General features: G+C 63.1%; 103 protein-coding genes, 1 tRNA gene and 1 riboswitch (2 of these 105 cut by a window edge). Of the genes, 52 read left to right on the top strand and 52 right to left on the bottom strand.

Going from position 1 to position 113716, the window contains the following annotated elements; all coding sequences use genetic code 11:
* Positions 1–66: the beginning of an NADPH-dependent curcumin/dihydrocurcumin reductase gene (gene curA, locus RBH77_RS23720; RefSeq protein WP_311030035.1), read on the bottom strand. 969 nt of this gene lie to the left of the window's left edge; only the first 66 of its 1035 coding nucleotides appear in the window; the start codon lies at positions 64–66; its stop codon lies beyond the left edge, outside the window.
* Between the two features lie 144 nt (positions 67–210).
* Between curA and RBH77_RS23715 the strand changes: the two genes are divergently transcribed.
* A complete protein-coding gene (locus RBH77_RS23715; protein ID WP_311030034.1) occupies positions 211–615 on the top strand; it encodes a DUF6481 family protein in 405 nt (134 codons plus the stop codon).
* A gap of 120 nt (positions 616–735) precedes the next feature.
* Here RBH77_RS23715 and RBH77_RS23710 read toward each other — a convergent pair whose 3' ends face one another.
* Positions 736–975, bottom strand: a complete 240-nt coding sequence (locus RBH77_RS23710; RefSeq protein WP_311030033.1) for a DUF1344 domain-containing protein — start codon at positions 973–975, stop codon at positions 736–738.
* Positions 976–1317: 342 nt separating this feature from the next.
* On the opposite strand from RBH77_RS23710, the gene RBH77_RS23705 reads away from it, so the two are divergent.
* A complete protein-coding gene (locus RBH77_RS23705) occupies positions 1318–1722 on the top strand; it encodes a hypothetical protein (protein WP_311030032.1) in 405 nt (134 codons plus the stop codon).
* 258 nt (positions 1723–1980) lie between these two features.
* Here the strand turns inward: RBH77_RS23705 and RBH77_RS23700 are convergent, their stop codons facing one another.
* Complete coding sequence (locus RBH77_RS23700; protein WP_311030031.1) at positions 1981–3255, bottom strand: DNA recombination protein RmuC; 1275 nt, start codon at positions 3253–3255, stop codon at positions 1981–1983.
* 111 nt (positions 3256–3366) lie between these two features.
* On the opposite strand from RBH77_RS23700, the gene def reads away from it, so the two are divergent.
* From def to truA, 4 genes are read left to right on the top strand one after another with little or no spacing between them, the layout of a single operon-like run.
* Positions 3367–3897: a peptide deformylase gene (gene def, locus RBH77_RS23695; protein ID WP_311030030.1), complete on the top strand. Its 531-nt coding sequence runs from the start codon at positions 3367–3369 to the stop codon at positions 3895–3897.
* A gap of 39 nt (positions 3898–3936) precedes the next feature.
* A complete protein-coding gene (gene fmt / locus RBH77_RS23690) occupies positions 3937–4872 on the top strand; it encodes a methionyl-tRNA formyltransferase (protein ID WP_311032676.1) in 936 nt (311 codons plus the stop codon).
* Positions 4869–5378: a GNAT family N-acetyltransferase gene (locus tag RBH77_RS23685; RefSeq protein ID WP_311030029.1), complete on the top strand. Its 510-nt coding sequence runs from the start codon at positions 4869–4871 to the stop codon at positions 5376–5378. The genes fmt and RBH77_RS23685 overlap by 4 nt, the downstream gene beginning before the upstream one ends.
* Before the next feature lie 14 nt (positions 5379–5392).
* Positions 5393–6136 (top strand): tRNA pseudouridine(38-40) synthase TruA, encoded by a 744-nt coding sequence (gene truA, locus RBH77_RS23680; RefSeq protein ID WP_311030028.1) that lies wholly within the window; start codon positions 5393–5395, stop codon positions 6134–6136.
* Positions 6137–6150: 14 nt separating this feature from the next.
* Here the strand turns inward: truA and RBH77_RS23675 are convergent, their stop codons facing one another.
* Both RBH77_RS23675 and dapE read right to left on the bottom strand, forming a co-directional pair.
* Complete coding sequence (locus RBH77_RS23675; RefSeq protein ID WP_311030027.1) at positions 6151–6738, bottom strand: transporter; 588 nt, start codon at positions 6736–6738, stop codon at positions 6151–6153.
* A gap of 2 nt (positions 6739–6740) precedes the next feature.
* Positions 6741–7919, bottom strand: coding sequence for a succinyl-diaminopimelate desuccinylase (gene dapE / locus RBH77_RS23670; RefSeq protein ID WP_311030026.1), 1179 nt, complete (start codon positions 7917–7919; stop codon positions 6741–6743).
* 177 nt (positions 7920–8096) lie between these two features.
* On the opposite strand from dapE, the gene RBH77_RS23665 reads away from it, so the two are divergent.
* Both RBH77_RS23665 and RBH77_RS23660 read left to right on the top strand, forming a co-directional pair.
* A complete protein-coding gene (locus RBH77_RS23665) occupies positions 8097–10409 on the top strand; it encodes a glucose/quinate/shikimate family membrane-bound PQQ-dependent dehydrogenase (protein ID WP_311032674.1) in 2313 nt (770 codons plus the stop codon).
* A 310-nt stretch (positions 10410–10719) separates the two neighbouring features.
* Entirely contained in the window at positions 10720–11520 is an 801-nt protein-coding gene (locus tag RBH77_RS23660) for an inositol monophosphatase family protein (protein WP_311030025.1), read from the top strand.
* A gap of 19 nt (positions 11521–11539) precedes the next feature.
* Here RBH77_RS23660 and RBH77_RS23655 read toward each other — a convergent pair whose 3' ends face one another.
* Positions 11540–11914, bottom strand: a complete 375-nt coding sequence (locus RBH77_RS23655; protein ID WP_311030024.1) for a DUF805 domain-containing protein — start codon at positions 11912–11914, stop codon at positions 11540–11542.
* 260 nt (positions 11915–12174) lie between these two features.
* Positions 12175–13029 (bottom strand): 2,3,4,5-tetrahydropyridine-2,6-dicarboxylate N-succinyltransferase, encoded by an 855-nt coding sequence (dapD, locus tag RBH77_RS23650; protein ID WP_311030023.1) that lies wholly within the window; start codon positions 13027–13029, stop codon positions 12175–12177.
* A gap of 144 nt (positions 13030–13173) precedes the next feature.
* On the opposite strand from dapD, the gene RBH77_RS23645 reads away from it, so the two are divergent.
* The gene (locus RBH77_RS23645) at positions 13174–14016 is read left to right on the top strand and encodes an LOG family protein (RefSeq protein ID WP_311030022.1); all 843 of its coding nucleotides are present in this window, start codon (positions 13174–13176) and stop codon (positions 14014–14016) included.
* A 118-nt stretch (positions 14017–14134) separates the two neighbouring features.
* Positions 14135–14764 (top strand): copper chaperone PCu(A)C, encoded by a 630-nt coding sequence (locus RBH77_RS23640; RefSeq protein WP_311030021.1) that lies wholly within the window; start codon positions 14135–14137, stop codon positions 14762–14764.
* Positions 14765–14772: 8 nt separating this feature from the next.
* Here RBH77_RS23640 and RBH77_RS23635 read toward each other — a convergent pair whose 3' ends face one another.
* The 3 genes from RBH77_RS23635 to RBH77_RS23625 form a co-directional block, all read right to left on the bottom strand.
* Complete coding sequence (locus tag RBH77_RS23635) at positions 14773–15477, bottom strand: pyrimidine 5'-nucleotidase (protein WP_311030020.1); 705 nt, start codon at positions 15475–15477, stop codon at positions 14773–14775.
* 31 nt (positions 15478–15508) lie between these two features.
* Positions 15509–15832, bottom strand: a complete 324-nt coding sequence (locus tag RBH77_RS23630) for a type II toxin-antitoxin system VapC family toxin (RefSeq protein ID WP_311030019.1) — start codon at positions 15830–15832, stop codon at positions 15509–15511.
* Positions 15833–15929: 97 nt separating this feature from the next.
* Positions 15930–16172, bottom strand: coding sequence for a type II toxin-antitoxin system Phd/YefM family antitoxin (locus RBH77_RS23625; protein ID WP_311030018.1), 243 nt, complete (start codon positions 16170–16172; stop codon positions 15930–15932).
* A gap of 143 nt (positions 16173–16315) precedes the next feature.
* Here RBH77_RS23625 and RBH77_RS23620 point away from each other — a divergent pair, with 143 nt between their 5' ends.
* A complete protein-coding gene (locus RBH77_RS23620) occupies positions 16316–17221 on the top strand; it encodes a DMT family transporter (RefSeq protein WP_311030017.1) in 906 nt (301 codons plus the stop codon).
* Positions 17222–17236: 15 nt separating this feature from the next.
* Here the strand turns inward: RBH77_RS23620 and argB are convergent, their stop codons facing one another.
* Positions 17237–18136, bottom strand: coding sequence for an acetylglutamate kinase (argB, locus tag RBH77_RS23615; RefSeq protein ID WP_311030016.1), 900 nt, complete (start codon positions 18134–18136; stop codon positions 17237–17239).
* A 169-nt stretch (positions 18137–18305) separates the two neighbouring features.
* On the opposite strand from argB, the gene RBH77_RS23610 reads away from it, so the two are divergent.
* From RBH77_RS23610 to RBH77_RS23590, 5 genes are all read left to right on the top strand, one after another.
* Positions 18306–19331 (top strand): sugar ABC transporter substrate-binding protein, encoded by a 1026-nt coding sequence (locus RBH77_RS23610; protein ID WP_311030015.1) that lies wholly within the window; start codon positions 18306–18308, stop codon positions 19329–19331.
* A 58-nt stretch (positions 19332–19389) separates the two neighbouring features.
* Complete coding sequence (locus tag RBH77_RS23605) at positions 19390–20910, top strand: sugar ABC transporter ATP-binding protein (protein ID WP_311030014.1); 1521 nt, start codon at positions 19390–19392, stop codon at positions 20908–20910.
* Between the two features lie 11 nt (positions 20911–20921).
* Positions 20922–21956 (top strand): ABC transporter permease, encoded by a 1035-nt coding sequence (locus RBH77_RS23600; RefSeq protein WP_311030013.1) that lies wholly within the window; start codon positions 20922–20924, stop codon positions 21954–21956.
* Positions 21940–22980: a LacI family DNA-binding transcriptional regulator gene (locus tag RBH77_RS23595; protein ID WP_311030012.1), complete on the top strand. Its 1041-nt coding sequence runs from the start codon at positions 21940–21942 to the stop codon at positions 22978–22980. Before RBH77_RS23600 ends, RBH77_RS23595 begins: the two co-directional genes overlap by 17 nt.
* 124 nt (positions 22981–23104) lie before the next feature.
* Positions 23105–24382: an amidohydrolase family protein gene (locus RBH77_RS23590; protein WP_311030011.1), complete on the top strand. Its 1278-nt coding sequence runs from the start codon at positions 23105–23107 to the stop codon at positions 24380–24382.
* 8 nt (positions 24383–24390) lie between these two features.
* Here the strand turns inward: RBH77_RS23590 and RBH77_RS23585 are convergent, their stop codons facing one another.
* From RBH77_RS23585 to RBH77_RS23540, 10 genes are all read right to left on the bottom strand, one after another.
* Positions 24391–25113 carry a thermonuclease family protein gene (locus RBH77_RS23585; RefSeq protein ID WP_311030010.1) on the bottom strand — a complete coding sequence of 241 codons (723 nt, stop codon included), beginning with the start codon at positions 25111–25113 and terminating at the stop codon, positions 24391–24393.
* A gap of 9 nt (positions 25114–25122) precedes the next feature.
* Complete coding sequence (locus tag RBH77_RS23580) at positions 25123–25773, bottom strand: LexA family transcriptional regulator (RefSeq protein ID WP_311030009.1); 651 nt, start codon at positions 25771–25773, stop codon at positions 25123–25125.
* 83 nt (positions 25774–25856) lie between these two features.
* Entirely contained in the window at positions 25857–26411 is a 555-nt protein-coding gene (locus tag RBH77_RS23575) for a thioesterase family protein (protein WP_311030008.1), read from the bottom strand.
* 6 nt (positions 26412–26417) lie between these two features.
* Positions 26418–28637, bottom strand: coding sequence for a 3-hydroxyacyl-CoA dehydrogenase NAD-binding domain-containing protein (locus RBH77_RS23570; RefSeq protein ID WP_311030007.1), 2220 nt, complete (start codon positions 28635–28637; stop codon positions 26418–26420).
* A 10-nt stretch (positions 28638–28647) separates the two neighbouring features.
* On the bottom strand, positions 28648–29232 hold the full coding sequence (locus RBH77_RS23565; RefSeq protein ID WP_311030006.1) for a cysteine hydrolase family protein: 585 nt from the start codon (positions 29230–29232) through the stop codon (positions 28648–28650).
* A gap of 6 nt (positions 29233–29238) precedes the next feature.
* A complete protein-coding gene (locus RBH77_RS23560; protein WP_311030005.1) occupies positions 29239–30444 on the bottom strand; it encodes an acetyl-CoA C-acetyltransferase in 1206 nt (401 codons plus the stop codon).
* Between the two features lie 28 nt (positions 30445–30472).
* Positions 30473–31126: a glutathione S-transferase family protein gene (locus RBH77_RS23555; protein WP_311030004.1), complete on the bottom strand. Its 654-nt coding sequence runs from the start codon at positions 31124–31126 to the stop codon at positions 30473–30475.
* A 27-nt stretch (positions 31127–31153) separates the two neighbouring features.
* Positions 31154–32326, bottom strand: a complete 1173-nt coding sequence (locus RBH77_RS23550; protein ID WP_311030003.1) for an acyl-CoA dehydrogenase family protein — start codon at positions 32324–32326, stop codon at positions 31154–31156.
* Between the two features lie 3 nt (positions 32327–32329).
* Positions 32330–34123 carry an acyl-CoA dehydrogenase C-terminal domain-containing protein gene (locus tag RBH77_RS23545; RefSeq protein ID WP_311030002.1) on the bottom strand — a complete coding sequence of 598 codons (1794 nt, stop codon included), beginning with the start codon at positions 34121–34123 and terminating at the stop codon, positions 32330–32332.
* A gap of 189 nt (positions 34124–34312) precedes the next feature.
* Entirely contained in the window at positions 34313–34756 is a 444-nt protein-coding gene (locus tag RBH77_RS23540; RefSeq protein ID WP_311030001.1) for a MerR family transcriptional regulator, read from the bottom strand.
* A 451-nt stretch (positions 34757–35207) separates the two neighbouring features.
* On the opposite strand from RBH77_RS23540, the gene RBH77_RS23535 reads away from it, so the two are divergent.
* From RBH77_RS23535 to RBH77_RS23525, 3 genes are all read left to right on the top strand, one after another.
* On the top strand, positions 35208–38783 hold the full coding sequence (locus tag RBH77_RS23535) for a peptidoglycan-binding protein (RefSeq protein ID WP_311030000.1): 3576 nt from the start codon (positions 35208–35210) through the stop codon (positions 38781–38783).
* Between the two features lie 188 nt (positions 38784–38971).
* Complete coding sequence (locus RBH77_RS23530; RefSeq protein ID WP_311029999.1) at positions 38972–39895, top strand: sulfite exporter TauE/SafE family protein; 924 nt, start codon at positions 38972–38974, stop codon at positions 39893–39895.
* 2 nt (positions 39896–39897) lie between these two features.
* A complete protein-coding gene (locus tag RBH77_RS23525) occupies positions 39898–40689 on the top strand; it encodes a TIGR02186 family protein (protein WP_311029998.1) in 792 nt (263 codons plus the stop codon).
* A 19-nt stretch (positions 40690–40708) separates the two neighbouring features.
* On the opposite strand, the gene pdeM is transcribed toward RBH77_RS23525, so the two are convergent.
* From pdeM to RBH77_RS23510, 3 genes are all read right to left on the bottom strand, one after another.
* Complete coding sequence (gene pdeM / locus RBH77_RS23520) at positions 40709–41407, bottom strand: ligase-associated DNA damage response endonuclease PdeM (RefSeq protein ID WP_311029997.1); 699 nt, start codon at positions 41405–41407, stop codon at positions 40709–40711.
* Positions 41404–43938 (bottom strand): ligase-associated DNA damage response DEXH box helicase, encoded by a 2535-nt coding sequence (locus RBH77_RS23515; protein ID WP_311029996.1) that lies wholly within the window; start codon positions 43936–43938, stop codon positions 41404–41406. Before RBH77_RS23515 ends, pdeM begins: the two co-directional genes overlap by 4 nt.
* Positions 43939–44091: 153 nt before the next feature.
* The gene (locus tag RBH77_RS23510) at positions 44092–45096 is read right to left on the bottom strand and encodes a class I SAM-dependent DNA methyltransferase (RefSeq protein WP_311029995.1); all 1005 of its coding nucleotides are present in this window, start codon (positions 45094–45096) and stop codon (positions 44092–44094) included.
* A gap of 109 nt (positions 45097–45205) precedes the next feature.
* Between RBH77_RS23510 and RBH77_RS23505 the strand changes: the two genes are divergently transcribed.
* Together RBH77_RS23505 and RBH77_RS23500 are read left to right on the top strand one after the other, a co-directional pair.
* The gene (locus tag RBH77_RS23505) at positions 45206–46216 is read left to right on the top strand and encodes a ligase-associated DNA damage response exonuclease (protein WP_311029994.1); all 1011 of its coding nucleotides are present in this window, start codon (positions 45206–45208) and stop codon (positions 46214–46216) included.
* On the top strand, positions 46216–47826 hold the full coding sequence (locus tag RBH77_RS23500; RefSeq protein WP_311029993.1) for a cisplatin damage response ATP-dependent DNA ligase: 1611 nt from the start codon (positions 46216–46218) through the stop codon (positions 47824–47826). The genes RBH77_RS23505 and RBH77_RS23500 overlap by 1 nt, the downstream gene beginning before the upstream one ends.
* A gap of 262 nt (positions 47827–48088) precedes the next feature.
* Here RBH77_RS23500 and RBH77_RS23495 read toward each other — a convergent pair whose 3' ends face one another.
* From RBH77_RS23495 to RBH77_RS23470, 6 genes are all read right to left on the bottom strand, one after another.
* Positions 48089–48604 (bottom strand): Dps family protein, encoded by a 516-nt coding sequence (locus tag RBH77_RS23495; RefSeq protein ID WP_311029992.1) that lies wholly within the window; start codon positions 48602–48604, stop codon positions 48089–48091.
* Between the two features lie 88 nt (positions 48605–48692).
* Positions 48693–49718 (bottom strand): peptide ABC transporter ATP-binding protein, encoded by a 1026-nt coding sequence (locus RBH77_RS23490; RefSeq protein WP_311029991.1) that lies wholly within the window; start codon positions 49716–49718, stop codon positions 48693–48695.
* Positions 49715–50713 (bottom strand): ABC transporter ATP-binding protein, encoded by a 999-nt coding sequence (locus RBH77_RS23485; RefSeq protein ID WP_311029990.1) that lies wholly within the window; start codon positions 50711–50713, stop codon positions 49715–49717. The genes RBH77_RS23490 and RBH77_RS23485 overlap by 4 nt, the downstream gene beginning before the upstream one ends.
* 4 nt (positions 50714–50717) lie before the next feature.
* Positions 50718–51632: an ABC transporter permease subunit gene (locus RBH77_RS23480; protein WP_311029989.1), complete on the bottom strand. Its 915-nt coding sequence runs from the start codon at positions 51630–51632 to the stop codon at positions 50718–50720.
* A 4-nt stretch (positions 51633–51636) separates the two neighbouring features.
* Positions 51637–52647 (bottom strand): ABC transporter permease subunit, encoded by a 1011-nt coding sequence (locus RBH77_RS23475; RefSeq protein ID WP_311029988.1) that lies wholly within the window; start codon positions 52645–52647, stop codon positions 51637–51639.
* A 94-nt stretch (positions 52648–52741) separates the two neighbouring features.
* Positions 52742–54334: an ABC transporter substrate-binding protein gene (locus RBH77_RS23470; RefSeq protein ID WP_371832814.1), complete on the bottom strand. Its 1593-nt coding sequence runs from the start codon at positions 54332–54334 to the stop codon at positions 52742–52744.
* Positions 54335–54489: 155 nt separating this feature from the next.
* Here RBH77_RS23470 and RBH77_RS23465 point away from each other — a divergent pair, with 155 nt between their 5' ends.
* Positions 54490–55041: a DUF924 family protein gene (locus RBH77_RS23465; RefSeq protein WP_311029987.1), complete on the top strand. Its 552-nt coding sequence runs from the start codon at positions 54490–54492 to the stop codon at positions 55039–55041.
* A gap of 2 nt (positions 55042–55043) precedes the next feature.
* On the opposite strand, the gene RBH77_RS23460 is transcribed toward RBH77_RS23465, so the two are convergent.
* Together RBH77_RS23460 and pgi are read right to left on the bottom strand one after the other, a co-directional pair.
* On the bottom strand, positions 55044–55751 hold the full coding sequence (locus RBH77_RS23460) for an HAD family hydrolase (protein WP_311029986.1): 708 nt from the start codon (positions 55749–55751) through the stop codon (positions 55044–55046).
* Positions 55752–55756: 5 nt separating this feature from the next.
* The gene (pgi, locus tag RBH77_RS23455) at positions 55757–57403 is read right to left on the bottom strand and encodes a glucose-6-phosphate isomerase (RefSeq protein ID WP_311029985.1); all 1647 of its coding nucleotides are present in this window, start codon (positions 57401–57403) and stop codon (positions 55757–55759) included.
* Between the two features lie 212 nt (positions 57404–57615).
* On the opposite strand from pgi, the gene pdxR reads away from it, so the two are divergent.
* The 3 genes from pdxR to RBH77_RS23440 all read left to right on the top strand — a co-directional run bounded on the left by pdxR (position 57616) and on the right by RBH77_RS23440 (position 62012).
* The gene (gene pdxR, locus RBH77_RS23450) at positions 57616–59109 is read left to right on the top strand and encodes a MocR-like pyridoxine biosynthesis transcription factor PdxR (RefSeq protein ID WP_311029984.1); all 1494 of its coding nucleotides are present in this window, start codon (positions 57616–57618) and stop codon (positions 59107–59109) included.
* Positions 59110–59266: 157 nt separating this feature from the next.
* Positions 59267–60862 (top strand): trimethylamine methyltransferase family protein, encoded by a 1596-nt coding sequence (locus tag RBH77_RS23445; RefSeq protein ID WP_311029983.1) that lies wholly within the window; start codon positions 59267–59269, stop codon positions 60860–60862.
* A 211-nt stretch (positions 60863–61073) separates the two neighbouring features.
* On the top strand, positions 61074–62012 hold the full coding sequence (locus RBH77_RS23440; protein WP_311029982.1) for a LysR family transcriptional regulator: 939 nt from the start codon (positions 61074–61076) through the stop codon (positions 62010–62012).
* Here RBH77_RS23440 and RBH77_RS23435 read toward each other — a convergent pair.
* Positions 62009–63193 carry an acyl-CoA dehydrogenase family protein gene (locus RBH77_RS23435; protein WP_311029981.1) on the bottom strand — a complete coding sequence of 395 codons (1185 nt, stop codon included), beginning with the start codon at positions 63191–63193 and terminating at the stop codon, positions 62009–62011. The genes RBH77_RS23440 and RBH77_RS23435 overlap by 4 nt on opposite strands.
* Before the next feature lie 317 nt (positions 63194–63510).
* Between RBH77_RS23435 and RBH77_RS23430 the strand changes: the two genes are divergently transcribed.
* Positions 63511–63966: an SRPBCC family protein gene (locus tag RBH77_RS23430; RefSeq protein ID WP_311029980.1), complete on the top strand. Its 456-nt coding sequence runs from the start codon at positions 63511–63513 to the stop codon at positions 63964–63966.
* A 191-nt stretch (positions 63967–64157) separates the two neighbouring features.
* Here the strand turns inward: RBH77_RS23430 and paaG are convergent, their stop codons facing one another.
* Both paaG and apbC read right to left on the bottom strand, forming a co-directional pair.
* Positions 64158–64949 (bottom strand): 2-(1,2-epoxy-1,2-dihydrophenyl)acetyl-CoA isomerase PaaG, encoded by a 792-nt coding sequence (paaG, locus tag RBH77_RS23425; protein WP_311029978.1) that lies wholly within the window; start codon positions 64947–64949, stop codon positions 64158–64160.
* Between the two features lie 94 nt (positions 64950–65043).
* Positions 65044–66225: an iron-sulfur cluster carrier protein ApbC gene (apbC, locus tag RBH77_RS23420; RefSeq protein WP_311032671.1), complete on the bottom strand. Its 1182-nt coding sequence runs from the start codon at positions 66223–66225 to the stop codon at positions 65044–65046.
* A gap of 242 nt (positions 66226–66467) precedes the next feature.
* On the opposite strand from apbC, the gene RBH77_RS23415 reads away from it, so the two are divergent.
* Positions 66468–66953: a hypothetical protein gene (locus RBH77_RS23415; protein WP_311029977.1), complete on the top strand. Its 486-nt coding sequence runs from the start codon at positions 66468–66470 to the stop codon at positions 66951–66953.
* A gap of 16 nt (positions 66954–66969) precedes the next feature.
* Here the strand turns inward: RBH77_RS23415 and RBH77_RS23410 are convergent, their stop codons facing one another.
* A complete protein-coding gene (locus RBH77_RS23410) occupies positions 66970–68634 on the bottom strand; it encodes a lysine--tRNA ligase (RefSeq protein WP_311029976.1) in 1665 nt (554 codons plus the stop codon).
* A gap of 141 nt (positions 68635–68775) precedes the next feature.
* Here RBH77_RS23410 and RBH77_RS23405 point away from each other — a divergent pair, with 141 nt between their 5' ends.
* Together RBH77_RS23405 and RBH77_RS23400 are read left to right on the top strand one after the other, a co-directional pair.
* On the top strand, positions 68776–69189 hold the full coding sequence (locus tag RBH77_RS23405) for a tellurite resistance TerB family protein (protein WP_311029975.1): 414 nt from the start codon (positions 68776–68778) through the stop codon (positions 69187–69189).
* A 7-nt stretch (positions 69190–69196) separates the two neighbouring features.
* Positions 69197–70069: a sterol desaturase family protein gene (locus tag RBH77_RS23400; RefSeq protein WP_311029974.1), complete on the top strand. Its 873-nt coding sequence runs from the start codon at positions 69197–69199 to the stop codon at positions 70067–70069.
* Here the strand turns inward: RBH77_RS23400 and RBH77_RS23395 are convergent.
* Entirely contained in the window at positions 70014–70895 is an 882-nt protein-coding gene (locus RBH77_RS23395) for an ABC transporter substrate-binding protein (protein WP_371832813.1), read from the bottom strand. The genes RBH77_RS23400 and RBH77_RS23395 overlap by 56 nt on opposite strands.
* A gap of 35 nt (positions 70896–70930) precedes the next feature.
* On the opposite strand from RBH77_RS23395, the gene RBH77_RS23390 reads away from it, so the two are divergent.
* Positions 70931–71131, top strand: a complete 201-nt coding sequence (locus RBH77_RS23390; protein ID WP_311029973.1) for a hypothetical protein — start codon at positions 70931–70933, stop codon at positions 71129–71131.
* A gap of 170 nt (positions 71132–71301) precedes the next feature.
* Entirely contained in the window at positions 71302–73161 is a 1860-nt protein-coding gene (locus RBH77_RS23385) for a glycosyltransferase (RefSeq protein WP_311029972.1), read from the top strand.
* Here RBH77_RS23385 and ppk2 read toward each other — a convergent pair.
* Entirely contained in the window at positions 73124–74047 is a 924-nt protein-coding gene (ppk2, locus tag RBH77_RS23380; RefSeq protein WP_311029971.1) for a polyphosphate kinase 2, read from the bottom strand. The genes RBH77_RS23385 and ppk2 overlap by 38 nt on opposite strands.
* 95 nt (positions 74048–74142) lie before the next feature.
* Here ppk2 and RBH77_RS23375 point away from each other — a divergent pair, with 95 nt between their 5' ends.
* From RBH77_RS23375 to RBH77_RS23345, 7 genes are all read left to right on the top strand, one after another.
* Positions 74143–75294: an ATP-binding protein gene (locus tag RBH77_RS23375; protein ID WP_311032668.1), complete on the top strand. Its 1152-nt coding sequence runs from the start codon at positions 74143–74145 to the stop codon at positions 75292–75294.
* A 91-nt stretch (positions 75295–75385) separates the two neighbouring features.
* Positions 75386–76096, top strand: a complete 711-nt coding sequence (phoU, locus tag RBH77_RS23370) for a phosphate signaling complex protein PhoU (RefSeq protein ID WP_311029970.1) — start codon at positions 75386–75388, stop codon at positions 76094–76096.
* A 181-nt stretch (positions 76097–76277) separates the two neighbouring features.
* Complete coding sequence (gene gnd, locus RBH77_RS23365) at positions 76278–77318, top strand: phosphogluconate dehydrogenase (NAD(+)-dependent, decarboxylating) (RefSeq protein WP_311029969.1); 1041 nt, start codon at positions 76278–76280, stop codon at positions 77316–77318.
* Between the two features lie 91 nt (positions 77319–77409).
* Positions 77410–78936: a glucose-6-phosphate dehydrogenase gene (gene zwf / locus RBH77_RS23360; RefSeq protein ID WP_311032667.1), complete on the top strand. Its 1527-nt coding sequence runs from the start codon at positions 77410–77412 to the stop codon at positions 78934–78936.
* Between the two features lie 15 nt (positions 78937–78951).
* Positions 78952–79770, top strand: coding sequence for an ROK family protein (locus RBH77_RS23355; RefSeq protein ID WP_311029968.1), 819 nt, complete (start codon positions 78952–78954; stop codon positions 79768–79770).
* A gap of 280 nt (positions 79771–80050) precedes the next feature.
* Positions 80051–81382 (top strand): glucoamylase family protein, encoded by a 1332-nt coding sequence (locus RBH77_RS23350; RefSeq protein WP_311029967.1) that lies wholly within the window; start codon positions 80051–80053, stop codon positions 81380–81382.
* A gap of 6 nt (positions 81383–81388) precedes the next feature.
* Complete coding sequence (locus tag RBH77_RS23345) at positions 81389–82930, top strand: mercuric reductase (protein WP_311029966.1); 1542 nt, start codon at positions 81389–81391, stop codon at positions 82928–82930.
* Between the two features lie 62 nt (positions 82931–82992).
* On the opposite strand, the gene RBH77_RS23340 is transcribed toward RBH77_RS23345, so the two are convergent.
* Positions 82993–83505: a GcrA family cell cycle regulator gene (locus tag RBH77_RS23340; RefSeq protein ID WP_311029965.1), complete on the bottom strand. Its 513-nt coding sequence runs from the start codon at positions 83503–83505 to the stop codon at positions 82993–82995.
* A gap of 485 nt (positions 83506–83990) precedes the next feature.
* Here RBH77_RS23340 and RBH77_RS23335 point away from each other — a divergent pair, with 485 nt between their 5' ends.
* The 3 genes from RBH77_RS23335 to RBH77_RS23325 all read left to right on the top strand — a co-directional run bounded on the left by RBH77_RS23335 (position 83991) and on the right by RBH77_RS23325 (position 87266).
* Positions 83991–85187, top strand: a complete 1197-nt coding sequence (locus RBH77_RS23335; RefSeq protein WP_311032666.1) for an aspartate aminotransferase family protein — start codon at positions 83991–83993, stop codon at positions 85185–85187.
* 5 nt (positions 85188–85192) lie between these two features.
* Positions 85193–86122, top strand: a complete 930-nt coding sequence (gene argF, locus RBH77_RS23330; RefSeq protein WP_311032665.1) for an ornithine carbamoyltransferase — start codon at positions 85193–85195, stop codon at positions 86120–86122.
* Positions 86123–86261: 139 nt separating this feature from the next.
* Positions 86262–87266, top strand: coding sequence for an Hsp33 family molecular chaperone (locus RBH77_RS23325; RefSeq protein WP_311029964.1), 1005 nt, complete (start codon positions 86262–86264; stop codon positions 87264–87266).
* Positions 87267–88228: 962 nt separating this feature from the next.
* Here RBH77_RS23325 and RBH77_RS23320 read toward each other — a convergent pair.
* Positions 88229–88666, bottom strand: coding sequence for a hypothetical protein (locus RBH77_RS23320; protein ID WP_311029963.1), 438 nt, complete (start codon positions 88664–88666; stop codon positions 88229–88231).
* A 90-nt stretch (positions 88667–88756) separates the two neighbouring features.
* Between RBH77_RS23320 and RBH77_RS23315 the strand changes: the two genes are divergently transcribed.
* Both RBH77_RS23315 and RBH77_RS23310 read left to right on the top strand, forming a co-directional pair.
* Positions 88757–89101, top strand: coding sequence for a DUF952 domain-containing protein (locus RBH77_RS23315; protein ID WP_311029962.1), 345 nt, complete (start codon positions 88757–88759; stop codon positions 89099–89101).
* Positions 89098–90171: a quinone-dependent dihydroorotate dehydrogenase gene (locus RBH77_RS23310; protein WP_311029961.1), complete on the top strand. Its 1074-nt coding sequence runs from the start codon at positions 89098–89100 to the stop codon at positions 90169–90171. Before RBH77_RS23315 ends, RBH77_RS23310 begins: the two co-directional genes overlap by 4 nt.
* Here RBH77_RS23310 and RBH77_RS23305 read toward each other — a convergent pair.
* The gene (locus tag RBH77_RS23305; protein ID WP_371832898.1) at positions 90168–91496 is read right to left on the bottom strand and encodes an MATE family efflux transporter; all 1329 of its coding nucleotides are present in this window, start codon (positions 91494–91496) and stop codon (positions 90168–90170) included. The genes RBH77_RS23310 and RBH77_RS23305 overlap by 4 nt on opposite strands.
* 37 nt (positions 91497–91533) lie before the next feature.
* A complete protein-coding gene (locus RBH77_RS23300; RefSeq protein WP_371832897.1) occupies positions 91534–91851 on the bottom strand; it encodes a DUF6460 domain-containing protein in 318 nt (105 codons plus the stop codon).
* A 296-nt stretch (positions 91852–92147) separates the two neighbouring features.
* Here RBH77_RS23300 and RBH77_RS23295 point away from each other — a divergent pair, with 296 nt between their 5' ends.
* From RBH77_RS23295 to RBH77_RS23285, 3 genes are read left to right on the top strand one after another with little or no spacing between them, the layout of a single operon-like run.
* Positions 92148–92369, top strand: a complete 222-nt coding sequence (locus tag RBH77_RS23295) for a hypothetical protein (RefSeq protein ID WP_311029959.1) — start codon at positions 92148–92150, stop codon at positions 92367–92369.
* The gene (locus RBH77_RS23290) at positions 92369–93775 is read left to right on the top strand and encodes a 50S ribosomal protein L11 methyltransferase (protein WP_311029958.1); all 1407 of its coding nucleotides are present in this window, start codon (positions 92369–92371) and stop codon (positions 93773–93775) included. The genes RBH77_RS23295 and RBH77_RS23290 overlap by 1 nt, the downstream gene beginning before the upstream one ends.
* Before the next feature lie 12 nt (positions 93776–93787).
* A complete protein-coding gene (locus tag RBH77_RS23285; RefSeq protein WP_311029957.1) occupies positions 93788–96301 on the top strand; it encodes a sulfatase-like hydrolase/transferase in 2514 nt (837 codons plus the stop codon).
* Positions 96302–96591: 290 nt separating this feature from the next.
* Here the strand turns inward: RBH77_RS23285 and RBH77_RS23280 are convergent.
* A tRNA-Gly gene (locus RBH77_RS23280) sits at positions 96592–96665 on the bottom strand.
* A gap of 135 nt (positions 96666–96800) precedes the next feature.
* Between RBH77_RS23280 and RBH77_RS23275 the strand changes: the two genes are divergently transcribed.
* Positions 96801–97631 carry an ion transporter gene (locus RBH77_RS23275; RefSeq protein ID WP_311029956.1) on the top strand — a complete coding sequence of 277 codons (831 nt, stop codon included), beginning with the start codon at positions 96801–96803 and terminating at the stop codon, positions 97629–97631.
* Between the two features lie 9 nt (positions 97632–97640).
* Here the strand turns inward: RBH77_RS23275 and RBH77_RS23270 are convergent, their stop codons facing one another.
* Complete coding sequence (locus tag RBH77_RS23270; protein ID WP_311029955.1) at positions 97641–98726, bottom strand: 2'-deoxycytidine 5'-triphosphate deaminase; 1086 nt, start codon at positions 98724–98726, stop codon at positions 97641–97643.
* 75 nt (positions 98727–98801) lie between these two features.
* Positions 98802–98879, top strand: a riboswitch (SAM riboswitch).
* A gap of 49 nt (positions 98880–98928) precedes the next feature.
* Here RBH77_RS23270 and RBH77_RS23265 point away from each other — a divergent pair.
* Complete coding sequence (locus tag RBH77_RS23265; protein ID WP_311029954.1) at positions 98929–100116, top strand: O-succinylhomoserine sulfhydrylase; 1188 nt, start codon at positions 98929–98931, stop codon at positions 100114–100116.
* A 3-nt stretch (positions 100117–100119) separates the two neighbouring features.
* Here RBH77_RS23265 and RBH77_RS23260 read toward each other — a convergent pair whose 3' ends face one another.
* On the bottom strand, positions 100120–100725 hold the full coding sequence (locus tag RBH77_RS23260; RefSeq protein ID WP_311029953.1) for a CDP-alcohol phosphatidyltransferase family protein: 606 nt from the start codon (positions 100723–100725) through the stop codon (positions 100120–100122).
* 156 nt (positions 100726–100881) lie between these two features.
* Between RBH77_RS23260 and apaG the strand changes: the two genes are divergently transcribed.
* Positions 100882–101274, top strand: coding sequence for a Co2+/Mg2+ efflux facilitator ApaG/CorD (gene apaG, locus RBH77_RS23255; RefSeq protein ID WP_311029952.1), 393 nt, complete (start codon positions 100882–100884; stop codon positions 101272–101274).
* Positions 101275–101377: 103 nt separating this feature from the next.
* Complete coding sequence (locus tag RBH77_RS23250) at positions 101378–102037, top strand: response regulator transcription factor (RefSeq protein WP_311029951.1); 660 nt, start codon at positions 101378–101380, stop codon at positions 102035–102037.
* 18 nt (positions 102038–102055) lie between these two features.
* Here the strand turns inward: RBH77_RS23250 and RBH77_RS23245 are convergent, their stop codons facing one another.
* A complete protein-coding gene (locus RBH77_RS23245; RefSeq protein ID WP_311029950.1) occupies positions 102056–105541 on the bottom strand; it encodes a hybrid sensor histidine kinase/response regulator in 3486 nt (1161 codons plus the stop codon).
* Between the two features lie 251 nt (positions 105542–105792).
* Here RBH77_RS23245 and mscL point away from each other — a divergent pair, with 251 nt between their 5' ends.
* Both mscL and RBH77_RS23235 read left to right on the top strand, forming a co-directional pair.
* Positions 105793–106218 (top strand): large conductance mechanosensitive channel protein MscL, encoded by a 426-nt coding sequence (gene mscL, locus RBH77_RS23240; protein ID WP_311029949.1) that lies wholly within the window; start codon positions 105793–105795, stop codon positions 106216–106218.
* A gap of 61 nt (positions 106219–106279) precedes the next feature.
* Positions 106280–107452: a pyridoxal phosphate-dependent aminotransferase gene (locus RBH77_RS23235; protein WP_311032662.1), complete on the top strand. Its 1173-nt coding sequence runs from the start codon at positions 106280–106282 to the stop codon at positions 107450–107452.
* 3 nt (positions 107453–107455) lie between these two features.
* Here RBH77_RS23235 and hemA read toward each other — a convergent pair whose 3' ends face one another.
* From hemA to RBH77_RS23205, 6 genes are all read right to left on the bottom strand, one after another.
* On the bottom strand, positions 107456–108733 hold the full coding sequence (gene hemA, locus RBH77_RS23230; protein ID WP_311029948.1) for a 5-aminolevulinate synthase: 1278 nt from the start codon (positions 108731–108733) through the stop codon (positions 107456–107458).
* 117 nt (positions 108734–108850) lie between these two features.
* Positions 108851–109798: an ABC transporter permease gene (locus RBH77_RS23225; RefSeq protein WP_311029947.1), complete on the bottom strand. Its 948-nt coding sequence runs from the start codon at positions 109796–109798 to the stop codon at positions 108851–108853.
* Positions 109799–110776, bottom strand: coding sequence for an ABC transporter permease (locus RBH77_RS23220; protein ID WP_311029946.1), 978 nt, complete (start codon positions 110774–110776; stop codon positions 109799–109801).
* A gap of 1 nt (position 110777) precedes the next feature.
* Positions 110778–112247, bottom strand: a complete 1470-nt coding sequence (locus RBH77_RS23215; RefSeq protein ID WP_311029945.1) for a sugar ABC transporter ATP-binding protein — start codon at positions 112245–112247, stop codon at positions 110778–110780.
* Positions 112248–112295: 48 nt separating this feature from the next.
* Positions 112296–113309, bottom strand: coding sequence for an ABC transporter substrate-binding protein (locus tag RBH77_RS23210; protein WP_311029944.1), 1014 nt, complete (start codon positions 113307–113309; stop codon positions 112296–112298).
* Between the two features lie 119 nt (positions 113310–113428).
* Positions 113429–113716: the 3' end of an SMP-30/gluconolactonase/LRE family protein gene (locus RBH77_RS23205; protein ID WP_311029943.1), read on the bottom strand. 594 nt of this gene lie beyond the right edge of the window; 288 of the gene's 882 nt are visible here — the last part of the coding sequence; its start codon lies beyond the right edge, outside the window — the gene reads right to left on this strand; its stop codon occupies positions 113429–113431.

Genomic DNA, 113716 nt, shown 5'->3' with positions numbered 1-113716 from the left:
GTCATCCGTCGGCATGCCCTCCGGATGCCTTGCGAGGAAGATGCGCTGGGCCATGGTTGCGTTCATTAAAATTTTCCTCGGTTCCTACGTCGCGTTGCGCTTGTGTAACGTCTGCGGGAATTCGATACCAGCCAGCGCATTTTTTCACTTGAACTTGGCGTTTGCGGGACGCATCTAGCCGCCATTGGAATCGAACGGAGCTATTCGGAATTGTTCAGGGAAAAGGAATTTACGGAACGACTGAAGACGCAGGCCGAGGCAAAGAAGGCACTTCTCGAAAAATTCAAGGCAAAACCCGGACCGGATGATCCGGCCGTGATCGCCAGGAAGGCTGAGCGCGAGGCCATCCTGAAGGCGCGCGAGGAGCGCGAGCGGCAGAAGGAAAAGGAACGCCAGGAAAGGCTCGCCCGCGAGGCCGCTGAATGCGCCGTGCGCGAAGCCGCCGAAAGGGAGGTACGCCTTGCCGAGGAGGCCCGCCTCAAGGCCGAGGCGGAAGCCCGCGAGGCCGAGGAACGCGAGCACCTTGCACGCCAATTGGTCGAGGAAGCCGAGCGCAAGGCTGCCCGGGACGCCCGCTACGCCGCGCGCAAGGCGCGTGTCAGGCGGGGGCGCTGAAGCCTTCTTTCGGCGCAGCCTTCCGGTTCCGTCAAGCGCATTGTTGCGCCGAAATATCGTAGATGTGGACGATGCCGCCGGTCGCCCGGCGGTCTCGTCAGCGACCGAAGGCCGGAAGGCTCACTTCATCTTTTCGACCATCGTGCCCATCTTCTTGTCGTTGGTCATGATCTTCACGTGATCGCCTTTCATCACGTTGTCGAGCTTGATGTCCTTGCCGGTCATCACCGACATGCCGTCGTCGAGCGTGATCATATGCTTGGCCATGTCCACAGACTTGACGGTGCCTTGCATCTCGCCGGCTGCCGCGGTGCCGACGAAGGCGAGCGATGCAAGGGTGGTAAGGATCACGATTTTCATAAGTGTTCTCCCGTTGGATGTTCCCGGCAGCGGATTCCTGCCGTGCCGAGCCTAGGGATGCGGCCGGTCACCGGCCACACACTTCGGTTTCAATCATCCGTTCGCCTGCCTCGCGAAAAGTTCATCCTCTCATGATTGCGCCGGCGTCGCACGGGTCGGTCGGGGCCGATCAAATGCGCGGTATCCTTCGTTAACCAACTGTGAACATTAAATTTTCGTCACGCTGCAACCATCCGCCTTTTAGCCGCTTTTCCGGAAGATTGCTGCTTCCGACAAGGGACAACGGATGCGCGCGAGGCTCCGCAGGAGCAGTCGCGCCGAACAAAGCTCAGGAGAAAGAGGATGTCGGTTTCAAAGATATGGAATGCGACCCCGTCGCGGATTTCTGAAAAAGCGCCATTTTCCGGCAAGCTGCGCGGCGCTGGCCTGGCTGCTCTGGCGGCGCTGACGATCGCCGGAACCAGCATGATGGCTGCCGCTCCCGCGCAGGCGCGCGATTGGCACCACCATGATCGCGGCGGCGCTGTTGCCGCCGGCGTGATCGGCGGTTTGGCGCTTGGCGCGATCGCCGGCTCGGCCATCGCCCAGCCGGGGCCGACCGTCATCTACGAGGACGACTATCCGGTCGAGTATCGCCGGGTCTACCGCCCACATCGCGATCTGCCATCCTGCTCGAATTTCCGCCGGGTGGATTGGCGCGACCGCGTCTGGATCGACGATTACGGCCGGGCACATCCCTGCTACTGAGGCGGGTGGTCCGCGTGTAGGGTGCGTCCTTCGAGGCTCGCCCTACGGGCTCGCACCTCAGGATGAGGAAGGTTGGTGCTATCGTTGCGGCGCCAAGCTTCGATAGGTTGAACTCCGATAAGTTGAAAGCACTGCAGCAGGCTTCAGGCGCTCAGAACTCAGGATGACGGGTGCAAATCTCCCTCATCCTGAGGTGCGAGCGGAACGAGCCGCGAAGGACGCAACTGAAGCAGCCTCGCCGCTGGCGTAGCCGCTCCGCTAGTCCTCTTCCACGACCCTCAGCCTTAGCTGGCCTGTCTTCGAAGCGGCTGCGTTGACAGGGCGGCCGCTTCCGCTTTCCATCGCCTCGGGCTGCGCTCCCTCCGTGCCGTCCCCCTTCGCGCCAAATTCCAGTGCCTCGATCTTCTGACCGCGCTTCGTCACCTTGTCGGTCGAGGTGAGGATCTGCTCGATATCCTTCTGCGTCAGCGCGAAATGTCCCTGCAGCTTGCGCACCCGCTCGTCCAGCCGGTTGACGTCCTCCATCATGCGGATCACCTCGCCCTGGATCAGATGCGCCTGCTCGCGCATGCTGGCATCCTTCAACACCGACTGGATGACCTGGATCGACAACATGAGGAGCGAGGGTGAGACGATGACCACGCGGGCGCGGTGCGCGCGCTGCACCAGCCCTTCGAAATTCTCGTGGATCTCGGCGAACACCGATTCGGAGGGCACGAACATGAAGGCGGTGTCCTGCGTCTCGCCTGTGATGAAGTATTTCTCGGAAATGTCGCGGATATGGACTTCCACATCGCGGCGGAAGGCCTGCGCGGCGGCGCGTTGCGCGTCGGCTCCGCCTTCGCCGTCCGCGGCGGCACGAATGGCGTTCCAGGCTTCCAGCGGGAATTTCGCGTCGATGACGAGCGACGGTGCATCGTTCGGCATCCTGACGAGGCAGTCGGGCCGGCTGCTGTTCGACAGCGTCGCCTGGAACTCGTAGGCACCCTTCGGCAGCCCGTCGGCCACGATCGCCTCCATCCGGCTCTGGCCGAATGCGCCGCGTGTCTGCTTGTTGGAAAGGATGGCCTGCAACTGCACGACCTGACCCGCCAGCGACTGGATGTTCGTCTGAGCCGTATCGATCACCGCAAGCCGTTCCTGCAACTTCGCCAGGTTCTCATGCGTCGATTTCGTCTGTTCCGTCATCGACTGGCCGAGGCGGGCGGTCATGCCATCGAGCCGGTCGCCGATCGTCTTGGTGAGTTCCGCCTGCCGCGCACCGAATACCTCGGCCACCGCGCCGAGCCGACCCTGCATCTCCGATTGCGACTTGAGGATGCCCTCCATGCGGGCCTCGACATCGCGGGCGTTGTCGGCCGTTTCCGCCGCGGCCTCGGCCCGCGCCCTTGCCGAGCGCCACAGAACGGCGACCAGCGCTATGAGGAGGACGAAAAGCAAGAGCGTCATCGCCGCCATCACTTCGCCAAGGCTGATCGTGGTTGCGCCGAGCCGCACCGCCGGCTGGGCGAGAAGGGGCGGAAAATCGTTCATTCTTGCATCATAGGTGATTCGCGGTCGCGCGACAGATCAAAACGAGAACAATCCGGCCGCCTGCTTTCGGGAGACGTTGACGCCCGACCGACGACCGATTACCTGAAGCCCATGTCCATCCGGCCCATCATCCTCCTTCCCGATCCCGTGCTGCGCCAGGTTTCCAAGCCGGTCGTGCGCGTCGACGAAGACGTGCGCAAATTCGCCGGCGACCTCTTCGAGACCATGTACGATGCGCCGGGCATCGGTCTTGCGGCCATCCAGGTGGGCACGCCGCGCCGGATGCTCGTCATCGACCTCGCCAAGGAGGACGAACCGAAAGAGCCGCAAGTCTTCATTAATCCTGAGATCGTGTCGCGCGCAGGCGAAGGGTCGGTCTACGAGGAAGGCTGCCTCTCTATTCCGGACTATTATGCCGAGGTCGAGCGGCCGAAGGAGGTGATCGTCCGTTATGTCGACCTCGACGGCAAAGAACAGGAGATAAGGGCGGAAGGTTTGCTCGCGGTCTGCCTGCAGCACGAGATCGATCATCTGAACGGCGTCCTCTTCATCGACCACATCTCGCGCCTGAAGCGCGACATGGTAGTGCGCAAGTTCAGGAAGATGGCACGCGACAAACCGCCGGCGCGGATGGTGGGCTAAGCGCTCCGGCCTCCTCCTTGAAAGGTAACCGTGCCGTATATGCCGCTTCGTATCGTCTTCATGGGCACCCCGGATTTCGCTGTGCCGACACTTCGCGCCATCGCCGGCGCAGGGCACGAAATCGTCGCCATCTATACGCAGCCGCCGCGGCCGGGCGGGCGGCGTGGGCTGGAGCCGGTTCCTTCGCCGGTCGAACGTGAGGCCCGAAAGCTCGGCCTTGAGGTGCGCACGCCCCTCTCGCTCAGGAATGAAGCGGAACAGGAAGCCTTCCGTGCGCTCGGCGCCGACGCGGCCGTGGTCGTCGGCTATGGCCTGATCCTGCCGAAGCCGATCCTCGAAGGCACGCGTCTTGGCGCGTTCAACGGCCATGCCTCGCTCCTGCCGCGTTGGCGCGGCGCCGCGCCCATCCAGCGCGCTATCATGGCCGGCGACAATGAGACCGGCATGATGGTGATGAAGATGGACGAGGGCCTCGACACCGGCCCGGTGGCGCTGACGGAAAGGGTAGCGATCCATGCCGACATGACCGCCGGCGAACTGCATGACGAACTGATGGAAGTCGGTGCGGGACTGATGGTGCGCGCATTGCTGGCCCTAGAAGAGGGAACCCTGGCGCTTTCCCCGCAGCCAGCCGAGGACGTCACCTATGCGAAGAAGATCGAGAAAGCCGAGACGCGCATCGACTGGACGCGGCCGGCAGCGGAAGTGCACAACCACATACGCGGCCTCTCGCCCTTTCCGGGCGCCTGGTGCGAGATGCCAGTCGGTGGCAGAGCAGAGCGGGTGAAACTGTTGCGCTCGACGCTTGGCCCGGGCACCGGATCGCCCGGCACGATATTGGACGATCCGCTGACGATTGCGTGCGGCGAGGGCGCGGTGCGCCTGCAAGAACTGCAGCGCGCCGGCGGGAAGGCGCTTCGCGCGGCAGATTTCCTGCGCGGCGCCAAAATGGAAAAAGGAATGGTGATCTCATGAGCATGCTGTCGATCCGCGCGGCGACGCCGCGCGACCGGGAGGCGATCCGAAAAGTCGAAGAGCACGCCTTCGGCCAACCGGCGGAGGCGGGACTGGTCGATGCGCTCGCCGCCGCCGGCGATACGGTCGTTGAGCTTGTCGCCGAAGACGAGGGCCAGATCGTCGGCCATATCCTGTTCTCGCGCGTCCTGGTGAAGAACGGCGTGGAGGAGTTCCGAGCCGTGGCGCTGGCGCCGCTCGCGGTCGAACCTTCCTTTCATCGCTCGGGGATAGGCGGCGCGCTGATCCGCGAGGGTCATGTTAGGTTGAAGGAGGCGGGCGAGACGCTTTCTATCGTGCTCGGCGATCCGGCCTATTACGGCCGCTTCGGCTACACCCACGCCCGCGCCGCAGGCTTCGAGAGCGAATATCAGTGCGATGCGCTGCAGGCGCTCGACTGGGATAAGGCGCCAGAAACTGGCTGCCTTGTCTACCCCCGCGCCTTCTCGTCGGAACTCGCGGCCTGATCGGTGGGTGAAACGTGCCGCGCTACCGCCTCGACATCGAATATGACGGCAGCCCTTATGCCGGCTGGCAGCGACAGAGAGGCCAGCATTCGGTGCAGGCGGCGCTGGAGCAGGCGGTCGAAGCGTTCTGCGGCGAGCAGGTCTCGCTGCGCGGCGCCGGCCGTACCGATGCCGGCGTGCATGCGCTGGGGCAGGTGGCGCATCTTGACCTTGCCAGGGAATGGCCGGCCGATACGGTGCGCGACGCCGTCAACGCGCATCTGACAAGCGCCGGCGAGACGGTCGCGGTGCTGGCAGCGACCATTGTCGCCGGTGATTTCGACGCCCGCTTCTCGGCGCTCCGCCGACATTATCTTTATCGCATCGTCAACCGCCGCGCGCCGTTGGCTCTGGCTCGCCGTCAGGCATGGTGGGTGCCGAAGCCGCTCGATGCGGAAGCCATGCACGAGGCGGCGCAGGCGCTTGTCGGGAAGCACGATTTCACCACCTTTCGCTCCGTCCAGTGTCAGGCGAAAAGCCCGGTGAAGACACTCGACAGGCTTGACGTGACGCGCTCAGGCGAGGCGATCGAGATCCGCGCGACGGCGCGCTCTTTCCTGCACAATCAGGTGCGCTCCATGGTCGGCACGCTGAAGCGCGTCGGCGAAGGGGGATGGAATGTAAGCGACGTCAAACGCGCGCTGGAGGCATGCGACCGCTCTGCCTGCGGACCCGTAGCCCCGCCCGATGGGCTCTATCTGGTGAAGGTCGATTACTGATGCCGGCCAGGGGATTACGTCAGGCCGAGTAGCCACTGCAGCGCGATCAGAATGACGATCGACGCGACGAGCATACCCGCGTAAACGGCGCTGGCGATCGTCGCGCCCTTGCCGATCGCCACATTCGTCATCCGCCAGACGAAGATCTGCGAGGCAATGAAGATCGCAATCGACAGAAACCACGCCAGATCGGTCTCGTCCGGCAGAATCAGGAGGAGTGCTGCCGGCGGTACCATCAGCCAGGCGACGATGGCCGTCGCCCAGTTGCTCGCGACGACATAGTGGACATAGCGGTCGGCAAGCCTGACCGTCCGTGCAACCGCCGCCAGGCCGGCCAGCGGCAGCAGCCAGGCGGCAAGGTCGATGATACCGAGACGGATGAAGATGGCGAAGCGATCGTTGAAATCCACCGCCAGATCGCCATAGCTGTCGGCGATCGTCACCCAATTCACGATCAGCGCCGGCAGCGCTATCGCGACGGCGAAAAACGAGTTCCAGAAGCCGTCGACGGAAAGGTCGAGTTCGCGCAGCCCGTCGGCCTTGCCGAGCATCATGCGCCAGGCACCGTGAAGGTACTGATGGATTTCCTCGGCAGATGGCATTTTCAGCGAAGCCAGTCGCTCAGGAAACGTTGATAGATACGGGTCAGCGTCTCCAGATCGGCAAGTGCGACCCGCTCGTCGACCATATGCATGGTCTGGCCGACAAGGCCGAATTCGATGACCGGGCAATGGTCCTTGATAAAGCGCGCGTCGGACGTGCCGCCCGATGTCGAAAGCTCGGGCTGCCGTCCGGTGACGACCGAGATAGCGCCGGCGAAGGCATCGATCAGATGCTGATCGCGGGTCAGGAATACGGGGCTTGGCCGGTCGCGCCATTGAATCTCGAAATCGAGCGGTGTCTTGTCCGCCCGCAGCTTCGCGGCGGCGCGGTCGAGCCTGTTATGGATTTCCGCCTGCAGGCGCCCGGCGTCCCACAGATCGTTGAACCGGATATTGAACGAGGCAGCCGCCTTGGCCGGTATGACGTTCGTCGCCTTGTTGCCGACATCGATGCTGGTCACTTCGAGATTGCTCGGCTGGAAATCCTTCGTGCCCTCGTCGAAGGCAGGATGCATCAGCGCCTCGGCCAGCACCACGATGCCGGGGACCGGATTGTCGGCGAGATGCGGATAGGCGACATGGCCTTGCCTGCCGCGCACGATAACCGCTCCTGAAAGCGAGCCGCGCCGCCCAATCTTGATCATGTCGCCGAGCGCGTTCGGATTGGTCGGTTCGCCGACGATCGCCGCATCCCATTTCTCGCCCTTCCCGGCCGCCCAGTCGAGCAGCTTGACGGTACCGTTGACCGCCGGGCCTTCCTCGTCGCCGGTGATGAGAAGCGAGATCGAACCCTTCAAGCGGCCATGCTCCGCGATGTGGCGCGCGACCGCCGCGACGAAGCATGCGATGCCGCCCTTCATGTCCACCGCGCCGCGTCCGTAGAGGAAGCCGTTGTCGGTCTCCGCCGCGAATGGCGGATGCGTCCATGCCGTCTCGTCGCCCGGCGGCACGACATCGGTATGGCCGGCGAACATGAGATGCTTTCCATTGCCCGAAAGCCGGGCGTAGAGATTCTCGATGTCGGGAGTGCCGTCCTCGCAGAAGACGGGTCGCTCGATCGAGAAGCCGAGTGGCTCCAGCATGCCGGCAAGCGCCGCTAGCGCGCCGGCATCGGCCGGCGTCACGGAGGGGCAACGGATCAGTGCGGCGAGATTGTTGGCGGGGTCGGTCGGGCCGTTCATGGGGGCGATGGATAATCGAATCGCCTTGGCGTGTCACGATTGAATTGTGGCTTGCGCGGCTACGGTCGATAGCCGGCGAACGGTCGCGTGGAACGATTTCGTGGGCGCCGCGTTTGATGGGAATAATGGCACCTAATCATTGCGGAGGGTAGGGTGGCTCGCTTTTCCGCCATCGTCATGGCGCTGCTCGGCTTGGTGCTGCTGGGCGGCGGCGTCTGGCTGATCGTTCTCGGCGGCTCGTGGTATTATGCCGTCATCGGCCTCGGCTTCCTCGTCACCGCTTATTTCCTCTGGCGCCACTCTCCCACGGCTCTGTGGATTTATGCGCTGGTCACCTTCGGCACGCTTGTCTGGGCGATCTACGAGGCCGGCTTCGACTGGTGGCGACTGGCGCCACGCGGCGACATCATCATTATCGTCGGTATCTGGCTCCTGATGCCATGGGTGACACGCGAGTTGCGTAATCCCGAGCGCCCGCGCCACGCCTCCGCCTTCAGTTGGAACGGCCTGCCGCTGACGGCGGCTGTCGTCGCCGGCATTGTGGTTGCTGCCTATGCAATGGCGACGCCGACCAACGATCTTACCGGCTCACTGCCGACTGCGGCCGCCGGCGGGGCCAAACCGAACTCGAATATTCCTGATGGCGACTGGCCGGTCTACGGCCGCACCAGCGCCGGCCTGCGCTATTCGCCGTTGACGGAGATCACGCCGGCCAATGTCGCCGGGCTCAAAGTCGCCTGGACCTATCACACGGGCGATGTGCGCGGTGAGGGCGATCCGGTCGAGACCACCTATGAGGTGACACCACTCAAGATCGGCAACACGCTTTATCTGTGCACGCCGCACGATATCGCCATCGCGCTCGATGCCGATACCGGCAAGGAACGCTGGCGCTACGATCCCAAGATCGGCAAGAACATAAACCGCCAGCACCAGACCTGCCGGGGTGTCACTTATGACGCGCCGGCATCGGCTGTCGGTGCCTCGGTTTGCAAGGCGCGCATCCTGCTGCCGACTTCCGATGCGCGGCTGATCGCGCTCGACGCGGAGACCGGCAAGGTCTGCGAGGATTTCGCCGACAAGGGCGTTATCGACCTCACGGCGAACATGCCGGACCTGACCCCGGGCTTCTACTATTCGACCTCGCCGGCGGTCGTCGCACGCGGACTGATCATAGTTGGCGGCGCGGTCAACGATAATGTTTCGACGCAGGAACCGTCCGGCGTCATCCGCGCCTATGACGAGACGACCGGCAAGCTCGTCTGGAACTGGGACAGCGGCAACCCGGATGCAACCCAGCCGATCGCGCCGGGCCAGACCTACACGCACAATTCGCCGAATAGCTGGTCGATCCTGAGCGCCGATCCGGACCTCGGCCTCGTCTATGTGCCGATGGGCAACGCGCCGCCCGACCAGTTCGGCGGCAACCGCAGCGCGAATGTCGAGAAATATTCCTCCTCCGTCGTCGCGCTCGATATCCTGACCGGGCAGGTGCGCTGGGTTTTCCAGGCGGTACACCACGATCTGTGGGACATGGACATGCCCGCCCAGCCGGAATTGCTCGATTGGCACGGACCGGACGGCGTCGTACCCGCGCTCCTGCAGCCGACAAAGCAGGGCGATATCTATCTGCTCGACCGGCGCACCGGAAAGCCGCTCCTTCCCGTCACCGAAAAGCCTGCCCCGACGGGAGCGGCGAAGGGCGACAAAACGGCGCCCACCCAGCCTATTTCGACAATCTCCTTCAACCCCGCGCGGCTGACCGAAAGCGACATGTGGGGCGCCACCATGTTCGACCAGATGGCCTGCCGAATCCTTTTCCGTTCGCTCAACTATGACGGCCGCTACACGCCGCCCTCGGTTAAGGGATCGATCATCTATCCGGGCAATTTCGGCACCTTCAACTGGGGCGGTGTCGCCGTCGACCCGGTCCGCCAGGTGATATTCGCGACGCCGGTCTATCTCGCCTTCACCTCGACGCTGATCCCGCGCGCGAACGACACGGCAAACTATGTCTCGGACGGCAAGCCGGGCCTCAACGAGAATTACGGCGCACCCTATGCCGCCAAGATGGAGCCATTCCTGTCGCCGATCGGCCTGCCTTGCCAGGCTCCGCCATGGGGCTATGTCGCCGGCGTTGACCTCAGAAGCGGCCAGACCGTCTATCAGCACAAGAACGGCACGGTGCGTGATCTCTCGCCGCTGCCTCTGCCCTTCAGGATGGGCGTACCGGGCATCGGCGGCCCGATGGTGACGGCCGGCGGCCTCGCCTTCTACTCGGGCGCGCTGGACTACTATGTGCGCGCCTATGATTTGACCACAGGCCACAAGCTCTGGGAGCACCGGCTGCCGGCCGGCGGCCAGGCGACGCCGATGAGCTATCAGGGATCGGATGGCCGCCAATATGTGCTGATCGTCGCCGGCGGCCATGGCTCCACCGGCACCAAGGCGGGCGATGCCATCATCGCCTACGCGCTGCCGGAGAGGTGACCTGACGGTGCGTCCTTCGAGGCTCGCTGCGCTCGCACCTCAGGATGAGGGAGGTTGGCGCTCGTCATCTCAAGCTCAGAGAGATTCAGAGTTAAGTACGTTGGCCACTACGCATCCGGACCTGGGATGACAGTCACGGACTTCCTCATCCTGAGGTGCGAGCGCAGCGAGCCTCGAAGAACGCACCAGCAACCTTGCTTTCGCCAATAGTGCAAGAGCCGTGCGCTTGACTTTCGGCGTCCGGCGGCTACACCGTTGCACACGATTGCAAAAATCATCCGGCAACAGGAAGCGGAGGCGGCGACGCAAGATGACGGTGCATGTATCCGTCGATATTCAGTCCCGCTTCGAACTCGCGAAAGAGATCGGGCGAGCCGCCGGTGCGCTGGCGCTCGCCCATTTCAAGGCGCGGGACCGGCTCGTCATCGAGAGCAAGGAAAACCTGCATGACGTCGTGTCGGCGGCCGATCGCGAGGTGGAGGAACTCATCCGCTCGCGTATCGCGGCCGGTTTTCCCGGTGATGGGGTTCTCGGAGAAGAATACGGGCTTGCCGCCGGCGAGAATGAATACATCTGGGTGATCGATCCCATCGACGGCACCATCCCCTTCGTCGCGGGCATGCCGTCCTGGTGCGTGTCGATCGCGGTGCTGAAGGGCGAAAAGGTCGTCGTCGGGGCGATCTATGCGCCTTGCGTCGACGAGCTTTACGCGGCGGGCGAGGGCCTCGGCGCGACGCTCAACGGCCGCCCGCTGCTTCTCGACAATTCGTTGACGATAAAAAACCGGACCATCGGCTTCGGCGCCAATCATCACGCCTCGCCGGAAGGCGTCGCCGGTTTCATCCGCCGGCTTCTGGAGGAAGGCGGCAATTTCATGCGCAACGGCTCCGGCGCGCTCACCCTTGCCTATGTCGCGGCGGGAAAACTCGCCGGTTATTACGAGCCCTACATGCATGCATGGGATTGTCTCGGCGGTTATTGCCTCATCGCGGAGGCGGGTGGCTGGCACCTGCCGTTTCCGGTTGCGGGCGCAGGACTGACCAGTGGCGCGTCGGTGATTGCCGCCGCTCCCGGAGCCGTGGACGACCTCAGGCGGCTTGCCGGCGTCTGAACGCCTGCATGGCTGATCGCTATCGGGGTGAATTGGTATAAGCGCCGAAGCGGTTCGGCCCCGCATTCCCCGGGTAGAAGCACAGGAAGATGAAGACGAAATAGGAGACGACGGGGACGAGCAGCGAGACTGCGACGATGCCCGGCTGGCCGAGATCGTGCAGGCGCTTGATGCCGAGCGTGATGTTCGACCAGACCGACAGGATGAGCGCTAGCCAGAAGATCGTCGCCAGCACCTCGCTCGAGCCGCTTGTTTCCGGTACCAGCGTGAAGCGGTAGAGTATGAAGGCCGGCACCAGTTGCGCGAACAGCCCCGCCAGGAAATAGGGCGCGCGCGAAAGCCGGCCTGAAACACCGAAGAACAGCCAGAGGATTTGCCTGCTATCCAACGGCACGGCTCCCGTGTGGTTGGCGCGGTGCGCCCTTCGAGGCTCGCTTCGCTCGCACCTCAGAATGAGGACCGTTGGTGAAAGGCGTTCCGCGGGGTCTTGCCCATGCCTGCTTCGCCCGAGGACTGTTGGTAGCCAACATTCTGCAGGGCGTTACCCGCATCCACTTCGTTTGCTTTTCAGAATGAGATCTTGGGCACCACCCTCCCTCATCCTGAGGTGCGAGCGCAGCGAGCCTCGAAGGACGCACCTGGCCACCCTTGGCTTCAATCACGGAGAAGCTCGTTGATAGAGGTCTTCGAGCGCGTCTTCTCGTCCACATGTTTGACGATCACCGCGCAATAGAGGGCGGGTCCAGGCTCACCGTTGCCCATCGGCTTGCCGGGAAGCGCGCCTGCGACCACCACGGAGTAGGGCGGCACCTCGCCGTAGAAGACCTCGCCGGTGGCGCGGTCCACGATCTTGGTCGACTTGCCGATGAACACGCCCATGCCGAGCACCGAACCCTCGCGCACGATGCATCCTTCGACCACTTCGGAACGCGCGCCGATAAAGCAATTGTCCTCGATGATGGTCGGTCCCGCCTGCATCGGCTCCAGCACGCCGCCGATGCCGACCCCGCCCGAAAGATGCACATTCTTGCCGATCTGCGCGCAGGAGCCGACGGTCGCCCATGTGTCGACCATCGTGCCCTCGCCGACATACGCGCCGAGATTGACGAAGGAGGGCATGAGCACCACGCCTTTGGCGATGTAGGCGGAGCGGCGCACGATGCAGTTGGGTACGGCGCGCAGGCCGGCCTTCTCGAACTCGTTGGTGCTCCAGCCGTCGAATTTCGAGGGCACCTTGTCCCACCAGACCGCGCCGCCCGGTCCGTTCCCGATAACCTCCATAGGATTGAGGCGGAAGGAAAGAAGGACGGCCTTCTTCAGCCACTGGTTGACGTGCCATGTGCCGTCCGCCCGGCGTTCCGCCACCCTCGCCTCGCCTCTGTCGAGCAGCGAAAGCGCCGTCTCCACGGCATCGCGAACAGCGCCGCGCGTGGCGGTGGAAACGGTCTCGCGCTCCTCGAACGCCGTGTCGATGATTTCTTCCAGCGAGGCGAGGTCGGCTGTCGGCATGTCCACTCCCTTACGCGCTGTTAAGGCGCGGGCATTAAGCTGATCTGAAGTCGCGCGGACCCTATGTCATGGTCAGATGAGGGTCAATTGTGCGAGCGCCACGGGACGGCGCCGACAGGACGAAAAAGGGTACGGGGTAAAATCATGAATCCCATGGAAAAGTCCGGATGGACGCCGCTCGCCCATTCGGACGAGGATCTCCACGTTGCGCGCAGCGTTCCGGATACGCCGCAGACGCGTTCGCCGACCTATCGGCTGGCCTATGCCGACGACGATTTCCTGACGAGGCGCGAACTGCGCGCGGTCAGGCTGCAACTCGAACTGCTCAAGACCGAGATGGCGCTTGCCGCGCGCGGCATCCAGTCGACGGTGATCCTGTTCGGCGGCGCGCGCCTGCCGGAGCCGGGAGCCGACGCCTGGGCGGCCAAGAACGAGACGCAGAAGAAGAACCTCGAGGCCAATAGCCGCTACTATGCCGAGGCGCGCCGCTTCGCTCAGCTCTGCTCGAAGGAATCGGCACGCTCCGGCTATCACGAATATGTCGTGGTGACCGGCGGTGGCCCGGGCGTGATGGAGGCGGGAAACCGGGGCGCGGCCGATGTCGGCGCGCCGTCGATCGGCCTCAACATCGTGCTGCCGCACGAGCAGGCGCCAAACCTCTACGTGACTCCGGAACTTTGCTTCAATTTCCACTATTTCGCCATCCGCAAGATGCATTTCATGATGCGCGCCAAGGCCGTCGCCGTCTTTCCGGGAGGCTTCGGCACGATGGACGAATTCTTCGAGGCGCTGACGCTGATCCAGACCGGCCGCATGGAGCGGGTGCCGGTGATCCTGTTCGGCAAGGAGTTCTGGGACAGGGCGATCAACCTCGATTTCCTGGCCGAACAGGGGACCATTTCACCTGGCGACCAGGACATCATCTCCTTCGTCGACACCGCCGACGCGGCCTGGAAGATCATCGCCGATTTCTACGCGGGGCGATGACGGCCGGCTGCGACGCGGCGTCACGTGCCGGGATGCCGCGCGCCGTGATGCCGCATCCGGGCGCCTTCTTTCCGCCCGGCTCTCCGCTATCTTGCATGACCACAGGAAGGGGAGTTCGATGCGCCAGTATTCCTTGCATCCGATCCACAGATATACGCTTCAGCTTGCAGCGGCGCTGGCGTTGACCGCGGCTTCCGCCGTGACGGCGGGGGCTTATCCTCCTGCCCCTCCGCTTCATTCCTATCTGCGCGCCATCGAGCAGCCGACGCTTGCCGCGGCGATGAAAACCATGCCCGATAAGGCCGGTGGCGACACGGTCACGGTTGGCGAGATCGAAATCGGCTCGATCTGGACCCGCGCCATGCTGCCCGGCCAGCCGGTCGGCGGCGGCTATTTCTCCATCACGAACAACGGGAAGAGCGCCGATAGGCTGCTCTCCATCTCCTCGCCGGATGCCGGCCATGCGGAAATCCATTCCATGGTCATGAAGGACAATGTCATGGTCATGCGGCCGGTCGAGGGCGGTCTCGAAATTCCAGCCGGGGAAACGGTCGAACTGACGCCCGGCCACTTCCATCTGATGTTCATGGATGTGAAGAAGCCCTTCCGTAAGGGCGACACGGTCCCGGTCACGCTCGAATTCGAGAAGGCAGGCAAGGTGGAGATCAATATGCCGGTCGGGGCCGCCAACGCCAAGGGCGCGCCCGAATCGATGGACCACTCCACGGACCATATGAAGATGGACTGATCCCGGCTCTATCGCACCGGTGCTATCTTTCCGAGGAATCCGGCAAGGTCGTCGGTGACGAAATCGACGCTTTCGGTAAATTCCGGATCGTTCTCCCAGGTTTCGGTGAAAGTGGGCTGGAAGTCGCGTGGCACGATCAGCACGGTTGTCATGCCGAGTGCCTTGGGCGCTACGAGGTTGCGCGGCAGGTCCTCGAACATGACGGCGCTGCTCGAGGCGATGCCATGCAGACCGAGGAACGTGTCATAGGTCTCTCGTGCCGGCTTCGGCGTCAGCTTCGCGGCAACGATATCGAAGATGTCGTCGAAATGGTCGAGGATGCCGAGCGCGCGGGCCGTACGCTCGGCGTGGCCGCGGTCGCCATTGGTGAAGATGAATTTCCGGCCGGGCAGCGAGGTGATGGCTTCGCCGAGGATCGGGTTCGGCTTCAGTCCCGAATAGTCGATGTCGTGGACGATGCGCAGGAACTCGTCGGCGTCGATGCCGTGCCGTTCCATCAGCCCTTTCAGCGTCGTGCCGTATTGAAGGTAAAGCTCCTTCTGCAGCTTGCGCGCCTCCTCGAGTGGCAGCTTCAGGAAGTTCGCGACATAGGCGGTCATCTTCACGTCGATCTGCGCGAAGAGATTCGTGTGATGCGGATAGAGCGTGTTGTCGAGGTCGAACACCCAGTCCGTGACATGAGCGAAGCGAGCGGCGTCGGGGAGATTCTGCATGGCCCGCTTATGGCACAGGGTAGGCGCAAGGCTAAAGTAAAAGTGTCTCGGCGCCGATCGCTTGGCCCGATTCCGATAGTCGCTTGTCCAGCGTGCACAAGGTAGCATCGCTTTCAATAGCTATCGCCAAATGTAGAGCATCTCCAGCGCGCAGGCCAAGCGGGTGCCGGTCCGCGAGCCTTGCGGCCGAGTGAAAGTGATCGCTGCTGATCGGCAAGACGATGCAGGAGTCGATCACGTTCTTTCGAAAGGCCGAGAGCGCCACTTCCTGCTCGGCCGGGTCGAGGTGGCCCATTCGTAGTTTAACGGACAGGGCGGTGGAAAATTCCGTGATTGTCCATTCGCTGATGGCCACGTTCCCGGCACGTTGCGCCGCTATCCAATGTTGCACCCTTTGATCGCCGCTTCAGTGGTCAAGACGGAGACTATGGCCGATGTGTCGACATAGAACATCAGTAGCGTTCGTCGTCCCGCATCCGCCGCATGAAATCTCCGGCGCTCTCAGGCTGCGGCCGGATCGCCGACGACGCCGCTTGCAGGGCGGCCAGGTCGATTAGCCTGGGCTTGCTCGGAACCGGGACGATCTGTGCGACGAGCTTTCCCCGGCGAGTAATACATACCGTTTCGCCGGCTTCGGCTTTGTTCACTAATTCGCTGAGACGGGTCTTCGCGTCCGCCAGATTGACCGTTTGCATATTATTGTTCCTGACCAGTTAGTTGGTCATATAGCATCTCTTGCAATACGATTCCAAAGCATCGGTCCGATTGACCTTCTATCTGGCATATTGCGCCGCTCCACCCAGCCGGTCTAAATCGCGCCCGAATTCTCGGGGGCGACATGGAGCTGTGGATACCGATCACCATCGCGGCCGCCTTCCTGCAGAATCTGCGATCGGTGGGCCAGAAACACCTGAAATCCGTGATGGGCACGACCGGCGCGACCTTCGTCCGCTTCGGCTTCGGCCTGCCGGTGGCGGCACTCTTCGTGCTAGGGCTGAACAGGCTGGCCGGCTATCCGTTCCCGCATCCAGGGCCGGTCTTCCTTGGCTGGATGGCGCTCGGCGCATTCAGCCAGATCGGCGCCACTTTCCTGCTGATCCACCTTTTCTCGTTCCGCAACTTCGCCGTCGGCACCGCTTATTCGCGTACCGAGCCGGTACAGGCGGCGTTGTTCGGGCTCATCTTCCTCGGCGAGACGGTGACGCTCGGCGTGATCGGGTCGATCGCGGTCAGCGTGCTCGGCGTCATGCTGATCTCCATCGCGCGCACAACGATGAGTTGGAAGAACATCTTCGCTTCGCTGGCGCAGCGCACGGCGCTGATCGGGCTGGCGTCGGGCACGCTCTTCGGCGTCGCCGCTGTCGCCTACCGCGCCGCCTCCACCTCGCTCGGCGGTCCGAACTTCATGATGCAGGCTGCGGTGACGCTGCTTTTCACCATCTTCCTGCAGACGGTGCTGATGCTGGTGTGGATGGTGCTGCGCGACCCGGCGGAACTCGGCCGCATCGGCCGCGCCTGGAAGCCCTCGCTCTTCGTCGGCGTGGTCGGCGCGACCGCCTCCTTCGGCTGGTTCATGGCCATGACCCTGCAGCAGGCTGCGATCGTCAAGGCGCTGGCGCAGATCGAGCTGATCTTCACCTTCGCCTCGTCAGTCTTCTTCTTCAAGGAGCACATCAACCGCACCGAGATTGCCGGCTGCGCGCTGATCGTGGCGGGGATCCTGCTGCTGCTTTTGCTGGGGTAACTGGTGGTCGTCGCCCTACGGCACGATCAGCGTCCCGGCGCCGTGCTTGGTGAAGAGTTCGAGCAGCACCGCGTGCGCCTGCTTGCCATTGAGGATGACGACGCCTTCCACGCCGCGCTCGATCGCCTCGATGCAGGTTTCGACCTTGGGGATCATGCCGCCGGAGATGGTGCCGTCCCTGATGAGCGCCTTCGCCTGCGCCACCGACAATTCGTCGATAAGCTTCTTATCCTTGTCGAGCACGCCCGGCACGTCGGTCAGGAAGAGAAGGCGCGTGGCCTTCAGCGCTCCGGCGATGGCGCCGGCGAACGTATCGGCGTTGATGTTGTAGGTGTGGCCGTCGCGGCCGGGCGCCACCGGCGCGAGGACCGGGATCATCTCCGAGCGCGCCAGGAGGTCAAGCAGCGTCCGGTCGACCTCGACCGGCTCGCCGACGAAGCCGAGATCGAGCACCCGCTCGATATTGGAATCTGGATCGATCACGGTCTTGTGCGCCTTTTCGGCGAAGACCATGTTGCCGTCCTTGCCGCAGAGGCCGATCGCCCATTCGCCCTCGGCGTTTATGAGCGCCACGATCTCCTTGTTGATCGAGCCGGCAAGTACCATCTCGACGATCTCGACCGTCTTCTCGTCGGTGACCCGCAGCCCCCCCTCGAAGCGGGATTCGATGCCCATCTTGGCGAGCATCGCCGCGATCTGCGGGCCGCCGCCATGGACAACGATCGGGTTGACGCCGGACTGTTTCAAAAGTGCGATATCGCGCGCGAAGGCCCGGCCGAGCGCGTTGTCGCCCATGGCGTGGCCGCCATATTTCACCACGACCGTCTTGTTCTCGTAGCGCTGCATGTAGGGCAGCGCGGCGGAGAGAAGCCTGGCCTGCGCTTCGGCCGTTTCGGCGGTGTCTTTGTCGTTCATGACGGGTCCCGAATGAAAATCCGCGATCTCTTAGCGGGAAACCGGCGGCCGAGTAAACGGCCGGGAAAAAATGATTGCGCTGTCATAAGGTGCCTTGCGGGTCGCTGATACCGCTGTCATAGTTTTCGCAAGGCCCGCCTTGTCTACGGGCTCGCAAGGGAGGAAAGACATGACAGACAGGATCAGAACCAACAGGCGCGATTTTATGACGGTGGCGTCGGCAGGCGGCGCGGCCGCATTGCTCGGCGGGCTTGCCGGGTTCGGCATCAGCCCGGCAATGGCCGCGGCTGTGGCGACCGGACGTTCCGAAAAGCCGCTGAAGGCGGCGTTTTCCAACGCCGGCCTGCAGGCGACATGGTGCGCGCAAGGCAAGCAGGCGGCCGAATTCTGGGGCAAGCTCTACAATGTAGAGGTCACCTGGTTCGACGGCGAACTCGACGCGGTCAAGCAGCGCGCTGCGATCGACAACATGGCCTCCCAGAAATGGGACTTCGTCGCCATCCAGGCCTTCGGCATCGGCACGCTCACGCAGCCGGTGCAGAAGATGATCGACGCCGGCATCCCCGTCATCGACATGGATACGCTGATCGCGCCGCTCGACAAGATCAACATCCATTCCTTCCTGGCGCCGGACAACGAATTCATGGGTTCGTCTGTGACGCAGGCACTGATGGACGCCATCGGCGGCAAGGGCAATGTGATCATGACCCAGGGCGCGCTCGGCCACACCGGCGCCCAGGGACGTGCGCGTGGCTTCCACTCGATCGTCAAGAAATATCCCGACGTGAAGGTTCTCGAAGAGCAGCCGGCCGACTGGGACGTGTCGAAGGTCGCACGCCTGTGGGAAACCTACCTCACCAAATACCCGAAGATCGACGCGGCCTATTTCCACAATGACGACATGGCGCTCGCCGCCTACAACGTCATGAAGGCCCATAAGCGCACCGACATCAAGATCGGCGGCTGCGACGCCATGCCTCCGGCACTGGCCGCGGTCACCGACGGCCGCATGCACGCGACGGTGCGCAATCCTTCCTGCCGCATCCATGGCGGCGCGATCGTGGCCGGCGTCGCGGCGGTTGCGGGCGAGAAGACGGGTGATGGCATTCCGAAGAACGTCATCACCGACGGGCCGGTGGTCACCAAGGCCAATGCTCCGGGCATGCAGTGGATGGAAGACCACTTCCTGATCTGATGTTTCCGAACGGGCCGGCGAAAGCCGGCCCCCATCCCCGCGATATGGCTGAACGAGGATGAACGCTGAGGCTGACAAAGCCGCCGACGGAGCCCCGCCGCGCCTGGAGATGCGATCCATCTCGAAATCCTTCGGCGGCGTTGCTGCGCTGCGCGATGTCGATTTCGTGCTGAAGGCCGGCGAGGTGCACGGCCTTGTCGGCGAAAACGGTGCCGGCAAGTCGACCATGATGAAGATCATCGCCGGCGTTTATGCCCAGTATCAGGGACAAATGCTGATCGACGGCAAGCCGGTGCATTTCCGTTCGGCGCGCGATGCGCTCGATGCCGGCATCGGCATGGTGCACCAGGAACTGAGCATCGTCCCCGACCTTACCGTCGCCGAGAATGTCTATCTCGGCAAGCAATTGACGAAAGGCGGCATCGTCGACTGGCGCGGCATGGTCGCCGGCGCGCGCGAGCAGCTTGCCAGCCTCGGCATCGACGTCGACCCGCGCATACGCATGGGCTCGCTGGCGATCGGCCTGCAGCAGTTGATCGAGCTTGCCCGCGTGCTTTTCTCCGGCGCGCGTATCGTGATCCTCGACGAGCCGACCTCGGCGCTCTCGCCGCCTGAGGTCGAGCGCTTGTTCGAGGTGGTGCGCAAGGTGCGCGCCAGCGGCCGCTCGATCGTCTTCATCTCGCATTTCCTCGACGACATTCTAACCATTTCCGATACGGTGACGGTTTTCCGCAACGGCCGCCGCGTGATCACCGAACAGGCTTCGAAGGTCGACAAGGCTTGGCTGATCGATCGCATGATCGGTTCTGGCCATGAGGGTCTGGAAGAGAGCTATACCGACGACATCGCGCTCGACAGCAAGCCCGATGCGCCGGTAGTGCTTTCGGCCAGCAATCTCGGTGCCGGCCGCGCCTTCGCCGGCGTGTCGCTCGACGTGCGCGCCGGCGAGGTGCTTGGCGTCTACGGCTTCATGGGCTGTGGCCAGCTCGAACTGGCGCGCACGCTGTTCGGCAAGATCAGGCCGGCGGCAGGCTCGCTCACGCTGGAGGGCAAAAGGCTCAGGTTGAGAAACACCGCCCAGGCGCGGCGAGCGGGTATCGCCTTCGTGCCGGAAAGCCGGCGCTCCATGCTTTTTTATTCCGAGCCGGTCTACAAGAACGTGTCGATCAGTGTGCTTGGCCGCATCGCGCGCCTGTGGCTCAAGCCGGCCGAGGAGCGGCGGATCGCCAACAGGCATGTCGAATCCCTTTCCATCCGGCCGCCACGCGTGAATGTCCTGCTGCAGAACCTGTCGGGCGGAAACCAGCAGAAGGTGGCGCTCGCCAAATGGCTGACATGGCCGCCGAAGGTGCTGGTGCTGGCCGAGCCGACGCGCGGCATGGATGTCGGCGCCAAGGAGGACGTAGTGAAGATCGTGCGCAAATTGCGCGACGAGGGGATGGGTATCCTGGTCGTCTCGACGGAGCCGGAGACGGTGCTGTCGCTCGCTGACCGTATCCTCGTCATGAAGAAAGGGCGGATAGTGCGGGAATTCGCCGGAGAAAAGATCAGCAAGGACCGGCTTCTCGAAGCCGCGTGAGGAGGCCCTCCATGACCGTTTCCGTTGACGAGGCCGATCGCACCAGTCGCTCCCAGGCGCTTGCCTTCGTGCGCAACCAGATGCGCAACATCGCGCCTTTCGCGACGCTGATCGTGCTTGTCGCCTTCTTCGCGATTGCGAGCCCCGCCTTCCTTTCGATGAACAACGTCGCCAATATCATGACACAGATATCGGTCTCCGGCATTATCGCCGTCGGGCTGACATTCGTCATCCTGTGTGCGGAGATCGACCTTTCCATTGCGGCCGTCGCCAACGCCGCCGGCATCGTGGTTGCCTATTTCACGTTGCAGGAATCCTACGTGAACATCGCCAACGTACCGCTCCCGGGCTGGGCTGCGATCATGCTCGCGCTCGCCTCCTGCGCGGTACTCGGGCTGATCAACGCCTTCGGCCTGACGGTCATCGGCATCCCATCCTTCATCATGACGCTCGCCATGATGCAGATCGCCGCCGGCATCTGCGCACTCCTGGTGCGCGGCCAGATCGCCTATGCTGTGCCGGATCTGGTCTCGACACTGGGCTCGGCCTCGTTCCACGGCATACCCTGGATCGTCATCGTCCTGTGCATCTTCCTGGCCGCCGGTCATATCGTGCTGACCTATACGCGCTTCGGGCGCTATGTCTTCATGGTCGGCGGCAATCGCGAGGCGGCGGAATATTCCGGCGTCAACGTCAAGCTTATCCTTGCCGCCGTGATGGTCATCGGCGCGGTGTGCTCCGGCGTGGCGGGCATGCTCGGCGTCGCTTATTTCGGCAGCGCCCAGCAGAACGAGTTCGACGGCTACCTGCTCGACGCCATCGCCGCGGTTGTGGTCGGCGGCACCAGCCTGTTTGGCGGACGCGGCGGCATCGGCAACACCATCATCGGCCTTCTGATCCTCGGTGTGCTCAATAACGGTCTGGACCACATCAACATCGACAGCTTCCTGAAGATCCTGATCCGCGGCATCATCCTGCTGCTCGCGCTGATCATAAACGTCTACGTGCAGAATTTGCGCGAGAACGAACGTGCGGGCGCCGCCTGACAGTCGCCGGCGGTCCGCGGGCGGGCGAAGAAGAAACTACACGCTGGCCGATGTCGCGGAGCGCGCGGGCGTCAGCGAGATAACGGTGTCGCGCGTACTGCGCGACAAGGGGCCGATCTCGCTTAAGACGCGCGAGCGTGTCATGACGGCCGTCGCACATCTGGGATATATGCCGAACCGCATCGCCGGGACCCTTGCCTCGGCCGGCTCGAACCTGATCGGCGTCGTTCTTTCCTCGCTCACCAACAATGTTTTCGCCGATGTTCTCGGCGGAATCCATTCCGTTCTGGCGCCGGCGGGCTATCAGCCGGTGGTCAGCGTCACCGATTACGACGAGGCGGAAGAGGAGCGCATTGTCGCATCGCTGCTCGCCTGGCAGCCCGCGGCGATGATCGTCTCCGGCGTCAACCATACGGCGGCGACAAGGCTGATGCTGGCTCGCGCCCACGGCCGCGTCGCCGAGATCATGGACATCGATTCCGCCCCGCTCGATCTGGGCGTGGGCTTTTCGCACCGTGCTGCCGGTTACGACACTGCCAGGCACCTTTGCGCGCGCGGCTACCGCCGCTTCGGCTATGTCGGCCTCGACCGGGCGCGCGACCCGCGCGCGGCCCTCCGCTATGAGGGCATGATGCGCGGGCTTTCCGAGGCCGGTCTTTCGCTGTTTGCCGAGGCGGCCGCCGAATTCCCGACCTCGACGCAAGGCGGCAGGAGGCTCCTTGCCGAACTGCTGGAGCGAGAACCGGCGCTCGATGTAGTGGTCTTCTCCAACGACGACATGGCGGTCGGCGGCTTCTTCCACTGTCTTGCCGCCGGCATCAGGCCGCGCGAGGATTTGGCGCTTTTCGGCTTCAACGCTCTGGAGATCGGCCAGTCCCTGCCGATGCCGCTTTCGACTATCCGCTCGCGCCGGGACACGATCGGCCGGATCGCTGCGACCCATATCCTCGAAACGCCCCTGCGTCCTCCCGAGCCGACCATTATCGATACCGGCTATGAGATCGTGGAAGGCGCGACGGCGTAGCTCTACCTTTCCTTGCTTCTCTTCATGGGAGCGAAGCGAAACCGGAGAGGGGGCGGCCAAACGCTTGTCAGCTTCCTTAACGGCCCGCTAGAGTAAAACTTCCTCCAACAGGTTCCCGCACCGCATGGCCTTCGACATTCTGTTGAGACAGGGCATTCTGCCCGACGGCACGATCGCCGATATAGGCATTTCCGGCGGGTGGATCGCCGCCATCGAATCCAGGCTTGAAAGTGACGCCGGACAGATCGTCGAAGCGGCGGGTAATCTTGTCTCGCCACCCTTCGTCGATCCGCATTTCCATATGGACGCTACGCTTTCCTATGGCATTCCGCGCATCAACGCGTCGGGCACGCTTCTGGAAGGCATCGCGCTTTGGGGCGAGTTGAAGCCGCTCCTGACGCACGAGGCAGTGAAGGAAAGGGCGCTCCGCTATTGCGACTGGGCCGTCTCCATGGGCCTGCTCGCCATCCGCACCCATGTCGACGTCTGCGACGACCGGCTTTTAGCGGTGGAGGCGCTTCTGGAGGTGAAAAAAGAGGTCGCGCCCTATGTCGACCTGCAACTCGTTGCCTTTCCGCAGGACGGCTTTTACCGGAGCGCCAACGCGAAGGCGAACACGCTGCGCGCGCTCGACCTAGGCGTTGATGTCGTCGGCGGCATCCCGCATTTCGAGCGCACCATGGAGGATGGCCGTCGCTCGGTGACGGAGCTTTGCGAGATAGCCGCCCAACGCGGCCTGATGGTGGACATGCATTGCGACGAGACCGACGATCCGTTGTCGCGCCACGTCGAGCAGCTTGCCTTTGAGACGCAGAGGCTCGGGTTGGCGGGCAGGGTGGTCGGCTCGCACCTGACCTCCATGCATTCGATGGACAACTACTATGTCTCGAAACTCCTGCCGCTGATTGCCGAATCCGGCATGGCGGCGATCCCCAATCCGCTCATCAACATCGTGCTGCAGGGGCGCCACGACACTTATCCGAAAAGGCGCGGCATGACGCGCGTGCCGGAAATGCTGAAGGCCGGCATCCGCGTCGGGTTCGGTCAGGACTGCGTGCTCGATCCCTGGTATTCGCTCGGCACCGCCGACATGCTCGACGTCGCCTTCATGGGGCTGCATGTGGCGCAGATGACGAGCCCCGCCGACATGCGCAGATGCTTCGACATGGTGACGACCGAGAGTGCCGCCATCATGGGGTTGGAGGATTACGGCCTCGCCGTCGGCAAGCGCGCCAGCCTCGTCGTGCTCGACGCCGGCAATCCGATCGAGGCGATCAGGCTGCGCGCCGAGCGGCTTTGCGTCATCGCCAGAGGCAAGCTCGTGGCCGAGCGGCCGCGCCGGGAAATGACCCTGTCATTGCTGGGTCGCCCGCCATCGGTGCACAGGCGGCACAGGATATAGGCGGGGGCCTATTCTTCCGCCGCGCCGAGCGGCGAGGGGCCGAACAGTCCTTTCTTTTCCTTCCGGGCCATTGCCTCGGCCTCGTCATATTGGCCGTCGGCGCTTTCCGCCCAGCCGTTGCGGACAAGCCATAGCGCCATGTTCTCACCGTCAAGCGTGCATTGCGTGGTGATTTCGCCGGCGTGCGAAGGCACGTCGCAGGAGGCGGCGCGGCCGCGTATCCAGGCCCGAAAGGCGGTTCGCGCCATGGTGCCGCAGGGCCACTTCTTGCCGTTGTCGTCCTTGCAGGTCCGGTCGGCCGGCGTCACTTCTATGCCCGCAAGGCGGACGTCATGGCCGTCGGCTTTGATCTCGCCGGCCGCCGCCGCGACAGGGCGATAGAGCAGCGTGCCTTGCGGCACGGGCGGCCCGAAGGGCTCGCGCTTCAGCGGCTTGGTGGCTGCGGTGAGCGGATCCCTCGGAGCGATACGTTCCAGCGGTCCGGTGATGTCCGGTTCGGCGATGCTGCCGGGCGCGACCCGGCGGATTTGCGCGGCCTCTGTCCCCTGGCTTCGGCGAGGTTTTTCGGAGGGAAGCTTAGTTACCTGTGTTTCCTCCGGCGGAGCGGTATTCCGTCGGGGCGCTTCCGCGTCCGAGCCCTGCCGCCTGATTAGGGATTGCCCGCCGATCCACAGTGCCGCCACCAGCGCGATGCCGACAAGAACGAGCGCGGTGCGCTTGAGGACGGACAACGCGCCGGCTTACTGGCTCGCCCAGATGACCCGCGCGACCCACTCGACCTCGGTCATGGGGATCGTGCGGTTCTCGTGCTCGGGATTGAGCGAGAGAAGAGCGATAGCCTTGGTCGTCTGTTTCTCCAGCACCTTGGCCATCACCTCGCCGCCGGCCGTCTTGACCACCACCCGGTCGCCGCGATGGACGGGCGCGTTCGGATCGACGATCAGTATGTCGCCGTGCCGGTAAAGCGGCAGCATGGAATCGCCCTGTATGCCGAGCGCGTAGGTGCCCTCCGGCGCGCGGCCGGGAAGCTCGATCAGGTCCCAGCCCTCGCCGGCCGGAAAACCGGCGTCGTCGAAGAAACCGCCTGCACCGGCCTGCGCGAAGCCGACCAGCGGCACCGGCGATACCTGTCTCGGCAGCGCGTCATTGTCGGCGGCCGGCTTCCCTTCGATCAGCGCGAAGAGTTCGTCGAGTGTGGAACCCGTAGCCTCGATGATCTTGGCGAGCGATTCGGTCGATGGCCAGCGCGGTCGGCCGTCGGCAGACATGCGCTTCGACCTGTTGAAGGCAGTGGAATCGAGACCGGCGCGCCGCGCCAGCCCCGAGGCGGAAAGCGAGTAGCGCGCCGCAAGCGCGTCTATCGCGGCCCAGACACGTTCATGCGAGAGCATGGAGGTGCTCCCTTCCCATACAGGAAAAAATACCTTTGCCCCGCTTCTACCGGCAGGGCTGGATTTTGTCCAGAACAACGGCCTCAGGAAGCGGCTTCCGGCGACTTGACCGACATGCGCAAATTCCGATGCGAGGCGAGAAAGGCGGCCTCCGCCGGATCGAGCGGGCGCGGCGTCCCTTGCTGGCCGAGAAGGCCGAACATTTCGGCGATCGGCACGAAGCGCCGGACCTTCAAATCATAGATGCCGACCGTGGTGAGTACGATCGCGGCCGTGCGCCCGTCTTCCAGCAGAAAGCGGTGTCGGCCGATCATCTCTCCGCCTTCCCATGTCTCGATCGTGGTGACGACCTCGAACCGCTGCCACAGCTTGATCTCGCGCACATAGGCGGCCTGCAGCCCGCCCATCATCGGCGCCCAGCCGCGCTCGCGGCAGAGACGATAGATGCCGCTGCGCAGGAAGATGTCGATGCGGCCGACATCGGCCAGCATCATGTAGCGAGCATTGTTCAGATGGATGTTGCGGTCGATATCGCTCGGCAGGCAGCGGAAGGAAAGACGGCTTTCCCCGCCGAGCCGATACGGCCCGCGGCGGCCCGTCGTGGCCGCCATGCGCGCCAGTCTCGCCCAGACATACATGCGTGATCAGGCCGCCTTCTTCGCTTCCCTTTTGCGATACGGATCGAAGCGGTCGTAGAAGGTCTCGCCCTTTTTGGCCATATCGGCCAGAAGCTTCGGCGCCTTGAACTCCTTACCGTATTTCTTCTGCAAGTGCCTGGCGAGCTTGAGGAATCTATCCATCCCCATGCCGTCGATGTAGGAGAGCGCGCCGCCCGTGTAAGGCGCGAAGCCGAAGGCGAGGATCGAGCCGACATCCGCCTCGCGCGGATCGGTAACGATGCGTTCCTCCATGACGCGCGCGGCCTCGAGCGCAATCACTGCCAGGAAACGCTCCTTCAGTTCCTCGACGTCTATCTTGTCTGGATTGTGCTGCTTGTAGAGGTCCTTCAGCCCCGGCCAGAGGCTCTTCTTCGCCGGCTTCGGCGGATAATCGTAAAAGCCCTTGCCATTCTTGCGACCGAAGCGGCCATGCTTGTCGACCATGGTGTTGATGAGCTTCAACTGTTCCGGATCGACGGCCTTCTCGCCGAGGTCGCGGATCGTCTGCTTCATGATCTTCTGGGCGAGGTCGATCGCCGTCTCGTCGGTCAGCGCCAGCGGCCCGACCGGCATGCCGGCGAGCTTGGCGGCATTCTCGATCATTGCCGCCGGCACGCCCTCGATCACCATCTTGAAGGCTTCCGACATGTAGCGCAGCACGCAGCGATTGACGTAGAAGCCGCGCGTATCGTTGACGACGATCGGCGTCTTCTTGATGGCTCGCACATAGTCGATGGCCGTCGCCAGCGCTTTCTCGCCCGTCTTCTTGCCGAGGATGATCTCGACCAGCATCATGCGGTCGACCGGCGAGAAGAAATGGATGCCAATGAAATTCTTCGGCCGGACCGAATTCTTCGCCAGCCCGGTGATCGGGATGGTGGAGGTGTTGGAGGCGAAGATCGCGGCGGGTTTGAGCACCGCTTCCGCCTTCTCGGTCGCGCCCTTTTTCACTTCCGAATCCTCAAACACCGCTTCAATGACGAGGTCGGCGCCGTCGATATCGGCATAGTCCATCGTCGGCGTGATGAGCGAGAGGAGCTTTTCCTTCTCATCTTCGGTGGCGCGGCCCTTCTTGATGAGCCCGTCCATCAGCCCCGCCGAATGCGCCTTGCCCTTTTCGGCTGACGGCATGTCGCGGTCGAGCAGCACGACCGGGATACCGGCCTTCGCCGTCACATAGGCGATGCCGGCGCCCATGAAGCCGGCGCCGAGCACGCCGATCTTTTTGAACTTCGTCGTCGGCACGTCGGCCGGGCGGCGCGCGCCCTTGTTCAGTTCCTGAAGCGAGACGAAGAGCGAGCGGATCATCATCGTCGCCTCGGTCGTCTTCAATATTTCGGTGAAATAGCGCTGCTCGATGCAGAGCGCGGTGTCGAAGGGCACCAGAAGCCCCTCATAGACGCATTTCAAGATCGCGGCGGCGGCCGGGTAGTTGCCGTGCGTCTCGCGGCGCAGGATGGCGATGGCTGGCGGCCAAAGATTGGCGCCCGCCGCCGAATAGACCGGTCCGCCTGGCAGCTTAAAGCCCTTCTCGTCCCATGGGGCGACCGGTTTCAGCCCGGCGGCGATCATCGCCTGCGCCGCGTCGATGAGCTTGCCCGGCTCTACAATATCGTGGATGAGATTCATCGCCTTCGCCTTCTTCGGCGACAGCGTCTGGCCCGAGGTTAGCATCTGCAGCGCTTCCTGCGTATTGGCGAGACGCGGCACGCGCTGTGTGCCCCCCGCGCCGGGGAAGAGGCCGACCTTGATCTCCGGCAGCGCCATCCTCACGCTCTCCGAATCCGCGGCCACCCGGCCATGGCAGGCAAGCGAAAGCTCGAAGGCGCCGCCCATGCAGGTGCCGTTGATGGCGGAGACCCACGGCTTGCCGGAAGTCTCGATTTTGCGGAAGAGCTGCGACATGCGACCGGCATGTTCGAAGAGGAGGGTGGTAGCCTTCTTGTGGTCTTTCGCCTCCTCCGCATGGAACTGGCCGAGCATACGCTGGAGCATGGTGAGATCCGCGCCGCCGGAAAAGCTCTCCTTGCCCGAGGTGATGACTACGCCCTTGACGGCAGCATCCGTCGTCACCTGATCGACGATCTTGCCAAGTTCCTCGATGACTTCCTCGGTGAAGACGTTCATCGACTTGTCCGGCATGTCCCAGGTGACGAGCGCAATCCCGTCCGCATCCGTCTCTATCGCGAAATTGGTGTAGGTCATCGGGAACTCCTCAGGCGGCCGCGCGGTTGGCAAGCCTTGCCAGCACGGCGTCGGTGGTTTCGATCGTGGCGAATTCGCCGTTGAGATTGGACAAGGTCATAAGGTGGATGGCTTCGGCGCTCTCGGCGCGGCCGTCGAAACCTATGCGGTCGAACGTATAGCAGGCGTCGGCAACGAGCCTTGCGTCGAAACCGAGATTCCCGGCCATCCGCGTGGTCGTCTCGACGCAGTGATTGGTGGTGATGCCGGCGATCACCAGCGTCTCATGGCCGGCCTCACGTAGCCTCTTTTCGAGGTCCGTGCCGATGAAGGCCGAATTGACCTTCTTGACCAGAACCGGCTCGCCCCCCGCCTCGTGCGCTTCAGCGATCGGCCGGTAGCCGCCGCGATCCGGCCTGAGCCGGGAATCCGGTTCGGTCGAGGCGTGGCGGATATGGAAGATCGCCATATCGCGATCGCGAAAAGCGGTGAGCAGGCGGCCGATATTGGCAAGCGCCTGTGGGTTGTTGCGACGCTCACCCGCCATTTCCCGCTCGACGAATGCCTGCTGCACGTCGATCAGGATCAGGGCCGCCTTGCCTGGCGCGAGGGCCATTCTTGGTTACACTCGCTCGATGATAGTCGCCGTGCCCATACCGGCGCCGATGCAAAGCGTTACGAGCGCGGTGTTGAGGTCGCGCCTTTCCAGTTCGTCGAGCACGGTGCCGAAGATCATCGCGCCGGTCGCGCCCAGCGGATGGCCCATGGCGATGGCGCCCCCATTGACGTTGATCCGGTCATGCGGGATGTCGAAGGCCTGCATATAGCGCAGCACGACCGAGGCGAACGCCTCGTTCAGTTCGAAGAGATCGATGTCCGAGAGCTTCATCTTCGCGCGCTTCAGGAGCTTTTCCGTCACGTCCACCGGGCCGGTCAGCATGATGGAAGGCTCCGAGCCGATATTGGCCATAGCACGGATGCGGGCGCGAGGCTTCAGCCCCAGCGACTTGCCGCCCTTTTTCGACCCGAGCAGCACCGCCGCCGCGCCGTCGACGATGCCAGACGAATTGCCAGCGTGGTGGACGTGGTCGATTTTCTCGACCTCGGGATAGCGGTCGACCGCGACCGCATCGAACCCGCCCATCTCGCCGACCATCGTGAAGGAGGGGTTGAGCGAGGCGAGCGCCTGCATGTCGGTCGAGGGCCGCATATGCTCGTCATGGTCGAGGATGGTCAGCCCGTTCTGGTCGGCGATCTCGACTACAGAATTTTTGAACCAGCCCTTCTCCCAGGCATGTGCGGCGCGCTTCTGGCTTTCGACCGCGTAGGCGTCGACATCGTCGCGGGAGAAGCCGTATTTGGTGGCGATCAGATCGGCCGAGATGCCCTGCGGTACGAAATAGGAGGGGATGCCGACCGAAGGGTCCATGAACCAGGCGCCGCCCGACATGCCCATGCCGACGCGTGACATGGATTCGACGCCGCCGGCGATGACGATATCGTCGCCGGCCGAGATCTTGGCGGCGCCGAGATTGATGGCGTCGAGCCCCGAGGCGCAGAAGCGCGAGATCTGCATGCCCGGCGCCTTGAAGTCGTAGCCCGCCTCGAAGGCCGCCGCGCGCGGGATCACCGAGCCCGCTTCGCCGACCGGATCGACGCAGCCGAAGATGATGTCGTCTACCGTGGCCGTGTCGAGCCCGTTGCGGTCGCGGATCGCCTCCAGCGCCTTCGCCGCAAGCCGCACCGCGGGGACCTCGTGCAGCGAGCCGTCCTTCTTGCCGCGCCCGCGCGGGGTTCGGATCGCGTCATAGACATAAGCATCTGCCATCGTGTTGCTCCTTTGCCTTTGCCGCCGCTCAGGCGGTGGCGATCTCCGCATCCCGCCCGGACGGCATCAGTGTCTCCGGCATCTTCCAGCCGGGCAGGAGCTTGATCCGGTCGAGCCAGTCGCGGATGTTGGGATAGTCGTTCCAATCGACGCCGATCTCGCGCGGCCAGAAAAGATAGGAGCAGAGCGAAATGTCGGCGATGGTCGGCCGGTCCGCAGCCACCCAGTCGCGGTCCTTGAGATGCGCGTCGAGCACCTTGTAGGCGCCAAGGGCGCGGCCTTCCAGGAAGGGGACGGCCGGGTCGTCCGGCTGGTTCGCCAGCGTGCGGAAGAAGCGCAGCGTCGCCGTATAGCTGGTCAGCTTGTGGTTGTCGAAGAGGATCCAGCGCAGCACTTCGCGTTCCTCCTCTTCCGTCCTTGGGTTGAATTTCCGAAAGCGCTTGGCGAGATGGGTTAGGATCACGCCGGACTGCGAGAGCGTCAGGTCGCCCTCCTCGCGGTGATGGACGAGAACCGGCGCCTCTCCCATGACATTCATGTCGCGGTATTCGGGCGAGCGGGTCTCGCCGGAGAAATAGGCGACGCGCTCGATTTCCCAATCGGCCTTGCACAGTTCCAGCATCAGCGCAGGCTTGTAGGAATTGCCGGATTCGGAAAAGCCGTAGAGGGTGAATTCAGGCATTGCCGGTTCTGTCTCCTTGCGGTTCGATTATAGGCTGCGCGCGATCAGAAGCTTCATCACTTCGTTGGTGCCGCCATAGATGCGCTGCACCCGCGCGTCACGGAACATGCGGGCGATCGGGTACTCGTTCATGTAGCCGTAGCCGCCGAAGAGTTGAAGGCATTCGTCGACGACCTTGCACTGGAGATCGGTGAGCCACAGCTTGCACATCGAGGCGGTGACGGCGTCGAGCCCGCCATCCAGATGGTGCGAGACGCAGTCATTGTAGAAGGTGCGGCCGACCGTCGCCTCGGTCTTCAGCTCGGCGAGCTTGAACTGGGTGTTCTGGAAGTCGAGGATCGCCTTGCCGAAGGCCTTGCGCTCCTTGACATAGGCGAGGGTGACGGCAAGCGCGCGCTCGATCATGGCGATCGCCTGCGCCCCGATCAGGAGCCGTTCCTGCGGAAGCTGCTGCATGAGCTGGACGAAACCCTGCCCCTCCTCATGGCCGAGCAAATTGGCGGTCGGCACGCGGACATCGTTGAAGAAGAGTTCGGACGTGTCGTTGGCCTTCAGTCCGATCTTGTCGAGATTGCGGCCGCGCTGAAAACCTTCCACTTCGCCGGTCTCCACGACGATCAGCGACGTGCCCTTGGCGCCTGCCGACGGATCGGTCTTGGTGACGACGATGATCAAGTTGGCGTTCTGGCCGTTGGTGATGAATGTCTTGGAGCCGTTGATGCGGTACTGGTTGCCGTCGCGCTCGGCCCGCGTCTTGACGCCCTGGAGGTCGGAGCCCGCTGCGGGCTCGGTCATGGCGATGGCGCCGATCAACTCGCCCGTCGCCATCCTCGGCAGCCAATTCTTCTTCTGCTCCTCCGAGCCGTAATGCAGGATATAGGGCGCGACGATGGCGTTGTGCAGCGCGATACCGAACCCGTCGACGCCGACATGACCGATCGCTTCGGCAATCGCGCTCTCATGCGCGTAAGTGCCGCCGGCGCCTCCATATTCCTCCGGCATGGAGGCACAAAGCAGCCCGGCCGAGCCCGCCTTTTCCCAGGCCGGGCGCTCGACGATCTCGTTCTTCTCGTAGCGGTCGTATTCGGGCAGGATTTCCGTTTCGAGGAACTTTTCGGCCATGTCCTGCAGCATGGCGACGTCCTCGGTCTTCCATGCCGGTTGCGGCATGGCGAGGAGTTCAGCGGCCCGAACGCTCATCTCTCAAAACGCTTCCGCCGGCAACGCCATCATGGTCGCGGAGCCCGAAGACAGGCGCGCCAGATGCGCCGAAGTCTCCGGCATGACGCGCTCCATGAAATAGCGGCCGGTCGTGATCTTGTTTTCGTGGAAATCCTTCGCCTCGCCCCCATCCGCAAGCTTGTCTTGCGCGACCTTCACCATCCGGCCCCACATGTAGCCGAGCGCCACCAACCCGGAAAGATGGAGATAGTCGGTCGAGGCCGCGCCTGCGTCGTCGGGGTTCTTCATGCCGTTCTGCATCAGCCACATGGTGGCGGTGTAGAGGTCGTTCAGCCCCTTCTTCAGCGCCTTGGTGAAGGGCGCCATCTTCTCGTCGGCTCGATGCTCTTCACAGAAATCGCCGACTTCCTTGAAGAAGGCCTGGATGGCCCGGCCCCCGTTCAGCGCCAGCTTGCGGCCGACGAGGTCGAGCGCCTGGATGCCATTGGCGCCCTCGTAGATCATGGCGATGCGGCCGTCGCGCACGAACTGGCTCATGCCGTGTTCCTCGATATAGCCGTGCCCGCCATAGACCTGCTGCGCCGCCACCGCGTGCTCGAAACCCTTGTCGGTCAACACACCTTTGATAATCGGCGTCATCAGGCCGAGCCAGTCTTCGGCCTCTTGCTTCTCCTTCTGGTCGGCCGAGCGGTGGGCAATGTCGGAGCGCAGCGCGGTGGCGAGGATGAGCGCACGGCCGCCCTCGTTGAAGGCGCGCATGGTCATCAGCGCCCGGCGGATGTCCGGATGCACGATGATGGGGTCCGCTTTCTTGCCGGGCTCCTTGGGCCCGGTCAGCGAGCGGCCTTGCAGGCGCTCACGTGCATAGATCGCCGCGTTCTGATAGGCGACCTCGCCGATCGCCTGCCCTTGCATGCCGACACCGAGCCGCGCCTCGTTCATCATGGTGAACATGGCACGCAGACCGCCATTCTCGGGTCCGATCAGGAAGCCGGTCGCCTCGTCATAGTTCATCACGCAGGTGGCGTTGCCGTGGATGCCCATTTTCTCCTCGATGGAGCCGCAGGAGAGCTTGTTGCGTTCGCCCGGCTTGCCGTCCGCATCGGGGAGGAATTTCGGCACGATGAAGAGCGAAATGCCCTTCGTGCCCTCAGGTGCGCCTTCGATGCGCGCCAGCACCAGATGGATGATGTTTTCGGAAAGATCGTGTTCGCCGGCCGAGATGAAGATCTTCTGGCCTGAAATCCTGTAACTGCCGTCGCCGGCCGGCACGGCCTTTGTGCGGAGCAGGCCGAGATCGGTGCCGCAATGCGGCTCGGTGAGGTTCATGGTGCCGGTCCAGATGCCCTCAATCATCTTCGGCAGGTATTTTTTCTTCTGATCGTCCGAGCCGTGGGTGAGAATGGCGGCGATCGCGCCCTGCGTCAGGCCCGGATACATCATCAGCGCCATGTTGGCGGAGGAGAGATATTCGCCGATCGCGGTGTGGATCGAATAGGGCAGGCCCTGGCCGCCATACTCGGCGGGCGCGGAAAGCCCCATCCAGCCGCCAGCGCAATATTCCAGGTAGGCGTCCTTGAAAGCTCCGGGCACGGTGACGGAGCCGTCATCGTGGCGCTCGCAGCCTTCAATGTCGCCGACGCGGTTCAAGGGCTGCATCACCTCTTCGGCGAGCCTGGCGCCTTCTGCGAGGATCGCCTCCAGCACATCGGGTGTGGCATCGGAAAAACCGGGCAGATTATTGTAGCGCTCGTAGCCCAATACGTCCTTCAGGACGAAAAGCGTGTCCGCGACCGGCGCCCGGTAAGTCGGCATGCGATCTCTCCCTTGTCTTGCCCAGACATAGGCCCATGAAGGTACGAACCCAAGAGCCCGGATGAAAGAGTCAAGACCAATAATTGACGTTTACGGAAGCGTCAATTAATCGTCGCCGGAAATCATGCCGCCATCGCGTCGACGGACAGGCCTCGATCGAGTGGAAGTCAGGTAGGTAGGCGGGGTGGATCAGCCAGCGCGGCGCAGCGGCTGCACGGCTTCGAGCCGGCCGCGGGCGTTCTCCATGATGTCCTTGAGTTCGCCTATTGCCTCATCGAGGGCGGCGCGGCGCGTCTCGAGCCGACCGAGCTGGCGCTGCGACTTTTCCAGCACCAGTTTGAGTTGCCGCGTGTTCGATCCCTTCGGATCGTAGAGATCCATCATCTGCTTGACCTCGCGCAGCGAGAATCCGACCCGTCGGCCGAGAAGGATCAGCTTCAGCCGTGCCCGGTCGCGATGGGAATAGAGCCGCGTCGTTCCCTCGCGGCGCGGATGGATAAGGCCGCGATCCTCGTAGAAACGCAGCGCGCGCAGCGTGACGTCGAAGCTTTTCGCCATTTCGCCGATGCGCGTGAATTCTTCGACATCGGATTTCGAGGCCGCGCGGGCGGCGGCATGGGTCGTTTCGGTCATGATCGTTCAAAATCCCTGGATTGGCCGTTCCGGGTCGGGCCCGAAACAAAACCGGAAGCCACAGGGGCGGGCTTCCGCTGACGATGAGGTTGGTTGATGCTCTGGGCTCGGCGAAAACATGCGGCCGGCCATCTCTGTCACATGATATAAATGCTGCACTGCAACATTTCAAGGGAGCTCGCCTGCGGCATTCCTTCGCCGGTTTACGATCCCGCAATCTTTGTTTCTGCACGGTAAGCTTGCTTAACGGCTTGTTTACCACGTTCGGCGAATGGTGCGCACATCGGAATCCCGTGCTTATTCTGTTTTGCGTTCACGGCATCTCGAGCGAGGGAATGGACGCATCACGAGAGACGATTTCGCGCATCGCCGTCCGCGAGATCAAGACCGTTCCCCCAGGCGATCAGAAGAGCCGACCCATGGCCGGCGGGGAATTGGCGAGCACGCGTCGATGAATACCAAGCGCTCTTACATCGAATCCCTGAACGTAGGCAGGCCGCGTCGGGAACATGCGACGCTGGAGGATCTGAACCGTTCGCTGGCCAGTCTGGACGAACGCTTCGGCCGCGACTTGCCGCAGCCCGAAAGTGGGCAGGAGGGCGACGAAGCGCAGCGCGCGCGGCGGCTATCGAGCGATTTCGAACGCAGCCGGGCCCGCGAGAGCGGTGTCGCCTCGATGAGCCGGATCGCGTCGGAGCTGAATACGTTGCGCGAGGAATTGCGCAGCCGGCTGGAGGGCGCTTCCGATACGGGCGGTGCGCGTGAACTCCATCCCGTTTTTTCGCATCATGCCGGCGTGGGTCGTCGCGCTATGGACCCCAATCCGCCAACCGCCGACGAACACATGATCTCCGGGATCGCGGATCGGCTCGAACAGATCCACGCCGCGGTTGCGGGCCTGCCGGATTCGCTGTCGATCTCCTCGCTCGAAGACAAGGTGAGGACGCTCGCCGCCGCTGTGGAACAGCTTGCCCGCCAGAAGGAGATGCCCGGCGCCACCACCTTCGAGGCGATCGAGGAGCGTCTCGACGAGATTTCCCGCGCTATCGTCGCCTCCTCGGCGCAGCCAGCGCCCGGTGCCGACAGCGGCCATCTGGAACGGATCGAGGCGCGTATCACCTCCCTTTCGCGTCAGCTCGAGGAACTGGTCGAGGACAGGCCGACCGAAGCGGTGATGAAGCAGCTTTCCGCGCTTTCGGCACGTGTCGAGGACATCGCCGGCCGCGCCGAACTGCCGGAGGCGACCGTCGATCGCCTGTCCCGCCAGATCGACCTCATCGTCGAAAAGCTGGAAGGCGGTTCTCCGGCCGTCAGCCCAAATGCCATCCTCGAGGGCATGGAGCGGCGCTTCGAGACGCTGACCCGGGCGCTCGAACAGCGCCACGAAACCGCGCGCGAGCAGAGCGTCGCACTCTTCCGCGATCTGGAGGAGAGGCTGGAACGCTACAACCAGGACGCGCTCTCGACCGACGCGGCGATCGTGGATGCGCTCAACAAGCGATTTTCCGATCTCGAGAACGCCATCGAGCGCCGTGGCGGCGTGGAACCGGAGGTAGCCGGCCTGACCGGGAGCCTTCGGCAGCCGGGAAGGCCGTTGCCGGAATTCGACGATATCGGCCCGCGCCTTGCCATGATCGAGCGCTCGGTGAACGAAAGCCGCGAAGCGATCATCGTCGCGGCCCGTGAGGCCGCCGAGCAGGCGGTCCGCTCCCAAGGCCTGCCGGAAGGCGACGTCGCGGTCCTGAGCGGCCTGGCCGAAGAGCTTCAATCGCTGGAGAAACTGGCCCGCCGCTCGGACGACCGCAACACCCGGACATTCGAGGCCATCCACGACACATTGTTGCAGATCGTCGATCGGCTCGGTGCTCTGGAGGGCGGTGCGTCTTCTTCCGGGTTGTCCGCTGCCCCTCGATCGACGGGGAAGGCGGCGACGGCTCGCAAGCTTGAGTTTGCCGAGGCTCCTTCGCTCGACATGGAGAACGCGGAGCCGCTCGCACAGGCGCCTTTGGAACATGCGGCGCGACCGCCAGCGGAGGCGCCCCTGGGCGTGGCCGGCGCGATGCCGAAGGGCGATGCAGTCCGCGATCCGAAGCGCTCCCCCGCCGAGGCGGCGGCCGCCGCCGCCATGGCGGCGCTGAGCAGCAGCGACACGGCCGAAGAGAAATCGAGCGCGGCGCCGAAGAAATCCAGGCTCGGCAAATTGTCCAAGGTGCTGTTACGCAGGAAAAAGGACGGACAGGATGCGGCCGAGGAGCGGCGCGAGCCGTCGGCCGAGCCTGAGCCGTCCGGCGAGGCGATGCCGGAACCCGGCCTTGATGCGCCCCTCGATCCGAAGCTCGCCAACCGCCCCCTTGAACCGGGTTCGGGCGCGCCGGACCTGAACGCGATCATGCGTCGGGTCCGCGACGAGCGCGGCGATGAAGGCCGCGCCCGCGATGCCGAAGCGGCGAAATCGGACTTCATCGCGGCGGCCCGTCGCGCCGCGCAGGCGGCTGCGGCCGAGGCGGAGGTCCTGAAGAAGAAATCCGAGCCGAAGGGCTCCTCCGGCGGTTTCAGCCTGAAACGGATGCTTCGCTCGAACACGAAGATCGTGCTTCTGGCGGCTGGCATTGTTGTTGTCGGCGTGGCCGGCACGCAGCTCGGCAAGGCCCTTTTGCATGATGGCGGCCACAAGACCGTTACCCAGAAGGCGAGCGTTGCGAAAGCTTCTTCGGCGGTTCCGCCTGCTGCAACCGCGCCGAAGGCCGAGGCGGCCGCGAAGCCGGATCCGGTTAAGCGAGAAGCCGCCATGTCGCCGATCACGCCGCTGCCGGCGAAGGCTTCCGACATCGCGATGAACGTAGACGCTTCCGTGTCCGGGAAGAACGGGCCGGCGGCAGCGACTGCCCCGGCGCCGGCCACGTCTGATACGGGCAGCAACGGCGACGCCGAAGCCGCGATCCCCGCGCAAGCGACAACAGCCGCCGCGTCGAATCACCTTTCGCCCGCGGGCACTGCTCTCCCGAAGGCTTCGGACGACGCAAACCCACCGCGGATTGCCTCCGCGGAGGTCGCAAGCATTCCTTCGCCGGCGGATACGGTGCCCGCCGAAGATCGGGCCGATACGGCGACCCACGAGCATGAGGAGGTCGCTGCCATCCCGCATGACGGCGGCGCAGCTGCGCCCGCCGCGATGATGCCGGTCCCGGCTGATTCCGGCCCGGCGCCGTTACGTGAGGCAGCCGAGAGCGGCAATCCGAAGGCGATCTTCGAGATCGGCTCACGCTATGCCGAGGGCCAGGATGGACCGTCTGACATGAAGACGGCCGCCAAGTGGTACGCCGAGGCGGCCGGCCTCGGCTACGCGCCGGCCGAGTACCGGATCGGCAATTTCTACGAGAAGGGCATCGGCCTCAAGCGCGACATCGCCAAGGCCAAGGAATGGTACGTCAAGGCGGCCGATCAGGGAAACGCCGCCGCCATGCACAATCTCGGCGTGCTCTACGCGATGGGCGCCAACGGCGCGGTCGACAACGAGGCCGCCGTCCGCTGGTTCGAGAAAGCGGCCGAACTCGGCGTCAAGGACAGCCAGTTCAATCTCGGCATCCTCGCCGCCAAGGGCGTCGGCATGCCTCAGAACCTCGAAGAATCCTACAAATGGTTCGCGCTGGTCGCCAAGACCGGCGACAAGGACGCCGCAGCCAAGCGCGACGAGGTTGCCAATTCGCTGCGCCCCGAACAGCTCCAGAAGGCGCGCGCCACGACCGAACTCTGGAAGGCCAGGCCGGTCGATCAGGCGGCCAATATCGTCGACATTCCCGACGCCTGGAAGGAAAGCGATACCAAGACGGCCAGCATCGATATGAAGCAGGCGATCAGGAACATCCAGCTCATCCTCAACAAGAACGGCTACGACGCGGGCACCGCCGACGGTATCATGGGCGACAGGACGAAATCGGCGGTAGCGGCTTTCCAGAAGGCTAACGGCATGGAACCGACCGGCGAGGTGAACGAAGCTCTGGTCACGGCCCTCCTGAAAAAGAAATAAAGCGCATTGGCGCCAATATGTTGTGATTTATTTGCCAACATGCTGACAAATCTGCATGTTTTCTGCCTGATCCACGGGAGTTAAATTGACTTCCCTGCACAAGGGCGGCAAGAACAATTTTGTTATCGATCGTGTTTTCGGCACGAGACACGGGTTGCCGGTCCCACATGGCTAGTCGGGTTTGACGGGTGGGCATTTATCTCCCGATCGCTGAAATGTCGGTCAATATGGTCGTGCTGCTCGCCATGGGCGGCGCGGTCGGCTTCCTGTCGGGAATGTTCGGTGTCGGCGGTGGGTTCCTCATCACGCCGCTTCTGATCTTCTACAACATACCGCCTTCCGTCGCTGTCGCGACAGGCGCCAACCAGGTGGTGGCGGCCTCGGCCTCCGGCGCGCTCATTCACATGAAGCGCGGCACGCTCGACATCAAGCTCGGAACGGTCTTGCTCGCCGGCGGTGTCGTCGGCGCGGCACTCGGCATCTACATCTTCGCGCTGTTGCGCAGCATCGGCCAGTTGGACCTGATCGTGTCCCTTATGTACGTGGTGATGCTGGGTTCGGTCGGCTCCATCATGCTGGTCGAGAGCGCGCGCGCCATCCGCCGTACTCGGGCGGGCGGCGCGGCCGAGGTCCGGCGGCCCGGCCAGCACAATTGGGTGCACAAACTGCCGCTGAAGATGCGTTTCCGCTCTTCGAAGCTCTTCGTCAGCGTGATCCCGGTGCTTGGCCTGGGCGCGGTGGTCGGCTTTCTCGGATCGATCCTCGGCGTCGGCGGCAGCTTCATCATGATCCCGGCCATGATCTATCTGCTAAAGGTGCCGACCAAGGTCGTCATCGGCACGTCGCTCTTCCAGATCGTCTTCGTCTCGGGCTTCACCACGGTCGTGCACGCTGCAACCAACCAGACGGTCGATATCGTTCTGGCGTTCCTGCTCATGGTCGGAGGGGTGATCGGCGCGCAATATGGCGCGCGCGCGGGCCAGCGCCTTCGCGGCGAACAGTTGCGTGCTTTGCTGGCTTTCCTGGTCCTGGCTGTGGCGGTCAGGCTGGCAATCGACCTCTTCGCCCGCCCTGTCAGCCCGTTCTCGCTGGCGCCGCTCGGAGGGGCATGACGATGGGACGTATCCCACTCATGCTGGCGGTCCTCCTCGCACTGGCGATCGCTGTGCCGACAATCGCCTATGCCCAGTCGGAGAAGCGCGAAACGATCCAGATCGGCCTCTCGGCCGATACGGTTTCGATCACGTCGGATTTCTCCGGTGCCAACCTGACTATCTTCGGCTCGATCGACAATGTCGATCCGGTAATAGCGCGCGAGGGCGGCTATGACGTCATCGTCGTGCTGGAAGGGCCGGCGCGCCCGGTCGTCGTCCGTCTCAAGCAGCGCGTCTTCGGCATGTGGATCAACACCGAGGCGGAGACATTCGTCAACGTGCCCTTTTCCTATTCCATGGCGTCGACCAGACAGTTGCAGGACATCGCCGAACCGAAAGCCTATCGGCAACTCGCGCTCGGCATCAACAACATCTACATGCAGCCGCTCGATCGCAGCGCCGACCCCGCTGCCATCAAGGAGTTCGCAACGGCGCTGAGAGACCGCAAGAAGGCCTCCGGCCTCTATAGCGAGCGGCCCGGCTCCGTGCAGTTCCTCTCGCAGACCCTTTTCCGCGCGACCGTGTCGCTTGCGCCCGACGTGCCGGTAGGAACGCACCGCGCCCGTGCCTTCCTGTTCAAGGGCGGCGGCTTCGTCGCCCAGACCTCGGCGCCGCTTGTCATCCTGAAAGGCGGGTTCGAGCGTCGCCTCTATCAGGTCGCGCACGACCACGGCTTCTTCTATGGCATCTTCTGCGTGCTGCTGGCGCTTCTGACGGGTTGGGCCGGACGCTTCCTCTTCCGCAAGGAATAATGCAGCCTCGGCGTGAGCATCACCCCGGCCTGAGCACCGATCCCGTCACCTTGTAGACGCGCTGCCGGCCGAGCATGCAGGCGAATAGTCCGTCCGCGTCGAAAAGCCCCGCATAGGCGCGGTCCAGCACGTTCAGCATGCCCGTATAGGCACCGAAAGCGGGCATGATCAGCCGCCTGCCGTCGCCGGCGAAGCAGCGCCGCCTGACCGAACGGCCGCGTGCGACGAGCCGTGCGCCGGGATGGAGATGACCGGCAATCTCGCCGGGCGTCGGACCACGCGACGGCTCGTGGCGGAAGACAAGCGGGCCGATGGCGATTTCCTGTACGCTTTCGCCGTCGACACCTTCCGGAGCGTCGGGATCGTGATTGCCGGCGATCCAGAACCAGTCGCGGCCGGCGATCAGCGCGGAAAGCTCGGCACGGAAGATGCCCGGCATCAGTGCCGCCCCGGCGCTGTCATGGAAGCTGTCGCCCAAGCTGACAACAATCCCTGGATCGTAGATGGCGATCACCTCGGCAAGCCGCGCCAGCGTCGCCGCAGTGTCGTAGGGCGGGATGAGCTGTTGCCGCCGGGCGAAGGCCGCGCCCTTTTCCAGATGCAGGTCGGATACGGCGAGCAGGTCGAGCGCGGGGAAATAAAGCGCGCCGCTGCGGTCGCAAAGCGCGGTCTCGCCCTCGATCTCTATCGTCTCGCTTAAGGTGGCGCGCGGTGTCATCCGGCCTGTTCCGTACCCATCGCCTCTTCGATCAGCGCATCCGCCGTTTCGGCGAGCAGCATATCGTTTGCCTCGCCATTCACCGACTCGCGCCCGATCTCCAGCATGATCGGCACTGCCAGCGGCGAGATGCGGTCGAGATCCTTATGCATGATTCGACCCCTGATCCGCGACAGCATTTCGCCGAGCCGCTTCACGTCGAGCAGCCCGGCCGCCGCGTCGGCGCGGGTCGCCTGAAGCAGGATATGGTCAGGCTGGTGCGTTCGAAGCACGTCGTAGATGAGGTCGGCCGAGACCGTCACCTGCCGTCCGGTCTTTTCCTGCCCGGGATGTCGGCGCTCGATCAGGCCGGCGATCACGGCGCAATTGCGGAAGGTACGCTTCAGCATCCAGCTGTCGGCGAGCCATGCTTCGAGGTCGTCGCCCAGCATGTCTTCGGCATAAAGATCGGCAAGCGGCAGGGCGCCGCTGCGGAACATGCGTCCCATATCTTCCAGCGACCAGATCGCCAGCGAATAGTCGGTGGCGACGAAGCCCAGAGGATGCGCGCCGGCGCGCTCCAGTCGGCGGGTGAGCAGCATGCCGAGCGTCTGGTGCGCCAGCCGCCCCTCGAACGGGTAGGCGACCATGTAGAAGCGGTCGCCGCGCGGAAAGGTCTCGACCAGCAAATCCTCGCGGTGCGGCAGGACCGACACGTCTTTCTGGAGGCGCAGCCAGTCCGCGACCTGTTCGGGCAGGAGGTGCCAGCGCGACGGATCGGCGAGCATCGAGCGCACCTCGGTCGCGAGATAGGTCGAGAGCGGGAACTTGCCGCCCATATAGCTCGCCACCTTGGGGTCGTTGCCGCCGGCGCTGGTGACGTAGCACTCGTTCTCGCGGATACCCTCGAAGCGCACCACCTTGCCGGCGAAGAGGAAAGTGTCGCCGGGCGCCAGCGTTTCGACGAAATATTCCTCGATCTCGCCCAGCACCGGCCCGCCGCGTACATTGCCGCCGCGCCCGCGATGCCGTGTCAGGCGGACTTTAAGCATCGGTGCCTCGACGATGGTTCCAACATTCAGCCTGTATTGCTGGGCGACGCGGGGATGGGCGATGCGCCAGCGCCCATCCTGCATTTGACGGATGCGCGCATAGCGCTCGTAGCTGCGCAGCGCGTAGCCCCCGGTCGCGACGAAATCGATGACACGATCGAAGATGGCGGCATCGAGCGTGGCGTAAGGCGCGGCACTGCGGATTTCCTCCAGCAGTTCCTCGGCATGAAACGGTTCGGCGCAGGCCATGCCCAGAACATGCTGGGCGAGCACGTCGAGCGCGCCTTCGGCGAGCGGCGGCGTATCCTGCGCACCGAGATAATTGGCGTCGAGCGCGGCGCGGCATTCCAGCACCTCGAAGCGGTTGGCAGGGACCAGAATGGCACGGCTCGGCTCGTCCATGCGGTGGTTGGAGCGGCCGATGCGCTGGGCAAGGCGGCTGGCGCCCTTCGGCGCGCCGACATGCACGACGAGATCGACATCGCCCCAGTCGATGCCGAGGTCGAGCGTCGAGGTCGCCACCACGGCTCTCAGCGCATTCGCTTCCATCGCCTTCTCGACACGCCGCCGCTGGCCGACATCGAGCGAGCCGTGATGCAGCGCGATCGGCAGCGTCTCCTCGTTCACCCGCCAAAGCTCTTGAAAGAGCAGTTCCGCCTGGCTGCGCGTGTTGACGAAGAGGAGCGTGGTGCGGTGCCGGCGGATCGCTTCGTAGATTTCCGGAATGGCGTAGCGGGCCGAATGGCCCGACCACGGCACATGCCCGGCCGAATCGAGAATGGTGATGACCGGTTTCGCTCCTCCGCCGACGGTAATGCTATCGGCCATCTCGCCGGGCGGATTTTGCGGCACCAGCCAGCGCCGCAGCGCGTCCGGCTCGGCGACGGTCGCGGAAAGGCCTATCGACTGGAGCCGTGGCGCCAGGCGGCGCAGCCGCGCCAGCCCGAGCGAAAGCAGATGCCCGCGCTTGGAGGTAACGAGCGAATGCAGTTCGTCGAGCACGACATAACAGAGGCCGGAGAAGAAGCGTTCGGCATCCTTCGAGGCGATCAGGAGCGCCAGTTGCTCGGGCGTGGTGAGCAGGATGTCGGGCGGCACGAATTTCTGCCGCTGGCGCTTGTGCGCCGGTGTGTCACCTGTGCGCGTCTCCATCGTGACGGGCAGGCCCATCTCCGCGACCGGCTTGCCGAGGTTGCGCTCGATATCGACGGCGAGCGCCTTGAGCGGCGAGATGTAGAGTGTATGGACGCCGCGATAGGGCTCGCCCGGCTTCCGTTTCGGCCGGTTCGACAGGTCGACCAGGCTCGGCAGGAAGCCGGCCAGCGTCTTGCCCGCTCCGGTCGGTGCGATCAAAAGCACCGATGCGCCGTTTTGCGCGCGCGCCAGAAGGTCGATCTGATGCGGCCTCGGAGACCAGCCGCGCTCCGCGAACCATTTCAGGAATGGCGCGGGCAGGATGGCGGCGGAGCGTTCCGCGGAAAGGGCTGGCCTCGTGTTCAAGCCGCCAGAACTAAACCAGAACAGATGATAAGCCAATATGGTTGGGGAAAGCGCCGCGCGCCTCCCGACCCTCCTCTGTCCTGCCGGACATCTCCCCCTCGAGGGGGAGATCGGCTGCCATCACCGCCTTCACCAATTTTCGGCGTTGCCGGGTTAGCGTTGTTGGCGCGGCCGTCTGATCTCCCCCCTTGTGGGGGAGATGTCCGGCAGGACAGAGGGGGGTGCGAAAGGGCGCATTCCATTCGGATCTTCCATTCTCTTCGCCACCACGATCAATCCAATTACCGGCTCGCCGCGATCCATTCGGATCGTCGCTTCATTCCGGCTGACAAGAGCGAAGCCCTTCTCCGCAAGCAGGCGCTCCACATAAGCCTTCGAATGGGCGTATCGGCGCGACGGCCGAAGCACCATATCCTCCGGCCCATCGTTAAATTCGACGGAAAAGGCGAAATACCCACCCGGCAGCAGAAGCTCGGCAATGCGGGAGAAGAGCCGCTCCAACTCGCCGACATACATGAAGACGTCCGCGGCCGTGACGAGATCGGCGACAGGGGAGAGCGCCGGCAATGTCTGTAGGTCTTGCCGTTCCAACCGGTCGTAAATGCGCTTGGCTTCGGCCTCCCTCAGCATGCCGGCGGAGATGTCGTAGCCTTCGAGATAGCTCGTCGCCCCGCGCAGCCTTTCGCCCATCAGCCCGGTACCGCAGCCAAGATCGACCGCATGTGCGAAAGCCGCGCAGCCGGCATTCAGAAGGGCTTCCTGCAAAAGCTCCGGCACGCGGTAATCGAGCCTTTCGACGAGCGCGGCGTCGAACTCTTCCGCATATTGGTCGAACAGCGTTTCAACGAAGGCGCTCGGCGGGGCCACGATGCCGTTGGTGGAAGCCGTCAAGCCGAGCTTCAGCGCAGCACCCATACGGTCTTGCGGATCGAACCTGAGCGCCTCGCGCCACGCCATTTCCGCTTCCGGAATGCGGCCCGCGATCTCCAGCATCTCACCCAGCCGAAACCAGCCGGCCGCCCAATCCGGCACGAGCGCCAGCGCCTCGCGCATCAGGTCGGCGGCGGCGTTGGTGTCGCCGCTGTCGAACAGCATTTCGGCGTAGGCGGCCCGGCGGTCCGCCAACAGATTGCCGGAGGAGAACTGGACAGGGTGCATTGGAGCGAGGTTTCCGTGCCCGCGAAAGGCGCGCGCGGGCGTATGCGCCTGTCGGGAGGATTTTGCAATCCTCTTTTCGCGCGCCTGCAAATGCCTATTTTCACAGTCGATGCAGCCGCACGAACTCCTCCTTCCGCGACCAGAGGGCCTCTATTGCCCGCCCGGCGATTTCTTCATCGACCCCGTGCGGCCGGTGGAGCGCGCGCTGATCACGCATGGCCATTCGGACCACGCCCGTTCAGGCCACCGCCATGTTCTGGCGACGCGCCAGACGCTCGACATCATGGCGCTGCGCTACGGCGCGGACTTCGCCGGCTCGACGCAGGCGGCGATATTGGGCGAGAAGCTTTCGCTGAACGGCGTGTCGGTCAGCTTCCATCCGGCAGGTCATGTGCTGGGCTCGGCCCAGATCGCGGTCGAGACCGAAGGGCTGCGCATCGTCGCCTCGGGCGACTACAAGCGCGCCACCGACCCTACCTGCGCCCCCTTCGAAATCGTGCCTTGCGACGTGTTCATTACCGAGGCGACCTTCGCCCTGCCGGTCTTCCGCCATCCGGATGCTACGCACGAGATCGCGACGCTCCTGAAATCGGTCGAGCAGTTTCCCGAGCGCGCGCATCTCGTCGGCGCTTATGCGCTGGGCAAGGCCGAACGCGTCATTCGTCTCCTGCGCGATGCGGGCTACGAGCGGCCGATCTTCATCCACGGCGCGTTGGCGAAGCTGTGCGAATACTATCAGAGTCAGGGTGTCGACCTCGGCCCGCTAGAGCCCGCCACCATCGAAGGGAGTGCCAAGGGCGCCTTCGCCGGCGAGATCATCGTCGGACCGCCCTCGGCCTTCGCCGACCGCTGGGCACGGCGCTTCGCCGACCCGGTCGCCTGCTTTGCTTCCGGCTGGATGCGCATCCGCCAGCGCGCCAGGCAGCGCGGCGTCGAACTGCCGCTGGTGATCTCCGATCACGCCGACTGGGATGAACTGACCGCCACGATTGGCGAGACAGGCGCAGGCGAGATCTGGGTAACGCATGGCCGCGAGGAAGCGCTGGTGCGCTGGTGCGAGCTTGCCGGCATCGTGGGTAGGCCTTTGCACCTTGTCGGCTACGAGGACGAGGGCGACTGATGCGGGCCTTCGCCGAACTTCTCGACCGCCTCGTCCTGACGCCGTCCCGAAACGGCAAGCTGAGATTGCTCATCGATTATTTCCGCGCGACGCCCGATCCCGACCGCGGCCTTGCACTGGCGGCGATCACCGGGGATCTCGACATCCCCTCGGTCAAGCCGGCCATGCTGCGCGCGCTGGTCATGGAGCGCATGGACGCCGTCCTCTTCGCTTATTCCTATGACTATGTCGGCGACCTCGCCGAGACGGTGTCGCTGGTCTGGCCCGGCACCAGGACAGGTCCGGAGGACGAGGCGGAAGGGCTCCCGGTCCGCCTCTCGGATGCGGTCGCGCAACTGCGCTCCGCCGGACGCGCCGACGGGCCGGCCGTGCTGGCGCGCCTGCTCGACCGAATGACGATTTCCGAGCGCTTCGCCACGATAAAACTTGTCACCGGCGGCTTGCGCATCGGCGTTTCGGCAAGGCTCGCCAAGCAGGCGCTGGCCGATTTCGGCGGTGTTGACGTAACGGAGATCGAGGAGCTCTGGCATGGGCTCAAGCCGCCTTACCGCGAGCTTTTCGACTGGCTGACGGGCAAGACCGGCAGGCCGGAACTCGCGGCCGCCGCTCCGTTCAGGCCGGTCATGCTGTCGAACCCGGTGCAGGACGGCGATCTGGTGAAGATCGATCCGGCCGATTACGCGGCCGAGTGGAAATGGGACGGCATCCGCGTCCAGGCCGTTGCCGAGAAGGGCGTGCGGAGGCTTTATTCGCGTACGGGCGACGACATCTCCGGCGCGTTCCCCGACTTGCTGGAAGCCATGGCCTTTGAGGCGGCGCTCGACGGCGAACTCCTGGTCGGCAACCCGCCCGAGCATATCGGCACCTTTTCAGACCTTCAGCAGCGGCTGAACCGCAAGACCGTGCCGGTGAAACTCGTCGGGCAATATCCGGTCTTCGTCCGCTGCTACGACATCCTGCAAAAAGGGAGCGAGGACGTTCGGAATTTGCCCTTCCTTGAGCGGCGCAAAAAGTTGGAGGCGTTCGTGGCCACGCTCGACCCTGCGCGCTTCGACCTGTCGCCGATCGTGCCTTTTGACAACTGGGCGGCGCTTGACACGATGCGTCACGAGCCGCCGCATCCGGTGATCGAGGGCGTCATGCTGAAGCGGCTGGATTCATCCTATGTGCCCGGCCGGCCGAAGGGTCCGTGGTTCAAATGGAAACGTGACCCGCATGTGGTCGACGCCGTCCTGATGTACGCCCAGCGCGGCCATGGCAAGCGGTCGAGCTTCTATTCGGATTTCACCTTCGGGGTCTGGTCTGGGCCAGAGGAAGATCCGGTGCTTCTCCCGGTCGGCAAGGCCTATTTCGGCTTCACCGACGAGGAACTGAAGCTGCTCGACAAATATGTCCGCGACAATACCATCGAGCGTTTCGGCCCGGTGCGTTCCGTGCGTGCCGAGCCGAAACATGGTCTGGTCCTGGAGATCGCCTTCGAAGGGCTGGCGCGCTCGAAGCGCCACCGCTCCGGCGTCGCCATGCGCTTTCCCCGCATCTCGCGGCTGCGCTGGGACAAACCTGCTTTTGAGGCCGATCGCATCGAGACCTTGCAGTCGATGCTGGATTGAGGTGGGTGCGTCCTTCGAGGCTCGCGGAGCCTGTCCTCAGGCTTGCCAAAGGCAAGACCCGGGGGCTCACATCTCAGGATGAGGGAGGTTTGTGCCAAAGCCCTCATCCCGAAGCGTAGTGAATCTCAAAGAACGCATTTCGATAGAGCGAGCCTGCAGGGCTTTCCATGAGACTTGAGATGCAGGAACACCGTCCTCCCTCATCCTGAGGTGCGAGCCCGAAGGGTGAGCCTCGAAGGACGCACCGCCTCTAAGGAGCCTCCTAACGCTGCCTGGTCATCTCGAACAGGAACCAGGTGCGGCGTTCGGATTCGTCTATCCAGTTTTCAAGCAGGCTGGCAGTGGCGACATCGCCATGCTCATCGCATGTGTCGTGCACCTCGCGCATGATCTGGGTCAGCTTGAGATTGTCTTCCTTGAGTTCGGCCAGCATGTCCTCCGGCGCGACGAAATCGGCGTCATTGTCGGGGATGCGCTGCAGCTTCGCGATTTGGCCGATGGAGCGCAATGTCGTGCCACCGACCTTGCGCGCCCGCTCGGCAATGTCGTCGGTCATCGCGAAAATCTGAGTCCCGTGCTCGTCGAGCAGAAGGTGGTAGTCGCGGAAGTGCGGCCCCGACATATGCCAATGGAAATTCTTGGTCTTCACGTAGAGCGCGAAGACGTCGGCGAGGAGCGCCGTCAGGCTGGCCGCAATATCCTTCGCCGCGTTCGAGCCGAGGCTGCTCGGCGTCGCCAGCGGAGCCTTGCGGAGTTTCTTTGCATCATCCTTGGCCATGCGGGTCTCTCCATAAAATCATGGGTTGAACAATGTCACTGCATCTAGGCCCTGTACAGCCGGAGTAAATAGAACCGTCCGGCTATTTCTATTGTGAGGCCGCCTCCTCGGTAAGGGCGCCATCGACCGCCGCGCCACCCGTCTTGCCCTCCTCGACGGCATGGCAGGAGACCAGCACGCCGCGCGAAGGCTTCAGCTTCGGTGCCTCGGTCATGCAGCGCTCGAAGGCAAGCGGGCAGCGCGGATGGAAGGGGCAGCCGGTGGGCGGCGAGATGGGCGAGGGGAGTTCGCCCCTCAGGACGATCCGCTCCTTCTTGTGCGTCGGATCGGCGACGGGCGTCGCCGAAAGCAGCGCCCGCGTATAGGGATGCTGCGGATTGGCGAAGATCTTCTCGCGCGGCCCATGCTCCACCGGCCGGCCGAGATACATGACCATCACGTCGTCGGCGATGTGGCGCACGACCGACAGGTCGTGGCTGATGAACATGTAGGCGAGATTCATCCGCTCCTGCATGTCGTGGAGCAGGTTCAGCACCTGTGCCTGGATGGAGACGTCGAGCGCGGAAACGGGCTCGTCCAGCACCAGGATCTCGGGGTCGAGCATGAGCGCGCGGGCGATCGCGATGCGCTGGCGCTGGCCGCCGGAGAACATGTGCGGAAAACGCTCGTAGTGTTCCTTGCGCAGCCCGACCGCCGCCATCATGGCACGGGCACGCTCCCGCCGTTCGGAAGCGGAAAGCTTCGTGTTGACGAGCAACGGCTCCTCCAGCGCCGCGCCGATCTTCTGGCGAGGGTTGAGCGATCCGTAAGGGTTCTGGAAGACGATCTGCACCTGGCTGCGCAATTGCCGCATCGCCTTCGCGCCGCCGGCGGCTACGTCGATGCCGGTGATCTTCAGTTCGCCTCTCGTCGGCGGCTCGATCATGGTGACGAGCCGGGCGAGCGTCGACTTCCCGCAGCCGGATTCGCCGACGACCGCGAGCGTCTTCCGCCGCTCCAGCGTGAAGCTCGCCCCGTCCAGCGCCTTCAGTTCGACGGGCTTGGCGAATGCGCCCCGATACACGGGATAGTAGCGTGCGAGGTCCTTCGCCTCGAGGACGGTATCGCCGCTCATGCCGCCATTCCCTTCACGGGATGGTCGCGCGGCACGCCATGCTCGAGCGGGTAATGGCAAAGCGCGGCACCGAGTTCTGCATCCTGCCTGGGCGGCACGACCTCCCGGCAGAGTTCGGTGGCGAACTTGCAGCGCGGCGAAAACAGGCAGCCGGACGGTCGGTCGAACTGGCCGGGCACCATGCCCGGAATGGAAGGCAGATGGCGCGCGGTGGCGCGTTCGGGCAACGCCGAGAGGAGGGCGGCCGTATAGGGATGGTGCGGGTCGTCGAAGAGCGGCCGCACGCGCTGCTCCTCGACCTTCTGCCCGGCATATTGCACCGAAACGCGCTCGGCCGTCTCGGCCACTACGCCCATATCATGCGTGATGAGCACCAGCGCCATCTTGGTGTCGCGCTGCAGTTTCAGGAGCAAGTCGAGGATCTGCGCCTGGATGGTGACGTCGAGCGCCGTCGTCGGCTCGTCGGCGATCAGGAGCTTCGGGTTGCAGGCGATCGCCATGGCGATCATCACGCGCTGGTTCATGCCGCCGGAAAGCTGGTGCGGAAAGGAAGATAGCCGCTTCTCCGGGGCCGGGATGCCGACCTGCCGCAGAAGGTCGATGGCGCGTTCCCTGCGCGCGCGTCGACCGAGCGCCAGATGCGTCTTCAGCGCCTCCGAGAGCTGGAAACCCACGGTGAAGCAGGGATTGAGGCTCGACATCGGTTCCTGGAAGATCATGGCGATGTCGCGGCCGATGATGGTGCGGCGCTCGCGACCGCTCATGGTGAGGAGGTCGCGCCCTTCGAACTGCATGCGGTCGGCGCGGACGTTCGCCGTCCACGGCAGGAGTCCCATCACCGCGAGCATCGAGACCGACTTGCCTGAGCCGGATTCACCCACGATCGCCAACACTTCGCTCTCGTCCACCGAGAAGGAGACGCCGTCCACGGCGCGGAACGGTCCATGGGCGGTGTCGAATTCGACGCTGAGGTTTTCGATGTCGAGGAGGGCCATGGCGTCACGACCTCTTCAGTTTGGGATCGAGCGCGTCGCGCAAGCCGTCGCCCATGAGGTTGATGGCGAGCACAGTGAACAGGATGGCAAGGCCGGGCATGGTCACCACCCACCAGGCGCGCAGGATGAACTCGCGTGCCTCGGCGAGCATCGTGCCCCATTCCGGCGTTGGCGGTTGCGCACCCATGCCGAGGAAGCCGAGCGCGGCAGCGTCCAGGATGGCGTTGGAGAAGGAGAGCGCCGCCTGCACGATGAGCGGCGCGAGGCAGTTCGGCAGGATGGTCACGAACATCAGCCGAAGCGGCCGCACTCCGGCGACCCTTGCGGCGGTGACGTAGTCGCGGTGCTTCTCGCTCATCACGGATGCCCGCGTCAGCCTGACGTAATGCGGCTGCTGCACGATGGCGATGGCGATCATGGCGTTGGTCAGGCTGGGACCCAGGATGGCAACCAGCGCCAATGCCAGAAGCAGGCTCGGGAAGGCGAGGATGATGTCCATCACGCGCATGATGAGCGTGTCGACCCAGCCGCCGACGAAGCCCGCGATGAGCCCCACCAGAATGCCGGCGACAAGCGCGACCGAGACAACGACGCAGCCGACGAAAAGCGAATAGCGACTGCCGAAGATGATGCGCGAGAGCACGTCGCGGCCGACGGCATCGGTGCCGAGCAGGAAGCGCCATTCGCCGCCTTCCTGGAAAACGGGCGGCTTCAGAAGCGCGTCGCGGAACTGCTCGTCCGGACCATGCGGCGCGATGAAGCCGGCGAAGATGGCGACGAGGCAGATGAAGACGAAGAACAGGAGGCCGTAGACCGCGCCCCGGTTCTCGCTGAAATAGGCCCAGAATTCGGCAAGCAACGCCAGTCGGCCTGTCTGGCGGGTATCGGTTCCGGCTGATTGGGCGGTGGCTTCGCTCATCTCTTCACCTGCCATGCCTGACCCTGGGATTCACCAGGCCGTAGAGCAGATCGACGATCAGATTCACGACCATGACGATCAGCGCGATGAGCAGCAGCCCGCCCTGCACGGCCGGATAGTCGCGGCGGAAGATGGAATCGACCATCCATTTGCCGACACCCGGCCAGGAGAAGATCGTCTCGGTGAGGATGGCGCCCGCCATCAGGACGCCGATCTGGAGCCCGATCGTGGTGATGACGGGAATGAGCGCGTTGCGCAGCGCATGGACGGAAACGACACGCACCGGCGACAGGCCCTTGGCGCGGGCGGTGCGCACATAGTCCTCGCCGAGCACTTCGAGCATAGCCGAGCGCGTTTGCCGGGCGATCACGGCGAGTGGGATCGTGCTGAGCACGATGGTCGGCAGGATCAGGTGCGAGGCAGCCGAGATGAAGGCGCCCTTCTGGCCCGAAAGCAGGCTGTCGATCAGCATGAAGCCGGTGACGTTCGGAAAGAAATACATCAGCGAGATGCGGCCCGAGACCGGCGTCCAGTGCAGGATGCCGGAGAAAAGGATGATGAGCAGCAAGCCCCACCAGAAGATCGGCATCGAATAGCCGACGAGCGCGGTACCCATGATCGTCTGGTCGACCCATGACCCGCGCTTCGTTGCGGCGAGGATGCCGGCTGGAATGCCCAGGATCACCGCCAAGATAATGGCGCAGATGGAAAGCTCCAGCGTTGCCGGGAACAATGCCAGGAACTCGCCGATGACCGGGCGCTTGGTGGCGATCGAGACGCCGAGATCGCCCTGCAGCAGATGCCACAGGAACTCGAGGAATTGCACCCAGATCGGCTGGTCGAAGCCGTATTGGTGCATCAGTTCCGCATGCCGTTCCGGGCTTATCCCGTGCTCGCCGGCAAGCAGCAGCACCGGATCGCCGGGCAGGAGGCGGACGAAGCCGAAGGCCGCGATCGCCACGCCGATGAAAGTGGGGATCAGGAGGCCGATCTTGACCAGTATGAAGCGGAGCATCCCGTCTTCTCAAGGATGGACGGCGCGCCGGCCAACACCTTCCCGCTTGAGCGCGGGAAAGTGCTTGAACGTGGCCGGCATGGCTGTTCCCTGGTTACTCGGTGATATCGACGCCGTCGAAGCGATGCGAGCCGAGCGGGTCCATCTTGTAGTTCTGGACCGACTTCAGCATCGGCATGAACACCGTCGAGTGCGCGATGGTGAGCCAGGGCGCCTGTTCCTTGAAGATCACCTCGGCCTGCTCGTAGAGCTTGGCGCGTTCGGCCTGGTCGGAGACCCTCTTGGCCTTCTGGATGAGGTCTTCATAGGGCTTGTAGCAGAACTCGGCCGTATTGTTGGACGTGCCGACGCCGTCGCAGCCGAGCAGCGTGGCCATGAAGTTGTCCGGATCGCCATTGTCGCCGGTCCAGCCGAGGATGACGGCGCCGTCATGGTCCTTCTCGCCGGCGCGCTTCAGGTATTCGCCCCATTCATAGGAGATGATCTGCGCCTTCACGCCGATCTTGGCGAAATCGGACTGGATCAACTCGGCCGTGCGGCGGGCGTTGGGCATGTAGGGGCGTTGCACCGGCATTGCCCAGATCTTCATCTGGAGATCCTTGACGCCGGCTTCCTCCAGCATCTTCTTGGCCGCGTCCGGATCGTAGGAATCGTCCTTCACGTCCTTGTTGTAGCCCCACATGGTTGGCGGGATGGGGTTGATCGCGGCCTGCCCCGAACCCTGATACACGGCGTCGATGATGGCCTTCTTGTTGACGGCCATGTTGAGCGCCTTCCTGACCTTGACGTTGTCGAAGGGCTTCTGGGTCGTGTTGTAGGACATGTAGGCGACATTGAGCCCGGCCTGCTCCAAGACTGTGAGCTTGTCGTTCTTCTTCATGGCCGCGACGTCGGCCGGCGCCGGATAGGCCATGACCTGGCATTCTCCGGCCTGCAGCTTCTGGTAGCGCACCGCCGCGTCGGGCGTGATAGCGAAAACGAGATCGTCGATCGCCTGCTTGCCGTCCCAGAAATCGGGATTGGCCTTGTAGCGGATCACCGCGTCCTTCTGATAGCCGACGAACTGGAAGGGGCCGGTTCCAAGCGGCTGCTGGTTCAGCATTTCCTTCTTGCCGTCCTTGGCAAGCTGGTCGGCATATTCCTTCGACATGATGGAGGCAAAATCCATCGCCATGTTGGCGATGAAGGGCGCTTCTGGATGGGTAAGCGTGAATTTCACCGTCAGATCGTCGACCTTCTCGACGCTCTTGATGAGCGTGGGCATCGACATGGCGTCGAAATATTCCCATTGGCCCCCGGCGTAGCTGTACCAGGGATTCTTCTTGTCGAGCATGCGCTCGAAGGAGAACACGACATCGTCGGCGTCGAAGTCGCGGGTCGGTTTGAAGAAGTCGGTGGTCTGGAACTTCACGCCCTTGCGCAGGTGGAAGGTATATTCGAGCCCGTCGTCGGACACGTCCCATTTCTCGGCAAGGCCTGGAACGACCTCGGTCGTGCCGCGCTTGAATTCGACCAGGCGGTTATAGACCGGCTTCGACGATGCGTCGAAGGTCGTTCCCGCCGTATAGAGCCCGGGGTCGAAGCCTTCCGGCGAACCCTCCGAGCAATAGACCAGCGTCTTGGCGCTGGCGACGCCGCTAAACAGCGTCGCGGCGAGCATCGCCGCCATGAACCCCATTTTTTTCATAGGTAACTCCCATTCATTCTTGTCGCCCGGCCGCTTGTCCGGTGCGCGGATTTCCATATAACCACCGTTCTGCGAGCATGGAAACACCCCGCCGCCGGACGATACGTCACGATGGCGTTGACGTGCCGGAACGCCCGACGAACGAAGGAAGCACGATGCAGGAAGACTGGGTTGAGACGATTTTGTCCTTCTGGTTCGGGGAACTGACCGAGGAGGACTGGTTTACCCGCAGCGACGCGACCGATCGCGTGATCAAGGACCGCTTCGAGCCCCTTTACGGGGAAATCCGCTCGAATGTCCCGGCGGCCGCGTTCGAGGAGCCGCGCGCGGCGCTTGCCGCCACCATCGCGCTCGACCAGTTCCCCCGCAACATGTTCCGCGGCACGGCGGAGGCTTTTGCCACGGACGATCAGGCGATCGATATCGCGCGAAAGGCGCTGGCGAGGAAGCTGGACGAAAAGCTGAGCGAGACGGAGAAACAGTTCCTCTACATGCCCTTCATGCACAGCGAGATCCTGGCCGACCAGGAACGCTCGGTCACGCTGTTCCGCGCTCAGGATGCCGGCAAGAACGAGAAATTCGCCGTCGAACATCGCGACATTGTCGCGAAATTCGGCCGCTTTCCTCATCGGAACAAGATTCTAGGGCGCGCGAGCACGCCCGCCGAGCGCGTCTTTCTCCTGAACCACCAGGGTTTCGGGCAGTAGCGCTATTCTCCGGCGAGCAGACCCGGCAGGTCGGCGACCGACTCGATGAGGATATCGGCAAGCGGCGAAAGCGTCTCGCGCGTGCCGTTGCCGCTCAAGACCCCGATTGCCATGCCGGCGCCGGCAGCCCGCGCCATCTCCATATCGTGCCGGTTGTCGCCGACCATCGCCACCTCGGAAGGCTTGTAGCCGGTCAGGTCGCAGAAGGCGCGCACCGTATCGGGCGCGGGCTTCGGATTGGCGACGGCGTCATAGCCATAGGCGGCGTCGAAAAGCTGGGACATGCCGAGCGCGGCGAGCGTCCGCTCCGCCCCTCTGGTGGAATCGTTGGTGGCGACCCCCATCCGATAGCCCAGCCCGTGCAATTTGGTGATCGCATCTTTCACCCCCGGCAGGCCATAGGGTTTTGCCGAGGCATTCTCGCCGACGAAGCGGTCGTAATCCTCGACCGTCGCCTGTCGTTCAGCAGGCGACTGGCCCGGATACCAGAGCGCAATCACGTCGGCGTTGGTGCCAGCCGCGAAGACCGAATCCGCCTTGAAACGCCTTGTGCCGAAATCATAGCCGGCCTCGATCAGCAGATGGTCGGCTCGGCTGCGTGAGCCGTTCGCCGCTTTCAGCGCCATCAGGTCGGCGACCTCGAACCATGTCCGGTCGAAGTCGATCAGCGTGCCGTCCTTGTCGAACAAAATCCCCTTGATGCCCGCCACGTCCGTCAGCCCGCCTTCCTGAGATCGGCAATCCTCGCCACGAGACCGGCCGTCGAAGAGTCCTTGCCCGCCGCGCTCGCCTTGCCTTCCACGACCGGCAGGAGCTCCGTCGCCAGTTCCTTGCCGAGTTCCACGCCCCACTGATCGAAGGAGTTGATGTCGAACAGCGCCCCCTCGACGAAGACCCGGTGCTCGTAAAGCGCGATCAGCCTTCCGAGCGCATAGGGGTCGAGCTTGCGGTAGAGGATGGTGATCGAGGGTCGGTTCCCGGCGAAGACGCGATGCGGCGCGATCCTGTCGACCTCGGCCTTGCCCATCCCCTTGCCGAGCATCTGCTTTTTCGCTTCCTCCAGGGTGCGACCGCGCATGAAGGCTTCCGATTGCGCAAGGCAATTGGCGAGAAGCAGATCGTGGTGATGTTTCAGTTCCGGTTCGTGGCCTTCCGCCGCGGCGATGAACTCGACGGGGATGATGTCGGTACCCTGGTGCAGGAGTTGGAAGAAGGCGTGCTGGCCGTTGGTCCCCGGCTCGCCCCACACCAGCGGTCCGGTCGGCGTTTCGGCCTCGGCCCCTTCCAGCGTCACATGCTTGCCGTTCGATTCCATGTCGAGTTGCTGCAGATAGGCCGGCAGGCGGGCAAGCCGCTGGTCGTAGGGGATCACCGCGCGCGCCGGGTATTGACAGACGACCCGGTTCCAGTAGCCGACGAGGCCGAGCACGAAGGGAAGGTTCTCCAACATTGGCGCGGAGCGGAAATGCTTGTCCATGGCGTGCGCGCCGGAAAGGAAGGAATGGAACCGCTCCGGCCCGATGGCGATCATGATCGGCAGGCCGATCGCCGACCATAGCGAATAGCGGCCGCCCACCCAGTCCCAGAAGCCGAAGACCCGCTCCTTCTGGATGCCGAACGCTGCGACCTTGTCGAGCGCAGTCGATACGGCGGCAAAATGATGCTGGACCGCATCCGGCCCGAGCTTGTCGGCGATCCACCGGCGCGCCGTGCCGGCATTCGTCATCGTCTCGATCGTGGTGAAGGTCTTCGACGCGATGATGAAGAGCGTCGTTTCGGCGGAAAGCGGCGCAACCGTGTCGGCGATGTGGGCGCCGTCAACATTGGAGACGAAATGCGCGCGCGGGCCGTCATGATAGGGCGATAGCGCCAGCGTCGCCATGGCGGGGCCGAGGTCGGAGCCGCCGATGCCGATATTGACGATGTCGGTGATCCTCTTGCCGGTCGCGCCCTTGATCGTGCCGTCGCGGATGCCGTCGGCGAACTTGCCCATTGCGGCGAGCACCGAACGCACCTCCGGCATCACGTCCTCGCCGTCTGTCGTGACGGGCTTGTCACCAACGTTGCGAAGCGCCGTGTGCAGCACGGCGCGGTCCTCGGTGATGTTTATATGCTTGCCGGCGAACATGGCCGCCCGCCGCTCCTCGACCTTCGCCGCGACGGCGAGGCCCTGCAGCAGTTTCATTGTCTCGGACGTGACGGCGCATTTCGACCAGTCGAGCAGGAGATCGTCGAGCATCAGCGAAAATTTTTTAAAACGGCCCGGATCGTCGGCGAAGGCGATACGCATGTCCTTCGGCGCGGCGCTTTTCCGATGGGCGCGAAGTGCGGCGAGAGCCGTATCGAATGAAGCGTTGGCCAATGTATGCTCCCGTTTTCGCCTTGTTTCGCACGGCGCGGACTTTCGAAATCGTGCGTTCGCGCGAGAACAATAGTGCGCTGAAGGCAGGACGGAAAGTCGCCGTGCTGGCCTAACCACGCCTATGGTCGTCAAAAAGTGTGGCGCAAGGCCTTGTACCAGTCTTGATGATTGATCGGACCAGGGCTAATGTCCCGGCCTGAAAGGAACGCGACATGCCCACCAGAAACGATGCTGCCATCTGGTCCGGACTTTTCCGGATCTCGACCGACTCAGGCCAGACCCTTCAGGCCCAGATTCGGCAGGCCATCGTTGCCGCCATTCTCGACCGCCAGATCGCCGCGTCGATGCCGCTTCCGTCCTGCCGTATCCTGGCCGAGAAGCTCGGCGTGGCGCGCGGCACGGTGGTGTTGGCCTTCCAGCAACTGGTGGACCAGGGTTTCCTGATCGCCAAGGAGCGTCGCGGCCATTTCGTCAACCCGGAAGTGCTGACCTCTCCGGCCAAGCCCACTCAGCGACAGCAGCCCGCGAGCGAGATGATCGACTGGAAGGCGAGGCGCCAGGTGCCGGCGACGGAACTTCAATCGCCGTCGAACCAGGTCAACTGGATCAAATATTCCTATCCCTTCGTCTATGGGCAGTTCGATCCGGCGCTGTTCCCGACGGCCGAATGGCGCGAGTGCAACCGCATGGCGCTTGCCGTGCTGGAGATCCGCAACTGGGCCGCCGACATGGTCGATCGCGACGATCCGCTCCTGATCGAGCAGATCCAGGCGAGGCTCCTGCCGCGGCGCGGCATCTTCGCCAATCCCGACGAGATCATCGTCACGCTCGGTGCGCAGAACGCGCTCTACATGCTGGCGACGCTTTTGATGGCAAAGGGCTCGAAGGTCGCGATGGAAGAGCCCGGCTATCCGGACGCCCGCTCGATCTTCAACCTCGCCGGCGCCGAAACCGTGCCGGTGCGCGTCGATGCGGAAGGCATCGTCGCGGACGAGGTGCCGGCCGATTGCGGCTTCGTCTTCGTCACGCCGAGCCATCATTGCCCGACCATGGTGCCTCTCAGCACGCGGCGCCGGCAGCAGCTTCTGGCCGATGCCGCGGAGCGCGACAGGATCGTCATCGAGGACGGCTATGACAGTCAGCTGCTCGACGATGCCCCGCAGCAGGCGCTGAAGAGCCTCGATCGCACAGGCCGCGTCATCTATGTCGGCTCGATGTCCAAGACGTTGGCGCCCGGCCTGCGCATCGGCTACATCGTCGCCCCCGCCGACCTGATCGCGGAATTGAGAGCGCTGAGGCGCTTCATGCTGCGCCATCCGCCGGCCAACAACCAGCGCGCCGTGGCGCTGTTCCTGTCGCTCGGCCATCACGAGGCGCTGGTCAGGCGCCTGTCGGCCGCCTTCGGCGAGCGCCGCCGTCGGCTGATCCAGGCCGTCAATGCCTTCCTGCCGGAATGGCGCGCGACCGATTCCGCAGGCGGCGCCTCCGTCTGGCTCGAAGGGCCTCCGGGAATGGACACCTGCGCGTTGTCGGAGGCCGCCGCCGCCCGCAGCGTGGTAATCGAGCCGGGCAAGCGTTTCTTCGCGCGCGGCGAGCGGCACACGCAGTTCATGCGGCTCGGCATCTCTTCGATCGCGCTCCAGCATATCGAGCCCGGAATCCGCGAACTGGCGACCGCCGCCGGCCGTCGTCCCGCCGCCGCCTGATCGGCCGAGAGGCCTCGGGCGCTGGTACATCCGGCGGCGGGGGGTGGCACATTTCCGGCGCCCCACGCCGCTGCATAGTCGTAAGCGGAGTGGGAGCGAAGCCGTCGCATAAAGGCGCAAAGCCATGGCGGTGGGCTTCGGGAAATGGAGCCGTATTATGCCAGCCGCGTTGGAGAAGCCCGCGCCGGATCGAACGGACGCGGATAGCGAAACCCGTGCGAGACGTTCAGGCGGCCGTGAGGCGCGCAGGGCACTTAGGGCCGCGCCGCTTTCCGATGATATCCGACCCGTTCGCGCCGGCCTGGAGGGCGGCAGATACAGGCCGCTCGGCGAGAACGACATAGAGCGCATCCACGAGGCGGTGCTGACGATCCTGGAGACGGTCGGTTTCGCCAACGCCATCCCAGGTTGCATAGAGGCGTGCACGCGCGTCGGCGCCGAGCTTGGGCCGGACGGGCGCCTGCGCTTTCCCCGCAATCTCGTCCTTGCCACGATCAAGAATGCCGCGCGGCATTTCACGCTTCACGGGCAGGATCCGCGCCACGATATGATCGTGCAGGGAAAGCGCGTGCATTACGGCACGGCGGGCGCGGCGGTGCACGTCGTCGATGTCGCAAAGCGCGAATATCGGGAATCGAAGCTCCAGGACATCTACGACGCGGCCCGCATGGTCGATTGCCTGGACAACATCCACTTCTTCCAGCGGCCCATGGTCCCGCGCGACATTCCCGACCCGCTGGATATGGATTTCAACACGCTCTACGCCTGCGTGACCGGCACCTCCAAGCATGTCGGGACCAGCTTCACCGTGCGCGAGAACGTCGCGCCCGCGTTGGAGATGCTCCATATGATTGCCGGTGGGGAGGAGAAGTTCCGCGCCCGGCCCTTCGTCTCCAATTCCAATTGCTTTGTCGTGCCGCCGATGAAATTCGCCGAGGACGCCTGCGGCGTGCTGGAGGCCTGTGTCGAAGGCGGTATCCCGATCCTGCTCCTTTCCGCCGGCCAGGCCGGCGCCACCGCGCCGGCTGCCATCGCGGGGACCATCGTGCAGGCGGTCGCCGAGGTGCTGGTCGGGCTGGTCTATGTCAACGCGCTGAAGCCCGGCTATCCGGCGATCTTTGGCACTTGGCCGTTCGTCTCCGACCTCCGAACCGGCGCCATGTCGGGCGGCTCTGGCGAACAGGCGCTCCTGACCGCCGCCTGCGCCCAGATGGCGCAATTCTACGATCTGCCGGGCGGTTCGGCCGCCGGCATGGCCGATTCGAAGCTGCCCGACATCCAGTCCGGCTACGAGAAGGGCATTACCAATGTCATGGCCGGCCTTTCCGGTTTGAATCTCATCTATGAATCGGCCGGTATGCACGCCTCGCTGCTCGGCTTCTGCCTCGAAAGCCTGATCGCCGACAACGATATGCTCGGCCAGTGCCTGCGTTGCGTGCGCGGCATCGAAGTAAGCGACGAGGCGCTTTCCATCGACACCATCGCCGATGTCTGCCTGAACGGCCCCGGCCACTATCTCGGCCACGGCCAGACGCTGCAACTGATGCAGAAGGAATATTTCTATCCGGCCGTCGCCGACCGCTACAGCCCGAAGGAATGGGCCGAGAAGGGCAAGCCCGATCTTCTCGGCAAGGCGATCGAGGAAAAGAAGCGCATCCTCTCTTCCTACTTCCCGCGCCACGTGCCGCGCGCGCTGGACGAGGCGCTGCGCCAGCGTTTCCAGAATATCTACCTGCCGCGCCCGGCGGGGTGAACCGGTTTCGAAGCCGTCGCGTTTGATTTCAGCGATCTTGCAGCCGCACTTTCTCGTCTCTCGGCGACGATGCCTTTGCCTTCGCAGGTCACAGGCAAGGTCATGCGTGTGGGCCAAAACTTGACGCGTTCCAATTTTGTGCACGATACTAGGTTTGTGCACGATTTTTGGCAGCGCCTGCCTCCCGGTATATCGACGAAGGAAACGGCCTGTGATCCATGCATCCGCGTTGCGGTATCTAATCAAGGTCGCCGAATTCGGCTCCATCAGGCGCGCCGCGGAAGCGCTTAACGTTGCCTCCTCGGCGGTAAACCGTCAGGTTCTCAATGTAGAACGCGATATCGGCGTCCGCCTCTTCGATCGATCCGCCAAGGGCATGTGCCTGACGTCGGCCGGTGAGTTGATGCTTCGGCACGCCCGCGAGACGCTCGTGGGTTATCAGCGGACGCTCGACGAAATCGCAAGCATTTCCGGGGAGGTTCGCGGCACCGTTCGGATCATCGGCATCGGGTCGATGATAGAATACGCGTTTCCCAGGGCGATGGAGACGATCGCGCATGCCTATCCTGGCATCGATATGCATGTCGTCGACGCCAATCCTGGCGATGCCCTCGAGCAGTTGAGGGCCAAGAATTTCGACATCGGCATCCTTTTTCTAGATAGCCGCCACCGCGAGTTCGACTTGCAGGCGAAGGTCGACACCTCGATCGGCGCCGTCATGCGCTCCGACCATCCGCTGGCCAAGCGCAAGGCTGTGACCCTGACCGAATGCGCGGCTCATTCCGTCGCGATGTTTTCCGACAGATGGGTCATTAGTCCGCTGGTCGAAACCGAATTTCCGGAAACCGGGGCGAAGTTCGCGCCCCGCCTTGTCACCAATTCCATGTCGGTGATGCTCGCTGCCATCCGCCAGGGTCTTGGCATTGGATTTTTCACGCCGGTCAGCTTCATCGACGAAATAAAGCAGGGCTCGTTCGTGTGGATACCGCTTGAAGCTTCCGCTCCGCCGACGTCCGGCATCGGACTATTCGTTTCGAGCATCGCGAGCGCCTCGCCGCCGGTTCGCGTCGTTTCCGATCGCCTGTCGGTTTTCTTCGATTCAATGCAGCGCGAGCTTGACGCCTTGCCGCTGGCCGGCAAGCGGGCCTAGAACATGTCGCCGGGCCGCGCATAGCCACGGAACAGATTGCGCGCCACATTCGCAAGATTGACTTCGTCCGACCCGTCGTAGATGCGCTCTACCCGCAGGTCGCGGTACCATCGCTCGACCACGCTTTCCTTCGCGTAGCCCATGGCCCCGTGGATTTGCAGGGCACGATCCGCCACACGATTGGCGGCGCGCGCGACATACGCTTTCACGGTGCATGCCTCATGGCGGTAGTCACCGCCTTGCGCCGCCTTGGCGGCCGCATGATAGACCATCAACTTGCTGCTCCTCAATTCCAGTTCGAGTTCGGCGACCGCCTGGACGATATTGTCCCGGTCGGCGAGCAGCTTGCCGAAGACCTTCCTTCCCTTTGCCCATTCGAGGGTCAGTTCGATCATCCGGGTCATTGCGCCGAGATTCTTTGCCGAAAGGACGAAGGCCCGGTTTCGGTAGATAAAAGGCATGGCATGGTCGAAACCTCGGTTGACTGTCCCGAGCACGGCCGTTCCGGGCACCCTGACATCGTTGAAGAACAGCGATCCGATCTTGTCGCGGCTGCCCATCACGGGGATCGGTGCCGATGTCCATCCGGCGTCGCGGTCCACCAGGAAGCAGGTGATGCCGTTGGGGTCGCCCTCGTTTGGCGTGCGAGCGAAGAGAATGACGTAGTCTGCTATATCACCCCGCGTGATCCAGGTCTTTTCGCCGTTGATGACCCAGCCATCCGCATCCCTGACGGCGGTCGTGCGCATGGCCTTCGCGTCGGATCCGGATCCCGATTCGGAGATGGCGATACATGACACCCGCTCGCCCTGAATGGTCGGCAGCAGATAGGTGTCTTTCTGAGCCTCGTCGCAACTGAAGAGCGCCGGTAGAACCGAGCCACCGAACTGGAAATCGACGATAGAACGTCCAAGCTCCTCGTGGATGAGTGCTTGCGTCACGGGGTCTAGGTCGGCGCCACCATATTCGCTCGGAAGATCGATGCCCCAGAAGCCCAGCGCCTGCGCTTTCTCCTGCAGAGCCCGCATCTCGCCGCCCGTCAGGCCCGGACTCGCGCCGTGTCCACCCTCGATTTCGCGGCGGATCAAGACGCTTTCAAGTGGCATTATCTCGTTTTCGACGAACCGCCGGATCGTATCCCTGACCTGTCGCTGTTCGTCGCTCAACACGAATTCGATCATCAAACGTTCCTCTATGACCGGCGCGCGAATATAGAGCCACGGCATGATGCATGCCGCCCTGTCGGATCGCCGATTTCCTGGATGCTGGCGCATTGGCCGGGAGACTGCGCAGTTCTGCGTTCCCGGCAATTGGAAGGCTAGCAGTGGAAATTCGGCTCGAACAGCATCGATTTTCGCGCACGGTGATCACTTCGCAGCAACGCTGCTGGCGATGTCGAGCTTAGCGCGATCGTCGGCCGCCGCCCTGCACCTTGGTGCGATAGACAGTTCTCCGGCCATGCGATAGTTCCTCTTGTCGACCAGCAGGAGGAAGCGTCATGGCAATGGACATGCAGGGCGAGGAGCGCATCGAGGCGCCGATCCAGAAAGTCTGGGAAGCGCTGAACGATCCTGAGGTGCTGAAGGCATGCATTCCGGGCTGCGAGAGCCTGGAGAAGAAGTCGGACACCAACCTCGAAGCCGTGGTGACGCTGAAGATCGGTCCGATCAAGGCGAAATTCCAGGGCGCGGTCGAATTGAAGAATTTGAAGCCGCCGCATTCCTACACCATCCAGGGCGAAGGGAAGGGCGGCATCGCCGGCTTCGCCAAGGGCGGCGCCGACGTGACGCTGAAGGAGGACGGTGCTGCCGCCACTGTCCTGACCTATACGGCGAAGGCCGATGTCGGCGGCAAGATGGCCCAGCTCGGCAGCCGGCTGATCAACTCGACCTCGAAGAAACTCGCCGGCCAGTTCTTCGACACCTTCAACAAGAAGGTGAGTGGCGAGAAATAAGTCCCGTGCTCAAGTTCGCTTGATGTTGGTTGCGTCCTTCGAGGCTTTGCTTCGCAAAGCACCTCAGGATGAGGGAGGTCTGTGCTCGCCGTTCTGTAGCGCTGAACGGCTCTAACGGTCCTCATCCTCAGGTGCTTTGCGAAGTAAAGCCTCGAAGGACGCAACGAGCATCGGGCGGCTTAGCCGCTTTTTCACCGCCCCGTGAAATTCGGCTGGCGCTTCTGCAGGAAGGCCGAAACGCCTTCCTTGTAGTCTTCCGTCAGCCCGGCCTCGCGCTGCAATTGCCCCTCGAGCTCCAACTGCTGGTCGAGCGAATTGGTCGACGCGGCCTGGATCGCTTCCTTGGTCAGCGCATAACCACGGGTCGGCCCCTTGGCGAACGCCTCTGCGAGCGCGATCGCCTCCGCCATCAATTCGGCATCGTCGACGGCGCGCCAGATCAACCCCCAGTCCGCCGCCTCCTCGGCGGAAAGCGGCCAGGCGGTCAGCGCCAGCGCCTTGGCGCGCGCTTCGCCGAGATGCCGTGTCAGCCAATATGTGCCGCCGGCGTCGGGGATGAGCCCGATCTTGGAGAAGGCCTGGATGAATTTCGCCGATTTCGCGGCAAGCACGATGTCGCATGCAAGAGCGATATTGGCGCCCGCGCCGGCGGCAACGCCGTTCACCGCGCATATCACCGGCTTTTCCATTGATCTCAGCAGGCGGATGAGCGGGCTGTAATAGGTCGCCAGCGTCTTAGAGAGGTCGGGAGCCTCGCCCAGCATGGCCGGATCGCGGTCGGCAAGGTCCTGGCCGGCGCAGAAACCGCGTCCCGCCCCGGTCAGCACCACGGCGCGGCAGCTCTCGTCGGTCGCGCATTCCTCAAGCGCGGCCCGCAACTGCTCGTGCTGCTCCACATTGAAGGAGTTGAGCCTGTCCGGACGGTTGAGCGTCAGCACCGAATATCCGTCGCGGCGATCGTTAAGTACGGCCTGTTCGCTCATGCGCTCCTCCCGGAAAACGATGGCGCCATGTTGCATGCCAGGGCGCGATCATCAACCGCGCCTCGGAAGCTGGAAGGATATTTCCCCGCCAGCCTTATTCGAACACGATCGTGGGCGTCTCGCTCACCTGCTGTTCGGCGGAGAGCCGTTCCGACACTTTCGCGGCGATGTCGCGGTAGATGCGTGCGTGCGGCCCTTCCGGTTCGCTCGCCACGACCGGCGCCCCTTCGTCGGAAGTCTCGCGGATCTTCATTTCGAGCGGCACCTCGCCGAGGAAGGTGACGCCGACGCGCTCGGCTTCCCGTTTCGCTCCGCCATGGCCGAAGATGTCGTAGCGCTTGCCGGTGTCGGGCGCGATGAAATAGCTCATGTTCTCGACGATGCCGAGAACCGGCACGTCGACCTTGCGGAACATGTTGAGCCCCTTGCGCGCGTCGATGAGAGCGAGGTCCTGCGGTGTCGAGACGATGACGGCGCCGGCGAGCGGCACCTGCTGCGCCATGGTGAGTTGCGCGTCGCCCGTGCCGGGCGGCATGTCCACCACGAGCACGTCGAGTTCGCCCCATTCGACCTCGCGCAGCATCTGCGTCAGCGCCGATACCACCATCGGTCCGCGCCAGATCATCGGCGTGTCCTCGCCGACGAGGAAGCCCATGGACATGACCTTGAGCCCGTATTTCTGCATCGGCTTCAGCGTGCGCCCATCTGCCACCTCCGGCTTGCCGGAGATGCCGAGCAGCCGCGGCATGGACGGGCCGTATATGTCGGCGTCGAGGATGCCTACCTTGAGCCCGTTGGCGAGGAGGCCGAGCGCGAGGTTCACCGCGGTGGTCGATTTGCCGACGCCGCCCTTGCCCGAGGCGACGGCGACGATCGACCGGATGCCGGGCACGCCGCGCTTGCCGGGTTGCGGACCGGAGGGAGCGTGGCCAGAAGGGGCATGACCCGGCACGCGTCGCGGCGTGGGAGCGGTCGCCGTCCGAGGCGGTGCGGGCCGGGGAGGAGCGGCGGGGCCGGCCTGTCCGGCCTTCTTCTCCGCCGTCAGCGCAACGACGGCGCCGGCGACATCCGGCATCTCCTTGACCGCCTTTTCGGCGGCTTCGCGCATGGGCTCCAGTTCCTGCGCCTTGTCGATGGGCACGGTGATCGAGAAGAACACCTTCCGGTCCGCGATGAACACGTCGGAGACGAGGCCGAGGCTGACGATGTCGCCCGAAAGCCCCGGTGCGGAGATGGACTTCAGCCGTTCGATGACGGCTTCCTTGGTAACAGGCATGTTCTTGGCTTCGCTTGCTGTCGTCATTCCAGATAATGCAGTTCCCGCGCGGGACCAAGCGCGCGCGCCCTCTGGCCCATGCGAAAGGCCGCTCTGCGTCGCGTCAACCATGGCGGGGGACCGCGCCGCTTCGAAAAAATGCGTGCGTTCCGTAGAAGAGGGTCGATTGACAGGATTACCGTCGGGGCATTCTCTATGTCGCCGGCGCCGGGCCTCCCGCGGCAGTCACCAGAGGGTGTGTCATGATCCTAACGCTGCAGGCATACACGATCTTCCACGTCGTCATCAGCCTTATCGCCATTATTGCCGGGCTGATCGTTCTCCACGGATGGCTTACCGCCAGAAGGCTGGACGGCTGGACCTTGATTTTCCTTCTCTTCACGCTTGCCACCAGCGTGACGGGATTTTTCTTCCCCTTCAACGGCTTCACGCCGGCGATCGGCACAGGCATCCTGTCGGTCGTCGTCCTGCTCGCCGCCTTCGCCGCGCTCTACGCCTTCCATCTCGAAGGCTCGTGGCGCTGGATCTATCTCGTTTCCGCGGCGATCGCGCTTTACCTGAACGTCTTTGTCCTGATCATCCAGGCCTTTCTCAAGATCCCGGCATTGCACGCTCTCGCGCCGAACGGCAACGAACCGCCTTTCGCCATCGTCCAGGGCATCGTGCTCGTGCTGTTCGTGATTGGCGGGTTCCTGGCGGTGAGGCGATATCGGCCGGTCGCCGGGTAAGGCCGGAGGTGGCGGGTTATGCCGCCAGTTTTCCCTCCAGCGCCCTGCGGATGAGCGCGACGGTTTCCGCCTTGCCGTAGAGCGCGGCGAAGGAGCCGAAGCGCGGGCCGCGCTCCTGCCCGAGCAGTACCTGGTAGATCATCTGGAAGAAGGCGACCGACACGCCGGGCCCGCCTTCGGGGCTCGTGCGCTTGTGGTCCTGGTAGCGCGGGATGAAGCGCGCGACGTTGAGCGCGGCGTTCTGGATTTCCTCCGCGTCGCTGTCCGCGGGCAGCGCCTCCAGCCGGTCGGCGAGCGTCGCCAGCGCCTGACGCTCTTCCTCGTCGGGCGCCCGATAGATCTTCGCTGGCTTCACGAAATCCTCGTAATAGCGGATCGCGTAGTCGGTCAGCCTGTCGAGTTCGGGATGCGTCTCAGGCGCCACGCCCGGAGCGTGGCGCGAGATGAAGCCCCACAGCACCGCCTTGTTCTCGGCGTTCGACGCGCTGACGAGGTTGAGTAGCATGCCGAACGGTACCGGCAGGTGGATATCGGGCGGGTTCCCGCCATGGATATGCCAGACCGGGTTGCCGAGCCTCTCCTTCCAGTCCTGGCGCGGATACGCGGCGAGGAACTGGTAATATTCGTCGACGGCTCGCGGTATGACGTCGAAATAAAGCTTCTTCGCCTGTCGGGGCCGCTGGAACATATAGAGCGCCAGGCTCTCGGTCGGCGCATAGGTCAGCCATTCGTCGATGGTCAGGCCGTTGCCCTTCGATTTCGATATCTTCTGTCCCTTGTCGTCGAGGAACAGTTCATAGACGAAATGCTCCGGCGGTCTGCCGCCGAGGATCGAGCAGATGCGGTCATAGACGATCTGGTTGGTCTGGTGGTCCTTGCCGAACATCTCGAAATCGACGCCGAGCGCCGCCCAGCGGGCGCCGAAATCCGGCTTCCACTGCAACTTCACCTTGCCGCCCGTAATGGACAATTTGGTTTCCGTGCCGTCCTCGTCGTCGAAGGTGATCATGCTGTCCTTGGCGTCCACATGCTTTATCGGCACATAGAGGACGCGGCCGCTCTTCGGCGAGATCGGCAGGAAGGGGCTGTAGGTGGCGCGGCGTTCCTCGCCCAGCGTCGGCAGCATCACGTCCATGATGGCGCTGTATTTCCAGGCGGCCTCGCGCAGCACCTCGTCGAAGCGGCCGGCCTTGTAGTACTCGGTGGCGCTGGCGAACTCGTAGTCGAAGCCGAACGTGTCGAGGAAGCGTCTCAGCATGGCGTTGTTGTGATGCCCGAAGCTCGGATAATCGCCGCCGAAGGGGTTCGGCACCGAGGTGAGCGGCATGTGGAGATAGGGCTCCAGCGCCGCGCGGTCCGGCACGTTGTCGGGAATCTTGCGCATTCCGTCCATGTCGTCGGAAAAGCACAGCAGCCGCGTTTTGACCTTGTCCTCGGTCAGCACGCGGAAGGCGTGCCGCACCATGGACGTCCGCGCGACCTCGCCGAACGTGCCGATATGCGGCAGGCCGGACGGGCCGTAGCCCGTCTCGAACAGCACCGTTTCCGGGTATCCGCGATCATGATAGCGCGCGATGATCTTTTTCGCTTCCTCGAACGGCCACGCTTTGCTCTCCGCCGCAGCGGCGATGATTTCGGGGCTGAGGCTTATCGCGGCAGCGCGCGAGGATGCGTTGTTCATTTCCTGGTTTCCGGATTTTCGGGCGGGCAAAGCCATGCTCTAAATGTGGAGGTCGCGCCGGTCAATGATGCCCGCCTTTCGGCGTTGCGGCGTCACATCTGCGCACTTACCTTGGGCAGAGCCAAATCAGGAGAATTTCGCATGAATTCGCTCGGGCCGTGCAAGGCGCTTATCTATATCATGATCGTGGTTTCCGCGTCGGACCGCGACATGACCGATGAGGAGCTCGCCCGGATCGGCCATATCGTGGATATGTGGCCGGTGTTCGAGGATTTCCCGAAAGAGAGGCTGGTCGAGGTCGCGCGTGAGTGCCAGAAGCTCCTGCAACAGCAGGATGGGCTCGACCGGGTTTTTGCCGTGGTGCGCAACGAATTGCCGCAACGCCTCCATGATACGGCCTATGCGCTCGCCTTCGAGGTGGCGGCTGTCGATCTGGAGATGCGACTGGAGGAACTGCGCATCCTGCAACTCTTGCGCCGCAATCTCGAGCTCGACCAGACGACCATCGGTGCGATCGAAAGGGCCGCCAAGGCTCGCCACCGGATGCTCAATTGAGAAAATAGTGGGACACTTCGCGCTTTCCGAAGCCGTCATACGTCTCGGCGCGTTCGCGCTGATCTTCGCCGTGATGGCGGTTTTCGAATTGTGGTCGCCGAGACTGGAACGCGCCGAGATGGCGGGCGCGCTGAAGGCGAGGCGCTGGTTCACCAATGTGTCGGTTCTCGTCATTTCCTCGGCTCTGCTGCGCGTGATCTTCCCGGCCGCGGCCGTCGGTACGGCGATGTGGGCCGAGGCCCATGGCTACGGCCTGTTCAGGCTTGTCGGCCTCGATCCCCTGGTGGCGGGCATCGCCTCCTTCTTCATCCTCGATTTCGCGATCTGGGCCGAACATGTCGCCAATCACAAGATTCCGATCCTGTGGCGCATCCACCGCATGCATCATTCCGATACCGGCTTCGACGTGACGACGGCGTTGCGTTTCCACCCGCTGGAGATCGTCGTCTCCATGCTCTGGAAGGCGGTGGTTGTGATCGCGGTCGGGGCGCCCGTGTTTTCGGTCCTGCTATTCGAGATCGTGCTGAACGGTTCGTCGATGTTCAACCACGCAAATGCGCGATTGCCGACGAGGTTCGACGCCCTCCTGCGCCTTGTGCTGGTGACGCCGGACATGCACCGCGTCCACCATTCCAGCCATCGGCCCGAGACGGATTCCAACTACGGGTTCAATTTTCCCTTCTGGGACCGTCTGTTCTCGACCTATCGGGCGCGGCCGGAACGCGGCCATATGGGGATGGAGATCGGGCTTGCCGAATATCGCGACGACGGCCCCGCGCGGCTCGGCTGGATTCTCGCGCTGCCGTTTCGCCCTTTGCGTCGGGTCAATAAAAGCTCACCGGAAAATAGCGCAGATAAAGCTCGGCAAACTTCCCCTTGACCGTGATTTCGCGCAACGCGTAGTCGAAAGCAGCGGCAAGGGGGAAATTGTCCTTGGCGACGGCGATCGCCATCCCCTCTCCGAGATATTCGGGCGCGAGATAGGGTCCGCCGGCGAAGCGGCAGCAACCCTTGGAGTCGGTGCCCGCAAGCCAGAAGCTGAACCGCATACCGTCGCCGAAAGCGCCGTCGATCTTGCGATCCCGCAGGCTTTCGTAGAGCCAGTCCTGCCGCGTGAAGGTCACCGGCTTCACGTCCGGAAAATAGGCCCGCAGCATCCGTTCGTGTCCGGATCCGGCCATGACGCCGATGCGCAGCCCGGCGATCTTGCTGTAGATCGGTTCGGTAAGAGCCGTCGACTTCGGCATGATGAAGCGCGCCGGGAATCGCAGATAGGACCTGGAGAAGGCGAATTCCTCTCGTGATTTCGGCGTGATCGCCAGGCCGGCAATGACCGCCTCGCCTTCGCCCTTGCCGAGCGCCGTGCCGAGTTCGCCGAACGGAAGCGCCTGGATCTGGCATTTGTCGAGAATGTCGAGTTCGGCGCAGATGGCGCGTGCCAGGTCGACGTTGAAACCGGTAAGCTGCCCGTCCGTGTCGAGGAAGTTGAAGGGCGGAAAATTCACCGTCGTCAGGAAGCGCAGCCGTTGAAGGCCCGAGAGGTCGGGCTTCTGCAGCCGTTCCGTCGAACTCCAGAAGTCCGGGATGGTGGGATCGGCGGCCCGGGCAGGAAGATCGGTCGAAGCCATGACGAATGCGGCGACAAGAATAGCGGCGAGCCATCGCAGCGCCAGCCATCCGTACCGGCTTTTTCGGTTGATGCCCATTCCGTCCTGGCCTACCTTTTGCCTTGGGGGGACTGATGTCGATAGAAGCGAATGCTTTCGATTTCGTCGAAAATGACGACGACTATCGGCCGCCCGGCGGATTGTTTGACGATCCTCTCTCCCATGCCCGGCAATCCTCCCTTGAGCACCTTATCCTAGGCGATGTGCCGACTGGCAAGCAGCCCGTCGCTCTTCCCACCGAGTTGAACGGCTGGCCGAAAGGCCGGCCGGCATGACGACAGAATTCGGGGACCGACCGCGCGCCTTCGCGCCGCGGACAAGCGCAGCGTTTGCTCAGGACGTACGTCCGGCCGCTGCCGGCGCTTTTCCGGACAATGATGAAAATGGTGGTTTCCGGCCGACAAACGGACAATCCCTATGGTGCAGGGCGCTGGAACATGCGCGTGTGCCTATTGCCCAAATCCATGCGCTGGCCGCTCGTGCGGCCACGAACGATGTTGCCCTGCCGGTCGAGGCGACGGTTTCCGGCGGGTTGAGCGAAGAACGTCTGTATGGGGCATTGGCTGACGAGATCGGCATCGGTTTCCTGGCAAGGATCGATCCGCGGCGGCTCATCTTGGGTGAAGGGCAGGCGGCGATGCTGCTTGGCCGCGCGCCTGGAACGTTCATGGTGCGATATGAACAGGCCGACGGCGTCGTCCTGTGGCTTCTTGCCCCGGCATTTGACGACATTGGATCGCTCGGTCGTCGCATCGAGGCAAGCAGCGATTTGCGCGGCCGCGTCCGGATCGTCGCGCCCGGTGTCTTGAGGGCCGCTCTGGAGACTCAGGCGAAGGGAACGCTGCTACGAGATGCGGTCGATCGTTTGTTCACGCTGTTTCCGGAACAGTCCGCGAAGATCGTAACCAGCGGATGGCAAAGTGCTCTGGCCGGCGCGGTGCTGGTCGGCCTGCCGGTAGCCCTGTTCCTGGATCCGTGGGTGGCGGGGTTTTTCATCCACCTGCTCTTCTCGCTGTTCTTTCTGGCATGCGTCGGCCTCCGTTTCATTGCGACGGTCGGCGCCGAGGCGCCGCGACTGGCGCGGTTGGCGCGCTACGACCCGGCGGAGATGCCCGTTTATTCGGTTCTGGTCGCGCTCTACCATGAAGCGGAGATCGTGCCCGACCTCCTCGTTGCCCTCGGCCATATCGTCTGGCCGCGCGGCAAGCTCGAAATCAAACTGGTCTGCGAAGCGGACGACGAGGAGACATTGACGGCTCTGCGCGCCCATGCGCTGCAGCCTTTCGTCGAGATCGTCGAAGTACCGCCCGGAACGCCGCGTACCAAGCCGAAGGCGCTTTCCTACGCCCTGCCGATGACGACCGGCGGGTTCGTGGTGCTCTATGACGCAGAGGATCGGCCGCACCCGTTCCAGCTTGTCGAGGCCTGGCAGCGTTTCAGGGAAAGCGATGAGCGCGTGGCTTGCCTGCAGGCGCCCCTTGCCGTCACCAATTTCAGGCGCGGGCCGCTGGCCAGGATGTTCGCGTTCGAATATGCCGCGCTTTTCCGCGGGCTGCTGCCCTGGCTGGCGCGTCGGAACCTCGTCATTCCGCTCGGCGGCACCTCCACCCATTTTCGCAGGGACGCACTCGAAGCAGTCGGAGGGTGGGACCCCTTCAACGTCACCGAGGATGCCGACCTCGGCATCCGGCTGGCACGTCACGGCTACCGGGTCGATACGATCACCCGGCCTACCTACGAGGATGCTCCCGAGAACTTTGCGAACTGGCTGCCGCAGCGGACGCGCTGGTTCAAGGGATGGATGCAGACCTGGCTCGTCCACATGCGTCGTCCCAGGCAGTTGTGGCGGGATCTTGGTCCGGCATCGTTCCTGACGACCCAGATCGTGTGCGCGGGCATGGTCGTTTCCTCGATTGCCCATCCCGTTTTCCTCGGCAGTCTTGGCTATGTCTGCCTGGTTTTCGCGCGACATGAGACGATCGGGCCGCTGCAATCGGCGATCCTGATCGTGGACGGGGTCAATATCACGCTCGGCTACGTGACATTCCTTCTGCTCGGAGTGCGGACCCTTCTCCTCAAGGAAAAGACGTCGCTTTGGATCACCATCCTGCTGACGCCCGTCTATTGGATCCTCATCTCGCTTGCGGCGTGGCGCGCACTCTGGAAGCTCTATCGCGAGCCGTATCATTGGGAGAAGACGCACCATCCGCGCCGGGCGCGGGATGCTTCCGCGCGGACGACCGGAAGGGCCGATGCGCCGCCGGCGTTCAGTCGTTCTGCAGGAATCCCACCCCTTCGCCGATGATCCGCTCGTCCTGCCGGCCGATCGCTTTCAGGTCGCGGTCGGTGTAAGGCACGGACAGAAGGATGCGGCGGATAGCCGCCAGCCGCGCGCGCCTTTTATCGTTGGCGCGGACGATGACCCACGGCGCGTAGGCTTTGTGGGTGCGCGCCACCATGGTGTCACGCTTCTCGGTGTAATCGTCCCACTTCGTCATGCCGGCGACATCGACGGGCGAGAATTTCCAGATCTTCAGCTTGCTGTGCCGGCGATCGTGGAAGCGCTTCAGTTGCATCTCGCGGCCGATATCGAGCCAGAACTTGAAGAAATGAATTCCTTCATTGGCGATCATGCGCTCGAAATGGGGAGCCTCTTCCAGGAATTTCAGGTGCTCGGCCTCGGTGCAGAAGCCCATGACCGGTTCCACCACGCCCCTGTTGTACCAGGAGCGGTCGAAGGTGACGAATTCGCCGGCTGTCGGGAAATGCGCGACATAGCGCTGGAAATACCATTCCCCGCGCTCCTTCTCGGTCGGCTTGGGGAGCGCGACGTTGCGGGCGGAGCGCGGGTTCATGTATTGGCGGGTGACGGAGATCGTGCCGCCCTTGCCGGCCGCGTCCCGGCCTTCGAACAGCGCCATGACGCGGTTGCCGGTCGCCTGCAGCCAGTATTGCAGCTTGACCAGTTCGACCTGCAGCCGGTCGAGTTCTTCCAGATATTTCTTGTTTTTCAGCTTCTTGGGATAGGGGTAGCCACCTGACTCCATCGCCCGTTTGGCGATCCAGTCGGGCAGGTCGGGTTCGTCGATATCGAATTCGCGTTCCTTGCCGTCGATGGTCAATCGGAGCGCTTTCGTGTCCGGCGGCTCGGTCAGATTGTTCGCTTCCAGGTTGCTCGCTTCATTGGCCATGGCGGTATCCCTTTTGCGCGTTCATGCTATTGCGTAAGGCGGATGCGCATGATGGGCAAGTTCCTGACGGCCTCCGGGGAAGCGCAATGGCGGATATGGATAACACCGGTGGAAGAGGCGACGGGCGCCGGCAACGCTGGCTCGGCCGGCTCCTCGCCGCGCTTGCGCCCGACACGAAACGCGGCTCAGGCGTGGACCGGCGAGCGGCCAGTGATCCAGGGCCGTCGCTCGGCCATATCTCCGCGATCGATCTTGCCGAAGTCGTGCCCGATCCGATCGTCGTCTTCGATCGTTCCGGCTCCGTCGTGCATGCCAATCAGGCGGCCGTCGCTGCGTTTGGTGTGTTCCGGGAAGGTTCGTCGGTCCACTTCAAATTTCGCGCGCCGGAGATGCAGGCCCTGATTGCCGCGGTGCTCGGCGGTGATGCCGGCACAACGCCTATCGACTATGCCGAACGCGTTCCCGTCGACCGTCTCTACCGGGTGGCCGTTCGCCCGGTCGGGCCTAAGTCCGGGCTTTTCGCCATGACTTTCCGTGACCAGAGCGAGGCCCGCCGCATCGACCGCATGCGCGCCGATTTCATCGCCAATGCCAGCCACGAACTGCGCACGCCGCTCGCCTCGATCTCTGGCTTCATCGAGACGCTGCGCGGGCCGGCCAGGAACGACGCCAAGGCGCGTGAGCGTTTCCTCGGGATCATGGAAGACCAGACCGGGCGCATGGCGCGCCTGATCGACGATCTCCTGTCGCTGTCACGGCTGGAGATGAAATCCCATCATCGCGCCTCGGATCAGGTCAACCTGGTCGCCGTCGTCGGCGGTGTGGTCGATACGCTCGGCCATCTGTCAAGCGAACTCGGGGTCGCGATCGAGAGGGATTTCCCCGATCATGCCGTCATCGTGGCGGGCGACCGGGACGAACTGATCCAGGTCTTCGTCAATCTGCTCGAAAATGCCTGCAAATACGGCCAATCGGGTAAGCGGGTCGTCGTCTCGATCGAGGAGGCGGCAGACGGTGTCGACGTGACGGTGAGGGATTTCGGACCGGGCATCCCGAAAGACGACATCCCGAGGATCACCGAACGCTTCTACCGCGTCGATATCGAGGCGAGCCGCGCGCAGAAGGGCACGGGGCTAGGCTTGGCCATCGTCAAGCACATCCTCACCCGGCATGGCGCCCGCCTCACGGTACATTCCGAACTTGGCGAAGGTGCCGCCTTTATCGTCCACTTCCCTGCGGAGCGGTGAGCGGCACGCTGGCGCCGGGATTGGTCCGGGCGCTTCTTTTTTCCGTCATGCGGATCGCATAGGGTGGCGGCGAACGCGGGAGAGACAGCCTATGCCCAGCCACACCTTGCAGGCGTATGACGAGGAACTGAAATTCCTGGCCACCAGGATAGCCCAGATGGGCGGTCATGCGGAACGCATGGTGGAGGAGGCCGTTGCCGCGCTGGTCAGTTCCAATGAAGCGCTTGCCCAGACCGTGATCCGCAACGACCGTGTGCTTGACGAGGCGGAGCGCGAGATCGACGACAAGGCGGTCCTCATCATCGCGCGCCGCCAGCCTATGGCGATCGATTTGCGCGAGATCATCGGGGCGATCCGTATCTCCGCCGATCTGGAACGGGTAGGCGATCTTGGCAAGAACATTGCCAAGCGCGTGGCCGCCGCGGGCCAGACGCGGCAGCCGGCAAAGCTCTTCCGTGGCATCGAGGCGCTGGCCGAACTGGCGCTTACCCAGTTGAAGGACGTCCTCGACGCCTATGGCTCCCGTTCCGTCGGGCGCATTGCCGCCGTGCGCGACCGCGACGAGGAGATCGACGCCAAATATACGTCGCTGTTCCGCGAACTTCTGACGTACATGATGGAGGATCCGCGCAACATCACCGCCTGCACGCATCTTCTTTTCTGCGCCAAGAACATCGAACGCATCGGCGACCACGCCACCAACATCGCCGAAACCGTCCACTACATCGTCACCGGCAGCCAGTTGCCGGTGGAGCGTCCCAAGGAGGACGAGAGCCACAAGATTGTGGTTGCCGGCGACTGAACGCCGGCGGCGCACTGGAGCAGCGCCATTCCCTCGCCATTTTCGCGGCCGAGTTTTGACAACGGGCGCGGTTTTCCTTTTGATCGGTGGAAATGCGCCCCCCTGTGCCTAGCTTTGGTTGCATCGGGCTTTTCCTATCCGGCCGATGTCCTTCGGCCGAACTCCTGAAAGGGACAGATTTATGCAGATCGGTTTCGTGGGCCTCGGCCGCATGGGTGGCAACATGGTGCGGCGCTTGATGAAGGCCGGGCACAAATGCGTGGTGTTCGACATCAATGCCGACGCGCGCAAGGCATTGGCCAAGGACGGCGCGACCGACGCCCCTTCGCTGGAGAAACTGGTCGAGGCGCTTGCGGGCGGGACGCGCGCGGTCTGGGTGATGCTGCCGGCCGGCGCCATCACCGAGAAGGTCGTGGAGCAGCTTGGCGGCCTGCTCGACAAGGATGACATCGTCATCGACGGCGGCAACAGCTTCTACAAGGACGACATCCGCCGCGCCAAGGCGCTGGCCGCGAAGAATGTCAGTTATGTCGATTGCGGCACGTCGGGTGGCATCTGGGGCATCGATCGCGGCTATTGCATGATGATCGGCGGCGACAGGAAGTCGGTCGATTATCTCGATCCGATCTTCGCGACGCTGGCGCCGGGCATAGGCGATATCCCGCGCACGCCGGGCCGCGGTAAATTCGACCCCCGCGCCGAGCAGGGCTACATCCATGCCGGTCCCGCCGGCGCGGGGCACTTCGTCAAGATGGTCCATAACGGCATCGAATACGGACTGATGCAGGCCTACGCGGAGGGCTTCGACATCCTGCGCAATAAGGATTCCACCGACCTGCCGGAAGACGAGCGCTTCGATCTGAACATGACCGACATCGCCGAGGTGTGGCGGCGCGGCTCCGTCATTTCGTCATGGCTGCTCGATCTCTCCGCGATCGCGTTGGCGAAGGACCCGGAGCTTTCCAAATTCTCCGGTTATGTGCAGGATTCCGGCGAGGGCCGCTGGACGGTCGAGGCGGCGATCGAGGAGGCGGTTCCCGCCGACGTTCTGTCCTCGGCGCTCTTCACGCGCTTCCGATCCCGCCAGCAGCACAATTTCGCGGAAAAGATCCTTTCCGCGATGCGCCTCGGCTTCGGTGGTCACATCGAAGGCGCCGAACCGATCGATCCGGAGAAGAAGATCGACGCCCACCCGTCGAGCGTCAAGCATACGAAGAACTGAGGACGGGAAAGTGACGGACAGCAACACGAAAAAGGCGCCGGCGCGGGCCAACCGGCCGAATCCGAAGAAGGTGAAGGCCGATCCCTGTGCCATGGTCATTTTCGGCGCCGGAGGCGACCTCACCAAGCGGCTGGTCGTGCCGGCGCTCTACAATCTGATGCATGGCGGCGAACTGCCGGAGAATTTCGTCCTCATCGGCGCCGATCTGGCGGAAGGCACGACCGAGACGTGGGCGGACCATCTCCATGAAATGCTCGAAAGTTTCGTCGGCAACGAATCGGCCGAGTTCGACGTGAAGAAGATCGACGAGAAGGCATGGAAAAAGCTTGCCGGCAGCATGCGTTATATTCGCGGCGACATGACCAAGCCGGACCTCTACGGCGACATAGGCAAGGCGCTGGACGAGGTCGGGAAGGGCGGCGGCACCGCCGGCAACGTCATTTTCTATCTCGCCGTGCCCGACCGTTTCTTCGGCACGGTGGTCGAGCAGCTCGGCAAGGCGAAGCTGACCGACCAGCAGGAAGACGCGGATGGTAAGCCGAAATTCTGGCGGCGTGTCGTCATCGAGAAGCCGTTCGGGCACAGCTTCGATTCCGCCAAGGCGCTCAACGCGCAGATCCTGAAGGTTCTGGATGAAGACCAGATCTACCGGATCGACCATTTCCTCGGCAAGGAAACGGTCCAGAACATCATGATGTTCCGCTTCGCCAACGGCCTGTTCGAGCCGATCTGGAACCGTGACCGCATCGATCATGTCCAGATCACGGTGGCCGAAACGGTGGGGGTGGAGGATCGCGGCCGCTTCTACGAGGCGACCGGGGCGCTGCGCGACATGATCCCCAACCACCTCTTCACGCTGCTTTCCATGGTGGCGATGGAGCCGCCCGTCGGCTTCGACGCCGCCGCCATCCGCGACAAGAAGGTGGAGCTTTTTTCCGCCATCCCTGCCGTCGAGCCGGAGGATGCCGTGCGTGGCCAGTATGGCGCCGGCACGGTGCTCGACAAGAAGGTCGGGCCCTATCGCGGCTCGCCCAACGTCGCGGCGGATTCGAACGTCGAGACCTATGTCGCGATGCGGATCGACATCGACAATTGGCGATGGGCCGGCGTGCCCTTCTTCCTGCGCACCGGCAAGCACATGACCGAGCGCAAGTCGGAGATCGCCATCCGCTTCAAGCAGGCGCCCTATACCGCTTTCCACAATACACCCGTCGATACGCTGCCGCCCAACTGGCTCGTGCTCAGGATCGCGCCGAATGAGGGCATTTCGCTCCAGTTCGAGGTCAAGCGTCCCGGCCCGGAGGTCGAGCTTGCCGCCGTCAAGATGGATTTTCGCTACGACGACTGGTTTCCGGACGTTCCCAACGTCGGTTACGAGACCCTGCTTCTCGACGTGATGTGCGGTGAGCAGACGCTTTTCATGCGCGCCGACATGGTCGAGCAGACCTGGCGGATTGTCCAGCCGATGCTCGACGCCTGGGCGGCGGAAAAGGCCGATTTCCCCAATTACACCTCGGGCAGCGCCGGGCCGAAAGCGGCCGACACGTTGCTTTCCCGTTCCGGCAAGCGCGCCTGGCGTCCGCTCGACGAGCCCTCGAACGGCAAGAATAAGAACTGAACCTGGAGCACGAACATGGGCGGAAAATCGGGAAGCAAGGCGAATGGCGGTGCGGGGCCGCGCACGCTCGCGATCGACATCGGCGGCACCGGCCTCAAGGCCTCGGTGCTGGACGAGAATGGCAGCATGATCGCCGAGGAGGTCCGGATCGATACGCCCTATCCATGTCCGCCCAAGGTGATGCTGAAATCGCTTGAAAAGCTGGTCGGGCCGCTACCTCCCTATGATCGCGTCTCCGTCGGCTTCCCCGGCGTCGTCGGCAAGGGAAAGGTGATCACCGCGCCGCATTTCGGCGATCGGGTATGGCGCGATTTCCCGTTCGCGGCGGAACTTTCCGAACGCCTCGGCAAGCCGGTCCGGCTCTTGAACGACGCCGAGGTGCAGGGCTTCGGCGTCATCGTCGGGCGCGGGCTGGAGGTCGTATTGACGCTCGGCACGGGTGCCGGCACGGCAGTCTTCCGCGATGGCGAACTGATGCCGCATCTGGAGCTTGCGCAGCATCCGATCGGCAAATGGGGCACCTATAACGACTATGTCGGCGACAAGGCGCTGAAGAAGAAGGGCAAGCGCAAATGGAACCGGCGCGTCGAGAAGACGGTCACGATCCTGTACTCGCTCCTCCATTTCGACGTGCTCTATATCGGCGGCGGCAACGCGAGGAAGATCGAGATCGTGCCCGACAACGTCATCATCGTGCCGAACGAAGCCGGCATCACCGGCGGCGTCAGGCTGTGGCGCGCGCCGCGAGGGCAGGGCGCTTTTGCGCATGAGACGGAGGACAAGGCTGCATCGCCGGTCGCGGTGACGGCAGCGGCGGAAGTAGCCGCCTCGTGAAGCCGGGCGATTGCCCGTGAGGATACCCCCACCCCCAACCCCTCCCCACAAGGGGGAGGGGGGACTCTGCTCCGGCGCCGCATGGCGCAAACGTTGAAGATTTTAGCTGGGCGATGCCGGCGTCTCCCTCCCCCTTGTGGGGAGGGGTTAGGGGTGGGGGTAAGGGCCGTTCAGTTCCCACATGCAGTCGCCTCGTTCCCGACGCGGATGGCTGACGGTCGGCACCCGCCGCAGCGATCAGTGCACTTGAGGTTCGGGCCTAGCTGTTGTCTGGTTGGCCATGCTTGCCGAAAATGACTCGCTGACCGAGACCGACGAGACCCTGCTGGAACGCTTCCAGCGCGGCGCCTTCGACTATTTCATGCGCTGGGTGAACCCGGAAAACGGCCTTGCCGCCGATACCTCGCGCGACAAGTCGCCTTCCAGCATCGCCGTAGTCGGTTTCGCGCTTTCCTGCTATCCGGTTGCCGTCGAGCGCGGTTGGATAACCAGACAGGCGGCCGTCGAGCGCACGCTCGCCACCCTCGATCTCTTCTGGAACGGCCTGCAGTCGCCCGACCCCGACGCCACCGGATACAAGGGCTTTTACTACCATTTCATCGACATGGAGCAGGGCCGGCGGGTGTGGAAGTGCGAGCTTTCGCTGGTCGATACGGCGCTGCTGCTCGCCGGTGTCCTTGTCGCGGCGACCTATTTTGCCGGCGGCGACGAGAAGGAGAGGACGATCCGCGCCCGCGCCGACGCGCTCTACCGCCGCGCCGACTGGCGATGGGCGATGGGCGGCGGGTCCACGCTTCGGCAGGGCTGGAAGCCGGAAAGCGGCTTCCTGCACTACGGTTGGGAAGGCTATAACGAGGCGACTATCCTCTATGTCTTGGCGCTTGCTTCGCCGGATCACGCCGTTCCCGATGACGGCTATTCCGCCTGGACGAAGACTTATCAGTGGGAAAACATCTACGGCTACGATGTGCTCTATGGCGGGCCGCTTTTCATGCATCAATACTCGCATGCCTGGATCGATTTTGCCGGCATCCGCGACGAATTCATGCGCGAGAAGAATTGCGACTATGCGGAGAACAGCCGGCGCGCGACGCTGATCCACCGCGAATATGCGCGCCGCAATCCGCATTCCTTCGCCGGCTACGGCAAGGATTTCTGGGGCCTCACCGCGAATGACGGACCGGGTGGCGCCAGCGTGGTGATCGACGGCAGGGAGCGCAGCTTCTTCGGCTACGCGGCGCGCGGCGTCCCTTACGGACCGGACGACGGCACGGTTGCACCCTGGGCGGCGCTGGCGTCCCTGCCTTTCACGCCTAGGGAGGCGATCTCGGCACTTCGGCATTTCTGCAAGTGCTATCCCGATAGCGTCCGTGAGAATATGCTGCCGAGTTCGGTCAACCCAACGCTCGCCGGGCAGGCGAGCTACGGTCCGCAAGGCTGGGTATCGGAAGGCTATTACGGCCTCGACCAGGGGCTCGTCGTCATGATGATCGAGAATTATCGCTCCGGCCTGATCTGGAACTTGATGAAGCGCAATCCCTATATCCGCGCCGGACTTCAGCGCGCCGGCTTCCGTGGCGGCTGGCTGGCGCAGGAAGCGTTCGGGAGCTGACGCGATATGCTCGACCGACCGGATAAGCCCAATTCCTTCCCCGTCGACCACAGCGACCTCGAACATCTCGAAAGCGCCCGGCCGCATGATTGGCGAAACCCGGAGCCGGCGCCTTGCTACAACCTCGTCGTGCTCGGCGGCGGGCCGGCCGGGCTGGTCGCCGCGCGCGGCGCGGTCGCCTTCGGCGCGAAGGTGGCGCTGATCGAGGACGATATGATCGGCGGTGACTGCCTCAATGTCGGCTGCGTGCCGTCGAAGACGATCATCCGCACCTCGCGCCTCTATGCCGACCTGGAGAATGCCCGGCATTTCGGGGCGCGGATGGACGGCGAGATCGATGTCGACTTCCCGCTTGTCATGAACAGGATGCGCCGTATCCGCCAGCGTATCAGCCGCGAGGATTCCGTCAGCCGCCTCGCCGAGGAAGGGATCGACGTGTTCTTCGGCGAGGGGCGCTTCACCGGCCCCGACACGATCGAGGTGGATGGCGCACGGCTGCGCTTCAGGAAGGCGCTGGTGGCCACCGGCTCGCGTCCGCTCGACCCGAGGATACCCGGCCTTGAAGAGGCCGGCTATCTCACCAACGAGAACGCCTTCAACCTGACAAGACGTCCCTCCCGGATGCTGGTCATCGGCGGCGGCCCGCTCGGCTGCGAGACGGCGCAGGCCTTCGCGCGGCTCGGCGTGAAGATCACGATCGCCCAGAACGAGCCTAAATTCCTGCCATGGGAGGAGCGCGACGCCGCGCAGATCGTCTCCGACGCGCTCGCCCATAACGGCGTCGAGATAAGGCTGAACACCGAGGTCGTCGCGGTGAGAACGGAAGGCCGGAACAAGATCGCCGACCTCGTCAACGCCGACTGGAAATCATCCGTCACGGTCGACGAGATCATCGTCGGTGTCGGCCGCTCGCCCAATGTCGAAGGGATCGGGCTCGAAGCGGCAGGCGTCGAGTATGACACCGTCAGGGGCATAAAAGTCGACGATTTCCTGCGCACGACCAACCGCCGCATCTATGCCGCCGGCGATGTCTGCCTGAAATACAAATTCACCCACATGGCCGACGCCTCGGCCCGCATAGCGGTGCGCAACGCGCTCTTCCCGGGCCGCTCGCGCATGAGCCGGCTGACCGTACCGTGGTGCACCTATACCGATCCCGAGATCGCCCATGTCGGCATGTATGTGATCCAGGCGCGAGAGCGCGGCATTCCCGTCCGCACCTTCACCATCCTCATGCACGACGTCGACCGCGCCGTGACCGACGGCGAGGACGAGGGCTTCGTCAAGATACATGTCAGGGAAGGCACGGACCGCATCCTCGGCGCGACGATCGTCGCGCGTCACGCCGGCGAGATGATCAACGGCATATCGCTGGCGATCGGCAGCGGCATGGGGCTGCGCGCGCTGGCGAAGGTCATCCATACCTACCCGACCCAGGCGGAGGCGATAAAGATGGCGGCCGACGCCTACAACCGCACCCGGCTGACGCCGCTCGTCAGAGCCGCGAGCGGACGCTGGTTCTCCTGGCTGCGGGGGGAGGGTGCCTAGAGCAATTCCAGGAAAAGTGGAAACCGGTTTTCCGTCCGGAATTGCGTAAAAAACAAAACGCTCTAGCGGCTGCGCCGCCGCTCCGACGCCGGCTGGAACGCGATGCGTGAGTGGTAGGTGCAATAGGGCCCGGTCTCCAGCGAGTCATTGCCGCAGAAGCTGAAATCCTCCGCCAGCGGATCGCCGTTCGGCCACTTGCAGGTGTGCTCGGTCAATTGGATCAGCTTCAACCGCCGCGAGATGGGCACGACCACGTTCTCGACGGGCCGTTCCATATGACGAAGCTGCGGCTCGGCCTCGAATTCGACCTTGAGTGCCGTTGCCCCGATCGAGGTGACGACGGGCCGCGAAGGCCCGCGCGGCGCCGATTTCGTCGTACCGCCGCCATGCGTCATCTTCTTCTGGCTTCGGGGTGCCGGTGTGGCGCGCCCGCGGCTGGAAAGCTTCAGGCGGTGCACCTTGCCGATCACCGCGTTGCGGCTCACCCCGCCGAGTTGCGCCGCGATCTGGCTGGCGCTCAACCCTTCCGACCAAAGCTTTCTGAGAAGTTCGACGCGTTCATCCGTCCAGTTCATGGGGCACGCTCCTATATGCGGCGCGCGGAATCGGAATCCATCATCGGCTCGACAAAAGCCGAGGCGATACCACATATATATGGTTGCTAGGTCCGCCGCACGAAATCTAGTTCTTCGTTACCCGCAAACTACCTTATTGACTGACTCGGTGACAAGAGTCGGCAAAGTTTCACGAATCGGTTTTTTCGGTTTTCCCCAACTTGCCCGGCCTTGCTGTAGCGTGCTTGCAACACTCGCACCTGACATTGGACCATACGTAATCGAAACGTATCGCCGATGTTTGGTCCAGCGTCCGCCGGGCCGTACCGGCCTCTCGCAGCAAGCGGATTGGGGAGCGCCTCGGCGGCCATCTTCGCGTTGACACGACCGGGCAAAACCCTGATAAGAATTGCAAGGCCGTCCCCCGGGGCGGCTTTTTTGATTTGGCGGTGTGATCCGACAGGAAGCCGAAGATGGAGACGGCTGCCGCCTTCGGAGAGAACAAGATGACGAATTCGGCGATTTACGACACTTTCGCACGGGCCCCCCTGGCGTTCGACCGGGGCGAGGGCACCTGGCTCCTGACGAGCCAGGGCGAGCGATATCTCGACTTCGCCGGCGGCATCGCGGTCAATTCGCTCGGCCACAGCCATCCGCACCTCGTCGCGGCCCTGACCGAGCAGGCCGGCAAGCTCTGGCATGTCTCCAATCTTTATGAGATTCCGGGGCAGGAGCGGCTCGGCCGGCGGCTGGTCGACAACAGCTTCGCCGACAAGGTTTTCTTCACCAATTCGGGCGCCGAGGCGCTCGAATGCGCGATCAAGACGGCACGCCGCTATCACTATGCGAACGGAAGGCCGGAGCGGTTCCGCATCCTCACCTTCGAGGGCGCCTTCCATGGCCGCACGCTCGCCACCATCGCCGCCGGCGGCCAGAAGAAATATCTGGAAGGCTTCGGCCCGAAGGTGGAAGGCTTCGATCAGGTAGCCTTCGGCGATATAGAAGTTGCGAAGAAAGCGATCGGGCCGGAAACGGCCGCGATCCTGATCGAGCCGGTCCAGGGCGAGGGCGGCATCCGCGTCGCCTCGGCGCAGTTCCTCAGGGATCTGCGCGAGCTTTGCGACAGGGAAGGCCTGCTTCTCCTTTTCGACGAGGTCCAGTGCGGGGTCGGCCGTACCGGCAAGCTCTTCGCCTATGAATGGGCGGGCATAGAGCCGGACGTCATGGCGATCGCCAAGGGCATCGGCGGCGGTTTCCCGGTCGGCGCGTGCCTCGCCACCGCCGAGGCGGCCGCCGGCATGACGGCCGGCGTGCACGGCACCACCTTCGGCGGCAACCCGCTCGCCATGGCCGTCGGCAACGCCGTACTCGACGTGATCCTGGAGGACGGTTTCCTCGAAGACGTCCAGCGCAAGGGGCTGATGCTGAAGCAGTCGCTCGCTTCCATCATCGACGAGTTTCCCTCGGTCTTTGAGGAAATTCGCGGCGCTGGGCTCCTTCTCGGGCTGAAATGCAAGGTTCCGAACGCTGCGGCCAATGCGGCCTTCCGCGACCAGAATTTGCTGACCGTGCCCGGCGGCGACAATGTCGTCCGGCTCCTGCCGCCGCTCACCGTCACCGACGACGAGATCAGGCTGGCGGTAGAGCGGATCCGTGCCGGCGCGGCCACGCTTGCCGCTGGTTCCGGCAACGGAAAGGCGTGACCGAAATGGCCGGCAGGCAGACCAGCGCCCCGAGGCATTTCACCGATCTGTCGGCGGTTTCGGCTGCGGATTTGCGCGCCATCCTCGACGATGCGGGCAAGCGCAAGGCGCGCATCAAGGCAGGTGAGACCGAGCGCCCTCTCGCAGGCAAGACGCTGGCGATGATCTTCGACAAGCCCTCGACCCGAACGCGCGTCTCCTTCGACGTGGCGATGCGCCAGCTCGGTGGCGAGACCATCATGCTGACCGGCACCGAGATGCAGCTCGGACGCAGCGAGACCATTGCCGATACGGCCAAGGTCCTGTCGCGCTATGTCGACGTCATCATGATGCGCACGACCTCGCACAACCGGCTCCTGGAGATGACCGAGCACGCCGACATCCCCGTCATCAACGGGCTGACCGACGATACGCATCCCTGCCAGCTCATGGCCGACGTGATGACCTATGAGGAGCATCGCGGCAGCGTGAAGGGAAAGACCTTCGCTTGGTCGGGCGACGGCAACAACGTGCTGAATTCGCTGATGGAGGCGTCGGCCCGCTTTGGCTTCAATCTGAACGTCGCCACGCCCGAAGGCAGCGAGCCGGAGAAACGTTACGTCGGGTGGTCGCGCGAGAATGGCGGCAACGTCATGCTCACGACCTCGCCGCAGGATGCGGTGCGCGGCGCCGATTGCGTCGTCACCGATACCTGGGTGTCGATGGGCCAGGAGCATCGTGCGCGTGGCCACAACGTCTTCGTGCCCTATCAGGTCAACGCGGAACTGATGCGGCTTGCAAAGAAGGACGCGCTGTTCATGCACTGCCTGCCCGCCCATCGTGGCGACGAGGTGACCGACGAGGTGATCGATGGGCCGCATTCGGTTGTGTTCGACGAGGCGGAGAACCGGCTGCACGCGCAGAAGGCAGTGATTGCCTGGTGCCTGGGCGCCTGAGCCTGCATGGACGGGGCGCTTGATAGAGCTGCCCGGCATACTTATCTGCGGCCGATCATTGTATATTTCCGCTTGAACTCCGCGCCCCGCGTTTCGCGGCACGCCCCAGTGGAGTTCGATCCCCGATGGAGTTCGGACATTGAACGCGCCAGCAAGCAAGACCGGTGAACGCAAACTGGGTGAATTCGGCCATGCCGGCGACGACCATGTCGTACCCTTCGAGGTCGGTGCGCTCGACATTCGCGGGCGCGGCGTCCAGCTTGGGCCGATCCTCGACCAGATCCTCGGCCGCCATTCCTACCCGGAGCCGGTCGCCCGGCTTCTGGCGGAGGCGGTCGTGCTGACGGCGCTGCTCGGCACCGCGCTCAAATTTGACGGCAAGTTCATCCTGCAGACCCGGTCCGACGGCCCGGTCGATATGCTGGTCGCGGATTTTTCGACGCCGCAATCCATGCGCGCCTATGCCCGTTACGACCGCGAGGCGGTGGATGCCGCCGCCGACGCCGGCGACAGCTCGCCCGAGGCATTGCTCGGCAGCGGTGTCCTGGCGCTGACCATCGACCAGGGCGAGCACATGCAGCGCTACCAAGGCGTCGTCCCGCTCGAGCGGACTTCGCTGGAGGAGGCCGCGCGTGTCTATTTCCGCCAATCGGAGCAGATCCCGACCGATGTACGGCTCGCGGTCGCCAAGATGGTGGTGCGCGGCAACGGCGGCGCCGAGGAGCGTTGGCGGGCCGGCGGGCTGATGGCGCAATTCCTCCCCGACGCGGCGGAACGCCGGCGTCTGCCTGACCTGCCCGGCGGCGATGGCGATGAGAACGACGTCGATGAAGCCACGGACGATGCCTGGAAGGAGACGCTGGCGCTGATGTCGACGGTGGAGGCGGTCGAACTTGTCGACCCGGAGGTTGGGGCCGAGCGGCTGCTTTACCGTCTGTTCCACGAGCACGGCGTGCGCGTCTATGACGGCACCGAGGTGGTCGACGATTGTTCTTGCTCGCGCGAGAAGATCAAGACGATCCTCGACGGCTTCACCGCGGAAGAGATCGACAGCTCGATCGAAGAGGGCGTGATCCGGGTCAATTGCGAGTTCTGCTCGACCAGCTACGAGTTCGACCCGGCGGAGTTCAAGCCGAAGAACTGAAGGCGGCGTCCTAAGGCCCCGCTTGCAGTTCGTAAACCCGGACGGCAGAACCACCACGCGCGTCATCTCGGAAGGCAGCCCGAACGCAGTGAGGCGGCCTGTCCGGGACCTATCCCGTGGAACTGTGGAAACGTGGCGGCTTCCCTATCTCCGGCGATTGTCGGAAGGGTCAGGAATGACGGAGGAAGGGACCGGCCTGGCCGCTAAAACGTGGATAGACTAGCGCCCGCCCGCCTCCGGAAACCGCTGATCTCCGCGCTTCCCGCATTTTCTTCGCCCCTCTCTCTCCACGCCTTCCGCCCATCCTCATACTCCCTGTCAGTTCCTCCCACCGGGAACACCGATCATGACGGTGATTGCGTGGGGAGGAGCCGGCGCCTCCGCCGTGATGCCGACGTGGCATTGCGGCCGGGGAGGTCCCGTCTGGAGGTTCCCCTGGGGGCACTATGACCCCTGCGTGCCGGTAGAAGGTACACAGACCCCGGGACGAGCACTGGACCTGTTCGGAGTGACTACCCTTCGGCAGGTTCAGGGTGAGGCTCGGGGAGCAGCGGAACAGGCGGGAACAGAAATCGCCGGCGGGGCGCGTGTGTCGCGCCACCTGTTTCAATTCGGAAGGCACGGCCTCGCGCCCCGCTTCCCGACTGAACAATGGCCACGGCCGGAAGGCAGCGTGGCGAGGGTGGAGCATGTGCGATCACAAATGCGGATAGTCCTTTACCCCTTCGCACCCCCCTCTGTCCTGCCGGACATCTCTCCCTCAAGGGGGGAGATTGGCTGGAATCACCGCTTCCGCAAACCATCAAAGCTGCAGGAAAGGGAGCAGGCGGCACGGCCTGCTAATCTCCCTCCTTGAGGGGGAGATGTCCGGCAGGACAGAGGGGGGTGCGAAGGGGCGCAGAACGAAGAAGGATTTTCACAAACATAATGAGCTTCAAACAAGAACGCCGCTCGACCGGGCGTCAGGTCTTCTCCGGCGCGGCCTTCGGTTGCTGGTCCTGCTGGAAGGTATTGTCGAAATCCCTGACGATATCCAGGAAGCGGCGGAAGAAGCGCTCCATGATGCCGAGCGTCCGGTCGACCTGGGCATCGGAAGGCAACAGGTCCTTCGGCGAGACGACGCGCTTTTCGAGGTCCGCCAATTGCTTTTCGAGCCTGTCGACCTTCTGGTTCAGTCGCTCGATCTCGCTCTCGGACGCCTGTTTTTCTTCCGCCGCCGGACGGCAGGTGAGTTGCCCGGCTTTCTGCTCGCAGGCGGACATCTCGCCGGTCTGCGTGTCGAGACGCACGATCCCGCTTTCCGACTTGTCGAAAACATAGCGTCCGGCGTCTTCCGCGTTTGCGGTCGGCACCGCCAGCATGGTGGCCGCCGTCAGTCCCATGAGAACGGCTTTGCGCATCTCCGCCTCCGTTTTCCTCCGCTATAACGCATTGGGGCATTGTTTTGTGCCCGAATTGCGGTATGGCCAACCGCAGCCGACGAGGGCGGGATGGCCAGCATCTACAAGATAGTGACGCAAAGCGAGTGGCGCGAGGCCGAAAAGCAGGGTCTTTTTAAAGGTGCCCCGGTCGACCTCGCCGACGGCTTCATCCATTTCTCGACCGCCGAACAGGTGGCGGAGACGACCGCGAAGCATTTCGCCAGAAAGAACGACCTCCTGCTGGTCTCGGTGGACGCGGCCGCGCTCGGTGGCGATTTGAAGTACGAAGTCTCGCGCGGTGGCGCGCTTTTCCCGCATCTCTACGCCGACCTGCCGCTTTCCGCCGTGCTGTGGGCGAAGCCGATGCCGCTTGGCGCGAACGGCGTCCACATCTTGCCCGCGATGGATCGATGAGCGGAGCCTTCGACAGGCTCGGCCGCCATTTCCTCTTCGCTCTCGATCCCGAGACCGCCCATGGCCTTTCCATCGCCGCGCTGAAAAGCGGCGTGCCGTTCTGTTCGGCGGCGCGATCGACCGAGCGGCTCGGAACGCGTATTGCCGGCATCGATTTCCCCAACCCGCTCGGTTTGGCGGCGGGTTATGACAAGAATGCCGAGGTGCCCGACGCGCTCTTGCGGCTCGGCTTCGGCTTTGTCGAGATAGGGACCGTCACGCCGCTGCCGCAGGCCGGCAATCCGCGACCGCGCATCTTCCGGCTTCCGCGCGACGGCGCCGTCATCAATCGGCTCGGCTTCAACAATGAAGGCCATGAAAAGGCGCTGGCGCGGCTTCGCCGGCGGCGCGGCGGCGGCGTGGTCGGCGTCAATATCGGCGCCAACAAGGACAGCGCCGACCGTATCGTCGACTACGAACTCGGCGTACGTCGTTTCGCCGGTGTCGCCTCCTACCTGGCGGTGAACATCTCCTCGCCCAACACACCGGGCCTGCGCAATCTGCAGGGGCGCGGGATGCTCGCCGAACTGCTTTCACGGGTGATGGCCGCGCGCGACGTGGGGGCCAAAGTCCCGATCTTCCTCAAGATCGCGCCCGACCTCGAAGAGGCCGAACTGGACGACATCGCCGCCGAACTCCTCGACAAGAATATGGATGGGCTGATCGTTTCCAATTCGACTACCAGCCGTCACGGTCTTCACGACGATCCGCATGCAGCTGAAAGCGGCGGTCTTTCGGGCCGGCCTCTTTTCCGTCGCTCCACCGTCGTGTTGGCGAAGATGCGCCGCCGTGTGGGGCCGGCAATGCCGATCGTAGGTCTCGGTGGGGTGGATTCGACGGAGACCGCGCTGGAGAAGATCCGCGCCGGGGCCGATCTCGTCCAGCTTTATACCGGCATGATCTATGCCGGCCCCTCGCTGCCCGGCCGCATCGCCGGTGGCATGGATCGTTTCGCCGAATCCGAGGGATTGAAGAATGTGCGCGAGATACGCGACAGCCGCCTCGCTTATTGGGCCGATCAGTCGCTCTAGGCGAATGCGGCCCGGATGCGCGCCGGCAATACCGAGAGCAGGCTGAGGCCTCGGACGATCAGGAAGATATGCAATGCCGCCCACAGGCCGACATTACCGAAGGCCTTTCCGAGCCCGATCAACGCGGCCAGATAGACCACGAAGGAAAGCAGCATCATGTTGCGCATGTCGCGCGACCACGTCGCGCCGATGAAGACGCCGTCCATCTGGAAGGCAAGAACACCGGTGACCGGTGTCAACGCCGCCCACGGCATGAAGGCGTAGGCCATGTCCCGTACGTCCGGCGCGGTGGTGATGAGCCGCACCAGCGCGCCGCCGAAGAGAAGGCATGCGGCCGACGAGGCGATCGCCAGCCCGAAGCCCCAGATTATGGTCAGCCGCACCGCCCGGTCAAAGGCGAAGCGGTAGCGCGAGCCAATGGCGCGCCCGGCAAGCTGCTCGGCGGCGGTGGCGAAACCGTCGAGGAAATAGCCGGCGACGAGGAAGAAATTCATCAGGACCGCGTTCGCAGCCAGCGCCAGTGTTCCCTCCTGCGCGCCCTGCCGCGTGAACAGCGCGAAAGCGGCGAGCAGCGAGAAGGAGCGGATCATGATGTCGCGGTTCATCGACACCATGAGAAGGAAAGCCTTCCTGTCGAAGAGCCGGCTTCTAGGCAGCGGCGGCAGCCTGTGGAAGCGCGCCAGCACGTAGGTCATGCCGACGATCGCGGCGGCGAATTCGCCTGCGACGCTCGCCCAGGCGACACCGGCGACGCCCCAGCCGAGTTCCAGCCCGAGCAGGATGCACAGCACGATATTGGTGCCGTTCAGCATGATTTGCAGCAGAAGCCCGAGCCCACCTTGGCCTCGGCCGAGCACATAGCCGAGCACGGCATAGTTGATGAGGGTGAAAGGCGCGGCGAGCATGCGGATGCCGATGTAAAGATGCATCGCCTCGGTCACACGCGACCCCGCATCCATGAACCACGATCCGGCAATCGCGATCAGCGGACCGAGGAAAGCGAGAACGATGCCGGAAACGGCGGCGATGGCGAATGCATGCCAGAAGGCCGCCTGCTCGCCCGCGGGATCGGCACGGCCGAAGGCCTGTGCCACCAGCCCGGTCGTGCCTGAGCGCAGAAAGTTGAAGGTGGTGAAGACGACGTCGAAGACGATGGCACCGGCGGCAAGCCCGCCGAGAAGCGCTGCGTCGCCCAATTGCCCGACCACCGCAGTGGCCGTGATGCCGAGCAGCGGCGTCGTTACATATGCAAGCGTCATCGGCACCGCGATCGAGAGCACGAGCCGGTTGGTCACCTCGAATGGGCGTATTGCCGGCTGATCCAGTGCACGTCTCCCGGAACCTTGCGGGACCGGGCGCGGGTCAACGCCGGTAACTCAACACCCGCAGGATGATGAATGCCGGAATTACTATAGCGGCGCCGAGCAGGAAATAGGCCACGAAACGGTCGATCGCCCGGAAACCCATGTTCCACAGATGCCAGAAGAAGTCGCGAACGCCATAATAGATATCATAGGGCGTCCAGCCGAAGGCGCTCATGAGGATGCCGACGATGAACGAAACGACGATCAGCTTGAACAGTACGCGCAGCGGACTGTCGCCGAGGAAGCGGGTGAGACTACCGTTCAAATCGGTCACTCCTTTGGGCCAGGGCCAGCCGTCGCCCGCGCAGATACGCATTTGCGACGGCGGCTTCAAGGCTGTTACCCATGTCATGGGTCCAGTCTGTTGCCTATCCCTCCGGGTCGTACAATGGGTGGCTGGAACAATCGCGTCCTGTCCTGCACCCTGTAAGGCCTAGTCAATCCGGCTCGCTCGCTTGAAGCGGCATAAGTGTGCCAGCCGAGCAGTTACCTGCCGGAAATCAATAGCCAACGAATTTTTCCTTGATGACATGATCCATACAAAGTAAGGCTGGCTGACATGGCGGATAGGGGCTGCCGCTGCAGAAATTGCAGCGCAAAGAGGAGTGCCCCGTGTCCAAAATTTTCGCTGGCATATCGCTATTCGTTATGTGCGTCACTTTGATGACGCAGCCTGCGTATGCGTATCTCGATCCTGGCACCGCGAGCATGATTCTGCAGGGGCTGATCGGCGGGATAGCGGCGGCCGGTGCCGTCATCTCCCTCAATTATCAGCGTCTGAAACATGCCATCCAGGAAAAGTTTGGCAAGAAAAACAATAAATTAGACGATTGATGTCTGATTTGAACGCTGACGCTGGATCGTTTCGCGATCCATCTGGTAATGTCTATGAAAGCAATCTGAGAATTCTAAGAACCGTCACCGAGCGCGCGCGTGATGCGTACGAGACGGTTCGCGATTCCGGTGTTCTCGATGACCTTGCCTCGGCGGGCACCATCGTAGGAAGCACCGAGCTTGATCACGAGGACTGGCCTAGTAGCCTCCGTGATTCGGCATATGTGATCGAACACCCGAGGATTCCTTATATTTCATATCCGTATGAGTGGTCGTTCGCCCAGTTGAAGGAGGCGGCGCTGCATCATCTGGATATGCAGATCAGCCTTTTAAAGCGTGATATCGTTTTGTCGGACGCATCCGCTTACAACGTCCAGTTTGTCGGCCCGAGACCTGTCTTCATCGATTTGCTGTCTCTGCGCCCCTATCGGGAAGGGGAATTTTGGCATGGCCATTGCCAGTTCTGCGAACAATTTCTGAACCCGCTTCTGCTGAGATCACTTCTGGGGGTTCCCCACAACGCCTGGTTCCGTGGTGCTCTCGAGGGTATACCGACTCTCCATCTGGCTGGAATGCTGCCGTTCAAGAAGCGCATATCGTGGAACGTCTTCAGCCAGGTATTGATGCAGGCCAGCCTGGAGCGGCGAGCTTTAAACGCCCCTGAAGCGTCGATCGACAAAGCGAAATCTCGGCGAAGCCTTTCCCGTTCCGGTTATAATGGGTTTCTGGTTCAGCTACGGAACTGGATCGACCGACTGCACCCCGCAGATGGGAAAACGGTATGGGGCGATTACGCGACCACGCACACCTATACCGACAAGGAAGCTGAAACCAAGCGGACCGCTATTGCGGAGTTTGCGGCGTCAACCAAGCCGCGCCGGTTGATCGACCTGGGGTGCAACACTGGCGATTACTCCGTCGCGGCTCTCAAAGGAGGCGCTGAATATATCATAGGATTCGATTTTGATCAGACCGCGGTGGACATCGCGTTCTCGAGGTCGAAACAGGATAGTCTCAATTTCCTGCCGCTCTGGCTGGACGCTGCGAATCCCAGCCCCAATCAAGGCTGGAGGCAAAGCGAACGCCGCGGCTTTGCCGAAAGAGCAAATGCCGACGCTTTGATCGCCCTGGCATTCGAGCATCATCTCGCCATCGGTCGAAATGTCCCCTTGGTCGACGTAGTGAACTGGCTCGTCAGCTTGGCACCGGTGGGCATCATCGAGTTTGTTCCGAAGGCTGACAGCACGGTCCAGAAAATGCTGGCTCTGCGGGAGGATATCTTCCCAGACTACAACGAAGCCACATTTGAAGCCGCGATACAGCGCAAAGCCAAGATCGTTGGCAAGCAGGTCATCTCTGAATCTGGCCGGACTCTCTACAGATATGATCGCACATCCCTTCTATAGCAGATTGAAAGCATGGCATTAGGCAGCGCGTTGAAAGATCGATCACTCAGGATCGAAATCCTGCATGTTTTTGCGCTTGTTGGGGTCGCCGTCGCTCAGCCCGTATACAGCACGCTCGCGGATGGGCCGGAGTTTTTCGTGGCAAACCACGCCGCCGGGCTCCAGATCATAGCACTGGTCTTAGCACTTTCGATCGGATTGCCGCTCCTCATCGCGGTTGCTGAAATCGGGTTGCGCTCGATGAGCCGTCGGCTCCAGCGATCTGTGCATTTGTTCGTCGTCTGGATTCTTCTGACGTTTCTCGCATTGCAGGTCATCAACCGGTTCTTCGAGAAGTCGGCCGTTGCACCAATTGCAGTGTCAATAGCTGCGGCGACGGTGTGCACGGCCCTTTATGCACGGTCCGTAGTCGTGAAACAGTTGCTGACGTTCCTTTCGATCGGTGCGCTGCTCTTTCCCCTCAATTTCCTAATAATCTCGCCCGCTTCGAAACTGATCCTCCCCGGCCAATCGATCGCGAACACAGGTGTGGATGCCTCCCGTGCAAAAACACCAATCGTAATGGTGATATTCGATGAGTTTAATCCGACTGCACTACTCAACAAGGATGGCCAGATAGATTCAGTTCGCTATCCTCATTTTGCGCAGCTCGCTGCCAACGCCTGGTGGTATCCTCGCGCAACCTCTACCTATCCACAGACACAGTTCGCCGTTCCGGCTATCTTGTCAGGAGAATTACCAGATCCCGCGAAGCAATTTCCTTCCTACCATGATCATCCAAACAATCTATTCACGATGCTTGGCGGAAGTTATGCGCTTAATGTTAAAGAGTCGATTACGTCCCTCTGCCCGGACACTCTCTGTACAGGGAAAGAGCGAGCGTTCAGTGAAATTACCTTCGCTTCTGATATATTTATTGTATATTGTCACGCAATTATTCCGAAAGTGCTCCATGGTCGATTCCTGCCGTCTTTGAGAAATGGCTGGAACAATTTCGGATCTGTGGCATCCACGCCATCGGAGGGCGCCGAGGCGGAGTTAATTGAAGCCTTCAATGATCAGTCGGGCAGCTCTCGAATGTCGAAATTCTCCCAATTTATCGGGAGTATCGACGGCCATGATAAGACCCTGAATTTTATGCATATACTTCTGCCGCATCAGCCTTATCAGTTTTATCCGGACGGAACTTATTATGAGAGGGTTGCCGATTTCGGCATGGATAAAACTGCATGGTCGTCTGATCAGCATTTTGTTGATTTTGCGTACAAGAGATACTTAATGCAAGTTGGATATGTCGACAGAATGATTGGAGAGCTTATTAAAAGGCTGAAATCAATTAACGCATATGATAGATCAATGATAATAATTACAGCAGATCATGGAAGGGAATTTAAAACAAATACAGAAGATCGTATTCTAAATTATAAAGACGTAGATCTTTTGCACGTCCCTCTCTTAATTAAATTGCCTAATCAGGAGAGGGGAGAAATAAACAAGAATCTTGTTTCTAATATAGATATAGTTCCGACGATAGCCGATGTTTTAGGGATTGATCTTAATTGGAAGTTTGATGGCCAATCCGTATTCTCAGAAAATTATAAGGAAAGTGAAAATCTGAACATAGTCTTTAGGTCAAAAGAATTTAACATCGATAGGAATTCTATAGTAAGCTTGCCTCTGCTTGGATGGCAAACGCAAACATTCGGTTCGGGAACTTCACTATCCGATCTGCCCGTCAACGGCCCATATGCGAGCATGATAGGGAAGGACATTGAAAGCCTGGACGTCGTTAAGGCCCCAAAAGAGCAAGAAGCAAGGCTGACACAGAACTTCTCGATGCTCGCAGATATAGATCCGGCCTCCGATTTCAGACCATGGCTTGTGTCTAGCGAGGTGGCCAATTTGGGGGATGACGGCCAACCTTGGATAGCGTTGGCTTTGAACGGAAAGATCGTGACATTGTCGCAGGTTTATAAGGACAAGAACGGGTCTGATCGTATCTTGGCCCTTTTCCCGCCAGGTTCTATCGCTGCTGGAGCAAATGCCTTGTCTGCATTCCAGGTGTCAGGTTCCGAAGCAGTCTTGAAACTTCGTCCAATTTCCACCGGTCTTGGTACCTACAAACTCGAGCGCCGAGGTGCCGTCGATATCCTGACGTCATCGCAGGGGAATGAATATCCAATCGTAACGAACAAGGTATTTGGATCTGTCGATCGCGTCAGCGTAAATGGCTCGGCCATTGAGTTGGCTGGGTGGTCTGGAGACACGGATCTTCTAGTACCTGCGGAGCATGTGGTTGTATTCGTCGATGGAAAATTCGTCTGCGCTATCGACCCCGATACCGACCGTCCCGATGTAGCCGAATACTTCAAATCAAGCGCGATGGCGAAAGGTGGTTTTTCCACCGGGTGCCCATTTCGTGGGAGCCCGCAACAACTTAGCTCCCTGCGCGTGTTTGGCATCACACCATCGGGGGCAACGGGAGAACTGCAACTATCGAAAGCGTCTGGCACTCCCCAGCAGTGATGCCATCCTCATGATCCGGCCATGAGGTGGATCTTGAGGCTTGCTGGCACAAAGCACGGTGCTCCGGGATGGTGTAGCTACCATCGGCACCGAAGAGACAGTTATGCGTGAGCTGAGTATCTTTCATCCGCGAATTTCAAGATGGGGCTCAGGGCGGTGAAGTCCAATATACCGCAGCTTGCTCCGCCAAGCTGCGGTCCGTTTGCGCGATGTGGAGGGTCTCGGGTTGGGTCCAGCCATAAGCGCCGTTCTCTCACCGATCGCCGATGAAACAGGCCCGCCAGAACAGGTGGAGCGGGTGAAGGGAATCGAACCCTCGTATTCAGCTTGGGAAGCTGCTGCTCTACCATTGAGCTACACCCGCGACGGCCGCATTAATCCACGAGGCCATACCAGCCTGTCAAGCGGCTTGTCGGCGCCGTTTTTGGCAATCGGCAGCTTTCGCTGGCGATAGCTCGACTGCTATGTCTCGGCCTCGAATGCGCGACGGAGGGGACCGATGCATTGGAAAGAGCATGTCGCGACGGCGCTCGACGGCCGTCATCCGGGTCTCGGTCACTATATTGAACTCTTCCTGGATGCCATCATCATCCTTTCGACCGTCGCCATGGGTGTAGAGACGCTGCCTGATCTGCCTCCATCGGCGGTCGAAGCGCTTTATGTTTTCGAAATCTTCGTAATCGCGGTCTTCACCACCGAATATGTGCTCAGATTGCTCACTACACCCCGCCCTCTCGGCTATGCGCGCAGCTTTTTCGGGGTTGTGGATCTTTTGGCGATCGCTCCCTTCTATATCGCGCTTCTTGCGACCGGCAGCGGCATAGACCTACGCGCGATCCGGGCGCTCAGGCTGCTGCGGCTGGCCCGGCTTTTCAAACTGGCGCGCTACACGGCGGCGCTTGACCGGTTCGGCGTCGCCTGGCGCGCGGTCAAGGACGAGATCATCATCTTCGGCATCACGGCGCTGGTCGTGCTCTATGTCTGCGCGCTCGTCATCTATCAGTGCGAGCACGATGCCCAGCCGGACAAGTTCCGTTCCGTCTTCGACGCCATGTGGTGGGCGGCGGTGACGCTGACGACCGTCGGCTATGGCGACATCTACCCCATCACGTTCTTCGGGCGCCTGTTCACCGTCTTCATGCTGTTCATCGCGCTTGGCATCATCGCTGTGCCAACCGGCCTCGTGGCATCGGCCCTGGTCGCGATCCGGCATCGGGAAGACGAGCGGGAGAAAGAGGAAAAGGCCGAAGCGGCGGCCAAAAAGGCTGCTCGCGAGAAGGCCGGCAAGCCGGTCGCGCGGCGCCGCCCTGCCCGAAAGGCCCCGTCTTGATCGCGCTCGTCAGCGAAAATGCTTGGATAGTTTCAGGCCCTGCGCCTGGTAGTTCGATTTGAGGTCGGCGCCGTAGAGAGCATCCGGCCGCGCCAACAGGTGCTCGTAGACCAGCCTTCCGACGATCTGGCCGTGATCGAGGATGAAAGGCACTTCGTGGCTTCTAACCTCAAGCACCGCGCGGCTGCCGGTTCCACCGGCCGCCGAATGGCCGAAACCGGGGTCGAAGAAGCCGGCATAGTGAACACGGAATTCGCCTACCAGCGGATCGAAGGGCGTCATCTCGGCGGCGTAGTCCGGCGGCACATGCACCGCCTCCCGGCTGACGAGGATGTAGAACTCGTCGGGGTCGAGGATCAGTTCGCCCTTGCCGCGGCTGTAGAGCGGCTCCCAGAAATCGTGCTGATCCTGCACGGCGCGCCGGTCGACATCGATCAGTCCGGTATGGTGCTTGCCGCGATAGCCGACAAGACCGTTCTTGTCCCCCGTAAGGTCTATGGAGAGTGCTATGCCGCCGCCGGTGATATTGGGCTCGTCCGCCGCGACCAACCGCTCGCGCCGGTGCAGCGCCGCAAGTTCGTTTTCCCCGAGTACCGCATGGCCCTTGCGAAAGCGGATCTGCGCCAGGCGCGAACCGGTGCGCGCCACGATCGGGAAAGTGCGCGGACTGACCTCCATATAGAGCGGCCCGGCATAGCCGGCCGGTATCTTGTCGAATTCCGGGCCGTGATCGGTCATGACGCGGGTGAAGATGTCGAGGCGGCCGGTCGAGCTTTTCGGGTTGGCGGAGGCGGCGACGTCCGGCGGCAGCTTTAGTTCCTCCATCAGCGGCACGATGTAGACGCAGCCCGTTTCCAGCACCGCGCCCGGCTCGAGGTCGATCTCATGCAGCTTCAGGTGGTCGAGCTTGTCGGCGACGCTGTGCGCGGGGCCCGGAAGGAAACTGGCACGGACGCGGTAAGCCTTTGCGCCAAGCCTGAGATCGAGGCTTGCCGGCTGGATCTGGTCATCGTCGAGCACACGCGCGGAGGAGAGCGCGCCGCTCTTGAATAGCGCCGCGATATCGCGGTCGGGCAGGATGCCGGTTGTCCGCACGTATGGCTCCCGAAATTTCACGTTTATCGTGATATTCACTTGCCGATTGACGCAAGCGGGGCAACGGCATAAAGGACCTTATCCCGTGGTGATTTGGCCGGTCGGCTTGCAGCCACGTTAAACAAGTCGCTAAAGGACCGATTTCGGACCGGTACGCGATTTGAATTTCGCGGGCCGGTTTTTTGTTTTTGAGGGTGTCCCGATGACGAATGGAGCAAACTGGAAGCCGCAGACGAAACTGGTCCATGGCGGCACGCTCCGATCGGGCTTCGGCGAGACATCCGAGGCGATCTATCTGACGCAGGGCTTCGTTTATGACACCGCCGAAGCCGCCGAAGCACGCTTCAAGGGTGAGGCGGAAGGGTTCATTTATTCCCGCTACGCCAATCCCACGGTGGACATGTTCGAAAAGCGCATGTGCGCGCTGGAAGGGGCGGAGGACGCCCGCGCCACCGCGTCCGGCATGGCGGCCGTGGCGATGGCGCTGCTCTGTTCGGTGAAGGCCGGTGATCACGTCGTCGCGGCCCGCGCGCTCTTCGGCTCCTGCCGCTGGATCATCGAGAAGCAGATGCCGGCGTATGGCGTCGAATCGACCCTGGTCGACGGAACCGATCTGTCGGCGTGGGAAAAGGGGATTAGGCCGAACACGAAGCTGTTCTTCCTCGAAAGCCCGACCAATCCGACGCTCGAAGTGGCCGACATCGCCGCCGTTGCGAAACTGGCGGATTCGATCGGCGCGCGCCTCGTGGTCGATAATGTCTTCGCCACGCCCATGCAGCAGAAGCCGCTCGAACTCGGCGCTCATGTCGTCGTCTATTCCGCGACCAAGCACATTGACGGGCAGGGGCGCTGCCTGGGCGGCATCGTTCTTTCCGACAAGGAATGGATCGAAAAGAATTTGCACGATTATTTCCGCCACACCGGCCCGTCGCTGTCGCCCTTCAACGCATGGACGCTGCTCAAGGGCCTGGAGACGCTGCCGCTTCGTGTGCGCCAGCAGACGGAGAGCGCCGGACGCATCGCCGATTTCCTGGCCGGGCATACCCATGTCGAGCGCCTGATCTATCCCGGCCGAGCCGACCATCCGCAGGCCGATATCGTGAAGAAGCAGATGAAGGGCGGCTCGACGCTTCTGTGCATAGACGTGAAGGGTGGCAAGCAAGGCGCCTTCGCTTTCCAGAACGCGCTGGAGATCATCCGTATTTCCAACAATCTGGGTGACGCCAAAAGCCTCATCACCCATCCTGCGACGACGACGCACAAGAACCTCACCGAAGAGGCCCGCGCGGAACTGGGCATCAATCCGGGAACGGTCAGGCTGTCGGTCGGCCTGGAGGATGTGGACGATCTCATGACCGATATCGACCGCGCGCTTTCTAGGGCGGCTTAAGCGTTACCGGAACGTCCGTACGGCGAGTACGATGCGGCAGAGTGCGGTATAGAGCGTCATCGCAGCGAACACCCAGGCAATGACGGGGAACCAGCCGGGGAATATGCAGGCGAGCGCGAATGCCGCGATCGTCTCGGTCGCCTCGGCAAGCCCGGTGGTGAAATAAAGCGATTTCGAACCCCGTGCGTCGGTTTGGAGCTTCCGCCGCTCCGCCATGATTGCATAGGCGAGGAAGCTTGAGCCGTTGATGTAGAAGGACAGGATGAGCGCGGCGCCGGGAACGGCGTTCGTGGCCGGATCGGCGAACACGAAACCCATCGGCACCGCGCCGTAGAAAACGAAATCCAGCACGATATCGAGGTAGCCGCCGAGATCGGTCTTCCCGCGGATGCAGGCGACCGCGCCGTCGAGCGCGTCTCCGAAACGACTGGCAAGGATCAGAAGAAGTCCGGCGGCGAGCCAGCCATTTGCGATCGATGCCGCAGCCGCGAGCCCGACGATACAACCGGTGACGGTGATCGCATTGGCCGAAAGGCCCGCCCGTGCTGCCATGATCGCTGCCGGCCGGACCAGCGGATCGATACGTTTCCTTGTCCAGCCGTCCAGCATCGCGTTCTCCCGAACGTTTCCTATAGCTGTCGCAGCGGGGATTGGGCAGCAAGCACCGCTCACATTCGTGTCAGGCGTTGACCGGGGCCGCGCCCTGCGCGATTCTGTGCTTCATGAAGGGTTCCAGGAAGGATTGTGCCCCGGAAGGATTGCGTCATGTATCGCGCCGTGACCCGCGACATAGAGGTCTGCGTCGAGCCCTTCTATCTGGCCGACCGCTCCGACCCGGAGGACGGGCACTATGTCTGGGCCTATAGGATCACGATCGCCAACAATTCCGACGGGTTCGTAAAGCTTCTTTCGCGCTATTGGCACATCATCGACGGCGCAGGCAAGGTCGAGGAAGTGCGCGGGCCGGGCGTTGTCGGCGAACAACCGGAGCTTGAGCCAGGCGACAGCTTTCAATACACCTCCGGCTGCCCGCTCTCCACGCCGTCCGGCATCATGGTCGGCCGCTATACGCTTTGCGACCGGCTGGGCGCCACTTTCGAGGTCGATATTCCCGCCTTTTCGCTCGATATCCCGGATAACACACGCATGGTCAACTGACCGCAACCGCTGTCCGCTTGCAAATCCATGGGCTCCCCGCATAATTGAACTTTCGTCGCGTTCGGACAAGACAACGATCCGTGCGATCCTGGGGAGGGCATCGGTGCAATCGGACTACAAATTCGTCATTGCCGACGATCATCCGCTTTTCCGAGGCGCGCTGAAGCAGGCGCTCTCGACCATCGGTAATAACCCGACGATCATCGAGGCCGGCGATTTTGAAAGTGCCAAGGCCGCTCTCGTTGCCAATGAGGACGTGGATCTGGTCCTGCTCGACCTCTCCATGCCCGGCGCCAGCGGCCTCTCCGCGCTCGTGGCGCTGCGCGGTCTGCATTCGGCGGTGCCGGTGATCGTCGTTTCCGCCCATGACAATGTCGTCACCATTCGCCGGGCGCTGGAACTCGGCGCCTCCGGCTTCATCTCCAAATCTGCGGGGATGGAGGAAATCCGGGGCGGGATCGAGACCGTGCTCGGCGGCGGTATAGCCACGCCGAAGGATATCGATCTGGGCGTAGAGGCGGATGCCGAGATATCGGACCTGATCGGCCGCATCCAGACGCTGACGCCGCAGCAGACGCGCGTACTGGGCATGCTGGCGGAAGGGCTTTTGAACAAGCAGATCGCGTACGAACTCAACGTCTCCGAAGCAACCGTCAAGGCGCACGTCTCCGCGATCCTGCAGAAGCTCGGCGTCGACAGCCGCACCCAGGCCGTCATCCTGCTTTCGAAGATCGGCGGCGAGCCGTTGCAGGCGGCAGGCTGACGCTGTATCCGTGGAGCCTCACTCGGCGGCCGACAGCACCTTGCGATAGCGTGAAAGCATGGCGCGCAGCGCCGCCGGCTTGATCGGCTTGTTGAGGACGCCGACTTCCATGCGTTCGGCCATCGCTTTCAACTCTTCCGAGCGATCGGCAGTCAGGAGCAGGGCCGGCGTGTCCTGTCCGTAGCGCGAACGCAATCGCGCGATCAGCTCCAGGCCGTTCTCGCCGTCCAGATGATAATCCGCCAGGATAACGTCGGGCTCGGCGGACGATTGTTCATCGAGCACGGTCGAACCCGAGGCCGTGCGGACTGCGCATCCCCACCCCTCGAGAAGAAGGCGCATGCCTTCGACGATGCGCGGATCGTTGTCGATACAGAGCACCGAGAGGCCAGAAAGCGCACAGACAGGCCCGGAACCAGGTGCCGATTCGACGATTGCCGCCTGTGGCGCCTCATGCGTGACCGGTAGGATGACGGAGAAGCGCGTGCCCTTGCCCTTCAGCGATTGCAGGTGCAGTTCCAGCCTCAGGACCCGCGCGATGCGGTCGACGATCGACAGCCCGAGCCCGAGCCCGGGCGCCTCACGCACGCCCTCGTCGAGCCGGGTGAATTCGCGGAACACGGTGTTCAGCTTGTCCTCGGGAATGCCGATGCCGGAATCGAAAACCTGGATTTCGACGAGTTCCCCACGCCGCCTGACGCCGACCAGGATGCGGCCCTCGCGTGTATATTTGATGGCGTTGGAGACAAGGTTCTGCACGACGCGCCTGAGCATGTTGCGGTCGGTCCTCACCATCAGCGAGGAAGGCACCATCGTCATGTGGAGCCGCTTGGCCTCCGCCATTGGCTGGAAGTCGGTGGCGATCTGCTGCAGAAGTTCGTCGAGACGGAAGACCGTTTCGGACGGCTTCAGCGCACCGGTGTCGAGGCGCGAGATATCGAGCACCATGCCGAGGATGGTTTCCACCGATTCCAGTGAGGATTCGATATTGCGGGCGGCTTCGCTCGGCTCCCCGGCGCCGGCCTTCTCGATCAGCGAGGAGCAGTAGAGTCGTGCCGCGTTGAGCGGCTGCAGGATGTCGTGGCCGGCCGCAGCGAGGAAGCGCGTCTTGCCGAGATTGGCCTCCTCGGCGATTTTCTGCGCCTGCGCCAGTTCTTCGTTGACGCGCACCAGTTCGCCGGTGCGGGTGGTAACCCGCTGCTCCAGCGTTTCGTTGATGCGCTTCAGTTCGGCATCCGCCTGAACGCGGGCTGTAATGTCGGCATAGGTGGCGACGATGCCGCCGTCAGGCATCGGGTTGGACCGCAATTCGATGATACGCCCGCTCGTCCTCAGTTCGAGCTGCCATGACAGGCCGAAGGTAGTCAGCCGATCGAGCGTCTCGGCCTCTTCCGGCTGGAGGATATCGCCGCGTTTGGCCAAGAAAGCCAGGATGCGCCCGAGCGACACCCCCACTTGGCCGAGTTCGTCGGGCAGATCGAACAGTGTGCGGTACTGACGGTTCCAGCAGGTCAGCCTCAGATCCTTGTCGAAGACCGTGATGCCCTGCTCCATCTGGTCGAGCGCGATCTGCAAAAGGTCGCGATTGTGCTGGAGGGCGTCGGAGGCGTCGTCGAGCAGGCGGTAGGCGTCCTTCGCCGAGCGGTCGTTCCGCTGGACGAGGAGCGATAGGATGAGGCGTGCCGAGGACGACCCGACGGCGCTCGCCAGTAGCTGCTCGGAAAAGCGGATGGTCTCCATGCTGGCCGGCGCGTTGCCGGGAATGGGATGGCCCTCCTGTTCCTCGAAGGTCTGGAACGAACGTTCCGTCCGCTCCATGCCGAGATAGCGCGAGATCGTGTCCTTGATGTCGTTGACGGTTATGGTCGTGCGCGAGCGCCGGAAGGCTGGCATCGGGCCTGCGTCTCGCGGCACGAACAGCGCCGCCTGGATACGCTCGCGCGGCTTCGATGCCCTCGACAGCGATCCGAGCACGTAGAACACAGTGTTGAGCGCCAGGCTCCACAGCACGCCGTGGTTGAGTGGCGCGGCATCGGTCCCGAAGAGCGCCTGCGGCTTGAGCGCCTCGATGCCGAACGGCCCGTTGAGCAGGAACGCCGTCCCATGCGGCAGGAAAGACGGGATGAAGAGCGTGTAGGCCCACACGATCCCGCCCGCGACCAGGCCGAGCGCGGCGCCGCGCGCATTGGCGCCACGCCAGAGGAGGCCACCGACAAACGGCGGAATGAATTGCGCGATCGCGGCAAACGAGATCAAGCCGATCGATACCAGCCCCACGTCGCTCGGCATGCCGCGATGGTAGAGGAAGCCCGCGAACAGGATGACGAAGATCGCTGCGCGGCGAATGGTCTGGATGATCTTCGACCAGTCCTCGTTGTCGCCTAGTTCGGGTCTCAGCAGCCGGCGCAGGAAAAGCGGGATCACCAGATCGTTGGAGATCATGATGGATAAGGCGACGCTTGCCACGATAACCATCGCGGTAGCCGCCGAAAGCCCGCCGATGAAAGCGATCATGGCGATGATGTCGCGGTCATGCGCCAGTGGCAGCGCCAGCACGTAGAGATCGGCGCTGGTGGCGTCGCCGATGCGTGTCAGCCCCGCGAAGGCGATCGGAATGACGAAGATGTTGATGGCCACAAGATAGAGCGGGAAAACCCAGGCGGCCTTGCGCAATTCGCTCTCGGAGCGGTTCTCCACGATCATGATGTAGAATTGGCGGGGCAGCATGATGACGGCGGCGGCGCTCAGCCCCGTCATGACCAGCCATGATGTGATCGAGGTATGGTAGTTGAGCGCCGCCTGCACGTCTTCGTTTTCGCGGATAGCCTCGATTAGGCTTGTCGGCCGGTCGGCCAGGAAGAACATGACCGTTACGCCGACGGCGAGGAAGGCCAGAAGCTTGACGACGGATTCCACCGCCATCGCGAGCACCAGCCCGTCCTGATGCTCGGTGGCGTCGGCATGGCGCGTGCCGAAGAGCATGGCGAATACGGCGAGCATGAAGGCGACGGAGAAGGCCGCGTCGCCGAGCGGGAAGGCGCTGGTCGCCGCCTGATGATAGTGCGTCACCATCAGGTCGACGGAGCCGGAAATCGACCGAAGCTGCAGCGCGATATAGGGGATGGTGCCGATCGTAGCGATGATGGTGGCGATGGAGGCGACGGCGAAGCTCTTGCCATAGCGGGCGGCGAGGAAGTCCGCGATCGACGTGATCTTCTCTGCCTTCACCAACCGGATCAGGCGCTTGAGCAGCGGGAAGCCGAAAACGAATACGATGATCGGCCCGATATAGATCGACAGGAAGTCGAAGCCGTGCTGCGAGGCAAGGCCGACCGAGCCGAAGAACGTCCACGACGTGCAGTAGATGGCCAGGCTGAGCGCATAGATATAGGGGCGCGGCATGGTCGCGCTGCTGCGCCGGGCACGCCCGTCGCCGACGCTGGCGACGACGAAGAGCATCGTCACATAGGCGATCGCCGCGAGAAATATGGGCCAGCCCTGCACGCCGGAGGTCCTCCGAAATCGGCACGCGTTCAGCGGATGGGTAGAGCAGCCGGTGGGCAGAGTCTAGGAAATTGCTCGAAGAGAAGCGCAGGCACCTTTCCGGTCTTCTGAAGAAAGGTGAAACCGTAACCGAGGATAGAAAGCAATTTTTTCAATGACCTTGCCGCGCATTTTGCTAAGTTCTTGCCGTGGGGGCGAAGATTCGGCGGGAAATCAGACTACGCACCGATCCGGATGCAAAGGAGAAATCGATGCTGAAAGAATTCCAGGAATTCATTGCAAAAGGCAATGTGATGGACCTTGCCGTCGGTGTCATCATCGGCGGAGCCTTCGGATTGATCGTCAAATCGCTGACGGACGACGTCATCATGCCGATCGTCGGTGCGATCTTCGGTGGGTTCGACTTCTCCAACTACTTCATCGGCCTTTCCTCCGGGGTGAATGCGCCGACACTCGCAGCCGCCAGGCAGCAGGGCGCGGTGCTCGCCTACGGCAGTTTCATCACCGTGGTTATCAACTTTCTGATCCTTGCCTGGATCATCTTCATGATGGTCAAAGGCGTGAATGCGATCCGCCGACGGGTAGAAGCGCCTGCTGCGCCGGCACCGGATGCGCCGCCTCCGGCCGACGTCAAGCTGCTTACCGAAATCCGCGACCTTCTCGCCAAGCGCGCATAGGACAATCTCCATCTTCGATTACATCCCGGCCGGATCGGCCGGGATGCTTCCGGTCATTTCCATGAACCTCATCGACCATCTCAGGACCGAAGCCCGTCTGGCTCCGGAAAGTGGCATCTCGGCTCTCGCCAACCGCGGCAGGGGCCGGCCGGGCGTGATCCCGCTATGGGTCGGCGAGGGCGATCTGTCGACGCCGGCCTTCATTGCCGATGCCGCCACGCACGCGTTGCAGGGTGGCGAAACCTTCTACACCTGGCAGCGCGGCATCCCCGAATTGCGAGAGGCGCTGGCGCGCTACTATGGGCGCCATTTCGGCCGCGCCTTCGCGGCGGGGGAGTTCCTGGTGACCGGCGGCGGCATGCAGGCGATCCAGCTTGCATTGCAGGCGACTGCCGGCGCCGGCGACGAGGTCATCTATCTCGCGCCGGCATGGCCGAATTTCCCGGGCGCTGCCGGCGTTGCGGGGGCGAAACCCGTGCCGGTGTCGCTTGATTTCGGCGACAATGGCCGGTCATGGGGCTGGTCCTGCGATGTCGGCCGGATCGAGAAGGCGGTGACGCCGAGAACGCGTGCGATCTTCTTCAACAGCCCGTCCAATCCGACCGGATGGACCGCCGACCGCGATACGCTCAAGACCGTGCTCGATCTGGCGCGGCGCCATAATCTCTGGATCATCGCGGACGAGATCTATGCGCTGTTCCACTATGGCGCTGGCCGCGCCGCTTCGTTCCTCGACATCATGGAGCCGGACGACCGCATCCTCTTCGTCAACACCTTCTCCAAGAACTGGGCGATGACGGGTTGGCGTATCGGCTGGCTGACGGTGCATCCGTCGCTGCAGCAGACCTTCGAGAACCTCATCCAATATTCGACTTCCGGCGTGGCGCAGTTCATGCAGCGCGGCGCGGTCGCGGCACTGGATGAAGGCGACGGCTTTATCGCCGAACAGGTGGAGCGGGCGCAAAAAGCGCGCGATCTCGTCTGCGGCATCCTTGCCGAGACCGGCCGCGCGCATTTCGCCGTACCGCCTGGCGCGTTCTATCTTTTCTTCTCGGTGGACGGGGTGACGGATTCGCGGGAAGCGGCCTTCCGCATACTCGACGAGGCGAATGTCGGCCTGGCGCCGGGCTCTGCTTTCGACGGCGAGGGCTTCTTCCGGCTTTGCTTCCATCGCCGGCTCGACCAGATCGAGGAAGCGGCCCGCCGGCTGGCGGAGTGGGTAGGGAGACTCTAGGCCTTACCCGCCTGACTTGGAAACAACCAACGGCACCACTCTTTCCGAAGAGGCGCGCTCTTCTTCCACCGCAGGCGCGAAGGGAATGCCAAGCGCCTGCCAGGTCTCCAGAAGCGCGTCCTTCAGCCCGTCGATCAGTTCGTCTGTATGAAAGGGCGTCGGCGTGATCCGCAGCCGCTCCGTGCCGCGCGGCACGGTCGGGTAGTTGATCGGCTGGATATAGATGCCGTGGCGGTCAAGCAGATGATCGCTGGCCTTCTTGCAAAGCTCCGGATCGCCGACCAGCACCGGTACGATGTGGGTCTCGGACGGCATCACCGGCAGGCCGGCGGCGGAAAGCACCTCCTTGGCGCGTCGCGCCTGCCGTTGCTGGGCGTCGCGCTCCGACTGTGAGTTCTTGAGGTGGCGGATGGAGGCTGTCGCGGCCGCGGCAATGGCAGGCGGAAGCGCCGTGGTGAAGATGAAGCCCGGTGCGTAGGAGCGTACTGCGTCGATAACGGCGCGCGTACCGGCGATGTAGCCTCCGAGCGTGCCGAAGGCCTTGGCGAGCGTGCCCTCGACGATATCCATGCGGTGTGCCTGGCTCTCGCGGTCGGTGATGCCGCCGCCACGCGGTCCGTACATGCCAACCGCGTGGACCTCGTCGATATAGGTCATGGCGTTGTATTTCTCGGCGAGGTCGGCGATCGCGGCGATCGGCGAAACGTCGCCGTCCATCGAATAGACGCTTTCGAAGACGATCAGCTTGGCACGCTCAGGCGCCGCTGCCGCCAGCAGGCTCTCCAGATGGGCGAGATCGTTGTGACGGAAGATCTTCTTCTCCGCGCCGGAGCGGCGTACGCCCTCGATCATCGATGCATGGTTCAATTCATCGGAGAGGATAAGACAATTCGGCAAGAGCCGTGCGATGGTCGAGATCGCCGCTTCGTTGGAGATGAAGCCTGAGGTGAAGACCAGCGCCGCCTCCTTGCCGTGCAGATCGGCAAGTTCGGCCTCGAGTTCGACCAGCGGGTGGTTGTTGCCGGAAATGTTGCGCGTGCCGCCGGCGCCGGAACCCATATGGCCCGCCGCGTTCTGCATCGCTGCGATCACGTCGGGATGCTGGCCCATGCCGAGATAGTCGTTTGAGCACCAGACTGTGATCTCGCGTTGCTCACCGCCGTCGCGCCAGATGGCGCGCGGGAAACGGCCGACTATGCGTTCGAGATTGGCAAATACGCGATAGCGCTTTTCAGCATGAAGCTGGTCGATCGCTTCTTCGAAGAACCGCTGATAGTTCATAGGGTCGTCCCTCAGAATTTGAGCGCAGCATAATAGCCGACCATTCCGAGGTAAACGGCGAACAATCAGTCAAAATGCCACGCCTCGTTCGATTCTCCCTGCGCATCGCCGCGCGGTTCAGCGTTCCGTGCGCGGACTGCCGGCGGCGGTGATGACACCGACGATGATCAAGCCCGTCAGGACGAGGCGGACGCCGACACTGAAGCCGAACGTGTTCAGCATGGTGAGCAGCAGCACTAGGAAAAGCGCCGCGCCCCACACGCCGGGGACATTGGCCTTGCCGCCGGCGACTGACGTGCCGCCGATGACGACGACGGCGATCGAAGCCAAAAGGTATTCGTTGCCGATATCGACATTGGCGCCGCGGAAATAGGCGGCAAGAAGCGCGCCATCGAGGCCGCCAAGCGTGCCGCATAGCGCGTAGGTTATGAAGCTGGTTCGCTGGACCTTCACGCCGGCGAGTTTAGCCGCTCGGATGTTCTGCCCGATAGCGAGTACCGAGCGCCCGTAGACCATCCGGTTGAGCGCGATGCTGGCGGCAATTGCGAACAGGACCGCCAGGATCGCCAGCACCGGTATGCCGAAATATTTGAGGTTGGCGAAGTCCGCAAAGCCGGGCGGTGGCTTGATCTGCAGGCCGCGCCCATAGCTGATGTCGATCGACTGGATGATGAAAGCGGCCGAGAGCGTGGCGATGATCGGCGGAATGCGCAGCGCCCGGATCAGGAGGTAATTCGCCGTCCCGACGGCGAAGCCGCTGGCGAGCGCCGCAGCCAGCCCGATGACCAGCATGCTGTCGCTGCCATCCATGACCTTCATCGCGACCGCGCCTGCCAGCCCGATATTGGCCGGCAGCGACAGGTCGATATTGCCGGGCCCGAGCGTGATGACGAACATTTGGCCGATGCCGACGATCACCGTGAAGACGGCGAGCGACAGCGCCGCCGTGATCATGCCCCCGCCGCCATGCCCGCCGGTGAAGGCCACCGTTGCGGCCCAGACCACGAACGCTCCCAGGAACGACCAGATCCATGGTTTTGCCAGGAGGGCTTTGACCTGCGTCATCTATGCCTCCTTGCGGCTGATCAGGACGCGCGCCGCCAGCACGATGATGAGGATGACGCCGTTGGCGGCGACCTGCCAGTCGGGCGGAATGCGCATGAAGGTCAGGAGCGGCGAGGCCGCGAGCGCCAGCGTCAGCGCGCCGATCACCGCGCCGACCGGCGAGACGCGTCCGCCCATGAATTCGCCGCCACCGAGGATGACGCCGGCGATTGCCAGGAGCGTGTAGCCATTGCCGATATTGGCGTCGGCGGAAGTCGTGATGCCGATGAGGATCATGCCGGAAAGCACGCCGAAAACACCCGCCAGGCCGAACAGGATCATCTTGGTCTTGAGCAGCGACCATCCGGCACGCCCGATGGCGGTTGGATTGCCACCCGAACCGCGCAGCACCGCGCCGTAGGATGTCCGCATCAGCCCGACATGGACCACAGCGGCGATGACGAGCGCGGCGACGATCGGAAAGGGGATGAATGGTGGCTTGAAATGGGTGATCGCCAGCAGCCAGTCCGGCGCCTTGCCGCCGGGTTTGGGAAGGATGAGGATGGCGAGGCCCTGCCAGACGAAGCTCATGCCGAGCGTCACCACGATCGAGGGCAGGTTGCGCAGGTAGATGAGCGCGCCGAGCAGTGCATAGACCGCGATGGACCCGATGAGGACTGCAACGCCGAGCAAAGGTGCGTCATGCAGCCAGGTGGCGGTTACACAGCCGACGAAGCCGACGAATGTGCCGATCGAAAGGTCGAGTTCGTTGCCTGCGATGACGAACATCTGCGCGATGGTCGCCAGCGCGATCGGGATCGCCAAATTGAGCATCAGGCTGAAACCGAAATAGCTGATGGCGCGCGGATTGAGCCAGGCGATGGCAATGAGAACAAGCGCCAGCGACAATGCCGGCAAGAGCGCGCGCAGGAGCCTTGTCCGGCGCGCGGTTTCGCGGACCGATTTCGTCGCCGTGCCGGTGGGGAGGAGTGCGGTCATGTCAGACCGTCTCGCCGAAGGAGGACTGGATCACCTTTTCCTCGGTGAGTTCGTCCCGGCCGAGATTGGCGACGATGCGGCCATTATGGAAGACGTAGACACGGTCGCAATTTTCGAGTTCTTCCGTCTCGGTCGTGTACCAGAGGAATGTGCGGCCGTTATGCGCTTCCTCGCGTATGAGGTCGTAGACGTCGAGCTTGGTGCCGATATCGACGCCGCGCATCGGGTCGTCCATGAGGATGATCTTCGCATCCGAACCGAGCGCTCGCGCAAACAGCGCCTTCTGCTGGTTGCCGCCCGAGAGCGACAGGATGTTGTTGCCCATGTCCGGTGTGCGGATCTTGATCCTCCGCTGCCAACGGGAGGCAAGCTCCGCTTCCTGGCGCGATGAGATCAGCATGCCGCTCATCATCCGTTCGATCGAACGAATGCCGATATTCTGGGTGATAGACCATTCCGGGAAGATGCCATCGGATTGGCGGTCGCCCGCGACGAGGGCGAGTGGTGCCGTCACTTCCATGCCGGAGCGACGACTACCGGCCGCATCGAAGATCGCCAGCAGAAGATCGGTCTGCCCGTTGCCGGCGAGACCTGCGAGACCAATGATCTCGCCCGACCGGGCGACAAGCTGCATATCGTCCGTTTGTCGCGCGGGCCGTGCCCTGACGCAAACCTGACCGATTTCCCTTTGTCCTTTCGCTTCTTCGGAAAAGACTTTTTCCCGCGCCGCCGCTCCCCCCATCGTCGCGATCAGCCTGTCCCGGTTGAAGGCATCCGCCCGATCTGTCGCTACCACCTTCCCGTCGCGCATGACGACGATGCGGTCCGCATTGCTGAGCACCTCGCCGAGGAGATGCGAGATCAGGACACAGCTTCCGCCCTTTCCGACGAATCGGCGCACGAAATCGAGCAATTGTCCGGCGGTATGTGCATCGAGCGACGACGTCGGCTCGTCGAGGATGACGAGGTTGAGCGGGTCGTGGGTCACTGTGAACGCCCGCGCGACCTCGATCATCTGCCGCCGGCCGATCGACAGGTCACCGACGATATCGGCAGGGTCGATCCCGTGCCCGGGAAAGATCTCGTCGAGTTTCTGTGCAATCAGCGTTGCCGCCTTGCGCCGCCAACCGATGCCCTTCAGCGAAGGGTGGTTGATGCGCGTATTTTCCGCCACGTCGAGGTTCGGGCAGAGCGACAGTTCCTGGAACACGCAGCGGATGCCGAGCTCCAGCGCGCGGCTGACGGAATATCGATCTTCGGCCGTTTCGTTGACCGAGACGGTGCCCGCGCCAGCAGCCAGCGTGCCGGTCAGGATGTGCATGAGCGTGGACTTGCCCGCACCGTTGTGGCCAACGAGGCCAACGCACTCGCCGGCCAGGATCTCGAGATCCACCCCGTCAAGCGCCCGGACGGCGCCGAAATGTTTTTCGACGCCGTCCAGCTTCACCAATGTCGTACGCGCTTCAACCATTACCCACGATAACCGACGCCGGGTGCCGGCTGCAACGCGCTGCCATCCTCACTTCGCGTTGTCCTTGATGGCGGCGAGGGCGTCTTCCTGGGTATATTCGTGGGAGGCGACGCCACCCTTGGGGATCTCTGGCAGGGCGGCCTCGAAATTGTCCTGGTCGAAGGAGAGATACGGCACGATCAGGTCGTGCGGAATGTCCTTGTGGCCATCGAGAACGAGCTGCGCGACCCAGAAGGCGAGGGTCGATACGCCGGGTGCGATCGAGCCCGACCAGGTCGTGTAGCCGTCCTTTTCCTTCTGCTCCTTCCACCATTGCAACTCGTCCTGGCGGTTGCCCATAATGATGGTCGGGCGCGGCTTGCCCGCCGCCGCGAACGCCTGTGCCGCGCCATAGCCGTCGCCACCCTGATCGACGACACCGACGATCTCGGGAAGCGAGGGCAGGATGGTCGCAACCGCTTTCTGTGCCGTCGTCTGGTCCCAGTCGCCCGTTACCGAGCCGACGATCTTCAACTGCGGATGCGCCTTTACGCCTTCCTCGATGCCCTTGTGGATGAGACCGTCGATGGAGGTTCCGGCGAGGCCGCGGATCTCGAGCAGATTGCCGCCCTTGGGCTGGAACTTGGCCATCTGCTCGACTTCTTCCTTGCCCATCTTCTCGTAGTCGACGACAACGCGATAGGCGCAAGGCTCGGTGACGATGCCGTCGAAGGAGACGACGACGATGCCGGCATCGCAGGCCTGCTTGATGGCGCCGTTCAGCGCATCCGGCGAGGCGGAATTGATGACGATGGCGTCATAGCCCTGCAGGATAAGGTTCTGAACCTGCGCGGCCTGGGTCGGCACTTCCTTGTCCGCCGTCGTGAAAACGTCGGCTGCGGCGACAACCTTGTCCTCGACAGCCTTCTTGGCCACTTTTTCGTAGCTCTTCAGCATCGACTGCCGCCAGGAATTGCCGGCATAATTGTTGGAGAAAGCGATCTTCTTGCCGCTCGTGTCGGCAAGCGCGGTGCCTGACGCCAGCAGGACCGCAAGCGCGCTCAAGGTCAGTATCTTCTTCATTCCGGTTACCTCCCGTTGGTCGTTTCGGCCACCATGGGGTGTGCCGTTCTCCCGGTGCTCGCGCACCGCATACCGCCGGTCCAGCCCCGGCGCGGCGGTTCCAGGCCGGACAAGCCGGCTCAGAACAGTCTCAGTCCCGGCACACGCACGCGCTGCCGGTAAAGGGATGTCGATGCGGTGATATAGAGGCCCCGCAAATCGTCGTCCCCGAAGGTGAAATTAGCCGTGTGCTCGGGCATCGGTATGACGCCGAGCAAATCCGCCGACGGATTGAACACGTGGATGCCGCCCGGACCGCAGCAATAGAGATTGCCGCGGCTGTCGATCTTCATTCCGTCGGGCGCCCCTGGCTTCTTCCCCTTCGTTTCCGCCCAAACGGCACCGCCGCCGAGCTTACCGTCGGGCGC

It is taken from the genome of Mesorhizobium koreense (assembly GCF_031656215.1).
Classification (GTDB): domain Bacteria; phylum Pseudomonadota; class Alphaproteobacteria; order Rhizobiales; family Rhizobiaceae; genus Mesorhizobium_L; species Mesorhizobium_L koreense.
Note: the sequence above shows the minus strand (reverse complement) of the source record. Positions and strands in the feature narration are given on the sequence as shown.

Excerpts from the sequence above, each read along its gene's own strand:
- RBH77_RS23710 (WP_311030033.1), bottom strand. The coding sequence starts at position 975 with ATGAAAATCGTGATCCTTACCACCCTTGCATCGCTCGCCTTCGTCGGC.
- RBH77_RS23705 (WP_311030032.1), top strand. The coding sequence starts at position 1,318 with ATGTCGGTTTCAAAGATATGGAATGCGACCCCGTCGCGGATTTCTGAA.
- RBH77_RS23700 (WP_311030031.1), bottom strand. The coding sequence starts at position 3,255 with ATGAACGATTTTCCGCCCCTTCTCGCCCAGCCGGCGGTGCGGCTCGGC.
- def (WP_311030030.1), top strand. The coding sequence starts at position 3,367 with ATGTCCATCCGGCCCATCATCCTCCTTCCCGATCCCGTGCTGCGCCAG.
- fmt (WP_311032676.1), top strand. The coding sequence starts at position 3,937 with ATGCCGCTTCGTATCGTCTTCATGGGCACCCCGGATTTCGCTGTGCCG.
- RBH77_RS23685 (WP_311030029.1), top strand. The coding sequence starts at position 4,869 with ATGAGCATGCTGTCGATCCGCGCGGCGACGCCGCGCGACCGGGAGGCG.
- RBH77_RS23675 (WP_311030027.1), bottom strand. The coding sequence starts at position 6,738 with ATGCCATCTGCCGAGGAAATCCATCAGTACCTTCACGGTGCCTGGCGC.
- dapE (WP_311030026.1), bottom strand. The coding sequence starts at position 7,919 with ATGAACGGCCCGACCGACCCCGCCAACAATCTCGCCGCACTGATCCGT.
- RBH77_RS23665 (WP_311032674.1), top strand. The coding sequence starts at position 8,097 with ATGGCGCTGCTCGGCTTGGTGCTGCTGGGCGGCGGCGTCTGGCTGATC.
- RBH77_RS23660 (WP_311030025.1), top strand. The coding sequence starts at position 10,720 with ATGACGGTGCATGTATCCGTCGATATTCAGTCCCGCTTCGAACTCGCG.
- dapD (WP_311030023.1), bottom strand. The coding sequence starts at position 13,029 with ATGCCGACAGCCGACCTCGCCTCGCTGGAAGAAATCATCGACACGGCG.
- RBH77_RS23645 (WP_311030022.1), top strand. The coding sequence starts at position 13,174 with ATGAATCCCATGGAAAAGTCCGGATGGACGCCGCTCGCCCATTCGGAC.
- RBH77_RS23640 (WP_311030021.1), top strand. The coding sequence starts at position 14,135 with ATGCGCCAGTATTCCTTGCATCCGATCCACAGATATACGCTTCAGCTT.
- RBH77_RS23635 (WP_311030020.1), bottom strand. The coding sequence starts at position 15,477 with ATGCAGAATCTCCCCGACGCCGCTCGCTTCGCTCATGTCACGGACTGG.
- RBH77_RS23625 (WP_311030018.1), bottom strand. The coding sequence starts at position 16,172 with ATGCAAACGGTCAATCTGGCGGACGCGAAGACCCGTCTCAGCGAATTA.
- RBH77_RS23620 (WP_311030017.1), top strand. The coding sequence starts at position 16,316 with ATGGAGCTGTGGATACCGATCACCATCGCGGCCGCCTTCCTGCAGAAT.
- argB (WP_311030016.1), bottom strand. The coding sequence starts at position 18,136 with ATGAACGACAAAGACACCGCCGAAACGGCCGAAGCGCAGGCCAGGCTT.
- RBH77_RS23610 (WP_311030015.1), top strand. The coding sequence starts at position 18,306 with ATGACAGACAGGATCAGAACCAACAGGCGCGATTTTATGACGGTGGCG.
- RBH77_RS23605 (WP_311030014.1), top strand. The coding sequence starts at position 19,390 with ATGAACGCTGAGGCTGACAAAGCCGCCGACGGAGCCCCGCCGCGCCTG.
- RBH77_RS23600 (WP_311030013.1), top strand. The coding sequence starts at position 20,922 with ATGACCGTTTCCGTTGACGAGGCCGATCGCACCAGTCGCTCCCAGGCG.
- RBH77_RS23590 (WP_311030011.1), top strand. The coding sequence starts at position 23,105 with ATGGCCTTCGACATTCTGTTGAGACAGGGCATTCTGCCCGACGGCACG.
- RBH77_RS23580 (WP_311030009.1), bottom strand. The coding sequence starts at position 25,773 with ATGCTCTCGCATGAACGTGTCTGGGCCGCGATAGACGCGCTTGCGGCG.
- RBH77_RS23575 (WP_311030008.1), bottom strand. The coding sequence starts at position 26,411 with ATGTATGTCTGGGCGAGACTGGCGCGCATGGCGGCCACGACGGGCCGC.
- RBH77_RS23570 (WP_311030007.1), bottom strand. The coding sequence starts at position 28,637 with ATGACCTACACCAATTTCGCGATAGAGACGGATGCGGACGGGATTGCG.
- RBH77_RS23565 (WP_311030006.1), bottom strand. The coding sequence starts at position 29,232 with ATGGCCCTCGCGCCAGGCAAGGCGGCCCTGATCCTGATCGACGTGCAG.
- RBH77_RS23560 (WP_311030005.1), bottom strand. The coding sequence starts at position 30,444 with ATGGCAGATGCTTATGTCTATGACGCGATCCGAACCCCGCGCGGGCGC.
- RBH77_RS23555 (WP_311030004.1), bottom strand. The coding sequence starts at position 31,126 with ATGCCTGAATTCACCCTCTACGGCTTTTCCGAATCCGGCAATTCCTAC.
- RBH77_RS23550 (WP_311030003.1), bottom strand. The coding sequence starts at position 32,326 with ATGAGCGTTCGGGCCGCTGAACTCCTCGCCATGCCGCAACCGGCATGG.
- RBH77_RS23545 (WP_311030002.1), bottom strand. The coding sequence starts at position 34,123 with ATGCCGACTTACCGGGCGCCGGTCGCGGACACGCTTTTCGTCCTGAAG.
- RBH77_RS23540 (WP_311030001.1), bottom strand. The coding sequence starts at position 34,756 with ATGACCGAAACGACCCATGCCGCCGCCCGCGCGGCCTCGAAATCCGAT.
- RBH77_RS23535 (WP_311030000.1), top strand. The coding sequence starts at position 35,208 with ATGAATACCAAGCGCTCTTACATCGAATCCCTGAACGTAGGCAGGCCG.
- RBH77_RS23525 (WP_311029998.1), top strand. The coding sequence starts at position 39,898 with ATGGGACGTATCCCACTCATGCTGGCGGTCCTCCTCGCACTGGCGATC.
- pdeM (WP_311029997.1), bottom strand. The coding sequence starts at position 41,407 with ATGACACCGCGCGCCACCTTAAGCGAGACGATAGAGATCGAGGGCGAG.
- RBH77_RS23510 (WP_311029995.1), bottom strand. The coding sequence starts at position 45,096 with ATGCACCCTGTCCAGTTCTCCTCCGGCAATCTGTTGGCGGACCGCCGG.
- RBH77_RS23505 (WP_311029994.1), top strand. The coding sequence starts at position 45,206 with ATGCAGCCGCACGAACTCCTCCTTCCGCGACCAGAGGGCCTCTATTGC.
- RBH77_RS23500 (WP_311029993.1), top strand. The coding sequence starts at position 46,216 with ATGCGGGCCTTCGCCGAACTTCTCGACCGCCTCGTCCTGACGCCGTCC.
- RBH77_RS23495 (WP_311029992.1), bottom strand. The coding sequence starts at position 48,604 with ATGGCCAAGGATGATGCAAAGAAACTCCGCAAGGCTCCGCTGGCGACG.
- RBH77_RS23490 (WP_311029991.1), bottom strand. The coding sequence starts at position 49,718 with ATGAGCGGCGATACCGTCCTCGAGGCGAAGGACCTCGCACGCTACTAT.
- RBH77_RS23485 (WP_311029990.1), bottom strand. The coding sequence starts at position 50,713 with ATGGCCCTCCTCGACATCGAAAACCTCAGCGTCGAATTCGACACCGCC.
- RBH77_RS23480 (WP_311029989.1), bottom strand. The coding sequence starts at position 51,632 with ATGAGCGAAGCCACCGCCCAATCAGCCGGAACCGATACCCGCCAGACA.
- RBH77_RS23475 (WP_311029988.1), bottom strand. The coding sequence starts at position 52,647 with ATGCTCCGCTTCATACTGGTCAAGATCGGCCTCCTGATCCCCACTTTC.
- RBH77_RS23470 (WP_371832814.1), bottom strand. The coding sequence starts at position 54,334 with ATGAAAAAAATGGGGTTCATGGCGGCGATGCTCGCCGCGACGCTGTTT.
- RBH77_RS23465 (WP_311029987.1), top strand. The coding sequence starts at position 54,490 with ATGCAGGAAGACTGGGTTGAGACGATTTTGTCCTTCTGGTTCGGGGAA.
- pdxR (WP_311029984.1), top strand. The coding sequence starts at position 57,616 with ATGCCCACCAGAAACGATGCTGCCATCTGGTCCGGACTTTTCCGGATC.
- RBH77_RS23445 (WP_311029983.1), top strand. The coding sequence starts at position 59,267 with ATGCCAGCCGCGTTGGAGAAGCCCGCGCCGGATCGAACGGACGCGGAT.
- RBH77_RS23435 (WP_311029981.1), bottom strand. The coding sequence starts at position 63,193 with ATGATCGAATTCGTGTTGAGCGACGAACAGCGACAGGTCAGGGATACG.
- RBH77_RS23430 (WP_311029980.1), top strand. The coding sequence starts at position 63,511 with ATGGCAATGGACATGCAGGGCGAGGAGCGCATCGAGGCGCCGATCCAG.
- paaG (WP_311029978.1), bottom strand. The coding sequence starts at position 64,949 with ATGAGCGAACAGGCCGTACTTAACGATCGCCGCGACGGATATTCGGTG.
- apbC (WP_311032671.1), bottom strand. The coding sequence starts at position 66,225 with ATGCCTGTTACCAAGGAAGCCGTCATCGAACGGCTGAAGTCCATCTCC.
- RBH77_RS23415 (WP_311029977.1), top strand. The coding sequence starts at position 66,468 with ATGATCCTAACGCTGCAGGCATACACGATCTTCCACGTCGTCATCAGC.
- RBH77_RS23410 (WP_311029976.1), bottom strand. The coding sequence starts at position 68,634 with ATGAACAACGCATCCTCGCGCGCTGCCGCGATAAGCCTCAGCCCCGAA.
- RBH77_RS23405 (WP_311029975.1), top strand. The coding sequence starts at position 68,776 with ATGAATTCGCTCGGGCCGTGCAAGGCGCTTATCTATATCATGATCGTG.
- RBH77_RS23395 (WP_371832813.1), bottom strand. The coding sequence starts at position 70,895 with ATGGGCATCAACCGAAAAAGCCGGTACGGATGGCTGGCGCTGCGATGG.
- RBH77_RS23390 (WP_311029973.1), top strand. The coding sequence starts at position 70,931 with ATGTCGATAGAAGCGAATGCTTTCGATTTCGTCGAAAATGACGACGAC.
- ppk2 (WP_311029971.1), bottom strand. The coding sequence starts at position 74,047 with ATGGCCAATGAAGCGAGCAACCTGGAAGCGAACAATCTGACCGAGCCG.
- RBH77_RS23375 (WP_311032668.1), top strand. The coding sequence starts at position 74,143 with ATGGATAACACCGGTGGAAGAGGCGACGGGCGCCGGCAACGCTGGCTC.
- phoU (WP_311029970.1), top strand. The coding sequence starts at position 75,386 with ATGCCCAGCCACACCTTGCAGGCGTATGACGAGGAACTGAAATTCCTG.
- gnd (WP_311029969.1), top strand. The coding sequence starts at position 76,278 with ATGCAGATCGGTTTCGTGGGCCTCGGCCGCATGGGTGGCAACATGGTG.
- zwf (WP_311032667.1), top strand. The coding sequence starts at position 77,410 with ATGGTCATTTTCGGCGCCGGAGGCGACCTCACCAAGCGGCTGGTCGTG.
- RBH77_RS23355 (WP_311029968.1), top strand. The coding sequence starts at position 78,952 with ATGGGCGGAAAATCGGGAAGCAAGGCGAATGGCGGTGCGGGGCCGCGC.
- RBH77_RS23350 (WP_311029967.1), top strand. The coding sequence starts at position 80,051 with ATGCTTGCCGAAAATGACTCGCTGACCGAGACCGACGAGACCCTGCTG.
- RBH77_RS23345 (WP_311029966.1), top strand. The coding sequence starts at position 81,389 with ATGCTCGACCGACCGGATAAGCCCAATTCCTTCCCCGTCGACCACAGC.
- RBH77_RS23340 (WP_311029965.1), bottom strand. The coding sequence starts at position 83,505 with ATGAACTGGACGGATGAACGCGTCGAACTTCTCAGAAAGCTTTGGTCG.
- RBH77_RS23335 (WP_311032666.1), top strand. The coding sequence starts at position 83,991 with ATGACGAATTCGGCGATTTACGACACTTTCGCACGGGCCCCCCTGGCG.
- argF (WP_311032665.1), top strand. The coding sequence starts at position 85,193 with ATGGCCGGCAGGCAGACCAGCGCCCCGAGGCATTTCACCGATCTGTCG.
- RBH77_RS23320 (WP_311029963.1), bottom strand. The coding sequence starts at position 88,666 with ATGCGCAAAGCCGTTCTCATGGGACTGACGGCGGCCACCATGCTGGCG.
- RBH77_RS23315 (WP_311029962.1), top strand. The coding sequence starts at position 88,757 with ATGGCCAGCATCTACAAGATAGTGACGCAAAGCGAGTGGCGCGAGGCC.
- RBH77_RS23310 (WP_311029961.1), top strand. The coding sequence starts at position 89,098 with ATGAGCGGAGCCTTCGACAGGCTCGGCCGCCATTTCCTCTTCGCTCTC.
- RBH77_RS23300 (WP_371832897.1), bottom strand. The coding sequence starts at position 91,851 with ATGCGTATCTGCGCGGGCGACGGCTGGCCCTGGCCCAAAGGAGTGACC.
- RBH77_RS23290 (WP_311029958.1), top strand. The coding sequence starts at position 92,369 with ATGTCTGATTTGAACGCTGACGCTGGATCGTTTCGCGATCCATCTGGT.
- RBH77_RS23285 (WP_311029957.1), top strand. The coding sequence starts at position 93,788 with ATGGCATTAGGCAGCGCGTTGAAAGATCGATCACTCAGGATCGAAATC.
- RBH77_RS23275 (WP_311029956.1), top strand. The coding sequence starts at position 96,801 with ATGCATTGGAAAGAGCATGTCGCGACGGCGCTCGACGGCCGTCATCCG.
- RBH77_RS23265 (WP_311029954.1), top strand. The coding sequence starts at position 98,929 with ATGACGAATGGAGCAAACTGGAAGCCGCAGACGAAACTGGTCCATGGC.
- RBH77_RS23260 (WP_311029953.1), bottom strand. The coding sequence starts at position 100,725 with ATGCTGGACGGCTGGACAAGGAAACGTATCGATCCGCTGGTCCGGCCG.
- apaG (WP_311029952.1), top strand. The coding sequence starts at position 100,882 with ATGTATCGCGCCGTGACCCGCGACATAGAGGTCTGCGTCGAGCCCTTC.
- mscL (WP_311029949.1), top strand. The coding sequence starts at position 105,793 with ATGCTGAAAGAATTCCAGGAATTCATTGCAAAAGGCAATGTGATGGAC.
- RBH77_RS23235 (WP_311032662.1), top strand. The coding sequence starts at position 106,280 with ATGAACCTCATCGACCATCTCAGGACCGAAGCCCGTCTGGCTCCGGAA.
- hemA (WP_311029948.1), bottom strand. The coding sequence starts at position 108,733 with ATGAACTATCAGCGGTTCTTCGAAGAAGCGATCGACCAGCTTCATGCT.
- RBH77_RS23225 (WP_311029947.1), bottom strand. The coding sequence starts at position 109,798 with ATGACGCAGGTCAAAGCCCTCCTGGCAAAACCATGGATCTGGTCGTTC.
- RBH77_RS23220 (WP_311029946.1), bottom strand. The coding sequence starts at position 110,776 with ATGACCGCACTCCTCCCCACCGGCACGGCGACGAAATCGGTCCGCGAA.
- RBH77_RS23215 (WP_311029945.1), bottom strand. The coding sequence starts at position 112,247 with ATGGTTGAAGCGCGTACGACATTGGTGAAGCTGGACGGCGTCGAAAAA.
- RBH77_RS23210 (WP_311029944.1), bottom strand. The coding sequence starts at position 113,309 with ATGAAGAAGATACTGACCTTGAGCGCGCTTGCGGTCCTGCTGGCGTCA.